The sequence below is a fragment of the Cellulosimicrobium sp. EB106-03-01-XG111 genome (assembly GCF_058792115.1).
In genome coordinates this window covers 1-115343 of record NZ_JBYTEQ010000006.1, presented here as the reverse complement: position 1 = coordinate 115343, position 115343 = coordinate 1, and the positions used below count along the sequence as shown (strand labels likewise).

Annotated in this window: 102 protein-coding genes and 3 tRNA genes (1 of these 105 running past the window's edge); 44 read left to right on the top strand and 61 right to left on the bottom strand. The window is 74.6% G+C overall.

Going from position 1 to position 115343, the window contains the following annotated elements:
- From AC3WT4_RS07595 to AC3WT4_RS07565, 7 genes are all read right to left on the bottom strand, one after another.
- Positions 1-1015, bottom strand: the 5' portion of a protein-coding gene (locus tag AC3WT4_RS07595; RefSeq protein WP_257418647.1) for an AGE family epimerase/isomerase. Its footprint begins 266 nt before the window's first position; the window shows 1015 of its 1281 coding nt (coding positions 1-1015); the start codon lies at positions 1013-1015; its stop codon lies beyond the left edge, outside the window.
- 148 nt (positions 1016-1163) lie between these two features.
- Positions 1164-6599: a GH92 family glycosyl hydrolase gene (locus tag AC3WT4_RS07590; RefSeq protein ID WP_492315154.1), complete on the bottom strand. Its 5436-nt coding sequence runs from the start codon at positions 6597-6599 to the stop codon at positions 1164-1166.
- Between the two features lie 285 nt (positions 6600-6884).
- Positions 6885-8003, bottom strand: coding sequence for a LacI family DNA-binding transcriptional regulator (locus AC3WT4_RS07585; RefSeq protein ID WP_083385013.1), 1119 nt, complete (start codon positions 8001-8003; stop codon positions 6885-6887).
- Positions 8004-8010: 7 nt separating this feature from the next.
- Positions 8011-9225, bottom strand: a complete 1215-nt coding sequence (locus AC3WT4_RS07580) for a sugar ABC transporter permease (protein ID WP_492315153.1) — start codon at positions 9223-9225, stop codon at positions 8011-8013.
- On the bottom strand, positions 9222-10031 hold the full coding sequence (locus AC3WT4_RS07575) for an ATP-binding cassette domain-containing protein (protein WP_257418345.1): 810 nt from the start codon (positions 10029-10031) through the stop codon (positions 9222-9224). Before AC3WT4_RS07575 ends, AC3WT4_RS07580 begins: the two co-directional genes overlap by 4 nt.
- Positions 10028-11158: a substrate-binding domain-containing protein gene (locus tag AC3WT4_RS07570; protein WP_492315152.1), complete on the bottom strand. Its 1131-nt coding sequence runs from the start codon at positions 11156-11158 to the stop codon at positions 10028-10030. The genes AC3WT4_RS07575 and AC3WT4_RS07570 overlap by 4 nt, the downstream gene beginning before the upstream one ends.
- On the bottom strand, positions 11155-12273 hold the full coding sequence (locus AC3WT4_RS07565) for an ROK family transcriptional regulator (RefSeq protein WP_081599862.1): 1119 nt from the start codon (positions 12271-12273) through the stop codon (positions 11155-11157). Before AC3WT4_RS07565 ends, AC3WT4_RS07570 begins: the two co-directional genes overlap by 4 nt.
- A gap of 372 nt (positions 12274-12645) precedes the next feature.
- On the opposite strand from AC3WT4_RS07565, the gene AC3WT4_RS07560 reads away from it, so the two are divergent.
- The 5 genes from AC3WT4_RS07560 (at position 12646) to AC3WT4_RS07540 (ending at position 21097) form a co-directional block, all read left to right on the top strand.
- Positions 12646-13947, top strand: a complete 1302-nt coding sequence (locus tag AC3WT4_RS07560) for an ABC transporter substrate-binding protein (protein ID WP_074805227.1) — start codon at positions 12646-12648, stop codon at positions 13945-13947.
- Between the two features lie 140 nt (positions 13948-14087).
- A complete protein-coding gene (locus AC3WT4_RS07555) occupies positions 14088-14990 on the top strand; it encodes a carbohydrate ABC transporter permease (protein ID WP_021482933.1) in 903 nt (300 codons plus the stop codon).
- A complete protein-coding gene (locus AC3WT4_RS07550; protein WP_074805223.1) occupies positions 14987-15889 on the top strand; it encodes a carbohydrate ABC transporter permease in 903 nt (300 codons plus the stop codon). Before AC3WT4_RS07555 ends, AC3WT4_RS07550 begins: the two co-directional genes overlap by 4 nt.
- Before the next feature lie 259 nt (positions 15890-16148).
- Positions 16149-20126 (top strand): discoidin domain-containing protein, encoded by a 3978-nt coding sequence (locus tag AC3WT4_RS07545; RefSeq protein ID WP_492315151.1) that lies wholly within the window; start codon positions 16149-16151, stop codon positions 20124-20126.
- Between the two features lie 257 nt (positions 20127-20383).
- Positions 20384-21097 carry an anaerobic ribonucleoside-triphosphate reductase activating protein gene (locus tag AC3WT4_RS07540; RefSeq protein ID WP_074805217.1) on the top strand — a complete coding sequence of 238 codons (714 nt, stop codon included), beginning with the start codon at positions 20384-20386 and terminating at the stop codon, positions 21095-21097.
- Positions 21098-21172: 75 nt separating this feature from the next.
- On the opposite strand, the gene AC3WT4_RS07535 is transcribed toward AC3WT4_RS07540, so the two are convergent.
- Positions 21173-21796, bottom strand: coding sequence for a GyrI-like domain-containing protein (locus tag AC3WT4_RS07535; protein WP_257418348.1), 624 nt, complete (start codon positions 21794-21796; stop codon positions 21173-21175).
- 275 nt (positions 21797-22071) lie between these two features.
- Here AC3WT4_RS07535 and AC3WT4_RS07530 point away from each other — a divergent pair, with 275 nt between their 5' ends.
- Positions 22072-22368, top strand: coding sequence for a hypothetical protein (locus tag AC3WT4_RS07530; RefSeq protein ID WP_492315150.1), 297 nt, complete (start codon positions 22072-22074; stop codon positions 22366-22368).
- On the opposite strand, the gene AC3WT4_RS07525 is transcribed toward AC3WT4_RS07530, so the two are convergent.
- From AC3WT4_RS07525 to AC3WT4_RS07505, 5 genes are all read right to left on the bottom strand, one after another.
- Positions 22343-23365 (bottom strand): alpha/beta fold hydrolase, encoded by a 1023-nt coding sequence (locus AC3WT4_RS07525; protein WP_492315149.1) that lies wholly within the window; start codon positions 23363-23365, stop codon positions 22343-22345. The two genes, AC3WT4_RS07530 and AC3WT4_RS07525, sit on opposite strands and share 26 nt — an antisense overlap.
- A gap of 43 nt (positions 23366-23408) precedes the next feature.
- On the bottom strand, positions 23409-24011 hold the full coding sequence (locus tag AC3WT4_RS07520) for a TetR/AcrR family transcriptional regulator (protein ID WP_074805208.1): 603 nt from the start codon (positions 24009-24011) through the stop codon (positions 23409-23411).
- A gap of 123 nt (positions 24012-24134) precedes the next feature.
- Entirely contained in the window at positions 24135-24515 is a 381-nt protein-coding gene (locus AC3WT4_RS07515; RefSeq protein ID WP_074805205.1) for a hypothetical protein, read from the bottom strand.
- An 11-nt stretch (positions 24516-24526) separates the two neighbouring features.
- Positions 24527-24889, bottom strand: coding sequence for a BrnT family toxin (locus tag AC3WT4_RS07510; RefSeq protein WP_492315148.1), 363 nt, complete (start codon positions 24887-24889; stop codon positions 24527-24529).
- A 548-nt stretch (positions 24890-25437) separates the two neighbouring features.
- Positions 25438-25510, bottom strand: a tRNA-Arg gene (locus tag AC3WT4_RS07505).
- A gap of 230 nt (positions 25511-25740) precedes the next feature.
- Here AC3WT4_RS07505 and AC3WT4_RS07500 point away from each other — a divergent pair.
- A complete protein-coding gene (locus tag AC3WT4_RS07500; protein ID WP_257418351.1) occupies positions 25741-26508 on the top strand; it encodes an ABC transporter ATP-binding protein in 768 nt (255 codons plus the stop codon).
- Positions 26505-27878 (top strand): hypothetical protein, encoded by a 1374-nt coding sequence (locus AC3WT4_RS07495; RefSeq protein ID WP_074805199.1) that lies wholly within the window; start codon positions 26505-26507, stop codon positions 27876-27878. Before AC3WT4_RS07500 ends, AC3WT4_RS07495 begins: the two co-directional genes overlap by 4 nt.
- 177 nt (positions 27879-28055) lie before the next feature.
- Here the strand turns inward: AC3WT4_RS07495 and AC3WT4_RS07490 are convergent.
- Both AC3WT4_RS07490 and AC3WT4_RS07485 read right to left on the bottom strand, forming a co-directional pair.
- Positions 28056-28144: transfer RNA gene (locus AC3WT4_RS07490), tRNA-Ser, on the bottom strand.
- 86 nt (positions 28145-28230) lie between these two features.
- Complete coding sequence (locus tag AC3WT4_RS07485; RefSeq protein ID WP_074805196.1) at positions 28231-29508, bottom strand: threonine/serine exporter family protein; 1278 nt, start codon at positions 29506-29508, stop codon at positions 28231-28233.
- Positions 29509-29999: 491 nt separating this feature from the next.
- Here AC3WT4_RS07485 and AC3WT4_RS07480 point away from each other — a divergent pair, with 491 nt between their 5' ends.
- Positions 30000-30167 carry a hypothetical protein gene (locus tag AC3WT4_RS07480; protein WP_257418352.1) on the top strand — a complete coding sequence of 56 codons (168 nt, stop codon included), beginning with the start codon at positions 30000-30002 and terminating at the stop codon, positions 30165-30167.
- 45 nt (positions 30168-30212) lie between these two features.
- On the opposite strand, the gene AC3WT4_RS07475 is transcribed toward AC3WT4_RS07480, so the two are convergent.
- The 5 genes from AC3WT4_RS07475 to AC3WT4_RS07455 all read right to left on the bottom strand — a co-directional run bounded on the left by AC3WT4_RS07475 (position 30213) and on the right by AC3WT4_RS07455 (position 36309).
- Positions 30213-30297 (bottom strand) — tRNA-Ser (locus tag AC3WT4_RS07475).
- A gap of 100 nt (positions 30298-30397) precedes the next feature.
- On the bottom strand, positions 30398-31009 hold the full coding sequence (locus AC3WT4_RS07470; RefSeq protein ID WP_074805799.1) for a GTP-binding protein: 612 nt from the start codon (positions 31007-31009) through the stop codon (positions 30398-30400).
- A gap of 445 nt (positions 31010-31454) precedes the next feature.
- Positions 31455-31865, bottom strand: a complete 411-nt coding sequence (locus tag AC3WT4_RS07465; RefSeq protein WP_021483501.1) for a DUF742 domain-containing protein — start codon at positions 31863-31865, stop codon at positions 31455-31457.
- Positions 31866-31875: 10 nt separating this feature from the next.
- Positions 31876-32325, bottom strand: a complete 450-nt coding sequence (locus AC3WT4_RS07460) for a roadblock/LC7 domain-containing protein (RefSeq protein WP_021483502.1) — start codon at positions 32323-32325, stop codon at positions 31876-31878.
- 36 nt (positions 32326-32361) lie between these two features.
- Positions 32362-36309, bottom strand: a complete 3948-nt coding sequence (locus tag AC3WT4_RS07455) for a sensor histidine kinase (RefSeq protein WP_492315147.1) — start codon at positions 36307-36309, stop codon at positions 32362-32364.
- Positions 36310-36485: 176 nt separating this feature from the next.
- On the opposite strand from AC3WT4_RS07455, the gene AC3WT4_RS07450 reads away from it, so the two are divergent.
- Positions 36486-37517, top strand: a complete 1032-nt coding sequence (locus AC3WT4_RS07450; protein ID WP_492315146.1) for an NAD(P)H-quinone oxidoreductase — start codon at positions 36486-36488, stop codon at positions 37515-37517.
- Positions 37518-37571: 54 nt separating this feature from the next.
- Positions 37572-38204 (top strand): proteasome activator, encoded by a 633-nt coding sequence (locus tag AC3WT4_RS07445; RefSeq protein WP_175007467.1) that lies wholly within the window; start codon positions 37572-37574, stop codon positions 38202-38204.
- A 13-nt stretch (positions 38205-38217) separates the two neighbouring features.
- Here AC3WT4_RS07445 and AC3WT4_RS07440 read toward each other — a convergent pair whose 3' ends face one another.
- The 5 genes from AC3WT4_RS07440 to AC3WT4_RS07420 all read right to left on the bottom strand — a co-directional run bounded on the left by AC3WT4_RS07440 (position 38218) and on the right by AC3WT4_RS07420 (position 44056).
- Entirely contained in the window at positions 38218-39138 is a 921-nt protein-coding gene (locus AC3WT4_RS07440; protein ID WP_492315145.1) for an EamA family transporter, read from the bottom strand.
- Positions 39139-39259: 121 nt separating this feature from the next.
- Entirely contained in the window at positions 39260-40210 is a 951-nt protein-coding gene (locus AC3WT4_RS07435) for a carbohydrate ABC transporter permease (protein ID WP_492315144.1), read from the bottom strand.
- Positions 40207-41190 (bottom strand): carbohydrate ABC transporter permease, encoded by a 984-nt coding sequence (locus AC3WT4_RS07430; RefSeq protein WP_492315143.1) that lies wholly within the window; start codon positions 41188-41190, stop codon positions 40207-40209. The genes AC3WT4_RS07435 and AC3WT4_RS07430 overlap by 4 nt, the downstream gene beginning before the upstream one ends.
- Before the next feature lie 178 nt (positions 41191-41368).
- Entirely contained in the window at positions 41369-42772 is a 1404-nt protein-coding gene (locus AC3WT4_RS07425; protein WP_108049196.1) for an ABC transporter substrate-binding protein, read from the bottom strand.
- Positions 42773-43045: 273 nt separating this feature from the next.
- Positions 43046-44056, bottom strand: a complete 1011-nt coding sequence (locus AC3WT4_RS07420) for a LacI family DNA-binding transcriptional regulator (protein WP_034652570.1) — start codon at positions 44054-44056, stop codon at positions 43046-43048.
- Between the two features lie 189 nt (positions 44057-44245).
- On the opposite strand from AC3WT4_RS07420, the gene map reads away from it, so the two are divergent.
- Both map and AC3WT4_RS07410 read left to right on the top strand, forming a co-directional pair.
- Complete coding sequence (gene map, locus AC3WT4_RS07415; RefSeq protein WP_074805170.1) at positions 44246-45037, top strand: type I methionyl aminopeptidase; 792 nt, start codon at positions 44246-44248, stop codon at positions 45035-45037.
- A 135-nt stretch (positions 45038-45172) separates the two neighbouring features.
- Positions 45173-46183, top strand: coding sequence for a hypothetical protein (locus tag AC3WT4_RS07410; protein ID WP_492315142.1), 1011 nt, complete (start codon positions 45173-45175; stop codon positions 46181-46183).
- Positions 46184-46227: 44 nt separating this feature from the next.
- Here the strand turns inward: AC3WT4_RS07410 and AC3WT4_RS07405 are convergent, their stop codons facing one another.
- Both AC3WT4_RS07405 and serS read right to left on the bottom strand, forming a co-directional pair.
- Positions 46228-47058, bottom strand: a complete 831-nt coding sequence (locus AC3WT4_RS07405) for an HAD family hydrolase (RefSeq protein ID WP_255436924.1) — start codon at positions 47056-47058, stop codon at positions 46228-46230.
- Positions 47055-48338 (bottom strand): serine--tRNA ligase, encoded by a 1284-nt coding sequence (serS, locus tag AC3WT4_RS07400; RefSeq protein ID WP_074805164.1) that lies wholly within the window; start codon positions 48336-48338, stop codon positions 47055-47057. The genes AC3WT4_RS07405 and serS overlap by 4 nt, the downstream gene beginning before the upstream one ends.
- Before the next feature lie 264 nt (positions 48339-48602).
- Here serS and AC3WT4_RS07395 point away from each other — a divergent pair, with 264 nt between their 5' ends.
- Positions 48603-49736: a diacylglycerol/lipid kinase family protein gene (locus AC3WT4_RS07395; RefSeq protein ID WP_492315141.1), complete on the top strand. Its 1134-nt coding sequence runs from the start codon at positions 48603-48605 to the stop codon at positions 49734-49736.
- Between the two features lie 28 nt (positions 49737-49764).
- Here the strand turns inward: AC3WT4_RS07395 and AC3WT4_RS07390 are convergent, their stop codons facing one another.
- Both AC3WT4_RS07390 and AC3WT4_RS07385 read right to left on the bottom strand, forming a co-directional pair.
- Positions 49765-50331 carry a TetR/AcrR family transcriptional regulator gene (locus tag AC3WT4_RS07390; protein ID WP_492315140.1) on the bottom strand — a complete coding sequence of 189 codons (567 nt, stop codon included), beginning with the start codon at positions 50329-50331 and terminating at the stop codon, positions 49765-49767.
- Complete coding sequence (locus AC3WT4_RS07385; RefSeq protein ID WP_492315139.1) at positions 50331-50855, bottom strand: FBP domain-containing protein; 525 nt, start codon at positions 50853-50855, stop codon at positions 50331-50333. The genes AC3WT4_RS07390 and AC3WT4_RS07385 overlap by 1 nt, the downstream gene beginning before the upstream one ends.
- A 171-nt stretch (positions 50856-51026) precedes the next feature.
- On the opposite strand from AC3WT4_RS07385, the gene AC3WT4_RS07380 reads away from it, so the two are divergent.
- Positions 51027-55706, top strand: a complete 4680-nt coding sequence (locus AC3WT4_RS07380; protein ID WP_492315138.1) for a hypothetical protein — start codon at positions 51027-51029, stop codon at positions 55704-55706.
- Positions 55707-55712: 6 nt separating this feature from the next.
- Here AC3WT4_RS07380 and AC3WT4_RS07375 read toward each other — a convergent pair whose 3' ends face one another.
- The 3 genes from AC3WT4_RS07375 to AC3WT4_RS07365 form a co-directional block, all read right to left on the bottom strand.
- A complete protein-coding gene (locus tag AC3WT4_RS07375) occupies positions 55713-56468 on the bottom strand; it encodes an SAM-dependent methyltransferase (RefSeq protein ID WP_492315137.1) in 756 nt (251 codons plus the stop codon).
- 65 nt (positions 56469-56533) lie between these two features.
- Positions 56534-57499 (bottom strand): choloylglycine hydrolase, encoded by a 966-nt coding sequence (bsh, locus tag AC3WT4_RS07370; RefSeq protein WP_108049185.1) that lies wholly within the window; start codon positions 57497-57499, stop codon positions 56534-56536.
- Between the two features lie 123 nt (positions 57500-57622).
- Positions 57623-58264, bottom strand: coding sequence for a GntR family transcriptional regulator (locus tag AC3WT4_RS07365; protein ID WP_108049183.1), 642 nt, complete (start codon positions 58262-58264; stop codon positions 57623-57625).
- 114 nt (positions 58265-58378) lie between these two features.
- Between AC3WT4_RS07365 and AC3WT4_RS07360 the strand changes: the two genes are divergently transcribed.
- Genes AC3WT4_RS07360 through AC3WT4_RS07330 form a run of 7 tightly spaced genes read left to right on the top strand, consistent with a single transcriptional unit; the run spans position 58379 to position 63538 of the window.
- The gene (locus AC3WT4_RS07360; protein ID WP_492315136.1) at positions 58379-59521 is read left to right on the top strand and encodes a mandelate racemase/muconate lactonizing enzyme family protein; all 1143 of its coding nucleotides are present in this window, start codon (positions 58379-58381) and stop codon (positions 59519-59521) included.
- Positions 59518-60291, top strand: a complete 774-nt coding sequence (locus AC3WT4_RS07355; RefSeq protein WP_492315135.1) for an SDR family NAD(P)-dependent oxidoreductase — start codon at positions 59518-59520, stop codon at positions 60289-60291. Before AC3WT4_RS07360 ends, AC3WT4_RS07355 begins: the two co-directional genes overlap by 4 nt.
- Complete coding sequence (locus AC3WT4_RS07350) at positions 60288-60710, top strand: sensory rhodopsin transducer (RefSeq protein WP_237841443.1); 423 nt, start codon at positions 60288-60290, stop codon at positions 60708-60710. The genes AC3WT4_RS07355 and AC3WT4_RS07350 overlap by 4 nt, the downstream gene beginning before the upstream one ends.
- Positions 60711-60750: 40 nt before the next feature.
- Entirely contained in the window at positions 60751-62193 is a 1443-nt protein-coding gene (locus AC3WT4_RS07345; protein ID WP_492315134.1) for a sugar porter family MFS transporter, read from the top strand.
- Between the two features lie 18 nt (positions 62194-62211).
- Positions 62212-62637, top strand: coding sequence for a hypothetical protein (locus AC3WT4_RS07340; RefSeq protein ID WP_209828117.1), 426 nt, complete (start codon positions 62212-62214; stop codon positions 62635-62637).
- On the top strand, positions 62634-62975 hold the full coding sequence (locus AC3WT4_RS07335) for a transcriptional regulator (protein WP_175007452.1): 342 nt from the start codon (positions 62634-62636) through the stop codon (positions 62973-62975). The genes AC3WT4_RS07340 and AC3WT4_RS07335 overlap by 4 nt, the downstream gene beginning before the upstream one ends.
- A complete protein-coding gene (locus AC3WT4_RS07330; RefSeq protein ID WP_492315133.1) occupies positions 62972-63538 on the top strand; it encodes a GNAT family N-acetyltransferase in 567 nt (188 codons plus the stop codon). The genes AC3WT4_RS07335 and AC3WT4_RS07330 overlap by 4 nt, the downstream gene beginning before the upstream one ends.
- Positions 63539-63608: 70 nt before the next feature.
- Here the strand turns inward: AC3WT4_RS07330 and AC3WT4_RS07325 are convergent, their stop codons facing one another.
- From AC3WT4_RS07325 to AC3WT4_RS07305, 5 genes are all read right to left on the bottom strand, one after another.
- Positions 63609-64490 (bottom strand): glycosyltransferase family 2 protein, encoded by an 882-nt coding sequence (locus AC3WT4_RS07325; protein ID WP_082774333.1) that lies wholly within the window; start codon positions 64488-64490, stop codon positions 63609-63611.
- A gap of 206 nt (positions 64491-64696) precedes the next feature.
- Positions 64697-65521, bottom strand: coding sequence for a DUF5926 family protein (locus AC3WT4_RS07320; RefSeq protein WP_209828113.1), 825 nt, complete (start codon positions 65519-65521; stop codon positions 64697-64699).
- 23 nt (positions 65522-65544) lie between these two features.
- Positions 65545-66636: a pirin family protein gene (locus tag AC3WT4_RS07315; RefSeq protein WP_108049166.1), complete on the bottom strand. Its 1092-nt coding sequence runs from the start codon at positions 66634-66636 to the stop codon at positions 65545-65547.
- A 646-nt stretch (positions 66637-67282) separates the two neighbouring features.
- Complete coding sequence (locus AC3WT4_RS07310; protein WP_492315132.1) at positions 67283-68296, bottom strand: hypothetical protein; 1014 nt, start codon at positions 68294-68296, stop codon at positions 67283-67285.
- Between the two features lie 82 nt (positions 68297-68378).
- A complete protein-coding gene (locus tag AC3WT4_RS07305) occupies positions 68379-68954 on the bottom strand; it encodes a DinB family protein (protein WP_074805117.1) in 576 nt (191 codons plus the stop codon).
- A 90-nt stretch (positions 68955-69044) separates the two neighbouring features.
- Here AC3WT4_RS07305 and AC3WT4_RS07300 point away from each other — a divergent pair, with 90 nt between their 5' ends.
- From AC3WT4_RS07300 to AC3WT4_RS07280, 5 genes are all read left to right on the top strand, one after another.
- Positions 69045-69659: a TetR/AcrR family transcriptional regulator gene (locus AC3WT4_RS07300; protein WP_074805114.1), complete on the top strand. Its 615-nt coding sequence runs from the start codon at positions 69045-69047 to the stop codon at positions 69657-69659.
- A 141-nt stretch (positions 69660-69800) separates the two neighbouring features.
- Positions 69801-70469 (top strand): biliverdin-producing heme oxygenase, encoded by a 669-nt coding sequence (locus tag AC3WT4_RS07295; RefSeq protein ID WP_492315131.1) that lies wholly within the window; start codon positions 69801-69803, stop codon positions 70467-70469.
- Positions 70470-70742: 273 nt separating this feature from the next.
- On the top strand, positions 70743-72011 hold the full coding sequence (locus AC3WT4_RS07290; protein ID WP_492315130.1) for a heme/hemin ABC transporter substrate-binding protein: 1269 nt from the start codon (positions 70743-70745) through the stop codon (positions 72009-72011).
- Between the two features lie 152 nt (positions 72012-72163).
- Positions 72164-73174, top strand: a complete 1011-nt coding sequence (locus tag AC3WT4_RS07285; RefSeq protein WP_492315213.1) for a FecCD family ABC transporter permease — start codon at positions 72164-72166, stop codon at positions 73172-73174.
- The gene (locus AC3WT4_RS07280) at positions 73171-74043 is read left to right on the top strand and encodes a heme ABC transporter ATP-binding protein (protein ID WP_108049977.1); all 873 of its coding nucleotides are present in this window, start codon (positions 73171-73173) and stop codon (positions 74041-74043) included. The genes AC3WT4_RS07285 and AC3WT4_RS07280 overlap by 4 nt, the downstream gene beginning before the upstream one ends.
- A gap of 33 nt (positions 74044-74076) precedes the next feature.
- Here the strand turns inward: AC3WT4_RS07280 and AC3WT4_RS07275 are convergent, their stop codons facing one another.
- The 8 genes from AC3WT4_RS07275 to AC3WT4_RS07240 form a co-directional block, all read right to left on the bottom strand.
- Positions 74077-76179 (bottom strand): elongation factor G, encoded by a 2103-nt coding sequence (locus tag AC3WT4_RS07275; protein WP_492315129.1) that lies wholly within the window; start codon positions 76177-76179, stop codon positions 74077-74079.
- A gap of 105 nt (positions 76180-76284) precedes the next feature.
- Entirely contained in the window at positions 76285-77109 is an 825-nt protein-coding gene (locus AC3WT4_RS07270; RefSeq protein WP_492315128.1) for a MerR family transcriptional regulator, read from the bottom strand.
- Positions 77110-77174: 65 nt separating this feature from the next.
- Positions 77175-78329 (bottom strand): glycosyltransferase family 2 protein, encoded by a 1155-nt coding sequence (locus AC3WT4_RS07265; RefSeq protein ID WP_492315127.1) that lies wholly within the window; start codon positions 78327-78329, stop codon positions 77175-77177.
- Positions 78326-78484 (bottom strand): hypothetical protein, encoded by a 159-nt coding sequence (locus AC3WT4_RS07260; protein WP_009861736.1) that lies wholly within the window; start codon positions 78482-78484, stop codon positions 78326-78328. The genes AC3WT4_RS07265 and AC3WT4_RS07260 overlap by 4 nt, the downstream gene beginning before the upstream one ends.
- Before the next feature lie 202 nt (positions 78485-78686).
- Complete coding sequence (locus AC3WT4_RS07255; RefSeq protein WP_255180310.1) at positions 78687-79058, bottom strand: hypothetical protein; 372 nt, start codon at positions 79056-79058, stop codon at positions 78687-78689.
- A 48-nt stretch (positions 79059-79106) separates the two neighbouring features.
- Positions 79107-79637: a DinB family protein gene (locus AC3WT4_RS07250; RefSeq protein WP_257418745.1), complete on the bottom strand. Its 531-nt coding sequence runs from the start codon at positions 79635-79637 to the stop codon at positions 79107-79109.
- A gap of 34 nt (positions 79638-79671) precedes the next feature.
- Positions 79672-80016, bottom strand: coding sequence for a MazG nucleotide pyrophosphohydrolase domain-containing protein (locus AC3WT4_RS07245; protein ID WP_492315126.1), 345 nt, complete (start codon positions 80014-80016; stop codon positions 79672-79674).
- A gap of 100 nt (positions 80017-80116) precedes the next feature.
- On the bottom strand, positions 80117-80890 hold the full coding sequence (locus AC3WT4_RS07240; RefSeq protein ID WP_492315125.1) for a YwiC-like family protein: 774 nt from the start codon (positions 80888-80890) through the stop codon (positions 80117-80119).
- Between the two features lie 256 nt (positions 80891-81146).
- Between AC3WT4_RS07240 and nrdD the strand changes: the two genes are divergently transcribed.
- On the top strand, positions 81147-83345 hold the full coding sequence (gene nrdD / locus AC3WT4_RS07235; RefSeq protein WP_492315124.1) for an anaerobic ribonucleoside-triphosphate reductase: 2199 nt from the start codon (positions 81147-81149) through the stop codon (positions 83343-83345).
- Between the two features lie 2 nt (positions 83346-83347).
- Positions 83348-83920 (top strand): anaerobic ribonucleoside-triphosphate reductase activating protein, encoded by a 573-nt coding sequence (nrdG, locus tag AC3WT4_RS07230; RefSeq protein WP_492315123.1) that lies wholly within the window; start codon positions 83348-83350, stop codon positions 83918-83920.
- Positions 83921-83944: 24 nt separating this feature from the next.
- Here the strand turns inward: nrdG and AC3WT4_RS07225 are convergent, their stop codons facing one another.
- From AC3WT4_RS07225 to AC3WT4_RS07215, 3 genes are all read right to left on the bottom strand, one after another.
- Positions 83945-84247, bottom strand: a complete 303-nt coding sequence (locus tag AC3WT4_RS07225) for a hypothetical protein (RefSeq protein WP_492315122.1) — start codon at positions 84245-84247, stop codon at positions 83945-83947.
- Between the two features lie 119 nt (positions 84248-84366).
- Entirely contained in the window at positions 84367-85230 is an 864-nt protein-coding gene (locus tag AC3WT4_RS07220) for an ABC transporter permease (protein ID WP_021483463.1), read from the bottom strand.
- Positions 85227-86237: an ABC transporter ATP-binding protein gene (locus AC3WT4_RS07215; protein WP_492315121.1), complete on the bottom strand. Its 1011-nt coding sequence runs from the start codon at positions 86235-86237 to the stop codon at positions 85227-85229. Before AC3WT4_RS07215 ends, AC3WT4_RS07220 begins: the two co-directional genes overlap by 4 nt.
- 133 nt (positions 86238-86370) lie before the next feature.
- Between AC3WT4_RS07215 and AC3WT4_RS07210 the strand changes: the two genes are divergently transcribed.
- Together AC3WT4_RS07210 and pgm are read left to right on the top strand one after the other, a co-directional pair.
- Positions 86371-87357 carry a TetR/AcrR family transcriptional regulator gene (locus tag AC3WT4_RS07210; protein WP_083384956.1) on the top strand — a complete coding sequence of 329 codons (987 nt, stop codon included), beginning with the start codon at positions 86371-86373 and terminating at the stop codon, positions 87355-87357.
- 78 nt (positions 87358-87435) lie between these two features.
- Positions 87436-89130 (top strand): phosphoglucomutase (alpha-D-glucose-1,6-bisphosphate-dependent), encoded by a 1695-nt coding sequence (gene pgm / locus AC3WT4_RS07205; protein ID WP_074805072.1) that lies wholly within the window; start codon positions 87436-87438, stop codon positions 89128-89130.
- A 98-nt stretch (positions 89131-89228) separates the two neighbouring features.
- On the opposite strand, the gene AC3WT4_RS07200 is transcribed toward pgm, so the two are convergent.
- Entirely contained in the window at positions 89229-90107 is an 879-nt protein-coding gene (locus AC3WT4_RS07200; protein ID WP_492315120.1) for a 2Fe-2S iron-sulfur cluster-binding protein, read from the bottom strand.
- Positions 90104-91966 carry an FAD-binding protein gene (locus AC3WT4_RS07195; protein WP_492315119.1) on the bottom strand — a complete coding sequence of 621 codons (1863 nt, stop codon included), beginning with the start codon at positions 91964-91966 and terminating at the stop codon, positions 90104-90106. Before AC3WT4_RS07195 ends, AC3WT4_RS07200 begins: the two co-directional genes overlap by 4 nt.
- Positions 91967-92189: 223 nt before the next feature.
- Between AC3WT4_RS07195 and AC3WT4_RS07190 the strand changes: the two genes are divergently transcribed.
- Positions 92190-92921, top strand: a complete 732-nt coding sequence (locus AC3WT4_RS07190) for a hypothetical protein (RefSeq protein ID WP_074805063.1) — start codon at positions 92190-92192, stop codon at positions 92919-92921.
- A gap of 57 nt (positions 92922-92978) precedes the next feature.
- Here the strand turns inward: AC3WT4_RS07190 and AC3WT4_RS07185 are convergent, their stop codons facing one another.
- Positions 92979-93290 (bottom strand): GNAT family N-acetyltransferase, encoded by a 312-nt coding sequence (locus tag AC3WT4_RS07185; RefSeq protein WP_492315118.1) that lies wholly within the window; start codon positions 93288-93290, stop codon positions 92979-92981.
- A 265-nt stretch (positions 93291-93555) separates the two neighbouring features.
- On the opposite strand from AC3WT4_RS07185, the gene AC3WT4_RS07180 reads away from it, so the two are divergent.
- Positions 93556-94758 (top strand): MFS transporter, encoded by a 1203-nt coding sequence (locus AC3WT4_RS07180; protein ID WP_492315212.1) that lies wholly within the window; start codon positions 93556-93558, stop codon positions 94756-94758.
- Between the two features lie 64 nt (positions 94759-94822).
- Here AC3WT4_RS07180 and AC3WT4_RS07175 read toward each other — a convergent pair whose 3' ends face one another.
- From AC3WT4_RS07175 to AC3WT4_RS07165, 3 genes are all read right to left on the bottom strand, one after another.
- Entirely contained in the window at positions 94823-95140 is a 318-nt protein-coding gene (locus tag AC3WT4_RS07175) for a type II toxin-antitoxin system PemK/MazF family toxin (protein WP_143031079.1), read from the bottom strand.
- Complete coding sequence (locus tag AC3WT4_RS07170; RefSeq protein ID WP_108047677.1) at positions 95137-95466, bottom strand: hypothetical protein; 330 nt, start codon at positions 95464-95466, stop codon at positions 95137-95139. The genes AC3WT4_RS07175 and AC3WT4_RS07170 overlap by 4 nt, the downstream gene beginning before the upstream one ends.
- A 152-nt stretch (positions 95467-95618) precedes the next feature.
- Positions 95619-96194, bottom strand: a complete 576-nt coding sequence (locus tag AC3WT4_RS07165; RefSeq protein WP_043652975.1) for a helix-turn-helix domain-containing protein — start codon at positions 96192-96194, stop codon at positions 95619-95621.
- A gap of 47 nt (positions 96195-96241) precedes the next feature.
- Between AC3WT4_RS07165 and AC3WT4_RS07160 the strand changes: the two genes are divergently transcribed.
- The 7 genes from AC3WT4_RS07160 (at position 96242) to AC3WT4_RS07130 (ending at position 105169) form a co-directional block, all read left to right on the top strand.
- Positions 96242-97195 carry a class I SAM-dependent methyltransferase gene (locus AC3WT4_RS07160; protein ID WP_492315117.1) on the top strand — a complete coding sequence of 318 codons (954 nt, stop codon included), beginning with the start codon at positions 96242-96244 and terminating at the stop codon, positions 97193-97195.
- Between the two features lie 84 nt (positions 97196-97279).
- Positions 97280-98266: an NAD(P)/FAD-dependent oxidoreductase gene (locus AC3WT4_RS07155; RefSeq protein ID WP_492315116.1), complete on the top strand. Its 987-nt coding sequence runs from the start codon at positions 97280-97282 to the stop codon at positions 98264-98266.
- A 138-nt stretch (positions 98267-98404) separates the two neighbouring features.
- Positions 98405-100213 (top strand): pyruvate dehydrogenase, encoded by a 1809-nt coding sequence (locus tag AC3WT4_RS07150; RefSeq protein ID WP_492315115.1) that lies wholly within the window; start codon positions 98405-98407, stop codon positions 100211-100213.
- Entirely contained in the window at positions 100210-101835 is a 1626-nt protein-coding gene (locus AC3WT4_RS07145; protein ID WP_492315114.1) for a RecQ family ATP-dependent DNA helicase, read from the top strand. Before AC3WT4_RS07150 ends, AC3WT4_RS07145 begins: the two co-directional genes overlap by 4 nt.
- Before the next feature lie 62 nt (positions 101836-101897).
- Positions 101898-102917, top strand: a complete 1020-nt coding sequence (locus tag AC3WT4_RS07140; protein WP_492315113.1) for a phosphotransferase family protein — start codon at positions 101898-101900, stop codon at positions 102915-102917.
- Between the two features lie 144 nt (positions 102918-103061).
- The gene (locus AC3WT4_RS07135; RefSeq protein ID WP_021482495.1) at positions 103062-103532 is read left to right on the top strand and encodes an NfeD C-terminal domain-containing protein; all 471 of its coding nucleotides are present in this window, start codon (positions 103062-103064) and stop codon (positions 103530-103532) included.
- A 167-nt stretch (positions 103533-103699) separates the two neighbouring features.
- Positions 103700-105169 carry a flotillin family protein gene (locus tag AC3WT4_RS07130; protein WP_021482496.1) on the top strand — a complete coding sequence of 490 codons (1470 nt, stop codon included), beginning with the start codon at positions 103700-103702 and terminating at the stop codon, positions 105167-105169.
- Positions 105170-105266: 97 nt separating this feature from the next.
- On the opposite strand, the gene AC3WT4_RS07125 is transcribed toward AC3WT4_RS07130, so the two are convergent.
- Entirely contained in the window at positions 105267-106169 is a 903-nt protein-coding gene (locus AC3WT4_RS07125) for a GAP family protein (protein ID WP_492315112.1), read from the bottom strand.
- Positions 106170-106339: 170 nt separating this feature from the next.
- Between AC3WT4_RS07125 and AC3WT4_RS07120 the strand changes: the two genes are divergently transcribed.
- Both AC3WT4_RS07120 and AC3WT4_RS07115 read left to right on the top strand, forming a co-directional pair.
- The gene (locus AC3WT4_RS07120) at positions 106340-107716 is read left to right on the top strand and encodes a sensor histidine kinase (protein ID WP_083384953.1); all 1377 of its coding nucleotides are present in this window, start codon (positions 106340-106342) and stop codon (positions 107714-107716) included.
- Positions 107713-108459 carry a response regulator gene (locus AC3WT4_RS07115; RefSeq protein ID WP_492315111.1) on the top strand — a complete coding sequence of 249 codons (747 nt, stop codon included), beginning with the start codon at positions 107713-107715 and terminating at the stop codon, positions 108457-108459. Before AC3WT4_RS07120 ends, AC3WT4_RS07115 begins: the two co-directional genes overlap by 4 nt.
- 122 nt (positions 108460-108581) lie before the next feature.
- Here the strand turns inward: AC3WT4_RS07115 and AC3WT4_RS07110 are convergent, their stop codons facing one another.
- From AC3WT4_RS07110 to AC3WT4_RS07095, 4 genes are read right to left on the bottom strand one after another with little or no spacing between them, the layout of a single operon-like run.
- Positions 108582-109445: a carbohydrate kinase family protein gene (locus AC3WT4_RS07110; protein ID WP_492315110.1), complete on the bottom strand. Its 864-nt coding sequence runs from the start codon at positions 109443-109445 to the stop codon at positions 108582-108584.
- A complete protein-coding gene (locus tag AC3WT4_RS07105) occupies positions 109442-110110 on the bottom strand; it encodes a pentapeptide repeat-containing protein (protein ID WP_492315109.1) in 669 nt (222 codons plus the stop codon). Before AC3WT4_RS07105 ends, AC3WT4_RS07110 begins: the two co-directional genes overlap by 4 nt.
- Positions 110111-110119: 9 nt before the next feature.
- Entirely contained in the window at positions 110120-111031 is a 912-nt protein-coding gene (locus AC3WT4_RS07100; protein WP_492315108.1) for an NAD(P)-dependent oxidoreductase, read from the bottom strand.
- Positions 111028-111975, bottom strand: coding sequence for an NAD(P)-dependent oxidoreductase (locus AC3WT4_RS07095; protein ID WP_492315107.1), 948 nt, complete (start codon positions 111973-111975; stop codon positions 111028-111030). Before AC3WT4_RS07095 ends, AC3WT4_RS07100 begins: the two co-directional genes overlap by 4 nt.
- Positions 111976-112161: 186 nt before the next feature.
- On the opposite strand from AC3WT4_RS07095, the gene AC3WT4_RS07090 reads away from it, so the two are divergent.
- Positions 112162-112563, top strand: a complete 402-nt coding sequence (locus AC3WT4_RS07090; RefSeq protein WP_108047705.1) for a winged helix-turn-helix transcriptional regulator — start codon at positions 112162-112164, stop codon at positions 112561-112563.
- A 9-nt stretch (positions 112564-112572) separates the two neighbouring features.
- On the opposite strand, the gene AC3WT4_RS07085 is transcribed toward AC3WT4_RS07090, so the two are convergent.
- Together AC3WT4_RS07085 and AC3WT4_RS07080 are read right to left on the bottom strand one after the other, a co-directional pair.
- On the bottom strand, positions 112573-113904 hold the full coding sequence (locus tag AC3WT4_RS07085; protein ID WP_492315106.1) for an MFS transporter: 1332 nt from the start codon (positions 113902-113904) through the stop codon (positions 112573-112575).
- A gap of 16 nt (positions 113905-113920) precedes the next feature.
- On the bottom strand, positions 113921-114889 hold the full coding sequence (locus AC3WT4_RS07080) for a sugar phosphate isomerase/epimerase family protein (RefSeq protein ID WP_492315105.1): 969 nt from the start codon (positions 114887-114889) through the stop codon (positions 113921-113923).
- 154 nt (positions 114890-115043) lie between these two features.
- Here AC3WT4_RS07080 and AC3WT4_RS07075 point away from each other — a divergent pair, with 154 nt between their 5' ends.
- Positions 115044-115313, top strand: coding sequence for an HPr family phosphocarrier protein (locus AC3WT4_RS07075; protein ID WP_074805022.1), 270 nt, complete (start codon positions 115044-115046; stop codon positions 115311-115313).
- The last annotated feature ends 30 nt before the right edge of the window (positions 115314-115343 follow it).

Sequence of the window (115343 nt, the reverse complement as noted above, 5' to 3'; positions counted from 1 at the left end):
CCGCGACGGCCTCCGCGGCGACCCAGTGGTAGCGCCGGGGCTCGACCGGCGTGCCCGACCAGTCGACCGTGTACACGAAGCCGCCGCCGTGCTCGCCGTCCCAGCCGTCCGCGACCGCCCGGTCGAAGAGGGCGACCGCGGCGTCGGTGCGCGCGCCGGGCGTGCCGGCCGCGACGTCGACCTGGAGCAGCAGGCGCGCCCACTCCAGGCCGTGGCCCGGCGTCGACCCGTAGGGCTTGAAGGGGTCGCGGGGGCGGTCCGCGTTGTAGTCCGGCAGGGGGTTCCAGCCCGCGTCGAAGTGCTCGGGGATGCGCCAGTCGTTCTCGCGCGCCCACCCCACGACGCGGTCCGCGACCGACGCCGCGCGCGCGAGCCACTCGGGGTCGCCCGTCGCGTCGTGCGCGGCGAGGAGCGCCTCGACGGAGTGCATGTTCGCGTTGACGCCGCGGTAGGCGTCGAGCACGCTCCAGTCGCGCGACCACTCGTCGGCGTGCATGCGCGGCCCGGGCTCCCAGAACCGCTCGTCGAGCACGGCGAGCGCGGCGTCGAGCAGCTCGCGCGCGCCCTCCCGACCCGCGATCGTGCCCGACGCCGCGGCGAGCACCACGAACGCGTGCGCGTACGCGCTCTTCGTCCCGTCGACCGGGACGGCCTCGCCCGCCGCCGGGTCGTGGCCGTCACCGGGGCGTCGCGCGGGGCCGCGCGACGAGACCCAGCCGCCGTTCTCGGCGTCCACGAGCACCGCCCGCAGCCCGTGCAGCGCGGCGTCGGCCCGCTCCCCCGCCCCCGGCACGCCGAGGAGCGACGCGAACGCGTACACGTGCGCCATGCGCGACGTGATCCACGTGTGCACCGGCTGCGACAGGTCGGGGCGCCCGTCGTCGTCGAGCCACTGCGCGGCGCCGTCCGCGCGCAGCGACGCCTCGCCGAAGCGCAGCAGGTCGGCGAGCTGCTCGCGACGCCAGCTCCGCAGGTCGGTCGCTGGCGTGGGCTGCTCGGTCGGGTGCTCGGTCATCTCTCGGTCCTTCTCGTGCTGGGTGCGTGGCGCCGCCGGGCGCGGTGCCCGTACGGCGCGGTGCCCCGGGACGATCATCCCGGGGCACCGCCGGTGGTGCATGCCTACCTCACCCCGGTCGGACGCGGGGCGGGGCGGGCTCAGGGGTTCAGCCGCAGGTCACGGCGGCGTAGTCGGCCTGGATCGACGCCGTCACCTCCTCGTCGCCGGTGCCGCGCGTCGCCTCGACGGTGACGGTGCCGGCCTCGACCGCCGTGGCCCGCGTCGCGAACGACTGGTAGGCGTTGGCGCCCGGCGCGACGGCCGCGACCTCCTTGGTGCCGAACGGCGTGACGAGCCGGATCGCGAGCGGCACGTCCTCGCCGTTCTCGGCCCGGACCGCGACGTACGCCTTGCCGGCGAGGCAGCGCGTGCTCACCGTGACGTCGACGGCGAGCGTCGGCTGGCCCTCGGTCACGGTCACGGGGACCTCGACCACCCGGCTGGTCCAGCCGTCGTCGACCACGACGTACGCGGTGTACGTCCCGGCCGCCGTGTAGGCGTGCGCGCCGGTCACCGCGCCGTCGGCCACCGTGCCGGCCGCGACGTCGGACCCGTCGCCCCACGTGACGGCCGCCCGGAGGTCGGCGCCCTCGCGGCCGCCGGCCACCTGGGCCAGCGCCACGTCCGTGGTCTGCCCGACGGCGAGCGTCACGCCCTCCGCGGCCGTGACCTCGAGCGCGGGGTGCTCGGCGAACGTGCCGTCGTGCGCGACCGCGACCACGTGGATGCGGCCGTCGCGCGAGAGCTCGCCCGGCTGGTCCGGGAGCGTGATGCTCACGGGCCGCTTGCCCTCGGGCAGGGTGATCGGCGCCGTCGCGAAGAACGCGGCGGGGGTGCCGGTCTGCGGGCTGCCGCCGCGGAGGCGGTTGTCCGTCACCGCGACGGGGATGTTGCCGAACACGGGGTTGCGGGCCGCGCCCGACCAGTCGCCGAAGCTCAGGTCGATCGGCTGGGTCGAGCCGTCGTCGAAGGTCAGCGTGCCGGTGGCCTGCTGATTCTTCTCCGTGCCCGTGCCGATCACGGAGAGCTGCTCCGCGTCGGCCGGGACGTCGAGCTCGACGGTCTGCCCGTCGCCGGTCGCGTTGTCCGGCTGCCCGGCGGGGACCGCCGGGACGTCGAACGCGAGGTCCGTGCCCGGCACCGTCGCGCGCTCGCCCTGGACGAAGCCCTTCGCCGCGAGCTGCGCCCGGTCGAAGAACACGCCCTGGCCGTCGCACGAGCCGACCGTCGTCCCGGCGTCGCCGATGCAGACGTTGTCGTACGCGGCGAGCAGCGAGCCCTCCCGCAGGAGCGAGACGCTGACGTACGAGGAGGCCGAGACGGGCTCGATCCCCTCGCCCGAGACCGTGACGGTCACCGGGTAGACGCCGGGTGCGGCCCACGTGTGCGCGGCGTCCACCGCGTACCCGCCGAACGCGCCCGCCCGCAGCGACCCGGCGACCGGCTCGGAGCCGTCGCCGAACGCGACCTGGACGTCGAGCGCCGCGACGTCGCCCTCGACCCCGGTGAGGGTCGCGAACGAGCCCGAGACCTCGCGGCCCGTGACCGCGTCGCGGTCCGGCGCGGCCGAGAGGGTGAGCTCCTCGGCCCCCGACTCCTTCGGGTCGGCGAGGAGCTCGACCTCGGCGAGCGACAGCGCACCGGAACCCGACGTCGACGTGACCGTCACCCGGTACCGCGCGAACGCCGTCGGCTCGGCGACCGTGAAGGGCCGCGTCTGCAGGGCCCAGCGGAACTGCTCGCCGGACCGCTCGTCGAGCGTCGTCCACGTCTCGCCGTCGTCGGAGCCCTCGAGGGTCCACGCGGACGGCGACGCCGTCCCGCTCGCCCCGGAGGTCAGCGTGTACGACCCGACGGTCGGGCGGATGCCGTTGCCCGCCCACGTGATCGACGGCGTCGAGGTGGCGAACGTCGTGCGCGTGCCGGACGTGTTGTCCGTCAGCGCCGCGGCGCTCGTGGTCGCGTCCCCGTCGGCGACGGTCGTCGTGCCGAGGCCCGCCGTCGTCGCGTCCTGCACCGGCGTCGGGGGCTCGTCGCCCTCGGTGAGCGACGGCGGGGCGTCGTCCTCGCCCGTGCCCCAGTCCGACGGCTCCGGACCCATGACGAAGTCCAGCGTCGCGCCGCCCGAGAGGTCGGCCTGCGAGAGCGACGTCGAGGTGCGCGCCTCGCCGTCCACCGCGAGGGACTGCACGTAGACGTTGTCGACCGAGTTGTTCTCGGCGTTGACGACGAGGTCGCCGTCCGGCAGGTGCACGGTCGCCTTGTCGAACAGCGGCGAACCGACCGCGTACTGGTCCGAGCCGACCTGGAGCGGGTAGAAGCCGAGCGAGGCGAAGATCCACCACGACGACATCTCGCCGTTGTCCTCGTCGCCCGGGTAGCCCTGGCCGATCTCGCTGCCCACGAACAGGCGGCGGGTGACCTCGCGGACCTTCTCCTGGGCCTTCGACGGCGCGCCCGCGGCGTCGTAGAGCCACGGGATGTGGTGCGACACCTGGTTGCTCATGCCCCACTGGCCCATGCGGACGTCGCGCGCCTCGCGCTGCTCGTGGATGCCGCCGTTGCCGGCGCCCTTCTCCGGCGTGGAGAAGAACTCGTCGAGCTTGTCCTCGAGGCCCTGCTTGCCGCCGTAGAGGTTGGCCAGGCCCTGGCCGTCCTGCGGGGCGTGGAACGCGAAGTTCCAGCCGTTCGTCTCGGTGTACCCGCCGCCCCAGGCCTCCGGGTTGTACGTCTCCGGGTCGACGGCCCACGAGCCGTCCTCGTGCCGCGGCACGAAGAAGTCGACCTCGGGGTCGAACAGCTCGACGTAGTGCGTGGCCCGCTCGAGGAAGTACGCGGACTCCTCCCGCAGCGTGTCGCGGCGCTCGTCCGGCGTCGCCGGGTCCTCCGCGAGGGCGGCGGCCATGTTGCCGATGCCGAAGTCGTTGACCAGGCCCTCCAGACCCCACGACACGGACTCGTGCGTGGACTCCGGCGTGAACCCGAGGAACGGCGACGTCTGCAGGCCCTTGCGGCCCACGGCGTTGCTCGGCGGCGCGACGGTCGCGTTGCGCAGCGCGGCGTCGTACGCCTCGAGCGCCGTGCCCGTCGGGAGCGAGCCCTTGAGGTACGCGTCGGCGAACGCCACGTCGGACGACGTGCCCGTCATGAGGTCGGCGTAGCCGGGCGAGGACCAGCGCGCGATCCAGCCGCCGTCGCGGTACTGCTGGACGAACCCGTCGACCAGCTCGGCCGCGAGCTCCGGGTAGAGGAGCGAGTACGCCGGCCAGGCCGTGCGGTACGTGTCCCAGAACCCGTTGTTCACGTAGATCTTGCCGTCGACGACCTTCGCGTTCGTCTGCGTGTCCGTCGCCGAGCCCGTGGTCGCGGAGACCGGGCTCGCGTACCGGTACACCGGCTCCTCGGCCGTGCCCGTGTTCTCGAACTGCGAGTTCGGGTACAGGTTGAGGCGGTAGAGGTTGGAGTACAGCGTGACGAGCTGGTCCTCGCTCGCGCCCTCGACCTCGATGACGCCCAGCCGGTCGTTCCACGCCTGCGCGGCGGCGGCCTTGACCTCCGTGAAGGTCTTGCCCGTCACCTCCAGGTCGAGGTTCTTGCGCGCCTGGTCGAGGCTGATGAACGACGTCGCGACGCGCAGCTCGACCGTCTTGTCGGACGACGTGTCGAACGTCGCGAAGCGCGCGTCGGCGCGGTTGCCCGCCGCCGTCCCGACCGCCGTCGGACTACGGTCGAAGGTGCCGGCGACGAACATCCGCGTGCGGCCCACGGAGAGGCCGGACCCGTTCTCGACCCAGCCGGACACCGTGCCCGTGGCCTGGTCGAGCGTGAGCTTGGACGAGCCGTCCACCTTGTCCACGAGCACGTGGCCGGCGCTCCCCGGGTAGGAGAAGCGCAGGACCGCGCCGTGGTCGGTGGGCGTCGCCTCGATCGCGGAGCCGTTGGTGAACGTGACCCCGTAGTAGTCGGGCCGCGCCGTCTCGTCGGCGTGGTCGAACTCGAGGCCGCGCGTCGAGAGCGTGGCGTTCGGCGTCCCGGAGACCGTGGACGGCAGGAACGTCAGCTGGTTGCGGTCGCCCATCCACGGGCTGGGCTCGTGCGAGATCCCGAAGCCCTGGAGGACGGGCTTGTTGTTGGCGTTGTTGGCCTTGTGGTACTCGTACAGCCAGCTCTGCGACGACGCGTTGGTGTAGGGCACCCAGAAGTTGAACCCGTTGGGCGTCGCCGTCGCCGGGATGTTGTTCCCGCGCGAGAAGCTGCCGGACGCGAGCGTGCCGCGGCGCGTGTCGACGTAGTTGGCGAGGCTCGACCCGTCGATCGTCGCCGGCTCCGCCGTGATCGCGACGTCGTCGAGCCAGCCCGCGAACTTCGTCCCGGCGTGACCGCCCGGGTTGTCGTACCCGAGGAGCACCTGGTCCACGGTCTTGCCCGCGGCGACGTCGCCGAGGTCGACCCGCACCGAGTTCCACTGGTCGGCGTAGAGGATCTTGCCCTCGCCCTGCGCCTGCGCGGTCGCGACCGTCTCGTGCGCGTCGCGCGCGCCGAGGTCGGACAGGTAGGTCCCGTCGGTGAACAGTACGTCCACCGCCGCGTAGGTCGACGGGTACTGGAGGTCGTCGAGCAGCTCGGGGAAGATCGTGTAGCTCAGACGCGTGTCCTCGCCGACGACGACGTCCACGTCGTCGTAGAGCACGTTCGTCGCGTAGGTCTCGCCGTCGGCGAGGTGCGAGCCGTCGTACCGCAGCGAGTGCAGGCCGGAGAACCCGACGCCCGCCTTGTTGGTGAAGTTGACGCGCGGGCCCGTGCCGACCTTGGTGTTCATGGGCGCCGCGGAGGGACCGGCGCTCAGGTCGCCCGAGAGGTCCCACCCGGCGAGCTGGACGATGGAGTCGCCCGAGTTCGCCGTGACGTTGAGACGCAGGTACGTGTACGCCGCGGTGGGCGCCTCGAGCTCGAACGTGCGCGTCTGCTGGCGGTTCGGGAAGTCCTCGTCGGTCCGCTGGTCGAGCGGGGTCCACGTCGTGCCGTCGTTCGAGCCCTCGACCGTCCAGGTCTTCGGGTCGCGACCGGCGGCGTCGTCGCCCGAGGTCATCGTGTACGCCACGAACGAGACGGGCTCGGTGAACTCGTACCGGACCCAGCCGGTCGACGCGAACGCGAGCCACTTGGTGCCCGAGCTGCCGTCGGCCAGGTTCGCCGCGCCCTCGTTGGGCAGGTTCTGCGCGCTCGCGGTGACGCCCTTGAGCTGCCCGAGGACGCTGCCGGGCAGGCCGGCCGTGAACGAGCCGACGTTCGCCTGCCAGGGTGCGCCGTCGCGCTCGGCCACGGTGGTGGGCAGCGCGGCCGGGTCGCCGGACTCGAACGAGGACGAGAAGTCGCCGGGCTCGGCGGCCGCGGCGGGCGCGGCGGCGAGGGCTCCCGCGGGGGCCGCGAGAGGCACCCCGAGCGGGACGGCGAGTGCGGCGGCGAGCACGAGGCCGAGGGGCCGGGCGCGGCCGCTGCCGGACCGCGCGACCGCGCGTCCGGGCGGGAGTGGTCTGGTCATGCCGCGATCTCCTTCGATCGTCTGACAGCGCTGTCAGGCTGCAGGGGTGCCCCTGACAACGCGCAGGGGGGAAGCGTTGTCAGGGGCGACCTGAACCTATGCGCCGGTTCCGGGCTTTGTCAACGCGGCCAGGGCCCCGCCGGGAGGCCGCGGACGAGAGGGCCCCCTGGCGCGAAAGTCACGCTCCTTGTGACTTTCGCGCCATCCGCTCGAGCGCCGAGGACGTCGCACGCCGTCAGCACGACCGTGCTCGCACCGACCCGAGCACGAGCACCGCGGCCACGCTCAGACCGCAGGGCCGGGGACCTCGCCCGTGCCTCGGACGACGAGCTCCGTCGGCACCACGACCAGCCGCGGGGCGAGCTCCGGGTTCTCGGCACGGGACACCGCGAGCGCCGCCGCCTGCCGGCCCATCTCGACGACGTCGTACCCGACGACCGTCACGTGCAGCAGGTCCGCGAGCTCGAAGTCGTCGAAGCCGACGAGCGCGACGTCCGCCGCGTCGCCCGACGACGCCCGGTCGCGCAGCGCGTGGAGCGCGCCGACCGTGATCTTGTTGTTCGCCGTCACGAGCGCCGTCGGCGGCTCGGGCAGGGCGAGGAGCTCCGCGACGAACACGCGCGCGAGGTCGGCGTCGTGCGCGCCGTCGCGCACGTACCGCGCCGGGTCCTCGACGCCCGCGGCCCGCAGCGTCGCGACGAACTCGTCGCGACGCTCCTGGAACGTCCACAGGCGCGACACGTCGCCGACGAGCGCGATCCGGCGGTGCCCGTGCGCGAGGAGGTGCGTCACGGCGTCGCGCACTCCCCCGCGGTTGTCGATGACGACCGTGTCCGCCTCGACGCCGCGCGCGGGCCGGTCGATGAACACGACCGGCAGGCCGTCGTCGAGCTCGCGGCGCAGGGCCGAGTGGTCGGTGGACGTCGGGGTGACGACGAGCGCGCCGACGCGGCGCTCGACGAGCGCCTCGGTGAGGGAGCGCTCGCGCTCCGGCTCCTCGTCGGAGCTGGTGGTGATGAGCTGGAGGCCGTGGTGGCGGAGCTCGCGCTCGATGCCGCTGGCCAGCGCGGAGTAGAACGGGTTGGCGAGGTCTCCGGTGACGAACCCGACGAGCCGCGACGAGCCGCCGCGCGCGAGGTCCGCCGCGACGGCGTTGCGCCGGAAGCCGAGCCGCTGCGCGGCCTCCTGCACCTTGGCGCGCGTCTGCGGCGCGACGTTCGGCTCGTCGTTGAGGACGCGCGACGCCGTCTTGAGGCTCACGCCGGCGGCCTCCGCGACGGAGGCGAGCGTCGGGCGCCGACCTCCGCGTCCGCCGTGCGGACGCGCCACGGCCGCCTCCGTCGGGGTGTCGGGCACTACCCCGACCTCGCCCGGCGGGACCGTCCCCGCGCTCTCCCCCTGCATCACCATCTCAGACCTCCCGTCGACCACGAATCAGCATGTCGACGACGATAGCGAGGAGCAGGACCGCTCCGGTCACGATGTACCGCGTGGCCGTGTCGAGGTTGAGCAGCGTGAGCCCGTTCGCGATGGACTGGAGCACGAGCACGCCGAGCAGCGCCGACCACGCGCTCCCGCGCCCGCCGAACAGGCTCGTGCCGCCGATGACCGCGGCCGCGATCGCCGTCAGGTAGGTGTCCGCCGCGCCGGTCCCCTGGTTCGCCGCCGCGAGCCGGCCCGCGGCGAGGACGCCGCCGAGCGCGGCGAACGTCGAGCACGCGACGAAGCACGAGACGACCGTGCGGCGCACGGCGACGCCCGCGAGGAGCGCGGAGCGCCGGTTGCCGCCGACGGCGCGCACGGAGCGTCCCCAGCGCGTGCGGCGCAGCAGCACGTCGACCACGACCACGAGCGCCACGAAGAGCACCACGGTGTAGCCAATCCCCCGCGCCGTGCCGAGGTACGCGACGGTCGCGACGAGCACCGCCGCGAGGACCGCTGTGCGGACCGCGACGCGGCCCAGGCCCGGGCTCGGGAGCTCCGCCCTGACCCGGCGCACGTGGTCGGTCACGCGCAGCGCGGCGTACCCCGCCACGACCACGACCACGAGGCCCCACGCGACCGCGGGGGCGAGGAAGCCCTGCTGGACCGTGCGGACGAGCCACGACTCGAACGGCAGGTTGATCGAGCCCTTGGGCCCGAGGACGCGCAGCTGGACGCCCGCGAAGATGAGGAGCCCCGCGAGCGTGAAGACGAACGACGCGAGCCCGAGGCGCGTGGACAGCAGCCCGTAGCCGAGCCCGACGACGACCCCGACGGCCAGCGCCGCGACGATCGCGACCCCGACGGGCCAGCCCAGCCCCACCGTGCCGACGGCGAGCACCGCCGCGGCGAGCCCGCTCACCGAGCCGACCGACAGGTCGATCTGGCCGACGAGGAGCACGAGCACGACGCCGAGCGCGATGATCCCCGTGGGCGCGCTCTGGAGCGTGAGGTTGACGAGGTTCTCCGCGGAGAGGAACGCCGGGTTGATCGCGCCGAGCACGACCCAGATGAGGACGAGCGCGGCGACGATCGGCAGCATGCCGAGGTGCGCGCCGCGCAGCTGCTGCACGACGGACCCGGACAGCGCGCCCGTCGCGGGCCGGTCGAGCGCCGCGCCCGAGGCGCGACCGGGGACGCTCATCGGTGCACCGCCCCGGTGCCGCCGGTGCGCCGCTCGCGCTCGGCGCCGCCCGGGCCACCCGTACCGCCCGGGCGCGCCGGGCGCACGGCACCGGTCATCGCGGCGAGCAGGTCCTCGTAGGAGGTGTCGCCCGGGAACTCGCCGTGCACGCGGCCGAGCCGCAGCACGAGGATGCGGTCGGCGACGGCCTGGAGGTCGCCCGCCTGGTGGCTGATGAGGACGACGGCGTGCCCGCGCTCGCGCAGCTTCTCGATGAGGTTGAGCACCTCGGCCGTCTGCCGGACGCCGAGCGCCGCCGTCGGCTCGTCGAGGACGAGCACGCGCGGCGACCCGAGGAGGGCACGCGCGACGGCCACGACCTGCCGCTGGCCGCCCGAGAGCGTGCGCACCGGCTGCCGCACCGACGGGACGGTCGCGGCGAGCTGGTCGAGGAGGCCCCACGCCTCGCGCTCCATCGCGATCTCGTCGAGGAACGGCCCGTGGAGGACCTCCTGCCCAAGGAACACGTTCTCGACGACGTCGAGGTCGTCGACGAGCGCGAGCTGCTGGAACACCGCCGCGATCCCGTGCTGGCGCGCCGCCGCCGGGGAGTCGAGCACGACGGGCGCCCCGTCGAGCAGCACCTCGCCCGCGTCCGGCCGGAACGCGCCCGCGACGACGCCCGCGAGCGTCGACTTGCCGGCGCCGTTGTCGCCCACGACGGCGAGGACCTCGTGCTCGCGCACCTCGACGTCGACGTCGACGAGCGCCCGGACGCCGCCGAAGTTCTTCGAGACCCCGCGCAGGGCCAGGACGGGGGCGCTCATGGCGCCGCCTCCAGGAGACCCGCGTCGACGCACGCGTCGACGTACGACGGGGTGCAGATCTCGTCGACCGTGTAGACACCGCCGTCGACGAGGACGCGCTGGACGTCGTCGACGCCGACCGCGCGCGGCGCGAGGAGGAGGCTCGGGACGCCGTCGATCACCACGGTCGCGCGGGGGTCCTCGCCGCGCAGCACCCGCACGGCGAGCTCGGCGGCCGTGCGCGCCTGCTGCGTGGTGGCCTTGTAGACGGTCATGTACTGGTCGCCCGAGACGACGCGCTGGACGGCCGCGAGCTCGCCGTCCTGGCCCGTCGTGGGCGGCACCGGGTCGAGGCCGGCGGCCTTCATCGCGGCGATCGCTCCGCCCGCGATGCCGTCGCTCGCTGCGAAGACGCCGTCGACGCGACCCGGGTACTGCGTGAGCTGCCCCTCGACCCACTCGGTCGCCTTGTCGGGGCTCCAGTCGGGCGTGTCGTACTCGGCGAGCACGTCGATGTCCTCTCCCTCGAGCGCACGGTGGGCGCCGGCGGCGAGCTCCGCGGCGTTCGGGTCGGTCGGCGAGCCCTGGACGAGCAGGACACCCGGCCGCCGGCCCTGCGCCGGCGGGTCCTGCTCCGCGCGGTCGAGGACCGCGCCGACGAGCGCCTCCCCCATGAGGTACCCGATGAGCTCGTTGTCGAACGAGACGTAGTAGTTCGCGCCGTCGACGAAGCGATCGTAGGCGATGACGGGCACGCCGAGGCGCTGGGCCTCGGCGACGACGCTCACCGCGGCGACGGCGTCGACCGCGTCGAGCACGAGGACGTCCGCGCCGCGCGCCAGCATCGACTCGGCCTGCTGCTGCTGGTTCGCGGCGTCCTGGGCGGCGTTCGCGTACAGCACCTCGCACGACGGGCAGCGCCGCTCGACCACCCCGACGAAGGTCGGGCGGTCGGTCGTCTCGTAGCGGGCGGTCTTGGCCTCGGGCAGCAGGAGCCCGATGGTTCCCTCCGACGGCCCGGCGGGCTCCTCCGGCGGCGCGCAGCCCGCGAGCGCGAGGAGGGCGACCACGACCGCCGTGACGGCCGACGTCACCGCGCCCCGCGCCCGGCGGCGGGCGCCCCCGGCCCGGACCAAGGCCCCCGTCATGCGCTCACCCCCAGGGAACCGCTCACGCGCGCGAGGTCGAGCGCGACGGCGAGCGCCCCGCGCACCTCGGCGGCCGACCCCAGCTCGGACGCGACGACCTCGACCGGGCCCGCCGTGCTGGGGACCGTGCGCTGCTCGAGCGCGGTGCGGAGCGGGCCGAGCAGGGCCTCGCCCGCCTCGGCGAGCTGCCCGCCGACGACGACGATCTCCGGGTCGACGAGGTTGCACAGGTTCGCGGCCGCGACGCCGAGGTGCTGCCCCGCGTCGAACAGGACGCGGCGGCAGCCGGGGTCGCCCTCCTGGGCGCGCGCGATGACGTCGCGCAGCGTGAGGTGGCCGCGGCTCTCGGAGAGCATGGACAGCAGCACGCCCGCGCCGACGTACATCTCGAGGCACCCGCGGTTGCCGCACCGGCACACGGGGCCGTTCTCGTCGATCGTCACGTGCCCGATCTCGCCCGCGACGCCCGCGCGGCCGTGCACGACGCGCCCGCCGAGGACGAGCCCGCCGCCCACGCCGTGGGACACGCGCAGGTAGGCGACGGCGTCGTGCCCGACGGCCGCCCCGAACCGGGTCTCGGCGAGGGCACCGAGGTTGGCGTCGTTGTCGACCGTCACGGGAGCGCCGAGCTCGGCCTCGAGCAGCTCGGGGACGACGACGCCGTCCCAGCCCCGCATCATGCCGACCGTCGCGATGCGCCCGGCGCGCACGTCCACGGGGGCGGGCACCCCGACGCCGACGGCGAGCAGCTCCTCGGGGGACGCGTCGACCGACGCGACCATCTCCCCCACGAGCAGCGCGGCGCGCTGGAGGCCGGTGTCCGCGCGGTGGTCCGGGGCGAGCGGCATGCGCTGGTCGGCGAGCACGCGCATGGACGCGTCCGCGAGCGCGACGCGCATCGAGCGGGTGCCGAAGTGCACCCCCGCGACGAGCCCGAGGTTGCGCGCGAGGGTGACCTGGAGGGCGCGGCGACCGCTGCGCGTGGACGGCGAGGTGTGCAGGACGCCCGCGCCGGTGAGCTCCTTGACGATGTTGGAGACGGTGGCCGGGGACAGCCCGGTGACGCCGGCCAGCTCGATCTGCGTGAGGGAGCCACGCTGCTGGACGGCGCTCACGATCCGGGCTCGGTTGGCCTCACGCAGTGAAGTCTGCGAGCCCGGTGTCACCCGGTCAGCGCGCACGTCGGTCAGGATACCGCCGGGACGCGCCGGTCCTGGTGGGGCGCCTCGCCGTGCAGGTGGGGACGGACGGCTCGACAGGGATCGGACAGCGCTGTCAGAATGATGGTCGCCGCACGCCCACGCGGTTTGGATCCATGTCCTGACGCGTACATCACGATTCAGCGACGCTTGCGTTCATTTCTTGACATCAAGCGTCGGGCGCCGTTGTATGGGCCTCGGGTTCGAGGGCGCGCCGGTGCGCCCGGCCGGTGCGACGTGGTCGTCCCGCCGGTCCCCCACGACCGAAGAAGGCGTAGGGATATCACGATGCGAATCGATCGCAGGACGAGCGCGACGGTGGCGACGGCCGCCCTCGTGGGTCTCGCACTCGCCGCGTGCAGCGGCGGTGGTTCCGGTGACGGGGGCACCGGTGACGGGGGCGCTTCGGGGGGCGGCGACGAGGTCGAGGTCTTCACCTGGTGGGCCGCCGGCTCCGAGAAGGCGGGTCTCGACGCGCTGGTCGGCGTGTTCGAGGAGCAGCACCCCGACGTGGAGTTCATCAACGGCGCGGTGGCCGGCGGTGCCGGCTCGGCCGCCAAGGACCTCCTCCAGTCCCGCCTCCAGGCCCAGGACCCGCCGGACACGTTCCAGGCGCACGCCGGTGCCGAGCTCCAGGACTACATCGACGCCGCGCAGATCGAGGACGTCTCCTCGCTCTACGACGAGTTCGGCCTCACCGACGTCTTCCCGGCCGACCTCGTCGACCGCCTCAAGTCCGACGACGGCGCGATCTACTCGATCCCGTCGAACATCCACCGCGCGAACGTGGTCTGGGCGAACCCGACGGTCCTCGAGGCCAACGGCGTCGACCCGGCCGCGACCTACGCGGACCTCGACGCCTGGATGGCGGACCTCGACAAGCTCAAGGCCGCGGGCGTCACGCCGCTGTCGGTCGCGACGACCTGGACCCAGGTCAACCTCCTCGAGACCGTGCTCCTCGCGGACCTCGGGGCCGAGGGCTACAACGGCCTGTGGGACGGCTCGACCGACTGGGAGGGCGCCGAGGTCACGGCCGCCCTCGAGGACTTCGAGAAGCTCATGAGCTACACCAACACCGACCGTGACGGGCTCGACTGGCCCGAGGCGACCCAGATGGTGATCGACGGCAACGCCGCGTTCAACGTCATGGGCGACTGGGCCGTCGCGGCGTTCGAGGAGCAGGGCAAGACGCTCGGCACCGACTTCACCGCGTTCCCCGTCCCGGGTACCGACGGCGTGTTCGACTTCCTCGCCGACTCGTTCACCCTCCCGGTGGGTGCCCCGCACCCCGACGGCGCCAAGGCGTGGCTCGAGACCGTGGGCTCGCTCGAGGGCCAGGTCGCGTTCAACAAGGCCAAGGGATCCATCCCGGCCCGTACCGACGCCGACCCGGCCGACTTCTCGGAGTACCAGCAGACGGCGATCGAGTCGTTCGGCAACGACACGATCGTCTCCTCGCTCGCGCACGGCGCCGCCGCCCCGGTCGCGACGCTCAACGCGATCTCCGACGCGACGAGCAAGTTCACGTCCGGCGGGTCCGACCTCGCGACCTACCAGTCCGAGCTCGCCGCGGCCACCGCACAGGGCTGACACCGCTCCACCGGAGCCGCCGCGCGTCGTCGGGCACGTCCCGACGGCGCGCGGCAGCCCCGCGAGCGGAACACGTCCCCGGGGACGCCGGCGCTCCCGAGCGCTGCGTCCCCCGCACTCCACGACCGGGAAGACCCACCATGCTCAAGTCACTGCGACGAGCCGGCCCAGCGCTGCTGCTGCTCGCCCCCTCGCTGATCCTCGTCGGCGTGTTCGTCTACGGCCTGATCGGCGCGAACTTCAGGACGTCGATCACGGACAACCACACCGCGGCACAGGCCACGGGCCAGAAGCCGTCGGTCGTCGTGTGGTTCGAGAACTACACGGCCCTCCTCGGCAGCGAGGCGTTCCAGCACTCGCTGAAGAACCTCGTGCTCTACACGGTGGTCTTCCTCGCCGGCACGATGCTCATGGGCTTCCTGTGGGCGTGGATGCTGGACAAGCCCGTCAAGGGCGAGGGGATCTTCCGCTCGGTCTACCTGTTCCCCATGGCCGTGTCGTTCGTCGCGTCCGGCGTCGTGTGGCGCTGGCTGCTCAACTCGAACCAGGGCGAGCAGGCGAGCGGCCTCAACCGGCTGTTCCAGATCGTCGGGCTCGACTTCCTGCAGAACAACTGGTGGAACAACGTCACGTGGGGCATCACGGCGATCGCGATCCCCGCGATCTGGCAGCTCTCCGGGTACGTCATGGCGCTGTTCCTCGCCGGGTTCCGCGGCATCCCCGACGAGCTGCGCGAGGCCGCCCGCATGGACGGCGCGAGCGAGTGGAAGCTGTACCGCCACGTGCTGTTCCCGCAGCTCTCGCCGATCGCGCTCTCGGCGCTCATCATCATCGGCCACATGTCCCTCAAGGCGTTCGACCTCATCATGTCGATCTCGAAGCCCGCGAACTACCAGACCAAGGTTCCGGCCGTCGACATGTACGTCTTCAAGTCGAGCTTCGACTACGCCAACGCGGCGGCCGTCGGCTCGATCCTGCTGATCATCGTGGCCGTCGTCATCGTGCCCTACCTGATCCGCACCAATCGTCAGGAGAAGCGATGACGACCACCTCGACGCCGGCCGTCCCCGCCCCCGACGTCGTCGGCACGCCGCGCCGGCCCGCGCGCCGCACGCCGCGCGAGCGCTTCTCCGTCGGCCGCACGCTCAAGTACGCGGCGCTGGTCCTGTTCCTCGTCATCGTCCTCATCCCCGTCTACGTGCTCTTCGTGACGAGCTTCAAGGGAGCGGGCGACGCGTCGCCCGCGCGCGCGTGGTCGCTCCCGCAGACGTGGACGACGGAGAACTGGCAGACGGCGTGGACCGCGCTGTCCCCCGCCATCTGGCGCACGGTGCAGATGGTCGTGCCGTCGGCGATCATCGCGGCCTTCCTCGGGTCGCTCAACGGGTTCGTGCTCTCCCGCTGGTCGTTCAAGGGCGCGAACATCGTCTTCACGCTGATCCTCTTCGGGATGTTCATCCCGTACCAGGCCGTCATGATCCCGCTCAACCAGCTCGTGCTGGGCCTGGGCATCCCGAGCGGCGTGCCGTCCCTGATCCTGCTGCACGTCATCTACGGCATCCCGATCACGACGCTCATCTTCCGCAACTACTACATGACCGTGCCGCACGAGCTCGTCGAGGCCGCGCGCGTCGACGGCGCCGGGATGCTGCGCACCTACTGGTCGATCATCCTGCCGATCTCGATCCCGAGCTTCGTGGTCGTGCTCATCTGGCAGTTCACGTCCGCGTGGAACGACTTCCTCTTCGCGGTGTTCTTCTCCTCCAGCCAGAACGGCCCGGTGACGCTCGCGCTGAACAACCTCGCGAACGGCGCGCTGCTGCAGAACTACGGCGTCTCCATGGCCGGCGCGCTCTTCGCGTCGCTCCCGACGCTGCTCGTGTACATCGTCCTCGGCAAGTACTTCGTCGGGGGGCTGATGTCGGGCTCGGTCAAGGGCTGAGCCCCGACCGACCGTCGTCCGCCGCCCGGAGGCCCGTCGGGGAGCGTGGTCGCACCACGTCCCCCGGCGGGCCTCCGCTCGTCCCGCACCGCCGAGGATCACCCGCAGCAGTTCTCCGGAACCCCTGGACACAGGCAGACAGCGCTGTCAGGATGACGAGCACCGGCGCTCCGCACCCCTGGCCCCTCGGCAACCACCCGCGCCGCACCGCCGTCCACGGCGGACCCGCTCCCGACGACGACGACGAGAGACACGCACCATGACCCGATCGCCCGCCCCGCCCCCTGCCGTGCGCCGCGCTCGGCGCCGCACGACGACCGCCGCCCTCGCGCTCGCGACGGCCGGCTCCCTCCTCCTGGCCCCCGCGACCGCCCAGGGCGCGCCGGCCGCCCCGCCCGCGGCACCGGCGTCGACCACGGTCGACGCCGCTCCGGCCTACGGCGCCCCCGACGCGACCGCCGCCGACTACTACGGCGCGCTGCTGCGCCACACCCGCTGGGTCGAGACCGTCTGGGACGAGTCCGCCGGGGTGTACCAGCTCAAGGACTTCAACTTCGCCGTCGTGCTGGGCAACGCCGTGCTCCTGACACACGGCGAGTACGACGCCGAGCTCGCGGGCGTCCCGGAGGAGACGCTCCGCGCGCGCACGCTCGCGACCATCCGGCACTACGCGGCCACCAACCGCTTCGTCGACCCCGCGGGCACGTGGGGCAAGAAGCTGTTCTGGGACTCGACGTTCCAGTCCTACTTCCTCGCGGCGGGGACGCTGCTGTGGGACGAGCTCGACGCGACGACGCAGGCCAACCTCACGACCATCGCGACGGGCCAGTCGAAGTACACCGCCGACCTCGACTTCGGCAAGGACCCGCTCTCCGGGTCGTGGACCGCGGACTGGCCGACGGGCAAGCACGAGGGCGACACCGCGCAGGAGGAGGTCGGCGTCTACACGCAGGCCCTCGCGCCCGGCCTCGCCTGGGCGCCCGACGACCCCGACGCCGCACGCTGGGCCGAGCAGCTCGGCGACTGGGGCCGCAACGCCGCGGGCCAGCCGACGGCCGACCGGAACAACCCGGCCGTCGTCGCGGGCAAGCCCGTCTCGACGAACACCATGCAGACCATCCACGACACGTACCTCGTGGAGAACCACGGGTCGTTCGGGCCGCACTACCAGTCCGACATCTGGCGCTCGGGCGGCCGCAACGCGATCCACTTCCTCCTGCGCGACGAGCCGCTCCCCGAGATCCTGCTGCACCAGCCGAACTCGGCCGAGCTCTGGGAGTCCATCAAGCTCGTCATGTCCGACGCGGGCGAGCCGTTCATGCCCATGGTCGCCGACCGCGAGTTCCTCTACGGCCGTGACGCCATCCCCATGGCGTTCCTCGGCCAGGTCCTGCGCGACCCCGACGCCGCGCGCGCCGAGGCGAACCTCGCCGCCGCGCTCGAGGACTACCAGTCGTACGCGCCCGTCCACCGGCTCGCGAAGTTCTCGGGCGAGCCCAAGTACGAGCCCGAGGCGCGCGCGGAGATCGCGATCTCCTACCTCCTGCACGTCGAGGCGGCCGAGTCGCCCGAGGGCCCCGTCGAGCCGACGCCGCAGGACGAGTTCTTCGAGCGCCTCTCCGGCGTGCGCGACTTCGGGGCCGGGCCCGGCCTGACCGTCCAGCAGACCGCGGACGCGTGGGCCGCGGCGTCGAGCCGCAAGGGCTTCGTCAAGTTCCCCTGGGTCCCCGCGCACGACTCGTGGCTGTTCCACGTCTCCGGCTCGACCCCGTTCCTCTACCCGACCACGGGCGCGACGGTCGACGACCGGCACGTGCGGACGTACACCGGGCCGCGCGACGGCTTCGAGGGCACGTCGTCGGTGTTCCGGGTCGGCGGCGGGTACGCGGGCCAGGTCACGCTCCCGACGGGCGCCGCCGTCTACGCGTCGACCGGTGCCGGCACGGAGGACGCGAGCCTGTCGGTCCGCAACCTCGACATGAACGGCTACTCCGGCCTCGACGGGTCGCGCACCTACACGACCGCCGAGGGCGAGACCACCGCGACGCTCCCGGTGACGCGTCCGGCCGACCCCGCGGACGCGAAGGCCGCGCGCGTCGACGACCTGTCGTTCGCGCCGGTCACGGCCCGCTACGTCCGGCTCCTCGGGCAGCAGGGCCACCCGCAGTACGGCTACTCGATGTTCGCGTTCCACGCCTACGGCGACGAGCGGTCGACGACCGACCTCGCCGCCGGGAAGGTCGCGACCGCGTCGAGCCAGGACACGGCGGGCGGCCGCACCGCGGCGCGCGTGACCGACGGCAACCCGTCGACCCGCTGGGCCGTCGCGGTCGGCGAGCGCACGCGTCCGGACTCGTGGATCCAGGTCGACCTCGGCGAGGAGACCACCGTGGGCGGCGTGCGGTTCGCGTGGGAGGCGAGCGCGGGCGCGCGCTACCTCGTCCAGACGTCGACCGACGGCGAGACCTGGACCACCGCGACCGCGTACGGCAAGGCCCCGGCGGACGTGAACGTCGCGCGGCTCGACACCGTCGACCTCACGCCCGCGGGCGCCGACGAGCCCGGCCCCGTCACGACGCGCTACGTCCGCATGCAGGGTGTGCGCGGCGACGCGGCCTACGGCTACTCGCTCTACCACCTGCGCGCGTTCTCGCCCACGGGGACCGACGTCGCCGCGGGCAAGGCGACCACGGCGTCGAGCGCCAACGGCTCGAACCCCGCGAGCGCCGTCACCGACGGCTCCGCCACGACCCGCTGGGCCGTCGCGGTCGCGGACCGCACCAAGCCCGACTCGTGGGTCCAGGTGGACCTCGGCGCGCCCACCGCGGTGAGCCAGGTCCAGCTCGGCTGGGAGGTCGCCGCGGGCCAGGAGTACCGCGTGCAGACGTCGCTCGACGGGCAGGCGTGGCACGACGCCGCGTCGTTCCGGTACACGGGCGACCAGGTGCTGAGCAGCGAGGGCGACTGGCTCAACGTCGAGGGCGAGGCCGGGTTCGTCGTGCGCGCCTCGGACGCCCCCGTGACCGTCTCGCGCGCGACCGCCACGCGCCACGTCGTGCGGCTCACCGACGGCGCGACCGGGCCCCGGCTCGTCGAGATGGTCCCGGGCGACGCCGCGGCGACGGCCGCGCAGGCCGGGGCTCGCGTGCCCACGGCCGACGCGGCGGGCGTGCTCGTGAGCGCGGTCGACGGGTACGTCGTCGCGTTCAACCTCACGGGCGCCGACGTCGCGACGACCCTCACCGTCCCGCACGACGGCGGGGCCGTCCCGGTCTACGCCGGCACCCAGGCCGTGGGGTCGGACGCCTCGACGCTCGCGGTCACGGTCCCCGCGGGCGACGCCGTCGTCCTCGCCCCGCGCGCGACGGTCGCCACGCCCGCCGGGCAGTCCCCCGCCGGTGTCACGGTCGCCGTCGACGACGCCCGCTCGTTCCGCGTCAGCGGCGACGGGGCGCCGGTCGTGCTGCACCACGCCGAGACGGGCGCGACGCGCACCGTCGGGGCGACGCCGTCGGGCACGCGCGTCACCCTCCAGGACGCGACCCCGTTCCCGGTCGCGGACCACGCGCTCAGCACGCTCACGTTCCCCGCGTCCGTGCTGCCCGCCGGCATGACGTCGCCCTCGCTCGCCGTGGACGGCGACGCCGCGACGTCGTGGGTGCCCGGGCCGGACGGCCGCATGGTCACCGACCTGGGCACGCCGCGCGAGATCGGCACCGTCGTCGCCGCGTGGGAGCGCGGCGGCGCGCCGGAGTCGGTCGTCTCGGTGAGCGAGGACGGCCTGACGTTCAGCGACGTCGGCACGCTCGGCGCCGGCGACGTGCGCGGCGCGCTCGCCGTGGACCGCACGGCCCGGTACGTCGCGCTGAGCACGTCGTGGCGCGACGGCGACCCGGGCCTCACGGCGCTGCGCGTGCTCGCGCCCGGCGCCGCGGACCCCGCGGTCCAGCCCGGGGTCGCCGTCACGGCGACGGCCGAGGTGCGGTGCCTCGCGGGCAAGGCCTACGTGGCGGTGCGCGTCGTGAACGACGACGACGTCCCGCTCGACGTCGAGGTCGCCACCCCGTGGGGCGCGAAGAGCTTCCCCGCGGTCGCACCGGGGAAGAACGCGTACCAGTCGTTCGCCGTCCGCGGGGCCACGACCGGCCCCGTGACCACGACGGCCACGCCGTCCGACGACGCCGACGAGCGCGAGACCGTCGCGACGCCGGAGCACGGGCAGCCCGCCTGCGGCTGACCGTGCCGCTCCCCCGGACCCGGGGTCGTGCGCCCGCCCGTGGCGCGCGGCCCCGGGTCCGTCGCGTCCGGCGCGCGCGTCCCGCTGGGCCTGCGTCGGGCCTGGACCGGACCCGGATCGGGCCTGGATCGGGCCCGCCAGGTCGGGACCTTCGGCCGGTCCGGCGCAGGGCCTCGCGAGGATACGTTCGAGGTCCTGACGGCACCGCCGTCGGGAGGTCCGGACCGCCGGGCCGTCGTGGTCCGAAGGAGCCGCCGATGACCCGCCCCGGCCTCGTGGTCGCCGGACTGGACCGGCTGTCCGTCACGGACTGGCCCGGCCGACGGGTCGCCACCGTCCTCACCCAGGGCTGCCCGTGGCGCTGCGGCTACTGCCACCACCCCGGCCTGTGCGCGGTCGCCGCGCCCGGCGGCGCGCCCCCGCAGGACACGGTCCCCTGGTCCGAGGTCGTCGCGTTCCTCGCTCCGCGCCGCCGCCTGCTCGACGGCGTCGTGTTCTCGGGCGGCGAGCCCACCCTGCACCCGGGGCTGCTCGGGGCGATCGACGACGTGCGGGGCCTCGGCCTCGACGTCGGGCTCCACACCGCCGGCCCGTGGCCCGCACGGCTCGCCCGGCTGCTGCCGTTCGTCGACTGGGTCGGCCTGGACATCAAGCACCTGCCGTCCCGCTACCCCGTCGTGACGGGCACGATCCCGTCGGGGCGCCGCGCGTTCGAGGCGCTGGCCGTGATCCTGCGCTCGGGCGTCGACCACGAGGTGCGCACGACCGTCGACCCGAGCGTGCACTCGCGCACCGAGCTCCTCGCGCTCGGCACGCACCTGCGCCGCCTCGGCGTGCGCGAGTGGGTGCTCCAGGAGGCCGTGCCCGACGGCGCGTCCCCCACCTGGGCGCGCGGGCTCGCGGGCCGCCGCCTCGCCGACGTGCTCGACGCGACCGACCTCGCCTGGGCACGGCGGCGCGCCGCCGCCTGACGTCGCGCCCTGACGTCGCGGCGTCGGACCGCGCGGCGGCCCGGTCGACCGTGGAGTCGCCGGACGGGCCGGGGGTCAGACCGGGCGGACCGGCTGACGGAGCACGGTGCGCAGCTTCGCGGGGTCCGTGCGCCGGACGTCGCTCAGGTAGATCTCGTGGTGCGGCCCGGCGAACGTGAGCCCGTGCTCGGGGAGGTAGACGTCGTGCAGCTCCGCGAGCACCGGGCCCTCGTCGTCGTACGGGCCGACGTGCAGCGTCTGCACCGACCGCCCCTCCGTGAGGCTCGTCCGCCGCACGAGGTCGAGCGCGGCCGGGGGCTCCTTCTTCGCCCGGAGCGTCTCCGTGGCGGAGACGACCGTGTCCTCGTCCACCCAGTCGGGCTGGAGGACGAGGAGGGTCCACCGCCACGCGCCCTTCTCGCGACGCACGAACGTGCCCGGGTCGTCGGCCGTCCACAGCCCCTCGAGCGGCCCGACGACGTAGTCCCGCCCCGCGCGCTTGCTCGCGAACTTCACGGCGTAGGAGAGGGAGAACAGCGCCTCGACCGCCAGCCCGTAGGCCGGCGCCGTGTTGGGGTCCCCCTCGCCGTCGACGGCGAGGTAGGCGAGCGTCGGGACGTCCACCTCGACGAACCGGCCGCGGGGCGGCGCGTAGAGCTCGCGGTGGGACGCCTTGAGGTCGACCTTGTCCGACGGCATGGCCCGACGCTACCGGGCTCCGCCGACACGCGAGCACGCCGACGGACGTCCGCGCACGATCCCCGCACGCCTGATATCCAGGAGGGGTGACCTCCCCGCCGCCCTCCTCCCCGCACGACCCGCGGCACGGGTCCCTGTCCGGCGGTCCCCCACCGGGCCCGCACCCCGCCTACCCGCCGCACCCCGGGCGCCCGGGTCCCGGGTATCCGCCGCGCCCCGGGCACCCGGGGCGCCCAGGCCCCGGGTATCCGGCGCCGGGGTACGCGCCGTCGCCCGTGCCGCCCGCGGCCGCCTTCACGCCGCGGTACCGGCGCACGGCCTGGGTGCTCATCTGGGTCCCGGTCGTCCTCATGGTCGCCGCGGGCGCGCTGAGCATCGCCCTGCTCGCCTACGCCGACAGCGACCCGTCGAACAACTCCGCCGCCGGCTACCTCGCCCTGCTGATGTGGGCCGCGATGCTCGTCGTCGGACCGCTCCTGCTCGGCGCGTTCGTGCCGGGCTGCGTGATGCTCGCGCGCTCGAACCGGGCGCGCGCGCTCACGCAGGTCACCGGCTACCGGCCGCCGGCCTGACGACGGGTCCCGGGTCGGGCCGCGCGGTGGCCGGGGCCACGTACTCGACGACCGCCCGCACGACGTCGGGGTCGCGCAGCAGCCGGTGGTGCCCGAGCCCCTCGGTCGTGAGCAGCTCGCCCTCGGGCCAGGCCGCCGCGAGCGCGGCGCCGACGGGGTACGGCACCTCCTTGTCGGCGCGGTCGTGCACGACGAGCGCCGGCGGCACCCGGTGCGTGCGCAGCGTGTCCCGCACGTCGAGCTCGGGCAGCGGGCGCCCGGCGAGCTCGGAGAGCCGGCTCTGGAGGAGCGCGCGCGTCGGCCGCGACAGGCCCAGCAGGTCGGCGAACCCGTCGAGCTGGCCGAGGACGTCGGCGATCGCCGCGACGAGCACGAGGCGCCGCGCGGGCAGGCCGTCGCGCACCGCGAGCACCGTCGTCGCCGTGCCGAGCGAGTGCGCGACGACGGCCGTCGCCTCCCCGTGCTCGCGCACCACGGCGGCGAGGGCGTCCGCGAGCTCGGGCATCGTGCTCCGACGCGGACCGAGGCGGCCGGGCCCGGAGTCGCCGTGGCTCGGCGCGTCGAACGCGACGACACGGTGGCCCGCGGCACGCAGCGGCTCGACGAACGCCCCGAGCTGGCCGCGCCGACCGCCCCACCCGTGCGCGAGGTAGACCACGCCGGACCCCGTCCCGTGTCCCACGGCCCCGACGGGCGCGTCGTCCACGGAGGCGGTGTACGGGTCCCACGACTCGACGACGACCCGCGCACCGGACGACGTCGTCACGGTGCTCAGCGCACCGGCGACGGCGCGGTCGTCGCGGCGGCGACCCGCGCCGTCGGGCGGGGTGCACCACAGGTCGAGCGCGAGCCGCGCGGCGCGCCGGGGCGACACCGTCTGGAGCACCGCGAACCGGGCGCGCACGAGCGCGAGGCGGGCCGCGGCCTTGCGACGGCGCGCGGCGCGCCGTCGGTCCAGACGAACGGTCGTGCTTTTCGCGGCTCGCGAGGCGGTCACGAGGGTCCTCTCGGTAGGGATGCGGTCAGGTGCGGGCGGGCGCTCAGGCGACCGGGACGGGCGCGCGCGACGCGTCGAGGAGAGCCGCGAACGCGCGGCGCGCGCGGTCCTCGGCCGACGGGTCGGCCATGAAGACGTGCGCGTGGTGCAGCGCGAGCATCACCCCGTACAGCTCCGACGCGAACTGCTGCGGATCCACGTCGTCGCGGAAGCCGCTCTCGGCGACGCACGTCCGGTAGACCTGCGCGACGGCGTCGTACAGGTCCTGGTGATCGCGCACGAGCTGGTCCCGGACCGGCCCCTCCTGGGCGGCGAGCTCCGTCGCCGCCTTGACGAACAGGCAGCCGCCGGGCTGCTGCCGCAGGTCGCACACGAGCCACCGCTCGAACAGCTCGCGCAGGCGACGCTCGCCGCGGGGCGTGCGCAGCGCCGGGGCGACGACCGTGTCGACGAACTCCGCGCGCGCCTGGTCGAGCACCGCGAGCTGGAGCGACTCCTTCGAGCGGAAGTGCGCGTAGAGCCCGCTCTTCGACATGCCCGTGGCGCGCGCGAGCTCACCGATCGTCAGGCCCGCCAGGCCCACGCGGTACGCGGCCTCCACGCCGCGGTGCAGGATCGCCTGCCGCGTGTCGTCGCCCTTGGTCACCCGACGAACGTAGCACGACCGTGCGAAAAATCGGCAACCTCGGGGTCCGTCGCAGTCGGCGCGAAGCCAGCAGCCCCCTCGCGAAGAGGTGGAGGCTGCCGACTCGGCAGCCGAGGAACCGATCTAGTCAGATTTCCTGAGCTCATCCACAACCGCGTCGGCGACGGCCTTGACCAGGCCGCTCGTGTGGCGGATGTACTCCTCGCGACTCATCACGATCACATCGTCAGACGCTCGCTCTTCTCGCAGTTCCGCAACGCGAGACTCCGCCTCGGCCGCGTCATCGAGCTTCTCGAGAACCCAGCGGCGCATGAGAGCCGAAGGGGCCACACCTGCTCCGTCAGCGATCTTGCGAAGTTCCGCGATTCGATCCACGGGCAGGCGGAGCGAGTAGACCTGACTAGGGTCCTTTGCGATACGACGGTTACGCACGTAGCCGCCCGCCACGGACGGCAGGGACTCTGCGGCCTCCGCTTCCTGCGCCAGGACATCCTCGATGGACATGGGTTCACCTCCTACAAAGTCGTGTATAGCCGTTGGTCGCGCTGGTTCGCTTCCCAGGCGTTCACTCCCCACCAGCTACCTGTCACAGCGACAGTCGTCGCATCCTTCGGAAGAAGGATGACGACGTAGATGCGGTTGGCAGATCGACTCATGCCGATGACCCTGATCGTCTCCCCCTTCCGACTGGCCGGGTCCGGCGCCAGAACGAGACGCTCCGGGTCGAACGCGGCTTCGGTAGCCGACTCGGGCGTGACACCACGCTCGCCAGGGTGACGAGCGGAGCGTGTCTGGATGTACTGACCGCGATGCAGCCAGTCCACATCCTCGATGATGACGTCCGCAGCGTCCATGCCGAGGAACCCGTCTGCAGTCACGTATTACATCGTAATACGTGACTGCCGGTTGCGAATAGTCCCGCATGCCACCAGCTTCGTTCCGCGGCCTCACTCACCTGGTTGGATCGCCGACCCGCGTTCAGGATCAGCCGGGGACCGACCCGCCAGGACAAACTGCAGGACGTCCCTTCGCGGGTCCCAGGATGCGGTCTTGACCGTTCGACGTCTCAGGCTGCAGTCCGCTGGGCGTCGGTCGTCCATGGGTGGCTGCGTCGCGACGAGGCGACCATGCCGCGTTGGCATTGACGCCGAGGAACGCGAGCGCCAGGTGGCGGCGTCGCTGTTGATCGCATCTGACGCTGACTTCAGCCTGGCGTCCAAGCACCTCAGGCACGCGTCTCTGGGCGTCACGCCCGACGCTCTACGCGCACATGGACGACCACGTCTCCCAGGGCCACCTGTGGAGGCGCTTGTGTCGGCGCCCAGACTCCGAGTGATCTAGGGTGTGGCGGTCACACCGCGGGCACACAAAGGCGACAAACGACTAGCGGCCTCACTCCGATGGAGTGAGGCCGCTGGTCACACTGTGCGCCCGGAGGGATTCGAACCCCCAACCTTCTGATCCGTAGTCAGATGCTCTATCCGTTGAGCTACGGGCGCCGGTCGTGCTGGCCGTTGATCGCTCACCGGCCGTCGAGAACACTACCGCCTCCTCGCCCTGATCCCAAACCGGATCCGGGCCCGGAGGCCGCGACGTGACGGACGCCACGCCGTCCGACCGTCGCAGCACGGACGGCGCCGCGCGCTCCCCCCACGGTCGGACCCAGGCCCGACGACGTCCCGTCCCCAGCCCGACGCGGCAGCGCCCCGCCGCGGCGGACGATCGACGCATGACGTTCACCGGCCCCACTCCCGTCCCCGGCGGCTCGCCCCTCGTCGCGAGCGCGCTCACCAAGGTCTACGGCTCCGCGCAGACCGCGACGCACGCCCTCGCGGGCGTGAGCCTCACGGTGCACCCCGGCGAGTCGCTCGCCATCATGGGCCCGTCCGGGTCCGGCAAGACGACCCTCCTGCACTGCCTCGCGGGCATCATCACGCCGTCGTCCGGCTCGGTGTCGTGGCGCGGCGAGGACGTCACGACGCTCTCCGAGGCACGGCGCACGATCCTGCGGCGCCAAGACTTCGGCTTCGTCTTCCAGTCGGGCCAGCTCCTGCCCGAGCTGCCCGCCGTCGAGAACGCGGCCCTGCCGCTCATGCTCGCCGGCACGACCCGCGCGGAGGCCACCGCGGTCGCCGCCCGCTGGCTCGCGCACCTCGGCCTCGCCGGGATGGAGCAGCGCCGGCCGGGCGAGCTCTCCGGCGGGCAGGCCCAGCGCGTCGCGATCGCGCGCGCCCTCGTCGGGTCGCCGGGCGTCGTCTTCGCCGACGAGCCGACGGGCGCCCTCGACCAGTCGACCGGCGCCGAGGTGCTCGACGTCCTCACGCGCGCGACCCGCGACTCGGGCGCCGCGCTCGTCGTCGTGACCCACGACGCCGGGGTCGCGCGGCACTGCTCGCGCACGGTGACGATGCGCGACGGGCTCATCTCCGGCGAGTTCTTCGCGCCCGGCCACGACGTCGCGGCCCCGGCCGCCCCCGGTCAGGAGAGCGCCCGATGAGGACCGTCGACCTCTGGTGGCTCCTGCGCCGCCGCAGCGCCGACGAGCGCGACCCGCAGGGCCTGACCAACGTGCTCGCCGTCATCGCCTTCGCCACGACCACCGCGATCCTGCTCGTCGTCGTGGGCGGGTTCGGGGCGTTCCTCAGCCGTGCCGGGGGCATCGAGGGCATGCAGGAGGGCGTGGACGCGGCCGTGACGTCGTACGACACGCAGTACCCGATCTTCGCCGGCATCGCCTCGCTGCTGCTGCTCATCCCGCTCGTCACGCTCGGCGGGGCGGCCGCGCGGCTCGCCGTCGCGCGCCGCGACGCGCGTCTCGCGGCGCTCCGGCTCGCGGGGGCCACGACCGGCCAGGTCACGTCGCTCACGGTGCTCGACGCCGCCGCCCAGGCCGTCACGGGGGCGCTCGTCGGCCTGGTCGGCTACGGCGCCCTCCTGCCGCTCGTCGCGCAGCTGCGCTTCCAGGGCCGCACGTTCGACGTCGGCGAGCTGTGGGTCGGCGTGCCCGCCCTGCTGGGCGCCGTCGTGCTCGTGGTCGCGGTCGCGCTCGTGTCGGCGCTCGTCAGCCTCCGCCGCGTCGCGATCACGCCGCTCGGCGTCGCCGCGCGCGTCACTCCCCCGGGCCTCAAGGCGGTGCGCCTGCTCGCGACGGGGCTCGCGGCCGTCGCGATGATCGTCGCGACCAACCTGTCGTTCGGCTCGGCCGCGGTCGGGATCACCGTCGTGGTCGTCATCCTGCTGATCGGCTTCGCGACGCTCAACCTCGTCGGGCCGTTCGTGATCTGGGTCGTCGGCAGGATCACTGCCGGCTCCGCACGCCGCGTGCCCACGCTGCTCGCCGGGCGGCGCATCGTGGACAACCCGAAGACCGCGTGGCGGTCCGTGGGCGGGGTCGCGCTCGCGACCTTCATCGCGGGCCTGGCGAGCATCTTCGCGCTCTTCGACCCGGGCATGACGTCCGACCCCGCGGAGGCCCAGTTCCTCGTCGACATCAAGACGGGCGGCTTCCTCACCCTCGCTATCGCGGGCGTCCTGGCCGCCGTCTCGACGGGCGTCATGCAGGCGGGCCGGGTCATCGACCAGCGCGGCGAGTACCGCACGCTCGTCCTCGCGGGCACCGACCTGCGGACGCTCGACCGGGCGCGCTTCCGCGAGACGCTCGTGCCGCTCGCCGTGAGCGTGGGCGTCGCGACCGCCGCCGTGCTGCTGTTCATGGTGCCCGTCCTCGGCATCAACGCCTTCACGAACGCGAGCGTCGCCCTGCAGTTCCTCCTGTGCGTGCTGGGCGCGTCCGCGCTCGTGCTCGCCGGGGCCGGCGCGTCGCGGTTCGTCGTGCGGTCGGCGCTCGCGACGACCGGCACGGCGTAGGGGGACGGCGTAGGGGGACGGCGCCGAGGGCGCCAGAGGGTCGGTGGCGGTACCGGGGCGGCAGGGGCTCGACCACGAGCCCGGCCGCCCCGCCCGCGCGCCGGGCCACGTGATGCGGCCACGCGATCCGGGCAACAGAAAAGGCCCCGGGTGCGTGCACACCGAGACCTTCCTGAGCGGAGACGGAGGGATTTGAACCCTCGAACGGGTTGCCCCGTTACCACCTTAGCAGGGTGGCGCACTAGACCTGACTATGCGACGTCTCCTCGCAGTGCTCCGCGGAGAGCCTGCGTCGCCCAGGGTACAAGGGCGTCGCCACCAGACCAAACCGCCGGCCCGACGGCGTCCCCTCCTACCGCTCGAAGGTCCACTCGCGGTCGGTGAGCATGCGCGCGACGGCGAGCCCGATCGCGAGCGCGACGATCACCAGGCCCGCCTCCACGGCGTAGGCGAGGGCCTGCGCCGTCGCCCCGGTGTTGAACTCGTACACCGCCCGGTACGCCGTGACGCCGGGGACCATGATGACCACGGCCGGGACGGACACCGTGATGCGGGGGACGCGCAGCGCGGGCGCCACCGTCGCCGCGAGGAGCCCCACGAGCAGCGCCGCCGCCGCGGCGGCCGCCTGCGGGACGACGTCGGCGTCGACGAGGAGCAGACGCCCCACGTTGGCGACCATCCCGATCGAGGCCGCCCCGAGCGCCATCGCCCAGGGGCTGTTGAACATCAGCGCGAAGCCGAGCACGCCGAGGAAGCTCGCGACCGCCCGCAGGCCGAGCAGCACGGGCTCCGCGAGGACCGGCGGGGGTACCGGGTCCGGGGCGAGCCCCGCGGCGGCGGAGACGCCCCACACCGCCAGCGCCGCCGACGCGAGGATCATCAGCGCGTAGGTCACGCGCGCGACGCCCGCGGAGAAGTCGAGCTTCGCGAGGTCGAGCGCGCCCGTCACGAGCGCGAACCCGGGCACGAGGAACAGCACCGCCGAGACGTACCCCGCCTCGTGCCCGCCCTCGACCCCCGCGAGCGCGGAGAGCGCCAGCACGAGCCCCAGGTACGCGATGCTCGCGACCGCGGCCGCGAGCATCGTCACCCCGAACTGGTTGATGCCGCGGTGCAGCATCGCGCGCCGCACACCCTGCCCGAGCGCCGCCGCGACGAGCACCGCGCCGCACTCGACGAGCCCGCCGTGGTTGAGGAACGCGAACGCGGCGCAGGCGATCCCCGCCCACAGCGCGTTGAGGAGGGCCCCGTAGAGCGGCTCACGCCGCGCGATCCGGTCGAGCTCGGCGTCGACTTCGTCGAGGTCGGCCCCGGCCGGCAGCGTGGCCGAGAAGCGCTCGAGCTGCGCGAGCCGGTCGGCGTTGATCCCGATGGAGCGCACCTCGGTGAGCTCCGTGCGGAAGATCGGCCCCCGGTACGACGTCGCGGTGATCTCCGTCAGCGTCACGTGCGCGGCGATGCGGTCGAGGCCGAGCGCCCGGGCAGCGCGCGTCATGTGCGACTTCACGCGGTAGCTGCCGGTGCCCGCGGACAGCGCGAGACGACCGATCCGCAGCACGGTACCCGACCGGCGGATGAGGTCGACGGGTTCGAGACCGGCTTCGTCGGCCGGGGAGGGCTCAGGCGTCACGACGCCATGATCCCGTACCGCCCCGCGCCCGGCACTCGCCGAAGGTCCCGGAACGCCCGGCCAGAGCCCCGGAGCCGCCCGACGGGGTAGCGTCCCCCCCCATGGACGACGGAGCAGGCGCGGCGAGCGCGGCAGAGCCGACCTCCGCTCCCGGGCGGGCACGTTGGCAGATCGAGCCGCCGGCGCTCCGTCGGGCGCTCGCACCGTACGTCGCAGGCAAGGAGCACGACCTGCCTCACGTGGTGGTGGGACGCACACGCGCTTCCTGGCGCCCTCTCGACGAGCTCCTGACGGCAGCTTCCCTCGACTGGGGACCACCGGAGAGTCCGCCCGAGCCGGACGAGAACCCGGGTCCGTGGGCCTTGGAGCCGTGCACCCGGTCCCACGCGGAGCGCGTCCTCGTTCGAGCGTTTCGCGGGCACCTCGCGTACCGCGACGCGCGGCTCTCCGTCGAGGAGGCGGCAGCCGTCGCGGCCCTCCTTGTCGGGCACATGCCGCCGGACACGCGGTGGTCCACCAACACCGTCCTCAGGCCGGGCGACGGGCCGGTCGACGAGATCCACGGGTGGGCATCGGTCAGTCCCTACACCTTCGACCTCGCGGTCGTCGGGACGTCGGCCGACCTCACGCTCGCCGCGCTGGACGTGGACGAGGACTGACGACGCGAAGCGGGGCACCGGTCCCCCGGTGCCCCGCTTCGTCTGCGGAGGGCGAGGGATTCGAACCCCCGGTGCGTCGCCGCACAACGGTTTTCAAGACCGTCACATTAGGCCGCTCTGTCAGCCCTCCCGGCGAGCCATTGTGGCACGCCCCGCCCGTGCACGACGACGGCGGGCCGCCCCGTGGAGGGCGGCCCGCCGTCGTGCGGTGCTGCGGGGTGCGGGTGCGGTCAGGCCGCCCCGCGGAGCTGGCGCATCGCGAGCTGGACGAGGGCGATGAGCGTCTGCTTCGTCGCCGCGCGCGAGCGCGCGTCCGTGTAGAGCATCGGCACGTGCGGCGGGATCTGCAGCGCCTCGCGGACGTCCTCGAGCTTGTGCTTGGCCACGCCGTCGAAGCAGTTGACGCCCACGACGAACGGGATGTTGCGCGACTCGAAGTAGTCGATCGCCGGGAAGCACTGCTCCAGGCGGTCGGTGTCGACGAGCACGACGGCACCGATCGCGCCGCGGACCAGGTCGTCCCACATGAAGAGGAAGCGGTCCTGGCCCGGCGTGCCGAACAGGTAGAGCCACAGGTTGCCCGGGAGCGACACGCGACCGAAGTCCATCGCGACGGTCGTCGTCGTCTTGCGGTCGGACACGCCGCCCGCGTCGTCGACGCCCACCGAGTGCTCCGTCATCGCGGCCTCGGTGTTGAGCGGCTCCACGTCGGAGATCGAGCCGATGAACGTCGTCTTGCCGACGGCGAAGCCGCCCGCGACGACGATCTTGACCACCGTCGGCGCGGTCCGGGACGCCCCTGCCGCGCCACCGGGCTGCGCCGCCGCGGCGGGCTGGGCCACGGGCGCCGCCGCGACCGGCCGCGCGGGCGCGGCCTGCTGCACCGGAGCCACGGGCTGCGCGGGAGCCTGCTGCGCGGGTGCCGCGGGCTGCGCGGCGGCCAGGGGCTGCGGCGCGGTGCGCGGCTGGGCGGCCTGCGCGACGGGCGCCGGTGCAGGCTGGGCGGCAGCCGGGACGGGCTGCGCGGCGGCCGGAGCCGGGGCGACCGGCTGTGGTGCTGCCGGAGCCGTCGCGGGCTGCGGTGCGGCCGGCTGCTGCGGCGTCGCCGGAGCGACGGGCTGGGCCGCGGCCGGCTGCTGCGGCGTCGCCGCCGGAGCCGCCTGGGTCGGCACGCCGACGGGGGCGCTCACCGGGGCCCACGCCGTCTGGCGCAGCGCCGGCTGACCGCCGGGCGCACCCCCGCTCGCCCCGGACGGCTGCCCTGCCTGCGGCCCGCTCCCCGAGCCGTCAGAGGGTGGAAATGCCATTGAGAACACTCTCCAAGACGCTCAGGGACAGACCCGAGTGGTTGCTGCCGTGACCCGTGTGGACGTTGAGCGGGGTCGACGTGTGGACGGTGATGTAGTTGTCCTCCTGCAGGTCCGCGACGAGCACCTTCGTCACGCCGAGCGGCAGGCGCAGGAGCGCGGAGAGCTCGGCGATCGAGACGTACGTGTGCGCGGCGTGCTGGAGGATCGAGCGCTTCTCGGGCGGCAGCCCGAAGCTGTTCACGGCGCCCGGCATGACCTCGACGAGCGCCTCGAGCGGGAGGTCGGAGGTGGCGGACCGCACGCGACCACCCGTCACCGCGTACGGGCGGACGGTCGCCGCCTCGTACCCGTCGTGGGCTCCCATGCTGCCGAAAGGTACGTTCGTCATCGATCAGTCCTCATCCCACCGGGGTTCGGGTCGCACCGTCGACCGGAAGGCTACCCCGCATCTCCGAGATGAGCTGCGGCGTCAGGGTCGCCTCCGTGCGCGAGACGAGGAGCGCCATCTCGTAGCCGATGAGGCCGATGTCGCAGTTCGCCTCGGCCACCACGCCCAGGACCGAGCCGTTCGACACGTTCATGAGGAACAGGAACCCGTTGTCCATCTCGATGATGGCCTGCCGGACGTTCCCGCCGTTGAGCTGGCGGGCCGCACCGCGGGTCAGGCTCGACATGCCCGAGACGATCGCGGCGAGCTGGTCACCGCTCGTCCGGTCGAGCTGGTCGGACATCGCCATGAGCAGGCCGTCCGCCGACACCACGAGCGTGTGCCGGCTGCCCGGTACGGTCCGCACGAAGTTGTCGAGCAGCCACCCGAAGTTCGTGGCCTCGGTGCTGAGCGCGTTCACTGTTCCTCCTCGTCAGTTGCCGCAGACGGCATGTCGTCACCGCGCCTGCGGCGCTGAATCAGGGACATAATCCATGGCCTCGGGGTTCCACGTCGAACTCGTCTCGTCCTGCCCCTCGACACGCCCGCGGGCGGTCGCCGACTGGAACGCCGACAGGCGCGCCCGGAGCTGCTCCGGGTCGCGGTCGATCCGCGCCGTGAAGCGGTCGACGTACCCGTCGCGCTCCTCGCCGCGCGAGCGTCGCGCGAGGCCCGACGCCGCGGCGTCGACCTTGAGCGGCTGGTAGATGCCGTCGTTCGGGTCCGCCAAGGTCGCTTCCTGGAAATCGGTGCTGCCCTGCAGCAGGGTGGACATCTCCTCGTACAGCACCGCCGACGCCATCCAGTCCGACCGCGCCTCGACCGAGTCGGACACGTACCCCGCGTCCAGCGGCTCGAGGGACTCCGCGACGGGGCGCCGGGCGAGCGGGCTCGGCGGCCCGTAGCCCGACGCCGCGTCCCCGGCGGGGGCGGCGTCCCACCCGGCCGCAGGGGCCGGCTCGGGGCGCGGCTCTGCCGGTGCCCACGCCGACGCGGCGGGCTCCGGCGCGGACGGCCGGTCGACGGCGCGGTACGGGGCGTCCTGGACCGGCGGAAGGCTGCGCGTCTCCTGCACCGGAGCCGCCGGCGCCGCGGGGGCGAAGGACGGCGTCGGCGCGGCGGGCAGGTCGGCGCGCGGCGCGAACGCGGACGTGCGCGCCGGTGCGCCCGGCTCCGGCCGCGAGGCCGCGGCCGTCGGGACCGGGGCCGGCGCTGCGGGCGCAGGTGCCGACGGGGTCGGCGCGACGGGTGCGGCCGGTGCCGGTGCCGACCCGGCCGGGCGCGAGGCGAGCGCCTCGGCCGAGGGGCCGGCGGGCCGCGTCGCCTGGGGCGTGGCGGTCGTCCGCGGACGGCGACCGAAGAGACCGCGCTTGCGCACCTGGCTCTCGCGCAGCGACCGGCGCGTCGGGAGGTCCGCCATGAGCTCCTCGAAGCGCGGCAGCGCCTCGAACGTGAGCTCGGCGGGGATCTCCTCGGCGCTGTCCGCGGCGCGGTGGTCCGCCTCGGTCACGACCGGGACGTCCGCCGCCCGCTCCGGGGCGGAGGGCGCCACGGGCCGGGCGTCGTGCGCCTCGGTCGGGGTCCGGCTCGCGAGCGGCGCGCGCTCGACCACGGGCTCCTCCGGCTGCGCCGCCACGGGCGGCACCACCCGGGTCGCGTCGAGCGGTGCGTCGGCGAACGACGACGGGGCCCAGCCCGTGGCCGCGCGCTCCTGCGCGGGCTCCGGCGACCACGCCTGCTCGGCGGGCTGCTCCGGCGCCCACGCCTGCTCCGCGGGCTGCTCGGGAGCCCAGGCCTGCTCGACCGGCTGCTCCGGGGCCCACGCCTGCTCGGGCGCCCAGGCCTGCTCAGCCGCCGCCTCGCTCGGGGCCGCGGGGTGCTCCGCGACCTCCGGCGGGGTCCAGACCTCCTGGTGGACCGTCGCGTCGGCCGTCGGCACGTCGACGACGAGCGGGATGTCGGTCGCCGTGACGTCCGGCGCGGCCGGGAGCTCGACCGGGTTCTCCGTGACCGGACGCTCGCCCACCGGGCGGAAGCTCGAGAAGAGCGCGCTGCGGGTGCTGACGTCGAGCACAGGGATCTCGGCCGAGACGGGCTCGACCGGGGTCGCGGCGGCCCGGGAGCGGCTCGGGAGCGCCGACGTCGCGGGGGCCACCTCCGCGGGCGGGGTCCAGGCCTCGTCCCCCGCGGGCAGCTCGTCCGGGAGCGCCGGGGTCGCGAGCGGCGGGAGCACGATCGCGCCCGTCTGCGGGCCCGACGCGAACGACGCGCTGGGCGCGGCCGCCGCCGGGTCGACCGTGCGGGAGCGGCGGCGCGGCATGCCGGTCTGCGTGGTGCCGTCGGTGAGCGCGTCGAGGTCGACGGGCACACCGGCGGGCGCCTCGGGCTCCACGGACGCCGTCGGGACGGGCGCGGGAGCGGCGGGCTCGGCGGGGAGCGCCGGCATCACGCCCGTGCTCGTCAGCTGCTGCGCCGCGGCCTGGGTGCGCGTCTCCAGCGGGTCCGTCGGCTGCGGGAGCGGGACGTTCGAGTCCGGGACGAAGAGGACCGCCGGGAACGACACGACGACCTCGGTGCCCTGCTCGTCGCCCCCCGCGCTGAAGCGGACCTTGGCGCCGAGGCGCTCCGAGAGGCGACCGACGACGAACAGGCCCAGGCGCTGGGCACCGACGACGTCCGAGGCCGCGTGCGTCGCGACCTTCCGGTTCGCCTCGGCGATCTCCTCGGCCGTCATGCCCAGACCGTGGTCGCGGACCGTGATGTGCACGAAGTCCGCGTCGCGGCCCGTGGTGACCTCGACGGGCGTGTGCGGCTCCGAGAACATCGTCGCGTTCTCGAGGAGCTCGGCGAGCAGGTGCGCGGCGTTGAGCGCGTTGTGCCCCAGCATGAGCGGGTCGACGACGAGGTTGAGGCGCACGCGGTCGTACAGCTCGATCTCGGAGGACGCGGTGCGGATGACGTCGGAGGCCGGCATGGGCTGGCGCACGCGGCGGCCCGAGTCGATGCCCGCGAGCACGAGCAGCGACTCGGCGTTGCGGCGCATCCGGGTCGCGAGGTGGTCGAGGCGGAAGAGGTTGGACAGCGTGCCTGCGTCCTCCTCGGAGCGCTCGAGGTCGTCGAGGAACGCGAGCTGGCGGTTGAGGAGCACCTGGTCGCGGCGGGCCACGTTGACGAACATCTCGGCGATCGAGCCGCGGAGCGCGGCCTGCTCGCGGGCGACCTTGATCGTCGTCTGGTTCACGTCGTTGAACGCGGTCGCGAGCTGGCCGACCTCGTCGCTGGACTCGACGGTGATCGGCGCGAGGTCGATGCCCGGGCCCTGGCCCGGGACGGCGACCTGCTCGACGAGCTTCGGGAGCTGCTCGCGGACGTCCTCGGCGGCGTCCGTGAGGCGCCGCAGCGGGTTGACGATCGCGCGCGCGATGAAGCCCGCCACGAGGATCGAGGCGACGACCGCGGCGAGCGTCACGAGGATGGTGATCACGGCGCGGGTCGTGGCCGCCCCCGCGAGGTCCGAGGCCTTCTCTGCGGTCTCGGTGCGCACGGCGTCGCGCACGGGGGCCGTCTGGTCGCGATCTTCCTGCGAGAGGTTCGGCCACTGCTCCGCCTGGCTGGGCGGCGTGGCAGCCGGGCGGGACCCGATGAGGTTCTGCCGGATCTGGTTGTAGGTCGCCGTCGGCGTCTCGAGGCGGAACTCCCCCGGCAGCTGGCGGACCGCGGCCCGTGCGCGGCCGGCGAGCGTGTCTCCGGTGGTGACGAGGACGGCGGCCTGCTGGTTGGTGACGGTGTTCTGCTGGCCCGCCTGCGCAGCCTGGAGCACCGCTCCGGCCAGCGGCTGCTCGAGCGCCTGCTGCGCGAGCAGCTCGTCGAGCAGCACGTAGGTGTCGAGGTACTGCGCGAGGCTGCGGTCGGGGGTGGTGTCCGCGAGCGTGCGCGGCACGTCCAGCGCCGCGTCGATGAGATCGCCGTACATCGAGTTGCGCTGCAGCTGGCCGAGGCCGGACCGGTCGATCGCCTGGCGGACACCGATGAGCTCGGACCGGTCACCGATCGTGTCGGCCACCGCCTTGCGCACGCGGGGGTCGAGCGCCGACGTGTTGAGCCGCTCGTACGCGCGGTCGCGGGCGTCGAGCGCGCGGTCGGTCTTCTCGCGCTGCGCCATCATCTGCGCCGTGGCTTCCTCAGCCGTCTCACGCGTGCTGTTGGCGTCGAGGAACGAGTACGTGCGCTCGGCCGCGATCTCCGTCCCGGCCGCGTCCTGCGCCGCGAGCGCCGCGACGAGCGCGCTCGTCTGGCTCGCGTCGCGCGCGGTCCCGATGGCCTGCGCCGAGATGATCGCCGCGGCGGCGAAGAGGACGAGGACGGGCACCGCGAGTGCCGCAAGGATCTTCCCGCGGACGCTCAACCTGCGGAGCATACGAACCTGCCTCCATCACCTGGTCCACCCGTTCGGCGGCATGGTCGACGCGCGTGGCAGCGGCGCCTCCCGGGCTCGCTCCCCGGTCGTGCGTACTAACTATCGGTGCACAGCTCCCGGACACCTAATCCGCGAGGAACGCGAACAATCGCCCTCGTCCCGCGGTGCCCCCGTCGGCGAACCGGCGCCCCCCGGGCCGTCCGCGTAGTCTCGGCGATGTGCGAGGCGTCACGATATCGGGCCCCGGTGGCCCTGAGAAACTAACGGTTTCCACGCTCCCTGACCAGACCCCTGGGCCGGACGAGCTCGTGGTGGACGTCGCTTCCGCTGGCGTGAACCGTGCTGACCTGCTACAACGCGCTGGATCTTACCCTCCGCCGCCGGGCGCACCCGACTGGCCGGGCCTGGAGGTCTCGGGCACGGTGGCCCGCGTCGGGGACGCGGTGTCGGGCTGGTCGGTCGGCGACCGCGTCGTCGCGCTGCTCGACGGCGGCGGCTACGCGGAGCAGGTCCGGGTGCGCGCGACGCAGGTGCTCCCGGTCCCCGACGGGGTCGACCTCGTGGACGCGGCCGCGCTCCCGGAGGCGGTGTGCACCGTGTGGAGCAACGTGGTCGACGTCGGCCGTCTGGCGCCCGGCGAGTGGCTGCTCGTGCACGGCGGCTCGGGCGGCGTCGGGACGGTGGGCATCCAGCTCGGGGCGGCGCTCGGGGCGCACGTCGCCGTGACGGCGGGCGGCCGAGAACGCGCCGACCGGTGCCTCGCGCTCGGGGCGAGCGTCGCCGTCGACCACCGCACGGAGGACTTCGTCGCCGCGGTGCGGGACGCGTCGGGCGGCCACGGCGCGGACGTGGTGCTCGACGTCGTCGGCGCGGCCTACCTGCCGCGCAACCTCGAGGTCCTCGCCACGGGCGGGCGCCTCGTCGTCATCGGCATGCAGAAGGGACGACGCGCGGAGCTCGACCTCGGCCTCCTCCTCGCCCGGCGGGCCACGGTGGCCGGGACGACGCTGCGGGCCCGCCCGCCGCAGGAGAAGGCGCGCATCGTGCACGAGGTGCTGACGCACGTCTGGCCCCTCGTGGAGGACGGCCGGGTGCGGCCGGTCGTGCACGCGCGGCTGCCGCTCGACGAGGCGGCACGCGCGCACGAGCTGCTCGACTCGGGCGAGGTGTTCGGCAAGGTGCTGCTCGTCCCGTGACGGCGGAGGGCGCCCGTCGGTGCGCGCGAGGGTGGCACGCGCAAGACTGGACCCATGGCTGACGAACCGCGCGACCCCCGTCCCGACGAGCCCACCGCTCCCGACCCCGCGACGACCGCGCAGGGCGACGACGAGCCCGGCCGTTCCACCGTGGTCATGCCCGACGGCACGGGGGTGAGCGTCGTCGAGAGCGACGACTCGACCGACCCCGACCGCAACCCGGCGACCGTCATCGAGGAGCCGGCGAAGGTCATGCGCATCGGCGGCATGATCAAGAAGCTCCTCGACGAGGTGCGCGACGCCCCGCTCGACGAGGCGGCGCGCTCGCGGCTCGCGGAGATCCACGAGCGGTCCCTCACGGAGCTCGAGGAGGGCCTCTCGCCGGACCTGGTCGAGGAGCTGCACCGCATCACGCTGCCGTTCTCGGACGACAGCGTCCCGACCGACGCGGAGCTGCGCGTCGCGCAGGCGCAGCTCGTGGGCTGGCTCGAAGGGCTGTTCCACGGCATCCAGACGGCGCTCGTCGCGCAGCAGATGGCCGCGCAGGCGCAGCTCTCGCAGATGCGCCGCGCCCTGCCGCCCGGCTCGCTGCCGCCCATGGGACCGGGCGCGCCCGGCGGGATGCCGGGGCAGCAGCCGCGTCCGGACGAGCACGACGGCCGCCCCTCGCCCGGCCAGTACCTCTGAGGTCCCGGCCCGCTCAGGCGGGCGGGGGGTCGGTCGGCGCGACGTCGTCCGGCTCCCCGCGCCTGCGCGTCCCCGGGCGCGCGGCGGTCATGGCGATCGCCCCGGAGACGAGCACGAGGCCGACCAGCTCCAGGGGGCTCGGGACCTGTCGCAGCACGACGGCGCCCACCACGGCCGCCGTCGCCGGGAGCAGCGCGAGGAGCACCGAGAACGTCGCCGCGCTGACGCGGGTCAGGATCACCTGCTCGAGCGCGTAGGGCACGACGGACGAGAACAGCGCGATCCCCGCGACGGCCACGGCGTGCCGCCAGTCGCCGAGCACCGGGACGGCGTCCGGCGCGAGGAACGGCCCGAACGCGAGCGCGCCCACGGTCATCCCGACCGCGAGCGACGTGACCCCCGAGCCGCCGACGGCGACCCGGCGGCCGAGCACGATGTACGCGGCCCAGCACGCCGCGGCCACGCCGATCGCCGCGAGGCCGACCACGGCGTCGTCGTGCGGGAGGTCGGACCCGACCGTCACGCCGGCGAGGAGCACGACCCCGGCCGCGGCGACGGCGATGGCGCCGCGCTCGCGCCAGCCGCTGCCCGTGACCGCGGCCACGGCGACCGGGCCGAGGAACTCGATCGCGACGGCGGTCCCGAGCGGGAGGTGGTCGATCGCGACGTAGAAGGCGAGGTTCATCGCCGCGAGCGCGACCCCGAAGACCGCGGCCCACGCGAGGTCGTGCCGCGTCCACCGTCGCTGCCACGGGCGGCGCCAGGCGAGCAGGAGCAGCGCGGACGCAGCGATGCGCAGCCACCCCACCTCGACCGCCCCGGCGACGGCGAACAGCCCGACGGCGATCGCCGCACCCAGGTACTGCGTGAGGCCCGAGACGACGAACAGCGCCGGTGCCGGGACGCGGTCGAGGGCGGCGGTTCGGGTGGGCACCGACCGACTCTACGACCGCGCCCGCACTGCGCACGCACTGCGCCGTCGCACGCCGGGCGTGCGACGGCGGCCCGCCCGCCGTGCGGGACGGGCCGCCGCCACGGGCTCGGTGCGGCCGGCGTCAGCCCTTGACCGAGCCGGCGAGCAGGCCGCGCACGAAGTACCGCTGGAGCGCGAGGAACACGACCACGGGCACGACCATCGAGATGAAGGCGCCCGCCGGGAGCAGGTGCCAGCTCGCGCCGCGCGAGCCGGACAGCTCGGCGAGCCGCACCGTGATGGGTGCGGTGTCCTGGCCGGACGCGAACGTCAGCGCGACGAGCAGGTCGTTCCACACCCAGAGGAACTGGAAGATGCCGAACGCCGCGATGGCGGGGACGAGGAGCGGCATGAGGACCTGGAAGAAGATCTTCACGTGCCCCGCGCCGTCCACCCGGGCGGCCTCGACGAGCTCGCGCGGGATGTCCTTCATGAAGTTGTGCAGCAGGAAGATCGCGAGCGGCAGCGCGAAGATCGAGTGCGACAGCCACACGGGCCAGAACGAGCCGTCGATGCCCCAGTCCACGTACTGCGTGAGCAGCGGGACGAGCGTGACCTGGATGGGCACGATCTGGAGCGCGAAGACCGCGACGAACAGCATGTTGCGGCCCTTGAAGTTCACCCACGCGAACGCGTACGCGGCGAGCGACGCGAGCGTGATCGGGATGATCACCGCGGGCAGCGTGATGACGAGGGAGTTGACGAAGTACGTCGCGAAGCTCGTCGAGCCGCCGAACAGCGCGTCGGTGTAGTTGTCGACCGTGAACTCCGGGTTCGCGAACGCCTCCCACCACCCCGACCGGCGGATCTCGCGCGGCGGCCGGAACGACGTGACGAGGAGCCCGAACGTCGGGATCGTCCACAGGACGGCGAGCACGATCGCGATGATCGACGCGGGCCGCGAGGAGACCTTGCGGCGCACCTTGTCGGCGCGGGCGTCGAGGCCGGCGACGATGCCCTGGCCGCTGCCCTCCTCGACGGTCTCGTCGACGAGCGGGGCGTCGGGCACGGAGGCGGACAGTGGGGTGCTCATCGGATCTCCTCCGCCTGCTTCAGCTGCCGCACGTTGTACACGATGATCGGGATGACGAGCACGAAGAGGATGACGGCGAGCGCGGCGCCCAGGCCCTGCTCGCCCTGGCGCAGCGCCTGCGTGTAGAACTCGTTCGCCACGACCGACGTCTCGAACCGGCCGCCCGTCATCGTGCGGACGATGTCGAAGACCTTGAGCGTGCCGATGGCGATCGTCGTGAGGACGACCACGAGGGCCGGGCGGATGCTCGGCACCGTGATGTAGCGGAACATCCGCATGCCGCCGACGCCGTCGAGCCGGGCCGCCTCGACGATGTCGTCCGGGATGGCGCGGATCGCGGCGGCGAGGATCGTCATCGCGAACCCGGCCTGGATCCAGATCATCACGAGGATGAGGAAGAACGTGTTCGCCGGCGCGCTGAGCAGGAACTGCTGCGGCTCCAGCCCCAGCCACACGAGGACCTGGTTGAACAGGCCGATCTGCGGCTGGCTGGCCGGCTTGTACTCGTACATGAACTTCCAGATGATGCCCGCGCCGACCATGGAGATCGCCATGGGCAGGAAGATCAGGGTCTTGGCGAGCTTCTCGAAGCGGGACCGGTCGACGACGACCGCGTACACCAGCCCGAGGAACGTCGAGACGAGCGGGACGACGATGACCCAGATCGCGGTGTTGCGCAGGACGATCTGGAACTCGTCCCGCGTGAACGCGGTGACGTAGTTGTCGAACCCGACGAACGCGGAGCCCGTGCGGTTGTAGAACGAGTCGCGGATGGTGCGCAGCCCCGGGTACAGCAGGCCGAACGCGAGCATGACGACCGCGGGCCCGGCGAACGCGATCGCGACGACCCAGCCGGGCACGCGCCTCGGCCGGTCGACGAGGAAGAGGATCAGACCCATGACGACGACGAAGAGCAGGATCGCGACGACCATCACCGCGAGCTTGCCCCCCGTCCCGGAGGGTTCGAGCAACCAGTCCATGTGAGGCTCCTGAGGTGGCCGGCGGCGGCCGGGACGACGAGGTGGACGACGAGGGACGGTCGCCGAGGGCGGGCCGCCCGGGTCCCGCCCGGGCGACCCGCCCCCGGGTCGACGCGCGGGGCCCGGGGCCCGACGACGTGGCTCGCGCCGCGCCGTCAGCCCCCGGGCCGCTCGCGGGTCAGGACGTCGGCCAGGACGCCTCGATGGCGTCGAGCACGGCCTGGTCGGACTTGTCGCTCGCGATCCACTCGGTCATCTCGGACCAGAACGAGCCGGCGCCGACGGCGGCGGGCATCATGTCCGAGCCGTCGAAGCGGAACGTGTAGCTCTCGTCCGTGAGCAGCTCGTACGCCTGCTGGTCCATCGGCGACTGCAGCAGGTCGGGGTCGAGACCGTTGTTCGCGCTGATCCAGCCCTGCGGGGTCACGCTCGCCTTGGCGTTGGACCACTCGGGGCTCGACAGGTACGCGTGGAAGGCCTGGACCTCGGGACGGTCGTTGAACGCCGCGACGAACTCGCCGCCACCGAGCAGCGGCTTGTCGTCGGCCGACTCGCCCGGCAGGTAGAACGCCCACACGTCGCCGTCCTCGGCCACCTCGAGGTCGGGGTCGAGGGTCGTCCAGTTCGCCTGGTAGAACGTGGCCTGGCGGTGCATGTAGCAGAGGCCGTCGATGATCGGGTACCCGCCCTCGGTGAACTCGGTCGTCGCGATGCTGCTCACGTCGCCCAGGCCACCGTTGACGTAGTCCTCGTTCTTCAGCACGTCGCCGACCGTGGCGAGGGCCGTCGCGATCTGCGGGTCGTTGAACGGGATCTCGTGGTTGACCCACTGGTCGTAGACCTCGGGGCCCGCCGTGCGCAGGACGACGTCCTCCATCCAGTCGGTGGCCGGCCAGCCGGTCGCCTCGCCGGACGCGATGCCGGCGCACCAGGGCTTCACGTCGCCCTCGGGGTTGTCGGCGACGATCTGGTCGGAGAGCTCCATGAGCTCGTCCCACGTCGTCGGGACCTCGTAGCCCGCCTCCTCGAACATGGACGGCGAGTACCAGACGAACGACTTCACGTTCGCGCCGAGGGGCGTCGCGTAGAGCGTGCCGTCGACGGTGCCGTACTCCTTCCAGGACTCGGTGTAGTACTGGTCGACGTTGGCCGCGGCCTGGTCGCCGACCGGCTGGATCGCGTCGGGGAAGTCCGCGACGATGCGGCGCAGGAGGCCGGGCTGCGGCAGGTACGCGATGTCGGGTGCGCTGCCGGACTGGATGCGGACGGGGAGCTGCGCCTCGAACTCCTTGGAGCCCTCGTAGTCGATCGTCGCGCCGGTGCACTCCTCGAACGGCTCGTACGACGCCTGCTGCTGCTCGGCCTCGGTGTCGACGATCGTCGAGTAGACCGAGACGGTCTTGCCGGACAGGTCGCCGTACTGCTCGAAGTCGGCGCAGTCCACCTCCGCGCTGGGCGACTCGTCGCCCCCGCCGCCGCCCCCGCTGCTGCACGCCCCGAGCACGAGCGCGAGGCTCGCGCCGCCGGCGGCGACCGCCAGCGTGCGGCGACGCGCCGCGCTGGTCCTCGTGGTCCTGGTCATCTCAGCCTCCACCTCGTCGTGGGTCCGGACGCCGTCACCCCGGTCCGGTGGGGACCGGGCGCATCGCGACGTCGCGAGCGCGGGTGCGCTCTCGCCCTCCCACCATGCAAGCGGTTGCATGCCGCGGGTGCAAGCACAGCGGAGGCGAGTTTGGGTAACGATTCCGTCACGCGGGCCGGGTGCGCGCTCTCTCGGGCCGCGCGCGGCTGGTCGCGCTCCCACACCGCGTTCCCCCGCGGGGGCACGCACGGCGGTACGAGAGAGCGGACCGGCCTACGCGCTCGGCGCGAGCGGCGCCGTCGAACCGCGCCGGACGAGCTCCGTCGGGTAGGTCAGGCTCTCGGGGACGGGGGCACCGTTGATCATGTCGAGGAGCAGGAGCGCCGCGTCGAAGCCCTGCTGGTAGGCGTCCTGCGCGATCGTGGTCAGACCGACCAGCTCGCCGAGGTCGTGCCCGTCCACGCCCACGACGGACAGGTCCTCCGGCACGCGCAGGCCCAGGTCGCGCGCCGCGAGGATCGCCCCCATCGCCATCTCGTCCGACGCCGCGAACACCGCGGTGACGTCGGGACGACGGCGCAGCAGCTCCGCGGTGGACTCGCGCCCGCCCGCGACGTCGAAGTCGCCGTTCACCTCGAGGTCCGGCTGCACGACGACGCCCGCTTCCTCGAGCGCGCGCACGTACCCCCGCGCCCGCTCCACGGGCGGGGACCACGACGACACCAGGTCCGGGACTCCGGTCACGTGCCCGATCACCCGGTGCCCGAGGTCGAGCAGGTGGCGCGTCGCCGCCCGCCCGGTCGCGACGTCGTCGAGCCGGACCGTCACCTGCTCCGCCGGCCCCGACCCCACGAACGCCAGCGGCCGCGCGAGCCCGACGAGCGAGCGCACCTCGTCGTCGTCCAGCGGCAGCCCGACGACGAGCGTCCCGTCCACGCGGTGGCGCAGCACGCTCGGGTCGACCCGCCGGCGCGACGACGTGCGGCGGACGTCGAACGTGTAGAGCAGCACGTCGTAGCCCAGGTCGCGCAGGGCGCGCTCGGCACCCTCGATGACGTTGGCGAAGAACCACCGGTTCACCCACGGGGTCAGCACGCCGATCGTGCGGGTCCGCCCCGTGGCCAGGGACGACGCCGACGGCGTGGGCACGTACCCGAGCCGCGCCGCCTCCGCGAGCACCCGCAGGCGCGTCGCCTCGGAGACGTTCGGCAGGCCGCGCAGGGCGCGCGAGACGGTCGCCGTGGACACCCCGGCGGCCTGGGCGACGTCGTCGATACCTGCCACGACGGGTGATGCTGCCACGCCGGGACGGACCCTGGCGAGGCGCCGTGCCGCATCGTGAGCAGATCGATGCAAGCGCTTGCTCCCGCCGGGACCGATATCGTGGTCGGGCCCACCCTCGGCACCGCTCGGCATGCACGAGCCCGCCGTGCCGTCGTCGGGCACCACGACCTGCGAACCGGAAGGACCACGATGATCGAGCTGAGGACCCCGCGGGAGATCGAGCAGATGCGGCCCGCCGGACGGTTCGTCGCCGACGTCCTCACCACGGTGCGGGCCGCCACGAAGGTCGGGACGAACCTGCTCGAGCTCGACGAGATCGCGCACCGGATGATCCGCGACCGCGGGGCCGAGTCCTGCTACATCGACTACCACCCGTCGTTCGGCGCCAGCCCGTTCGGCAAGGTGATCTGCACGTCCGTGAACGACGCCGTGCTGCACGGCCTCCCCCACGACTACGCGCTGCGCGACGGCGACCTGCTGAGCATCGACTTCGCCGCGTCCGTCGACGGGTGGGTCTCGGACTCGGCGCTGTCGTTCGTCGTCGGCACGCCGCGTGCGGGCGCGCTCGGCGAGGCGGACGCCCGGCTCATCCAGACGACCGAGCGCGCGCTCGAGGCGGGCATCGCCGCCGCGCAGCCGGGCAAGAAGGTCGGCGACATCTCGGCCGCCATCGCCGACGTCGCGCACGCCGCGGGCTACTCGGTGAACACCGACTTCGGCGGGCACGGCGTGGGCCGCACCATGCACGGCGAGCCCCACGTCCCCAACGACGGCCGTCGCAAGCGCGGGTTCCCGCTCAAGCCGGGCCTGGTCATCGCGATCGAGCCCTGGTTCCTCGAGACCACCGACGAGATCTACACCGACCCCGACGGCTGGACCCTCCGCTCCGCCGACGGGTCGCGCGGCGCGCACAGCGAGCACACCATCGCGATCACCGAGGACGGCCCCGTCGTGCTCACCGCCCGCGAGCCCCGCGACTGACCGCCCCCGCGAGGTAGAGCCCCGGTACCGCGAGGTAGAGCCCTGGTACCCCGAGGTCGAGCGGTGCACCGTGCGCGACGTGCGTGGCGCCCGGGACGTCCACGCCCCCGCCGTCGATCGAAGAGGATGAAGAGGATGACGCACGACGCTCTGGGAGGCGGCCTGAGCCGTGACGCCGGGAAGGCGCGGACCACGGACGCCCGGCCCCGCGACGGGCGTCGACGGCGAGCCGCGGCCCTCCTCACGGGCGGTCTCGTCCCCGTCACGCTCGTCGCGTGCGCCCCGGGAGCGCCGGACACCGACACCACCGAGAGCGTCGCGGTGGTCGAGGACTTCTTCGCGAAGCTGGAAGCAGGGAGGGCGAGCGACGCCGCGGCGCTCACCACGATCGACCTCGACGAGGACCTCGTCGACGACGACTTCTACCGTGCCTCCGTGGCCCGGCCCACCGATGCGCGCGTCGTGGCGTCCTCCGGCTCGCCCGCCGGTGCGAGCGTCACGGTCGAGTTCAGCCTCGACGGCGTCGACGCCCCCGTGAGCATGGAGGTCCGGACGACCCGCGACGGCGACCGGACCACGATCAGCGACCTCACCACCGCCGACACGATCGGCGCAGGTCAGCCCGTGTCCGGCACGCTGACGGTCAACGGCCAGGTCGAGTACCCGGCGGCGGACCTCACCCCGGTCACCTTGCTCCCCGGCGCCTACGCCGTCGAGTACACCGACCCGAACGGTCTCTTCGAAGGTCTGCTCCGAGGCTCCACGTTCACGGCCTACGTGCCCGACGTCGTCCGGGACGGCGAGGTCGCCGCCGAGGGCTTCGCGTTCACCCCGACCTTGATGCCCGACGTCGAGCCGGGAGTGGAGGAGGCGGTCGAACGTCTGCGGGCCGCCTGCGAGGACGAAGGCCTCACCGGTCCGTCATGCCCGTCGGAGCTCGTGGAGAACGCGCGCGAGGGCTCCCGCACGGAGTGGTTCGCCGAACCCGGGCCGGAGATCCGGTACGTCGACGGGGTGTACGAGGCGACGGCGCGGTACACCGTCCTGCTCCGGGACGGCGGCGACCTGCCGGCCGAGGTGCACGCCTCGTACACCGGGACCGTCTCGCGCGACGCGACGGGGAAGATCACCTTCACCCGGCCCTGAGGCGTGCGGCCCCGGTCGGGCCCCTCTCCCTCGGCGCCGGGGCGCTACCGCGCGGGCAGGAGGCTCTGGAGGACGCGCGCCGCGCCGTCGTCCTCGATGGGGGCGGTCACCTCGTCGGCCGCCGCCTGCACGACGTCGTCCGCGTGGCCCATCGCGACGCCGCGCGCCGCCCAGCGGAGCATCTCGACGTCGTTGCGCCCGTCGCCGACCGCGACGGTCCGGTGCGGCTGGACGTGCAGGGTGCGTCGCACGAGCTCCAGACCGGTCGCCTTGGTGACGCCGAGGGGCGCGATGTCCATCCACGCCGTCCACCCGACGGCGTACGTGACGTCGTCGAGGCCGAGCCGTTCGACGAGCTCGTGGAACTGCTCGCTCGTCGACCCCGGCGCCCGCACGACGACGCGCGTCACCTCACCGGACCACAGCTCGTCGAACGCGACGACGCGGTGCACGCCGTCGAGCTCGCCGTCGGGGAAGAGCTCGTTCATGCGGAACCCGACCCCGATGTCCTCGACGGCGTACCGCGCGTCGGGCAGGTGCTCGCGCAGGAGCCGCAGGGCCGGGCCCGGGTCGAACGTCACGACGTCCTCGAGCACGTACCCGTCGGGCTCGTCGGGGTCGAGCCGCGCGGTCACCGCGCCGTTCGACGCGACGACCCAGCCGCGGTCGATCCCGAGGATCTCCGCGACGGGCGTCATCGCGATGAGCGACCGGCCCGACGCGAGCACCACGTGGTGCCCCGCCGCGCGCAGGTCGGCGACGGCGTCGCGCACGTCCTCCGACAGCTCCTGGTCGTAGGACATGAGCGTGCCGTCGATGTCGAGCGCGACGAGCAGCGGCTCGGCCGCACCGGCCGTCTCCCGCGGGTCCGTCACGCCACCACCGGCTCGAGGACCTCGAGGCCCCCGAGGTACGGCCGCAGGCCCTCGGGCACGCGGACCGACCCGTCGGGCTGCTGGTGGTTCTCGAGGATCGCGACGATCCAGCGCGTCGTGCCGAGGGTGCCGTTCAGCGTGGCGACGGTCCGCGTCTCCGTCTTGCCGTCGGTCTCGACCCGCTCGCGCACGTTGAGGCGGCGGGCCTGGAACGTCGTGCAGTTCGAGGTCGACGTGAGCTCCAGGTAGCGCTGCTGCGTGGGGAGCCAGGCCTCGCAGTCGAACTTGCGCGCGGCGCTCGACCCGAGGTCGCCCGCCGCCGTGTCGATGACGCGGTACGGCAGGTCGACGAGGCGCAGCATCTGCTCCTCCCAGCCGAGCAGGCGCTGGTGCTCCGCGGCGGCGTCGGCCGGGTCGCAGTAGGAGAACATCTCGACCTTGTGGAACTGGTGCACGCGGATGATGCCGCGCACGTCCTTGCCGTGCGAGCCGGCCTCGCGCCGGTAGCACGCGCTCCACCCGGCGTAGCGCAGCGGGCCGCCCGACAGGTCGACGATCTCGTTCGCGTGGTAGCCCGCGAGCGCGACCTCGCTCGTGCCGACGAGGTAGAGGTCGTCCTTCTCGAGGCGGTAGATCTCGTCCGCGTGCGCGCCCAGGAACCCGGTGCCCTGCATGACCTCGGGCCGCACGAGGGTCGGCGTGATGACGGGCGTGAAGCCCGCCGCGATCGCCGTGTCCATCGCGGCGTTGAGCAGCGCGAGCTCGAGGCGCGCGCCCACACCCGTGAGGTAGTAGAACCGGGCGCCCGAGACCTTCGCACCGCGCTCGGTGTCGATCGCGCGCAGGCCCTCGCCCAGCTCCAGGTGGTCGCGCGGCGTGAACCCCTCGGCGGCGAAGTCGCGGATCGTGCCCTCCTCGCGCAGCACGACGTAGTCGTCCTCGCCCCCGGGAGGCGCCCCCTCGACGACGTTCGAGATGCGGAACAGCAGCCCGCGCAGCTCCTCCGACGCGGCGTCCGCGTCGGCCTGCCGCGCCTTGACGTCGGCGGCGAGCTGCTTGGTGCGCGCGAGCAGCTCCTGCTTCTCCTCCCCCTGCGCCTGGGCGACCAGCTTGCCGAGGGACTTCTGCTCGGCACGCAGGCTCTCGAACTCGCTCAGCGCGGCGCGGTGGCGCGCGTCGGCGTCGAGGGCGGCGTCCACCAGCGCGGGGTCGTCACCACGGGTGACCTGGCTGGCACGGACGATGTCGGGGTTGTCGCGCAGGAGGCGGAGGTCGATCACGCCAGCAGCCTAACGAACCCGGCGGCGCGGCGGTCGTGGTCCTCCACAGCGGAGGTCGATCACGCCAGCAGCCTCACGAACCCGGCGGCGCGGCGGTCGTGGTCCTCCCCAGGCGGAGGTCGATCACGCCAGCAGCCTCACGAACCCGGCGGCGCGGCGGTCATGGTCCTCCCCAGGCGGAGGTCGATCACGCCAGCAGCCTCACGAACCCGGCGGCGCGGCGGTCGTGGTCCTCCACAGCCGCGACCCGGCTACGGTGTCGCCATGGCCTGGACCCTCTGGGTCGCGATCGCGGCGCTCGCCGTCGCCGTCGTGGCCCTCGTCGTCGCGCTGGGGCTGCGCGCCCAGCAGTCGCGCCTGCGGCGCGCGCACGGCGCGGACCTCCCCGTCGAGGAGACGCCCGCCGACGACGACCCGCGCGAGCTCGTCGCGTTCGTCGCGAACCCGTCGAAGCCCGACGTCGTCGGGCTGGAGGCCGTGGTGCGCCGCGCCTTCGCCGACGCCGCGCTCCCCGACCCGCTGTGGTTCGAGACGACGATCGCCGACCCGGGCGTCGGGCAGACGCGCGCCGCGCTCGCCCAGGGGGCGGACGTCGTCGTCGCCGTGGGCGGGGACGGCACGGTCCGCGCGGTCGCGGAGGGCATGGTCGGCAGCGGCCGCACGATGGGCCTCGTGCCCGTCGGCACGGGCAACCTCCTCGCGCGCAACCTCGACCTGCCCGTGGGCGACGCCCGCGCGGCGCTCGCCGTCGTGATCGCGGGGTCGGACCGCCCGATCGACGTCGGCTGGGTCACGGTCCTGCGGTACGCGGACCCCGCGGGCCCCGGGGACGTGGAGGGCACGACCCTCGACCCGGCCCGGGCCCCCGGCAAGGAGCACATCTTCCTCGTCATCGCGGGCCTCGGGTTCGACGCCGCGATGGTCGCCGACGCCGACGACGAGCTCAAGGCCAAGGTCGGGTGGGTCGCGTACTTCGTCGCCGGGATCCGCCACCTGCACGGTCGGCGCATGCGCGCCCGCATCCAGCTCGACGACTCCCCGCCCGTCGACGCGCGGCTGCGCTCGCTCATGATCGGCAACTGCGGTCGGCTCCCCGGGGGCATCACGCTCCTGCCCGACGCCGTGATCGACGACGGCGTGCTCGACGTCGCCGCGGTCGACACGCGCGGCGGAGTGATGGGCTGGGCGCAGCTCTTCGGCGAGGTCGTCATGCAGGGGCTCGGCGTCCGGAACGACCTGCCCGCCAAGATCGGGCGCATCGACCACGCGCGGGCCCGGCGCGTGCGGGTACGGGTCGAGGAGGGCGAGCAGGCGCAGGTCGACGGCGACGTGCTGGGCCTCGCGGTCGAGATCGAGACCCGCGTCGACCCCGGCGCGCTGGTGGTGCGCACGGCCTGACGCGCGGCGTCGAGCCCGCGGGGCGCGGTCAGGCTGCGGGGGGCGTCTCCGCGTCGATCGCCGACCGCATGACCGTCGTCGGCGGGACGACCTGCTCCCCGCCGACGCGGGTGAGGCCGGCGAGCCCGACGCCGACCATGAGCAGTCGCCCCGCCGCCTCCCGGCGTCGCGCGTCACCCCGGTCGCCGAGGGCGTCCGCCAGGACGTCGGTCAGGAGCCCGAGCGTCTCGACGTAGGCCCGCGCGACGACGGGGCGCAGCTGCGCGTGCGCCCCCGCCTCCGCCCACCGGGCGAGCGCCTGCCCGTCACCCGCGGGCCCGAGCAGGTCCTCGAAGAAGAGCTCGAGCGCGGCGCGGGCGGCGCGACCGCGGGCGGCCTCCTCGAACCGGACGATCTCGACGTCCGCGTACCGCCGCCACGCCTCGGCGACGAGCGCGTCCGTCGACGCGAAGTGGTGGTGGATCTGCCCAGGGGACCCGCCGAGCTCGTCGGCGACGGCGCGCGCGGTGACGGCCCCGAGACCGTCGCGGCGCACGACGGCCGCAGCTGCGGCGACGATGGAGTCCCGACGCTCCGCGCGCGGCAGGTAGGCCATCAACGACTCCTCGTCCGCGCCGCGGGGGCGCCGTCGGTCAGGGTGTGCAGGAACGCGACGGTACGCGTCCGCAGGCCCTCCCGACGAGCTCGCACGACCTCGTCGGGCGGGGGGTCGAGCGGACCGCCCGACCGGACGGTCCGGACGTTGCGGTGGCAGTCGAGGTCGGTGCACAGCAGGAGGCCCACGCTGCTGAGCCGCTTCCTCGGGTCCCGCGACGGCCGGTGCGCCGCGAAGAACGCGACCTCGTTGAACCGCCGCGAGAACCGGCACAGCGCGCACATCACGGCGCGCGACGCGACCTCGGCGTGGCTCGGGCTCTGGCGCAGGAGCGCCCCGACCGCGCGCCCGTCGACGTCCGCGACGAGGAACGCCCGCGAGGGCGCGCGCGGGTCGCGCCACCCGAGGTAGTCGAGCTCCTCCCAGCGCAGGTCGTCGAAGTGGCCGGGCAGGCGGATCTTCCCCTCCGCCGGGTCGACGTTGACGATCGCGGCCCGCGCCTCGGTGCGGGTCAGAGCGCGCACGGTCGGTCCTGAAAGTTGTACATGGATACAAGTTGTACACGGCACCAAATTGATACGTCCAGCGGATTGCGCGCAGCCGGCGTGGAGGCCGCGTGAGCGTCGCGCGCGGACCTGCGACGACGCCGCCGCCACGGTCGGAGGCGGCGTGACGCACCCCCGTAGGCTGGTCCGGTGACGTTCCCGGCCGCCGCGCTCCCCCCTGCCCGCACCCAGCCCGCCCGCCGGGACCGGGGCCTCGGGCCGCGGACGGCAGCGCTCGCCACGGCCGTCGCCCTGCTGCTGACGCTCCTCGCCACGGCCGGCCCGGCGGCGGCGACCACCGCGGCCGGATCGGCGGCGACCACCGCAGGTGCTCCGGCGGTCGCGTCGGGCGGCTCGGCGAGCAGCGAGGCCACCGTCGCGGCCGGCCCGCTCGCCACCGCGCCCGCGCACGACCCGCGCCCCGTCGTGCTGGTCGCGGTGGCCGGCCTGTACTGGAGCGACGTCTCCCCCACCGCGACGCCCACGCTGTGGTCGATGATCCGCACGGGGTCCGTCGCGTCGCTCAACCTCGGGCGCACGGCGTGCACGACCGACGCGTGGCTCACGCTCTCGGCGGGGCGCATGGTCTCGGCCCAGGCGGAGGAGCAGCCCGCGGAGCCGTTCCCGGCCGACGCCGAGGAGCCTGCGAGCGGCTGCCTCCCCCTGCCCGTGCCCGACGTCACGCCGACGGGGGCGACCACGCCCGACGCGCGCCCCGCCGACGTCCCCGGCTGGGCCGTGCTCACGGCGCCGACCACGGAGGAGACGCCCGCGCAGGCGGCGCGGCACGACCCCGGGACGGCCGCGGCCCGGCTCGCCGAGACGGGCGTCTGCACGACCGCCGTCGGGCCGGGTGCCGCCGTGATGCTCGCGGACGCCGTCGGTCACGTCGAGCGGTACTCGCCCTCGCTCGCCGCGCTCCCCGACGACGGCCTCGACGCGTGCGACGTGACGGTCGTCGACCAGGGCGAGATCGTCGACTCGGCCACCGGCCGAGGCGAGAGCCTCGACGAGCTCGAAGAGGCGCTCGCCCGGGTCATGGACGAGGTCGACCGGGGCACGCGCGTCCTGGTGGCCGGCGTGTCGGCGGGACCGGTCGGCGAGACGGGGCTCCAGGTCGTCGTCGACTGGCGCAAGGGGCAGCCGACGAGCCGCTGGCTCCACTCGCCGAGCACGCAGAAGGACGGCATCGTCCAGCTCACCGACCTGACGGCGACCGTCGTGGAGTCGGCGGGCGGCAGCACGGAAGGGCTCGAGGGCGCCGCCCTGGAGCAGGGCGAGGTGCGGCGCATGGACGTCGCCCGGACCGTCGAGAACCGGCAGTACCTCAACGTCCTCACCAGCACCATCCCCACCCTCTACCCCGTGCTCGTCGGGCTCCTCGTGGGCACCCTGGTCCTCGCGCTCGGGGGCGTCCTGTGGGCACGCCGTGCCGCCGTCCGCCACGGGCGCGAGCCCGGTCCGGGGCCCCGCGGCCTGCGCGTGCTCTCGGCCGTGCTCATGGTGGTCGCGGCGGCCCCGGTCGCGGCGTCGCTCGCGAGCCTGTCGCGCTGGTGGGTGTGGAGCGCCCCCGCCCCGGCGCTCACGCTCGCGCTCGCGGTGAGCGCGGTCGTCGTCGCCCTCGTCGCGTGGGTCGTCTCGCGCCTCCTGCCGCGACGCCCGTGGGCGCTGCCGTCTGCTCTCGCCGGGGTCACGTGGCTCGTGCTCACCGTCGACGGCGCGACCGGCACGACGCTCCAGCAGGCGTCCCTGCTCGGGACGTCGGCCGTCGTGGGCTTCACGCGCTTCTACGGCTTCAACAACGTCACCTTCGCCGTGTATGCCGTCGCGGGCCTCGTCCTCGCGGGCGGCCTCGCGTCGGCCGCGACCGCCCGCGGACGACGCCGCCTCGCGGCCTGGACCGTCGTCGCCGTCGGGGCGCTGACGGTCGTCATCGACGGCTGGCCCGCGTTCGGCGCCGACTTCGGCGGCATCCTCGCGCTCGTCCCCGCGTTCGCCGTCCTCGCGCTGCTCGTGGGCCGGGTGCGCATCACGTGGCTGCGCGCGCTCGTCGTCGCGCTCGCGACGGTGCTCGTGGTCGTGGTCGTCGCGGTCGTGGACTGGCTGCTGCCGGGCGGGAGGTCCCACCTCGGCGGGTTCGTCCAGACCGTCGTGGACGGGGCCGCGCTCGACGTGATCGGCCGCAAGGCGCTCGGCGCGTGGGCCACCCTCGCGAACCCCCTGGGCGCGGTCGCGGCGGTCCTCGTGGTGCTCCTCGCCGTCGCCGTGCTGCGCCCCGAGCGGTTCCGCCTGCCGGAGGTCGCGCGGGCCTACGAGACCTGGCCGATGCTGCGCCCGCTGGTCGTGGCGATCGTCGTCGTCGCGGGCGTCGGCTCCGTCCTCAACGACTCGGGCGTCATCATCGCGGTCATGGTCGTCGTCGTCGCGACCGCGATGATCGTCCCGGGGTTCCTCGCCCGCCCCGCGCCCCCGCAGACCGCGCGGGCCGTGCCCGAGCCGGGGATCCGACGCATGCCGACCATGCTCGCGACCGTGGGGGGCGGGCTCCTGCTCGTCCTCCTGCTCGCCTCGACGGTGCTCGCCTCGTCGGGGCTCCGGCCGGCGGCCAGCGCCGCCCCGGCGGGCGGCGAGGCCTCGGTGACCCGGACCGACGCGATCGCGACGGACCGGCCGGTCGTCGTCGTCGGCACCACAGGCGTCACGTGGGCCGACGTCACGTCGTCGGCCACCCCCACCCTCCACGCCCTGCTCACCGACGGCGCGGGCGCCGGCGGCGTCTCCCAGCCCACGGGGGCGGCGAGCCGCTGCACCGTCGGCGGCTGGCTCGCGCTCTCCGCCGGGCAGCTCGCCGAGGTCGCGACGGAGCGCGCTCCCGACGGCGCGTGGGCGTGCCCGACGCCGCAGCCCGCCCCCGACGGGGCGGACGGGGCGCAGGTCGAGGGCTGGGACGACCTGGTCGCCCTCCAGCGGGGCTCGGGCTACCAGGCGCGCCTCGGCGTCCTCGGCGACGCGCTCGCCGCGGCCGGCTCCGACGGCGCGGTGTGCGCGACGGCGGTGGGCCCGGGCGCTGCGGTCGCCCTCGCGGACTCCGCGGGCCAGGTCGCGCGCTACCGCGACCTCGCGGACGCGACGGCACCCGGCTCCGACGCGTTCGCGTGCCCCGTGACCGTCGTCGACGCGGGCGACGCGACCCCGCCGGTCGTCGACCCCGACCTCCCGGCGGACGAGCGCGCGACGCTGCGCAGCACCCTGCGCGCCGACCGCCTCACCGCGGTCGACGCGACCGTCGGCGCCGTGCTCGACGCGGCCCCGAGCGGCACGACCGTGCTCGTCGTGGACGTCGCCGGCGCGCCCGGCACCCGTCCCGCGCTCGGCACGACGCTCGTGCGCCCGTCGTCCGACGGCCCCGACCAGTCCCGCTACCTGACGAGCGCCGCCACGCGGACCGACGGCGTCGCGCGCGTGCTCGACGTCCCCGCCACGGTGCTCGACGCCGCGGGCGCCGCCACCCCGGCACGGATCCAGGACACCCCCCTGGCCTGGGGGTCGCCGCGCCCGGCCGACGCGACGACGACCGCCGACGCCCTCGCCGACCTCACGACGCGCGACCACGTGCGCCGCGCCGTCTACACCGCGTTCGTCGACGTGCCGCTCTACGCGGGGCTCGTGATCGCCGGGCTGTGCCTCCTGCTCGCGCCACGTGCCGCGCGCGCGACGGGCGACCGCGCGCGCGCCCGGTGGGCCCGGGCGGCGCACTGGGCCCGCGGGTCCGCGCTCGTCGTCGCCGCGGTGCCCACCGCCGCCTTCCTCGTGTCGCTCACGGGCTGGTGGCGGTTCGGGAACCAGACCCTCGCGATCGTCGTGTCCACGGTCCTCGCGACGGCAGCCGTCGCCGGCCTGGGCGCCCTCGCCCCACGCCGGCCGGTCTGGCTCGGCCCCGGCATCGTCGCGGGGCTCACGTTCGCCGTGCTCACGCTCGACGCGCTCGTCGGGACCCCGCTCAACCGGGCGAGCCCGCTCGGCTCGGCGCCCACGTTCGGCGCCCGGTTCTACGGGTTCGGGAACCCGACGTTCTCCGTGTACGCGGTCGCGGCGCTCGTCGTCGCCGCGGCGCTCGCGCAGTGGCTCGTCGCGCGCGGCCACCGGTACGCCGCCGCCGCGACGGTGGGCGTCATCGGTCTCGTGACGATGGTCGTGGACGTGTGGCCGACGCTCGGCGCCGACCTCGGCGGCGGTCTCGTCGTCGTGCCGGCGTTCGCCGTGCTGGGCCTCGCCGCCTCGGGCGCGCGCGTCACGTGGCGGCGCTTCCTGCTCGTCGCCGCGGCGGGCGTCGCGCTCGTCGCCGCCGTCGGCGTGCTCGACTGGCTGCGCCCGGCCGACGAGCGCTCGCACCTGGGCCGGTTCGTCGGGCAGGTCGTCGACGGGTCGGCGTGGGAGACGCTGCTCCGCAAGGCGGGCTACGCGGCGCGGTCCGTGCTGGGCGGGGTGCCCGTGTGGCTGACGATCGCCGTGCTCGTCGCGGCCGCGCTGCTGCTCTTCTGGCCGCGGCGCTTCACGCCGCGGTGGTTCGCGCGCACGGAGGCCGCGTGGCCGCTCGTGCGCCCGACCCTGCTGGCGCTGTGGATCGTGGCCGTCGCAGGCTCGCTCGTCAACGACTTCGGCGTGCGGATCGCGCTCATCGCGCTCATCCCGGCCGTCCCGCTGCTCACCGTCGCCGCGCTCCACGCGGCGGACGACGGCGACGGCACGGACGAGAGCTCAGACGACGACCCGGACGACCGCTCCGGTGCGGAGGGCCCCGCGGCGCGGGTCGGGAGCACCGCGTCCTGACGCAGGTCAGTCCCGCACGTCGGCCGCGACGTCGTGCAGGACGAAGGTCGCGAACCCCAGCTCGCGTCGGGCACCGTCCAGCCAGGCGTCACGATTCTCCCGTGCGGCGGCGAGCGCCTGGGCACGGTCCTCGGCCGTCGGGGCCTCCCGGACGGCCCAGTCGACGAGCGAGCCCGTCCAGCTGAGCTGGTAGTCGTCCCACTCGGCCAGGGTGCTGACGTGCCCGAACGACGGCTCGAACCCGTGCGCACGGACGGCCCGCACGAAGCCGGCGAGATCGGGATAGGCGTCGGCGGGGACGTCGAGCGCCGCGAGCGCCGCGGCCGACGGGGTGCCCTCCCAGATGCTGTCACCGACCAGCGCCTGGCCGCCGGGGCGCAGGCGCTGCCGGACGGCGCCCAGCGTGGCGTCCAGCCCCCCGAAGGCGTGGCTCGCGCCGACGCACAGCACGACGTCGAACGCCCCGTCGTCCCAGGTGGCGGCGTCCGTCTCGATCCACCGCACCCGATCGCCCAGCCCTCGCTCGTCGGCACGCCGTGCCGCCGAGGCCGGGAGCATGTGGTCGATCCCGACGCCGGTGGTCCCGGGGTGGGCGAGCAGCAGCTTCTGCAGCCACTCGCCCTCGCCGCACCCGAGGTCGACGGCGCGGGCGCCGTCGGCCGGGCTCAGCCAGCCGACCAGCTCCCGCAGCCGCTCGGGCGCCACGGGCGCCCCGATCGGATGGCGCAGGTGGGCGATGTCGAAGATCTCGGACCGTTCCATCCCGCGACGCTACAGGCCGCACCGCGCCGCGCGGTGCCGCCCTCCGGGCCGCACCACCGGGTGGCTCACGCGTGGAGCGCGCCCTCGGTGAGCACGAGCCCGCTGCCGCTCGCCGCGAGGTCGGCCATCGCGACGCTCCGGACCGCGGGGTCCTCGTACGTGTTCCAGTAGTAGGTCTGCGTGCGCGCGGAGAACAGGCCCGTGTAGACGGTCTTCTCGAACTCGCCGGACCCCATCGCCGCGCAGCCGTCGACCATCGCGACCTGCTGCAGCGTGTGGAAGGCGCGGCTCACGTTCTCCTCCTCGGTGCCCTTGGTCGGGTAGTGGGAGTTCACGTAGGCCGCGCGGACGAAGCGGGACGGCGAGTAGTAGTCGCCGGGGACCCCGCGCATGTGCGAGCCCGAGCCGAACGGGGCGAGGTGGGCCCGGCCCACGACGGTGTCCTCGGGGAAGTCCGGCGAGACGTTGAGGTAGTTGCGCAGGTTCTCGTGGTGCCAGGTGAACCCGGGCTGGTTCGTGAGGACGTCGACGTCGTCGTCGAACACCTGCATGCCCGCGCTGGTGTACTCGACCACGATCGCGCGGCGCGCGTCGCCGATGAACCAGTGGAGCAGCGAGCTCGGGTACCTGTCGTTGATCGGACGGTCCACGATCGCGACGTCGCGCAGCGCGGCCTCGACCTCGTCGACCGTCGCGAACTGCGCGCACACCCACAGCGGGAACTCGAACGCGGCCACGTTGACCGCGCCGTCGACCGGGCCGGACGCGTAGTCCGCGTACCCGGGGAAGTTGAGGCCCGCGACGGCGAGCCCCGCGTCGTTGCCGCAGTCGAAGTACAGCGGCGTGTCCTCCTCGACGATCCCCATGCCGAGGACCGCGTGCTCGATCCCGCGCACCGCGCCGAACGGCGACCGGGGCGTGTAGCCCGTCGGGGTCAGCAGCACCTGCTGCCCGTAGCCCGTCGTCCAGTCGAGGTTGCGGGCGAGGTAGAGGTTGCCGTCGTCGTCCGTGAACCTGATCCCTGTGCACATGGCGCTGCCCCCGTCGTCGTCGGCACGGCACGCGGGACCGCGCGCCGCCGGGACACGACGTCGTGCCCCGTCCTCCCATGGTGCGTCCGTGCGGGCTCCGGGGCCACTGCCGGGGCCGGCCGGTCAGGGCTGGAGATACACCGAGACGTGGGCCTCGATCGCGCGCTCCGCACGGCCGGGGTCGCCCGAGCGGAGCGCGGCGAGCAGCTCACGGTGCTGCTCGACGACGGCGTGCGCGTCCTCGTGGTGCGGCGCGTCCCGGACGAAGTACGCCCGGACGCGCGGCTGGATGAGCCGCCAGATCTGCAGCGACTGCGTGTGGCTCGCGGCGGCGATCACCGCCTCGTGGAACTCGAGGTCGAGGTCGGCGAGCCGCCGGGCGTCGAGCGGGTCCGCCGCGCGCTCCATCGCCGTCACCGTGCGGTCCAGCGCGTCGAGGAGCGCGGGGTCCTGCGCGCGCGCCGCCGCGCGGAACGCGACCTTCTCGATGACGGTCCGCACCGGGACGAGGATCTCGGCGATCTCCTCCTGGGAGACGTCCACCACGACGGCGCCGCGGTACGGGTGGGAGACGACGAGCCCTTCCTGCTCGAGCACCATGATCGCCTCGCGCACCGGGCCGCGGCTGATGCCGTAGGAGGCGGAGAGGTCACGCTCGACGAGGCGGTCCCCGGCGGCGAGGTCGCCGGAGGCGATGCGTTCGCGCAGGTGGCGCAGGACCCAGTCGCGCCGGGACTCGGGCGGCGATGCGGGCAGGACGGGCACGACGGAGACCCTCTCACTCGGGAGGGCTCCACCCTAGTGGATGGCCGATGGTTGACCATCTACCATCATGCGCCCTAGAGTCGCGGACCACGACAGCCCGACGAGAGGACACCCATGAGGATCACCGCCATCACCGCCGCCGGCCTGCGCGGCGCCACCCCCGAGGGCGGCTGGCAGGAGGAGCTGCGCCAGGACGACGTCGTGCACACCCTCGTCGCCGTCCACACCGACGAGGGGCTCGTCGGCGTCGGCAGCGTGTTCACGACCGAGGACCTCGTGCGCGGCGCGCTCGACGTCCTGCGGCCCCTGCTCCTGGGCGCCAACGCGCTGGAGCCGGAGCGCACGAGCGAACGGCTGCACCGCACGACGTTCTGGATGGGGCGCGGCGGGTCGATCACGCACGCGATCAGCGGCGTCGACACCGCCCTGTGGGACCTCCTCGGCCAGGCGACGGGACAGCCCGTCGGGCGCCTCCTCGGCGGGCGGTACCGCGACCGGGTGCGCCCGTACGCCTCGCTGCTCATGGACCAGCCCGACGCGCTGCGCGAGCACCTCACCGCGCTGCGTACCGAGGGATGGACCGCGTTCAAGATCGGCTGGGGCCCCTTCGGCCGGGTCGACGAGCGGCTCGACGAGCGCATCGTCGCCGCGGCGCGCGACGCCGTGGGCCCCGACGCGAAGCTCATGGTCGACGCCGGCGGCAGCGACAGCGCGTGGAGCCAGGGCTACAAGTGGGCCCTGCGCACCGCGCGCATGCTCGACGCGTACGGCGTCGCGTGGTTCGAGGAGCCGCTGCCGCCGGACGCGATCGAGGACTACACCCACCTGCGCCGGCGCTCGCCCGTGCCGATCTCGGGCGGCGAGGTGCTCACGCGCCGGCAGGCGTTCCAGCCGTGGATCGAGGGCGGCGCGCTCGACATCGTGCAGCCCGACGTCACGAAGGTCGGCGGGACGAGCGAGCTGCGGCGCATCGCGTGGTCCGCGCACGACCACGGCGTCAAGCTCGTGCCGCACGGGTGGAACACCGCCGTCGGGCTCGCCACCGACCTCCAGCTCGCCTCCGCCCTGCCGGACACGGACCTCGTCGAGTACGTCACCGGCTCGCCCTACATCGACGACCTGACGACCGACCGCTGGACGCTCGACGCGGACGGGATGCTCCCGATCCCGGACGGCCCCGGCCTCGGCGTCACGCTCGACCGCGAGCGCCTCGCGCGCTACTGCGACGTCGACGCGCTGCTCGGGAGCGCGGCGTGAGCCCCCGGTCGCTCGTCGTGACGGGCGCGGCGTCGGGGATCGGCCGCGCGGTCGCCGTGGGCGCCGCCCGGGACGGCTGGTTCGTGCACGTGCTCGACCTCGACCCCGACGGCGCCGCGGGCACCGTGGACCTCGCCCGGGAGGCGGGCGGGGACGGTCGTGCGCACGTGCTCGACGTGACCGACGCTGCCGCCGTCGCGGCGGCGGTCGGGGCGGTCGCGGACGCCGGGCGGCCGCTGCGCGGGCTCTTCACGGGCGCCGGGATCGACGTGGGCGGGGCGGCGCACGAGCTCGACCCGGCCACGTGGCGCCGCGTGCTCGACGTCAACGTGACGGGCACGTTCCTCGTCGTGCGCGAGGTGCTGCGCACGATGGTCGCGGGCGACGGCGGGAGCGTCGTGCTGTGCGGCTCGCCCGCCGCGACGGTCGGCTTCGCGGCCGGGGGCGCGACGGCGTACGGCGCCTCGAAGGGCGCGATCTCGTCCATGGTCCGCACCCTCGCGGTCGACTACGCGCGTCACGGGGTCCGGGTGAACGCGATCGTGCCCGGCCCGACGGAGACCCCCCTCATGTGGGCCAACGTGCCCGCCGACGAGGTCGCCGCCACGCGCGCGCAGATCGAGCGCGAGGTCCCGCTGGGCCGGCTCGCGCGGCCCGAGGAGATCGCCGAGCCCGTGCTCTGGCTGCTGTCGGACCGCTCGTCGTACACGACCGGGTCGCTCGTCGGGTGCGACGGCGGCGTCCTCGCCAAGTCGTCGATCAGCGTATGAGCGCGCCGGACGCCCCGGCACGTCGCCCCCGGGTCGGGGCGACGTGCTGGGCGATCGGCGACGGCTGGATCCCGCCGTACGGCACGGGCGAGGACCCGACCCTCGCGAGCCACGAGAGCCTGTGCCTGCTCAACGCCGGTCCCGACGACGCGCGCGTCGAGATCCGGCTCTACTTCGCCGACCGCCCGCCGGCCGGGCCCTACGTCGTGGTGGTGCCCGCCGAGCGGGTGCGCCACGTGACGCTCAACGACCTCGACGACCCCGAGCCCGTGCCCCGCGGCACCGACTACTCGGCCGTCGTCGTCGCGTCGGCGCCCGTCGTCGTCCAGCACACGCGGCTCGACTCGCGGCAGGCCGCCAACGCCCTGTTCAGCACGATCGCCCATCCCGTCGACACCTTCCGAGAGGACCTCCGATGACGCAGACCTCCACCCCGACGACCTTCCGCCGGGGCACGCCGTGAACGCCGCGACGGGCCGCCTCGGCCACGGCGCCCTCACCCCGCTCGTCGTCGCGTCGACCGTCGGGGCGGCGCTGGGCGGGTTCATGTTCGGCTTCGACACGGCCGTGGTCAACGGCGCCGTCGACGCCCTCAAGGCCGAGCTCGGCGTCGGGAGCGCGCTCGTGGGCGTGATCGTCGCGAGCGCGCTCCTCGGCGCGGCGGTGGGCGCCTTCTCCGCGGGCACGATCGCGGACCGCTTCGGACGACGGCGCCTCATGATGGTCGCCGGGACCCTGTTCGTCACCACGTCGGTGCTGTGCGCCGTCGCGCACGACGGCCCGACCCTCGCGCTGTGGCGCTTCCTGGGGGGCGTCGGGGTGGGCATGGCGTCCGTCGTCGCACCGCTCTACATCGCCGAGATCGCGCCCGCCCGGCTGCGCGGGCGGCTCGCGACGGCGCAGCAGATGTCGATCGTCCTGGGCATCTTCGCCGCGCTCGTCTCGAACGCGTTCCTCGTCCGCGCCGCAGGCGGGGCCGACGCGGAGCTGGCCCTCGGCCTGCCCGCCTGGCGGTGGATGTTCCTCGTCGCGGTCGTGCCGTCGGTGGCGTACGTGGTCGCGGCGGTCCTGCTGCCCGAGTCGCCGCGGTACCTCGTGATGCGCGGCGACCGCGACGGCGCCGCCCGCACGCTGCGGCGCCTCCACCGCGTCCCGGAGGGCGACGCGCTCCTGGCCGTCGCGACCATCGAGGGGACGCTCCACGAGGCGCGGCCGGCGTGGTCCCACCTGTTCGCCGGCCCGGGCAGCCTCAAGCCCATCGTCTGGCTGGGGATCGCGCTCGCCGCGCTCCAGGCGCTCGTGGGGATCGACGTCATCTTCTACTACTCGACGTCGCTCTGGGCGCAGGTGGGCTTCGGCGAGCAGCAGGCCTTCTGGCTCTCGGCCCTCACGTCGCTCGTCAACGTCGCGGCGACCGTCGTCGCGATCTTCCTCGTCGACCGCGTGGGGCGGCGTCGCCTGCTGCTCGTGGGGTCGGTGGGCATGACGGTCGCCCTGGCCGTCATGGCGACCGGGTTCGCCCAGGCGCGGCAGACCGCGGACGGCGTCGTGTTCGTCGACGCGTGGGGCGTCGTGACCCTGGTCGCGGCGAACGTCTTCGTCGTCGCCTTCGCCGTCTCGTGGGGTCCGGTGGTGTGGATCCTCGTCGGGGAGATGTTCCCCAACCTGATGCGCGCCCGCGCCGCCTCGCTCGCCGCCGCCGCGAACTGGGCGGCGGGCATCGCCGTCAACCTCACGTTCCCCTCGCTCCGGGACCTGTCGCTCCCCGGCAGCTACGCCCTCTACGCGGTGTTCGCGGCCGCGTCGTTCGTGCTCGTGCTCCGCGCGCTCCCCGAGACGGCGAACCGCCCGCTCGAGGAGATGCGGGAGGAGACGGCGTCGGGTGGACATCGATCACTTTAGGAGTGTTAAAGTGATTGCATGATCCAGAACTCCATCACCCCGGAGCAGGCCCGTCGGCAGCTCGGCCAGGCGGAGGAGGTCGCCGCCCAGGCCCACCGCGCGACCCGCTGGTACCCCTGGCTCAGCGTCGGGCACGCCGTCGCCGCCCTCGCGTACACGATCGCGATCGACGTCCTCGACGCACCGTGGTGGCCCGCCACCACGGTGCTCGTGGTCGTCCTCGCCCTGCTGTGGTCCGCCGTCGCGCGGCACCACCGGACGGCGCCGCGGCACTGGGTGCGCGACATGGGCATCGCCCTGATCACCTGGGCGGTGCTGTACTTCGCGATGCTCGACCCGGCGCTCCAGCTCGTCGGCGCGGCGTCGCCGGCCTGGTGGGTCCTCGCCGGCGTCGTCGCCGCCTCCCCGTTCGCGGCGTGCGCGTTCGCGAGCGCACGCCGGTGAGCCACCCGCGCAAGGGCCTGGACGCGCTCATCCACTCGCCCGTGCGCTTCTCGATCCTCGCTGCCCTGGCGAACGTCGAGAGCGCGGACTTCCGCTTCCTGGCCGACCTGGTCGAGCTGAGCGACTCGTCCCTCTCCCAGACCCTCACCGCCCTCTCCGACGCGGGCCTGGTGGAGATCCGCAAGGAGGCCGCCGGGCGCCGGACGCGCACGTGGGTCCGCATCAGCGACCGCGGGCTCGACGCGTTCCGGCAGCACGTGCGCACCCTCGAGCAGATCGCCCGCACCGGCGCGATCGAGCCGCGGCCCGACCCGACCCCGAGAGGCACCGCACCATGACGCCCACGTTCCGTCGAGCCACCGCCGCCGACGTCCCCGCCGCGGCCCGCACCCTCGCCGCCGCGTTCCACGACTACCCCTGGACCCGCTGGGCCGTCCCGGAGGACGGCTACCCGGAGCGCCTCGCCGCGCTCCAGGAGATCTACCTCGGGCACGCGCTCGCGCACGGGACCGTCGTCGTCCACGAGCCGGTGGACGCCGTCGTCGCGCTCATGCCGCCCGACGCCCCCGCTCCCCCCGAGGACGTCCAGGAACGGGTCGCCGCGCTGCACGGCCCGCGCCTGGAGGTCGTGGCCGCCGCGGAGCTCCCGCCGCCCCGCCCGGACGCCTGGGTGCTCGCGACCGTAGGGGTCCTGCCGTCGCTCCAGGGCACCGGGCTCGGCACCGCGGTGTGCCGGGCGGCGCTGCGCGACCCCGCACTCGGGGACGCGCCCGTCGCGCTCGAGACCTCCGACGCGCGCAACGTCACCTTCTACGAGCGGCTGGGCTTCGTGCGCACCGCGACCACGCAGGTGCACGACGGCCCCGTCGTGCACGGCATGGTCCGCACGCCGAGGCCCTGAGCCCCGACGCCGAGCCGCCGCGCCGGGCGACCTGCCGCGCCGGGTCGCCCGGTGCGGCGGCCGCGCGTGGCTAGTGGTCGCCCGCGCGCACCCGGTCGACGGCGGAGCGCATCTTGCGCGCGTTCACCGCGAGCAGCACGTCGCGGTACTGGGCCGCGCGGTGGAGCTGGCCCTTGAGGTCGTTCGACGACGCGCGGTGGCGCAGGTCGCACGGCACCTCGACCGCCACGTACCCCTTGCGGAGCAGGTCGATCGTCATGCCCGTCTCCACGCCCCAGCCGCGCGCGAGCGGGGTCGCGGCCTCGAACGCCTCGCGCGTGAGGCACCGCATCCCGGAGAGCGGCTGGGTCGGGGTCCACCCCGTGAGGGACTGGATCGCGCGGCGCGCGGCGCCCACGACGATCCCCCGGCCGCCCGCGCCCGGCTGGGGCGGGAGCAGCGCGATCGCGACGTCGGCGTACCCGTCGAGCACGGGCGCGACGAGCGGCGCGGTGTTCACCGCGGTCTCGCCGAGGTCGCCGTCGATGAAGAGCAGGAGACGCGGCGGGCGGTCGGCCGCGTCGCGCATCGCGACCACGGCGGCGCCCGTCTCCATGGCCGCGGCCTTCCCGCGGTTGTGGGAGTGCCGCACGACGACGGCCCCCGCCTCGCGCGCGACGTGCTGGGTGTCGTCCTCGCTGCCGTCGTCGACGACGAGCACGAGGTCGACGTGCGGGATGGCCTTCGCGGCGCGCACGGTGGCGGCGATGCGGCGGGACTCGTCCTTCGCGGGGATGATCACCGCGACGCGCTGGCGGACGGCGCGGCCCGTGCGCCCGTCGCCGGCCACGGGGCGCGGCGTGCGCGCCCGTGTGCCGGACGCCGACAGGTACGTCGGCGGCGTGCTCGCCGTGCTCGTGGGGGCACTCCCCGTGTTCTTCCCCGTATCGGTCGACCGATGGTCCGCGTTCACGCCGTCCAGCCTAGTAGTGCAAAGAGTTGGCCGCAGATGTGTCGTCGTTCCACCAGCGGATCCGCTCGGGATCTCCGCAGGACGACCGGGCTGCGTTCCCAGGTCTCCCGGATCCTACTCGACGCGAGAGCCCGCCGACAGGGGCGTCGGCGGGCTCTCGGGGTGGTCGCGCTCCCGCGTCGTGCGCTCGCGCGGGGTGCTCCGGGTCAGCGGAGCGTGACCTGCCGGGACACGATGCCCGCGCGCGCACGGCGCTCGTTCGCGTCGAGCGGCTCCGTGACCGCGAGCGCCTCGGTGAGGCGGGCGTCGAGCTCCGCGACCGGGCCCTCGAGCTCGTCCGCCTCCGTGCCGCGCGGCAGCTCCCACACGGGGACGAGCAGGCCGCTCGACCGGAACGCGCCGACGAACTTGCCGCCCGCGAGGCCGGACTCGCGCTTCGCGTGCAGGCGCGAGATCGCGTCGATGAGGGCGTCCTCCGGCTCGGGGCGGGCCCAGCGCAGGAACTCGCGCGACATGCGGCACCAGTACGCGGACTCGACGGCGTCGAGCTTGACGGTGGGCACCATCGACTCGGCCGCCTGGTCGAGCGAGGCGCGCAGGTCGGGCGTGATCTCCGCCGACGGGTCCAGCCAGAAGGCGAAGTCCTCGTGCACGGTGACGTCGAACGGGACGGAGAGGTCGAGCACGTCCTGGAGGCGCGGGCCGGCGTCGGGCAGGGCGCTCATCTCGATGGACGTGCCGGGCTCGGCGTCGATCGCCTCCAGGAGCGCGGCGGCGAGGTCGCGGCTCGTGTCGCCCGAGCCGGCGAGGGTCTGGACGGCGAGGAGGATCGTCCCGTCCTGGCGGTGCAGCGCGGCCCAGCCGGCGGGCAGGACCGTCACGACGAGGACGTCGCGCGCCCCGTGCTCGGCGGTCGTGCGCGCGGTCGCGGTGGCCGAGGGGACGACCTCGCGCATCGCGACCCAGTCGGTCTCGCCGGGGAGCCCCTCGAACGGGCGCAGCACGAAGTCGGGCGTGGTGTTCTTGGCCATGCGCGGCAGTCTACTGGCGCGGCCTACCGGCGTGGCGGAGCGGCGGGCCGGGTGCGCGGACGCAGGCGGACGTCGGGCAGCGCGGGCGCGGGCAGGGGGCCGCCGTCGTACCCGACGACCTCGCCGTAGCGGCGGTCGCGCGCGCCGTCCGCGTACCGGGTGCCGCCGCGGTTCGGGCCCTGGTCCCCCGTGACGACGAGCTGGGCCTGCCAGTCCGCGCGGGCGCGCGCGACGTCGTCGTGCGAGCGGCCCACGAAGTTCCACCACATGACGATGTCCTCGCCGAACGGCTCGCCCCCCACGAGCACCGCACGGGCGGGGGCGTCCGGTCCCGCCTCGACGACGAGCGTCGTGCGGCCCGGCTCGACGTACCCGAGCGACGACGGCGGGACGGGCGAGCCCTCGAGCCGCACCACGCCGTCGTCGACGAGGAGGCCGTGCTCGAACGCCGGGTCCACGTCGAGCGTGACGCGCGCGCCCGGCGCGAGGTCGAGCTGCGCCCCGACGATCGGCGTGTACGTCGTGGCGGGCGAGCGCAGCGCGGCGCCGCCCACGCGGAGCGCGCCGAGGAAGACCTGCACCCGCGCGCCGTCGACCGTGGCGACGGGGAGGTCGGCGTGGTGCTCGAACGCGGGCGGGTCCGCGAGGCGGTCGCCCGGGAGCGCGACCCACAGCTGGACGCCGTGCAGGACCGGGGGCCGCTCGCCGCGCGGCGACTCCTCCGAGTGGGAGATGCCGCGGCCCGCGGTCATGAGGTTGAGCTCGCCGGGCCGCACCGTCTGGAGCGACCCGACGGCGTCGCGGTGCAGGATCTCGCCGGCGAACAGCCAGGTGACGGTCTGGAGCCCGGTGTGGGGGTGCGGCGGCACCTGCATGCCGTCGGTGCCGTCGCCGATGGCGGGCAGCGGGTCGGGGCCGTAGTGGTCGAGGAAGCACCACGCGCCCACGAGCGACCGGGCGCGCTGCGGGATGGTGCGCCGCACCCGCATCGCCCGGGTGCCCCCGAGCGGGACGTCCCGGTGCTCGAGGATCTCGACCGCGGCGCGTGCGCCGTCGTCGTGGGGCGCGCCGGCCGAGCAGACGCGCTCCTCGGGCCGGGTCTCGAGGTTGCTCATGGGCACGAGCGTAGGCGTGCGGGGCGGAGCCGTCCTGCGCCTGTGGACGGTCTTCGCGTCGGGCCGCGCCCGCGGGAGAATGGGGACGAGGCCCCTCGGAGCAGGATTCCGAGGGGCCTCGCCGTGTCCGCGCGACCCCGGGGCAGTCGGGCCGGGTGGCCCGTCGGGGCGCCGCTCGCGACGTGGCGGCCCGGCGCCCTCGCGTCCGGCCCGGGTGCCCGGGCAGGTGCGGTGACGCCGATCGCGGTCGGCCTTCCGGGTCCGGTAGGAACCTGCGCCGTCGCGCGCAGCCCCGCAGCAGGGGGTGGCGGGTCGTCCACCGTTCTCCGGTCGGCCGTGCCCTCGCGTGCGCGGCGGGACGTCGTGCGGTCCTGGCGGGGCCGTCAGACCCCTGCGTGATGCGTGCCGGAACCCCGTCGTCCGTGTGCGCCCGTCCGGGCCGTTACGGACGTTTGTAGTCCTCGGCCCGAGGGTCTGCAAGAGTTCCCACCGTTGTCATTTGGGCCGCCCGGATGACCACAGGTTCGTCCACAGGACGCCCCGCGCCGTTCCCACGCCGCCCACAGGCCTGTGGATGAATTCTGTGGACAGATTTCGGCGCGAGCCCGGCCCCTCCGGCCCCTCGGCGCGGCCCGTGCGCACGCGCTCAGACCCAGAACCGCGCCGTGGGTGCTGCCGCCGGGGAGAGCCGCTCGTCGAGGTCGAGGTCGCGCACGACGAACCCGCCGTCGTCGACGAGCGTCCCCGCGAGGCGGCCCTGGAGCATCGCCGCGAGCCGGGCGAGCAGCACGCGGGCGCGCGAGCGCGCGAGGACGTGCAGCCCCGAGGGCCGCTCGACCGCGAGCTCGTCCGGCTCGGTCGGCACCCACGTGAGGCGGTAGGCGTGCGGCCCGTGCTCGCGCCAGTCGAGCCCGTCGAGGGCGAGCGGGACCTGCGCGACGCGTCGGGCCTCGAGCCGCACCGCGCCGTCGTAGGGGGTCTCCCCCGACAGCACGTACTCCGCGAGGCCGTCCGCGCCCGCCCGCACGGCGACGACCCTCGCGCCGGGGACCGTCGTGCGCAGGACGCCGAGCGCGTCGTCCGGCCCGAGCACGTGGGCGCTGTAGAGCGTGAGGTCGACGCCCGACGCCGGGTCGGGCGTGAGCACGGCCCGGCCGTCCGCGACGACCGCGCCGCCGACGCGCCGGGCCGCGGCGACGGCCCAGCCCAGCACGCGGAGCTCGAGCCCCTGCGGCAGCCCTGCCGGGAACGCGCGCACCAGGCCGTCGCGGTCGTCGGTCGCGGCGACCGCCGCGGGCGCGAGCCGCGCGTCGGGGTGGTCGACGTGCAGCGCGTACGCCTCGGCGCTCCCGCCCGCGAGGCCGAGCGCGTGCGTCTGCGGCGGGGTGAGCGCGAAGGGCCCGACGACGCGCGCGCCCTCGGCGAGGCGCAGCTCGCCCGGTGCGACGACGCCGTCGGGCACGACGCCCCGGAACCGCGCGCCGGCCATGGGCCGCGCCGCGCCCCCGCCGCCCGGCGGGGGCGCCCAGGCGGCGCCGACGAACCAGGCGCGCGCGAGCGCGTCCACGGGCGTGCGGGCCGCGCCGCGCGAGCGAGGCGTCGCGAGCAGGTGCGCACCGGCGTGCGCGTCCGGCACCAGGCCGGCGACGGGGGCGTCCATGACCGGAACGTAGAGCCCCCGGGAGGCGGCGGTGTTACGGCGGTGTCACGAGCGTGGGTCCGTTCGCCGGGACCCGCGCGCGTCAGGCGCCGACGTCGTGGAGGTGGTGGACGACGTCGTGCACGAAGTACTGCCCGAGCGTCCGGACCGTGAAGACCGACCCGTTCGAGCGCCGCCCGGGGCGCTCCCACTGGTCGGGGACGAGCGCGTCGAAGCGGCCCGCGACGCGCTCGCCCGCGATCCGGAGCTCGCGCGCGACGACGGCCGGGTCCTGGTGCGCGTAGTCCTCCGCGACCGCCGTCGCGTCCTGGTCCCAGTTGGCGAACCGCGGGTCGTCCCCCTCGACCATGGACTGCACGCGCACGTCGAACACGGAGAAGACGTCGCGGACGTGCGCGGCGTACTCGAGCACGGACCAGGTCGTCGGGTCGGGGCGGGTCCGCGCGTCCGCGCGGGCCAGGGCCGCGACGTAGCGCGGGACGGCGTCGCGGACCGCGGCGCCCACGCGGTCGGGCGTGACCTCGGCGGCGACGAACCCGCACTCGGGGCACGGCCGCTCCATGACCCACGTCCAGTCCTTGGTGTCCGCGGGGACGGGCGGGAACTCCGGGTCCGGGGCGGCGGCGGGGACGCCCTCGGGCGACGCGGTCGTGTCCATGGCGGCAGTGTGCCAGACGGCGCAGCGCCCTCCCCGGGGCCCGGATCGTCGGGGATTAGCGTTCTGACACGACCTGCCTATGATGTCAGCATGCCCAAGATCATCGGAGGGTCCCTCCACGAGCACCGCGCCCAGACCCGGCAGAAGCTCTTCGCGGCGCTCTCGACCCTCATGATGGACCGCGGCTTCGACGCCATCTCGCTCGCCGACATCGCCGGCGCGGCAGGGGTCGGCCGCACGGCGGTGTACAACCACTTCCCCGACAAGGAGGCTCTGCTCCTCGGGTTCATCACCCACGAGACGGAGCAGTACGTCGGGACGCTCGAGCGCGCGCTGGAGCACGTGGCCGACCCGGTCGAGCAGCTGCGCACCTACATCCGCCAGCAGGCGCAGCTCAAGCGCATCTTCCACCTCGCCCCGGGGCCGGACCTGCGCACCGTGCTCTCGCGGACCACGCGGCAGCGGCTGCGCGAGCACGCCGAGCTCGTCGAGGCGATCCTGCGCCGCATCGTCCGGTCGGGGATCGAGGCGGGCGAGTTCCCCGCGCAGGACATCGACACGACCGTCCAGCTCGTCAACGCGTGCCTGTCCGGGCGGCTCGTGCCCGACGACCCGGTCGCGCGCGAGCAGGCGATCGAGGCGACCGAGGCGTTCGTGCTGCGCGCCGTCGGAGCCGACGCGACGTCGCCCGCGCTCGCGGGCTGACGCTCCGCCGCGTCTCGCGGGCCGGATGACGGACAGAGGATAGGCAAGCCTCACCTCCGTGGGTTACAGTTCCTGACGCATCGTCATGACACGGCGTCAGGACGTGCTGTCCCGCCCCGACGCACCCGCAGGAGCCATCCCGTGACTGCCCTCACCCACGACCTCCACCGCGCCGACGAGTCCGTCCCGCTGTCGCAGCGGCTGCGCGAGGGCACGCGCCCCGAGCACGAGCAGGCCGAGGGCTCCGGGTTCGTCGAGCGGCTCATGTCGGGCCGCCTCGACGTCGCCGCGTACGCCGACCTCGCCGCCCAGCAGTGGGCCATCTACGGCGCGCTCGAGGACGCGAGCGCCGCGATGCGCGCCGACGCCCAGGGCGCGAGCCTCGTGTTCGACGAGCTCACGCGCACCCCCGAGATCGAGAAGGACCTCACGTTCCTCGTGGGCGCCGACTGGGCCGAGCGCGTGACGATCCACCCCGCGACCGAGCGCTACGTCGCCCGCCTGCGCACGGTCGGCGGGTCGCTGCCGGCGTACGCCGCGCACGCCTACACGCGCTACCTCGGCGACCTCTCGGGCGGGCAGATCATCAAGCGCATGCTGGAGCGCCACTACGGGCTGTCGGGCGACGGCCTCGCCTTCTACACGTTCGTCGAGATCCCCAAGTCCAAGCCGTTCAAGGACGTCTACCGCGAGCGCCTCGACGCCCTGGTCCTCACGCCCGAGCAGCTCGACGAGACCGTCGCCGAGGCCAAGCACGCCTTCCGCCTCAACAGCGACCTCTTCGCGGACCTCGGCACCGCCCACCCATAACCCTGGATCGGCCGCGCACCGTCCCGGCTCCGTCGACCATGAGGTTGCGGCTCGTCTGACCCGGCTGACGGGCCAGAACCCCATGCTCGCGGGGCGGCGGGCGGGCAGGCTCCGGGCGGCGGGCGGGGAGCGGGCGGCCGCGCGCGGCGTGAGGCGTGTTACCTCGTCGGCGGTCGAGAATCGTCAGCTGGTCAGGTTAGGCTCGTCTTACCTGGTGAGGTGACGGCCGTGGCCGGTCGCGCCTCCCGCGGACCGCTCCCTGGAGAACTCCCCATGCCTCACGCTGCCCGCCCTGCGCCGCACCCCGGCTCGTCGTCGAGCCGCCCGACGTCGCCCACGGGTGCGGCGGGTGCCGCGCCCCGCCGCGCACGCCGGACCGTGACCGCGCTGGCCGGGGCGGGCGCCGTCGTCCTGCTGGGCCTGGTCGCCGCGTGCTCGCCGCTCCCCTACGAGCCGCCCGCGACGCCGTCGGCCGAGGCGAGCCAGGACGCCGCACCCGTCGAGGCGACCCCGACCGAGACCCCGGGCACCGCCGCGCCCACCTGCACGACGCTCGAGGAGTCGCGGGCGGCGGGCGGTGGCTCCGACGTCGACCCCGCGTCGTTCCCCACCGGTCCCACGAGCGCGACGTTCACCGACGACGCGATCCACCCGGTCGCCGAGGCGCCCGCCCCGCAGCTCCCGGTGACGGTCGAGTCGGTCGACGGGCGCCCGGTCGAGATCACCGACGTGAGCCGCATCATCCCCGTCGACCTGTACGGGACGCTCGGCGAGATCGTGTACAGCCTCGGGCTGGGCGCGAACGTCGTGGGCCGCGACCTGCCGACCGGCTTCCCCGAGGCCGCGGACGTCCCCGTCGTCACGGGCGCCGGCCACGCGCTCGACGTCGAGGCGATCCTCGGGCTCGACCCGTCCGTGATCCTCACCGACGCGACGATCCTCACCGACGACGTGCGCGGCCAGCTCGAGAGCTCGGGCATCCCCGTCGTGTACTTCGACGAGGCCCGCACGCTCGACGGCGTCGACGACCGGATCCGCGCGGTCGCGACCGCGCTCGGCGTGCCCGAGCAGGGCGAGGTGCTCGTCGAGCGCACGGACCGGCAGATCTGCGCGGCCCTGGCCGCGGTGCCGCAGGACACCGGGACGCCCCGCGTCGCGTTCCTCTACCTGCGCGGGTCGAACATCAAGATGCTGTTCGGGCCCGGCTCCGGAGCCGACGACCTGATCCGCGAGATCGGCGGCGAGGACGCCGGGACCGCGATCGGCCTCACGCAGCAGTACGCGCCGGTCACGAGCGAGGCGATCATCAGCGCCGCGCCCGACGCCTACCTCGTCATGACCGACGGGCTCGAGTCGATGGGCGGACTCGACGCCATGATGGCGATCCCCGGCCTCGCGCAGACGCCCGCGGGCGAGGCGCGCCGCGTCGTCGACATGGACGGCTCACGCCTGCTCACGTTCGGCCCCCGCACCGGGTCCACGATCGCGTCGCTCGTCGAGGCCTTCTACGGGGTGCCCGCGCCGGAGCTCCCGGCGTCGTGAGCGCGCCCGCCACCCGCCCCCTCGGCACGCCCGAGGACGCGCCCGGTCCCGAGGGCGCCCCCGTGCCCGACGGCGCCCCGCGCCCCGGCGGCCGACCCACCCGGGTGGGGCCCGCCGTCGGGCAGCAGCGCCGCCGCGCGGCCCGGTGGCTGATGGTCGGGCTGGGCGTGGCGCTCGCGGTGCTCACCGTCGTGTCCGGCATGACGGGGCAGGTGCCCGTGTCGCCCGCGGAGGTGCTCGGCTCGCTCGCGCACCACGTCGGGCTCGACTGGGGACCCATGCCGTCGCACCCGCAGGGCGAGAACGCGCTGTGGGTCGTGCGGTTCCCGCGCGTCGTCCTGGCGATCGTCGTGGGCGCGGCGCTCGCGTGCTCGGGCGCCCTCATGCAGGGCGTGTTCGGCAACCCGCTCGCCGAGCCGGGCGTCATCGGGGTGTCCTCCGGAGCGGCCGTCGGCGCGTGCGCGGTCATCGTCACCGCGGGCGCGCTCGTGCCCGGCACGTGGGTCGCCGCCGCGGCGTTCGTCGGTGGTCTCGTCACGACGTTCGTCGTCTACGCGCTCGCGCGCGCCGGGGGCCGGACGGAGGTCGTGACGCTCGTCCTCACGGGCATCGCGGTCAACGCGTTCGCGGGCGGGATGCTCGCGTTCTTCACGTTCGTGGCCGACCCGGCCGCGCGCGAGCAGATCGTCTTCTGGCAGCTCGGGTCGCTCGGCGGCGCGACGTGGCAGTCCGTCGCGGTCGTCCTGCCGATCGCCGTCGTCGGCGTCACCGGCGCGATGCTCGTGCGCCGCAGGATGGACCTGCTCTCGCTCGGCGAGCGCGCCGCGCAGCACCTCGGGGTCGACGTCGAGCGGCTGCGCCAGCTCGTCATCGTCCTCGTCGCGCTGCTCGTCTCCGCCGGGGTCGCGTTCACGGGGATCATCGCGTTCGTCGGGCTCGTCGTGCCGCACCTCGTGCGCATGGTGTGCGGGCCGAGCCACCGCACGCTCATCCCCGCGTCCGTGCTGGGCGGCGCCGTCGTGCTGCTCGCCGCGGACCTCCTTGCGCGCAGCGCCGTCGCGAACGTCGAGCTGCCGCTCGGCATGATCACGTCGCTCGTCGGCGGCCCGTTCTTCTTCTACCTGCTGCGCCGCACGCGCTCGCGCCAGGGAGGCTGGGCATGAGCGACCTGCGCCACGAGGGGTCGTCGTTCCTCGGCTCCCTGCGCACCGCCGTCACCGGTGCCCGACGGCGGTCCCGCCTCCCGGGGCGGGCCGCGCCCGGCGACGTGGTCACCGCCGCGCACGGCGTGTCCCTCACCCTGGGCGAGGCGCCGATCCTGCGCGACGTGTCGGTCGACGTGCGCGCGGGCGAGGTCCGCGCGCTGCTCGGCCCGAACGGGGCCGGGAAGTCGTCGCTGCTCGGTGTGCTCACCGGCGACCTGCGACCCGAGGCCGGCGACGTCACCGTGGACGGCCGCCCGCTCGCCGCGTGGACCCCGACCGAGCTCGCCCTGCGCCGGTCGGTCATGCTCCAGCAGGTGTCGCTGAGCTTCCCGTTCACCGCCGTGGACGTCGTGCGCATGGGCCGCTCGCCGTGGCGCGGCACCCCGTTCGAGGACGAGGACGACGCCGCGGTCGCCGAGGCGCTCGCCGCGACCGACGTCGAGCACCTCGCCGACCGGCACTTCACGTCGCTGTCCGGCGGCGAGAAGGCCCGCGTCGCGCTCGCGCGCGTGCTCGCGCAGCGCACCGCGCTCCTCATGCTCGACGAGCCGACCGCCGCGCTCGACCTCAAGCACCAGGAGCTCGTGCTCCAGCTCGCCCGGGCGCACGCCGCCGCGGGCGGTGCGGTGGTCGTCGTCGTGCACGACCTCTCGCTCGCGGCCGCGTACGCCGACCAGGTCACCGTCCTCGCGGGCGGGCGCGTCGTCGCCGACGGCGGGCCGCGCGACGTCCTCACCGCCGAGCTGCTGAGCGGCGTCTACGACTATCCCGTCGAGGTCGTCGACCACCCGGGCGGCGGTGCGCCGATCGTCGTGCCGCGCCGCTGAACGAGGAGCTTCATCTGGATCAGATAAACCACCCTAAGAACGATAAGGCTCGCCGCCGATCGCCCCGGAGGCGATCTCGTAGCGGTCGGGCACGGCCGTGAACGACCCTCGCCCGCCGGTGATCGAGCGCAGGTCGAGGACGTAGCGGGTCAGCTCGGCCTCGGGCACGAGCGCGTCGACGCGCACGCGGCCGTCGGGCAGGGAGTCGGTCGCGGTGATGTGGCCGCGGCGCGCGGAGAGGTCGCCCATGACGTCGCCCTGCGCGTCGGGCGGGACGGTCACGGTGACCGCGGAGACGGGCTCGAGCACGACCGTCCCCGCCGCGGCGAGCGCCTCGCGCACCCCCGCGCCGCCCGCGGTGCGGAACGCCATGTCGGACGAGTCGACGGAGTGCGCCTTGCCGTCGAGGACCTCGACGCGCAGGTCCACGACGGGGAAGCCGTGCGGCCCGCCGGCCTCCATCGCCTCGCGCGCGCCGCGCTCGACCGCGGGCAGGTACTGGCGCGGCACCGACCCGCCGACGACGGAGCTGACGAACGCGAACCCCTCGCCGCGCGGGAGCGGGGAGACGCGCAGCTGCACGACCGCGAACTGCCCGTGCCCACCGGACTGCTTCTTCACGCGGCCCTCCACCTCGACGGCGCGCGCGATCGTCTCGCGGTACGCGACCTGGACGGGCTCGGTCGTGACGCGGACGCCGAAGGACCGTTCGAGCCGTTCGACCGCCACCGCGAGGTGCGTGTCCCCGAGGCCGCCGAGGACCGCCTGGGATCCGGCGAGGTCGACGTGCAGGGTCGAGTCCTCGGCGCGCAGCCGCGCGAGCGCGGCGGACAGCTTGTCGTCGTCGGACTGCGACACGGGCCGCAGCGCGAGCGTGTACACCGGGGGCCGCGGTGGCAGGTCGCGCGCCGTGACGGGCATCCGGCGGCCCGCGAGGAGCGTGCCGGTCGACGCGGCGGAGACCTTCGCGACGGCGGCGACGTCGCCCGCGACGACGCGCTCCACGGCCAGGTGCTCGCGGCCGCGCAGCCGGAAGAGCCCGTGGACGCGGTCGTCGGCACCGGTGGCGGTGCTCACGAGCCGGTCCCCTGTCGCGACGGTCCCGGAGAGCACCTTGAACACGGACACCTGCCCGACGAACGGGTCGACGACCGTCCGGAAGACGTGGACGAGCGCGTCGCCCGCGGGGTCGGCCGCGACCTCGGACGTCACGGCCTCGCCCGGCCCCGCGGCGTCGGGCAGCGCGACGACGGCCGGGCGGTCCGCGGGGGACGGCCCGAGCTCGCACACGAGGTCGAGGACCCGGTCCACCCCGACGCCGGTGACGGCGGACGCGAGCAGCACCGGCACGGCCTCGCCCGCCAGCACCTCGTGCGCGAGCGTGCGCTCCAGGTCGGCCGGGCCCGGTTCGTCGCCGCCGAGGTAGGCCTCGAGCTGGTCGTCGTCGTGCGTGACGATCTCCTCGACGACCTCGTCGTGCAGCGCGTGCTCCTCGTCGCGGACGTCGGCGGGGACCTCCTCGTCGTGCCCCTGCCAGGCCCCCTGCCCGCCGCCGTACTCGCGGGCGCGCTCGGTGAGGACGTCGGCCACGCCGTGCAGCGTCTGCTCCTCCCCGAGCGGGAGCTCGAGCGGCGCGAACGGCGCGTCGAACGCGGCCCGGAGCGCGGCGAGGACGGTGCGAAAGCTGGCCCGCGCGCGGTCCTCCTGGGAGACGACGACGAGGCGGGGGATCCCCGCCTCGTCGCACCGCCGCCAGACCTCCTCCGTGCCCGACTGCACCCCGTCGACGGCGCTCACCACCACGACGGCGAGGTCCGCCACCGCGAGCGCCGCGTCCACGGACCCCGCGAAGTCGGGCGAGCCGGGCGTGTCGAGCAGGGTGACCTGGTAGGTCGTGCCGTCGGGCGCGCGCCAGTCGAGGTGCGCGACGCCGAGGCTCACGGAGATGCCGCGTGCGACCTCCTCGGGCTCGTGGTCGCACACGGTCGTGCCCTCGACGACGGAGCCCGGGCGCGGGACGGCGCCCGCCCGGTGGAGGAACGCCTCGGCGAGCGTGGTCTTGCCCGACCCGCTGTGCCCGACGAGGGCGACGTTGCGGGTCGTGGCTGGGCCGGTGGACGTCGACGTCGTGGCCATGGCTGCCTCCTGGCGGGCGGCGGGGCGCCGTGTCCCGCCGGGGTTCCAGGCTAGTGACGTCGACCGGATCGCGCCCGGGCCGGAGGTCCCGGCCCGGGCCCGGGGCTACAGGTGGGCGTCCGCGTAGACGCGCAGGGCGTCGCGCACGAGCGTCGCGCCCTCGACGCCGCCGTAGCTCTTCGCGAACCGCTCGTCCGCGACGTACATCTCGCCGAGGCCGACGACGTACTCCTTGACCGGTGCCGTCCCGGCGCCCGGCGTGCCGGGGATGCCGCCGAGCCACGCGACGTGGCGGCGCGCGAGCTCCTGCGCCTCGTCGGACGTCGGGTCGACGCCCCGGGCGGCCGCCGCGGTCCAGTCCGCGCCGAGCGCACGCGTGCGGTCCTGCCAGGCGGCGCGCTCGTCGTCGGACATCCCGCGCCACCAGGTGTCGCTCCGGGCGTACGCGTCCTTCCCCCAGCGGGCCACGACCTCGTCGCGGTGCTGCGTGTGGTCGAACCCGTCGAACATGTCGTCCGCCATGAGCTCGCCACCTCCTTCCATCGTGGTGATCGTCCGTTCGACCGACGCGATCTGCCGCGCCAGCCGCTGCCGCTCCGCCCGCAACCACTCGAGGTGGCCGCGCAGCGCCCGCACCTGGGCCTCCCGCCGCGCGGTGCCCGACGGCGGCCCGTCACCCTGCCGGGCGGGCGGGCCGTCGAGCGCCTCGCGGATCGCGGGGAGGCCGAGACCGAGGTCGCGCAGGAGCAGGATCCGCTGGAGCCGGACGAGCGCGTCGGCGTCGTAGTGGCGGTAGCCGTTCGCCGCGACCCGGCTCGGGGGCAGGAGCCCGACCGCGTCGTAGTGACGCAGCGTGCGGCTCGTCGTCCCGGCCAGGCGCGCGACCTCCTGGATGGACCAGTCGGCCGTGCGGGCGCCCGTCGTGCTCATCTCCCGCTCCTCCCGTGCGTCGGTGGTGCTCTCGTGCGGCACCGGAACCACGGTAGAAGTTGACGTCACGTCAAGGTCAACTGCTTCGAGCTCGGGGTGTCCTCGGTGGCGCTCGCGGGGACGGTCTCGGGGGCGTTCTCGGCAGCACCGCCGGAGGTCCTGGTGTGCGCCACGTGGTTCCACCCGGCGTCGCGCGACGTCGCGGCGAGGAAGCACGCCCGGACGAACGCCGCCTGGAGGAACAGGTCGTAGAGCAGCTCGGGCAGCACGAGCACGGCGAGCAGCCGGCCCCGCGGGCCGTTCCGCCACACCGTGACCAGGCGTTCGAGCACGAGCACGCCGCCGACGGCGAGCCACGCGGGGACCACGCGGAACGTGCCCGCGACGACGGTCAGCGCCGTGAGGACGAGGAGGCTCGCGAGCATCAGCGTGCTCAGCACGAGCATCGCCTGCTGCCCGACGTACCGGGCGGTGACCCGCGTGAACCCGTACGCGCGCAGGTTGTCGAGCATCCCCTTGTACCAGCGCACGCGCTGGCGGTGCAGGTCGCGGCACGTCGGCATGAGCTCCGTGGTGCAGGACATCCGCACCGGCGACGCGAGCTCGTACCCGAGCGTGCGCAGCGCGAGGGTGAGCTCGGAGTCCTCGGTGATGGCGCCGACGTCGTACACGTCGCCGCGCCGCCCCGGGAGCCGGTCCCCGCGCGCGGCGGCGACCGCACGCAGCGCCTCGGTCCGCACGAGCGCGGCCGTGCCGGTGAGGACGGACGTCCGGCCCGTCACGTCGATCTGCACGCCGTACCGCTCGTACTCGTCGGACTGGAGCTGCTCGAGCACCGAGCGCGGCGGGGTGCCACGGAAGACGCCCCCGACCGCGCCGAGCTCCGGGCGCGCGTCGAGCAGGGCGAGACCGTCCTCGACGAACGTCGGGGCGATGGTCGTGTCCGCGTCGAGCACGAGGACGTTCTCGGCCTCCACCCCGCGCAGCGCCTGGTTCAGCGCCCCGGCCTTGCGGCCGGTGTTGCCCACCGTCTCGACGACGTCCGCACCCAGGCGACGCGCCACCTCGACGGTCCCGTCGGTGCTGCGGTCGGACACCACGACGACCCGGTCGGCCGGGCGCGTCTGCGCCCGGACCGACGCGAGCGTCGTGGGCAGGGCCGCCGCCTCGTCGTGCGCCGGGACGACGACCACCACCCGCGGGAGCGTCGTCGCGCTCACCGGTGCTCCGCGAGCCGCTTGCGCAGGACGCGCGCCGTCATGACGAGCGCGAGCCCCGCCACGACGAGCGTCCAGGCTCCCACCACGTAGAAGCCCGCGATCGCTCCCGTCGTCGCGAGCACGGTCCCTGCCTGGGTCGTACCGAGCTGGTACACGATCCACCTCCTGATTGTCGTCGGTGGTTCCACCGTCCGACGCAGGGGCCGGTACCCATCCGGGCCCCGGGCGCGGTGGAGCACCGCCCGGGACGTCGGGTGAGCACGCGGGGACCGCGGAGGAGTGCCCGGCCGTCGGGCGGTGGGTACACGACGACGCCCGGCCCCGCGTCGTGCGGGACCGGGCGTCGGAGGTGGTGCGTCAGGCGGTCGGTGCTGCCCCGCCGTCGGGCGTGCCGGAGCCGGGGCCCTCGTGCGGCGCCGGCGAGGACACGGAGGTCTCCTGCGCCGGGGCGGCGCGGCGCCGTCCGAGGACGAACCCGACCGCCCCGCCGACCAGCAGGGCGCCGGCTCCCGCGAGGAGCGCCGCGGCACCCGGCGGGTACGCGCCCACGGGGACGAACGTCGTCCCGGAGACCGGCGCGTACGCGAACCAACCGAACGACGTCGGACGGCTCGCGACCCAGAGCGCGGCGAGCAGCAGGCCCACCCCCAGCACGACGAGCGCCGCCAGGACGACGGCGGCGACGCGTGGACGGTACGGACGGGGCGCGGGCTGCTCCGGAGCGGTCACGTCCGCCATCGTCCCGGGCGGCGACGCCCGCGGCAACCGTCGGCGGCGCTACTCCCCCACGGTCCCGTCGATCGCCTCCCGCAGCAGGTCGGCGTGGCCGTTGTGCCGCGCGTACTCCTCGACCAGGTGCACGAGGATCCAGCGCAGCGTCCAGCGCTCGCCCGTGTGCCGGTCGGCGCGGGCGCTCAGCCGGTCGAGGCCCCCGTCCGCGAGCGCCGCGTCGAGCACGGCGTCCGACGCCGCGACCGCGCGGTCGAACAGCATGCGCAGCTCCTCCGGCGAGTCGCCCGCGGCGGACGTCCAGTCCCAGTCGCGGTCGTCGGCCCAGTCCGCCGTGTCGAACGGGGGCATGAGCGCCTCGCCGAGGAGCACCTGCGAGAACCACTGCGACTCGACGAACGCGAGGTGCTTGAGCAGCCCGCCCAGCGTCATCGACGACGGCCGCAGCCGGTGCGCGAGCTCCGCGGCGTCGAGACCGGCCGTCTTCCAGCGCAGCGTGTCGCGGTGGAAGTCGAGGAAGCCGCGCAGCGTGGTCACCTCGTCGGCGGCGACGGGCGGGTCGGTGCGGTGGTCGGTCACGGCGCCACCCTAGCGACCGCGCCCGGGCGCCCGCTCAGGGCAGGTCGGCCTCCCAGACGAGCCACTTGCGCCGCACCGCCGCCTCGACGTCGACACCCTGGGAGCGCGCGAGCAGGAGCAGGTGCGCCAGGACGTCGGCGACCTCGTCCGCGAGCGGCGACGCCGCGCCGTCGGGCACCGACGTCTCCGGACCCCCGCGCGGGCGGGTGCGCCCCGTCGCGACGAGGAACGCCTGGGTGAGCTCGCCGACCTCCTCGGTGAGCTTGAGCATGAACCAGTCAGCGTCGCGCTCGACGTCGAACTTCCGCGCGTACAGCGCCGACACCGCCTCGACGCGCTCGCCGAGCGCGGGCAGGGTGAGGGGCGCGTCGTCGTCCATCGCGCCAGTGAACCATCTGACGGCTCCGACCGTTCGGCACCTACGGTCCGCGTTCGGCAGCACGAGGTGCCGATCCGCGCGCGACGTACCGAACCCCGGCCTACCGCACGACGAGCGCGACGACGAGCAGCAGCACCGTCGCGACGATCTCCCCGATCCCGACGGCCTTCGGGCTCAGCGGTCGGCCCGGCAGCGCTGCCGACCGCACGGTCGCGGCGGCGAGGAACGCCGTCGCCCACCACCAGGTGGGGTCGTGCACGACGGCGACGACGCCCGCCGCGACGGCGACCGCCGCGTGGTACGCGACCGAGGCGACGACGTACGACCGCACGCCGCGCTCGCGGATCATCGTCTTGACGTAGAGCACCGTGCCGAACAGGTACGCGAGGAGCAGGGCGGCGACCAGCCAGACCACCGCCGGGACGGCGAGCACGGACGCACCCGCGGGCCGGCACGCGGAGTACGCGACGACCGTCATGAGCGACGCCGCGACCGTCATGGCTCCGCCCGCGGCGACGGACCGCTCGGTGCGCTGCGCCGAGGCCCACAGCCCGAGCGCGAGGAACGGCACGAACGCGGGCGCCCACGCCGCGAGCGCCGGGTCGAGCGCGAGCACGGCCGCACCGAGCACCGCGGCAAGCGCGCCGTAGGTGAGCATCGGGCGCCGGAAGCGCGGTCGGCGGCGCGACTTCAGCCACAGCCCGGCCGCGAAGTAGGCGAGGTACCCGACGAGCCAGAGCGCACCGAGCGCGAGGGTGGCCGGGCGGAACCCGGCGTCCTGCACGCCGCGCACCGTGCCGACCACGAACGGCAGCAGGAGCATGGGCCACGCGCCGTGCTGGTTCGGCACCCAGCCGGGCGGACGTCGGGCCACGCCCCGAGGCTAGCGCCGCGTCGGCCCGTTCCGGCCGCGCGGAGTCCCCCGTCCGCGCGGCCGCACGTCCCGGTCCCCCGGGACCTTCGTCCTGACCTTCGACGGCGTCCCGCGGCGCGCCGTCGACCGGCGTCACGCCCGGTCGCCGGACTAGATATGGTGGCGCAACCGTGATTCACACCCCACATGTTGGGGTACGGTCCGTCGCGCAACCCCTGCGCGCCGGCGAGAACCCGGTGGGCAGAGGGGACGAGCGATGACCGCCATCGAGCTCGACCAGGCAGCACCGCACCGCACGACCGCCACGCTGGAGGTCCTCAAGCGCGACGGCCGGCGACGGCCGTTCGACGACGCCCGCATCCGCGCCGCCGTGACGAAGGCGTTCGCGGAGGTGCACGGCGACCTCACGGCGACGCACCGCCACCGCGTGGCGGAGGTCGTCGACCGGGTCGACGCGGAGATCGCCGCGCGGTTCGACGCGACCGTGAAGATCTACGAGATCCAGGGCGTCGTCGAGCACGTGCTCCTGGAGTCGCACGAGTACGACGTCGCACGCGCCTACATCGACTACCGCGTGCAGCGCGACTTCGCGCGCAGCCGGGCGACGGACCTCAACCACTCGATCGTGCGGCTGCTGGACAAGGACTCCACGGTCGTCAACGAGAACGCGAACAAGGACAGCGAGGTCTTCAACACCCAGCGCGACCTGACGGCCGGGACGGTGGGCAAGGCGATCGGGCTGCGGATGCTCCCGCCGCACGTCGCGAACGCGCACCAGAAGGGCGACCTGCACTATCACGACCTCGACTACCACCCCTACGCGCCCATGACGAACTGCTGCCTCATCGACTTCCGGTCGATGCTGTCGAGCGGCTTCCGGATCGGGAACGCGCAGGTGGAGCCGCCCCGCTCGATCCAGACCGCGACGGCGCAGATCAGCCAGATCATCGCGAACGTGTCGTCCAGCCAGTACGGCGGGTGCTCGGTCAACCGCATCGACGAGCTCCTCGCTCCCTACGCCGAGCGCAACCTGGAGAAGCACCTCGCGGACGCGCGCCGCTGGATCGCCGACGAGTCCGCGCACGAGGAGTACGCGCGCGAGAAGACGCGCAAGGACATCTACGACGCGATGCAGTCGCTGGAGTACGAGATCAACACCCTGTTCACGTCGAACGGGCAGACGCCGTTCACGTCGGTCGGGTTCGGGCTCGGCACGGGGTGGCTGGAGCGCGAGATCCAGCGCGCGATCCTCCAGATCCGCATCCGCGGCCTCGGCAGCGAGGGCCGCACAGCGATCTTCCCCAAGCTCATCTTCACGCTGCGCCGCGGGCTCAACCTCGACCCCGGCGACCCCAACCACGACCTCAAGCAGCTCGCGGTCGAGTGCGCGACGAAGCGCATGTACCCGGACGTGCTGTCGTACGACAAGATCGTCGAGCTCACGGGCTCGTTCAAGGTCCCCATGGGCTGCCGGTCGTTCCTCCAGGGCTGGCAGGACGAGCACGGCCAGGACGTCTCCGAGGGCCGCATGAACCTCGGCGTCGTGACGCTCAACCTCCCGCGCATCGCGCTCGAGGCGGACGGCGACCTCGACGCGTTCTGGCGCCTGCTCGACGAGCGCCTGGAGACCGTGCACGACGCGCTCGTCTTCCGCATCGAGCGCTGCAAGGAGGCGACGCCGGGCAACGCGCCGATCCTCTACGTCCACGGGGCCTTCGGGGAGCGCCTCGCGCCGGGCGACGACGTCGACCGCCTCTTCCGCGACGGCCGCGCCACGGTGTCGCTCGGGTACATCGGGCTGTACGAGGTCGCCGCCGCGTTCTTCGGCGGCGCCTGGGAGCACGACCCGCGGGCCAAGGAGCTGACGCTCGACGTGCTGCGGTCCCTGCACGCGCACGCCGCCGGGTGGACGGCGCGGCTCGGCTACCGGATCAGCGTCTACGGCACGCCGAGCGAGAGCCTCACCGACCGGTTCTGCCGCCTCGACCGGGAGCGGTTCGGCGCGGTGCCCGACATCACCGACAAGGACTACTACACGAACAGCTTCCACTACGACGTCCGCAAGAGCCCGACGCCGTTCGAGAAGCTCGACTTCGAGGCCGAGTACGCGCGGTACACGTCGGGCGGGTTCATCCACTACTGCGAGTACCCCGTGCTCCAGCAGAACCCGAGGGCGCTGGAGGCCGTCTGGGACTACGCGTACGACCGCGTGGGCTACCTCGGCACGAACACGCCCATCGACCGCTGCTACGCGTGCGGGTTCACAGGCGACTTCGACCCGACCGCGCGCGGCTTCGCGTGCCCGTCGTGCGGCAACGCCGACCCGCGCACGTGCGACGTCGTGAAGCGCACGTGCGGGTACCTCGGCAACCCGCAGCAGCGCCCCATGGTGCACGGCCGCCACGCGGAGATCTCCGCGCGCGTGAAGCACCTGCCGGACCCGGCGTCGGCGTGACCGTGGCGCGCACCCCCGGCCCCGGCTGGCGCTCGGACCGCGTCAGCCGGGGGTACGTCGCGGACTACAAGCCGTTCGTCATGGTCGACGGCGAGGGCGTGCGCTGCTCCCTCTACGTGAGCGGGTGCCTCTTCGCGTGCGCGGGCTGCTTCAACGAGGCCGCGTGGAGCTTCCGCTACGGCCGCCCGTACGACGACGCCCTGGAGGACCGCGTCCTCGCCGACCTCGCGCACCCCGCCGTGCAGGGCCTGTCCCTGCTCGGCGGGGAGCCGTTCCTCAACACGGGCGTGTGCCTGCGGCTCGTGCGCCGCCTGCGCGCCGAGCACGGCGACCGCAAGGACGTGTGGTGCTGGACGGGCTACACCCTGGAGGAGCTGCGCGCAGGGGCCGCGGACCAGCGCGCGCTGCTCGCCGAGGTCGACGTGCTGGTCGACGGCCGGTTCGAGCTCGCGCGCCGCGACCTCACGCTCGCGTTCCGCGGCAGCACCAACCAGCGCGTGCTCGACGCGCGGGCCTCGCTCGCGACGGGGCGCGCCGTCCCGTGGGCGTCGGACCGCGCGACGACGAGCGCCTGACGACGGCGCCACCGGGCCGTCGGCTCACCGGGACGCGCGGCGCCGGGGGGCGGGGTCGGGCTCCGCGGGGCGGCGGATGCTCCCGATCATCTCCCACGTCGCCATCGTCATCAGGAAGGTTCCCCAGAGGAAGAGGATGAACCCGCAGATGTAGAGGGCGGTGAGCGCGCCGCGCGGGACAGGTGTGGTGATGCCGGCAGCGTCCGCGGCCACAGAGACGGCCGTGTGGTAGGAACCGACGGCGGCAGCACTGAAGAAGATCACGAAGGACATCACCCCGAGCACGAGCCCGGAGACCGCTTTCTTCGCCGGCGCGGTCCACGACATGTCGTCCTCCTGGTGGTCGGTTGCGCTCGACGATCTCATGCGCGGTCCCGGGACACCACGGACGTCGACCGCGTCCGCCGGAAACACCTCCACCCCGCGCAGCCGCGCCGCGTCTTCCGTCAGACGGTCTTGCGGGTGCGGCGGATGCCGACCCACAGCCCGACGGCGCACGTCACCGCCGCGGCGACGAAGCCCCACAGCACGTCGGGGTCGGCGAACGACCCGGCGAGCAGGGCGCGCTCGGCGTCGACGATGTAGGTGAGCGGGTTGAAGAGCGCCGCGGTGCGCATCCACGCCGGCCCGGCCTCGAGCGGCAGCATCATGCCGGAGAGGATGAGCAGCGGGAACAGCAGCGACTGCTGCACGCCCCAGAACAGCCACTCCCGGTTCTTCGCGGCGAGCGCGAGCGCGATCGACAGCGCACCCACGCCGATGCCGAACAGCCCGAGCAGCAGCAGCCCGACGAGCAGGTGCAGCGGGTAGAGCGTGAAGCCGAACGGGACGCACACGAGCGCGATGAGAAGCCCCTGCACGACGAGCGGTGCGAACTCCTTGAGCGAGCGCCCGACGAGGATCGCGGAGCGGTCGAGCGGCGTCGCGAGCACGCGCTCGTAGGAGCCGGTCATCATCTCGTAGAGCAGGTTCGAGCCGCTCATGGACGTGCCGAACAGCGAGATCATGACGATCACGCCGGGGACGAACCACTGCAGCGTCTCGGCCGTCGACCCGCCGCCCCCGGGCGCGCCGCCGCCGAACCCGCCGACCGCGCCCGTGAGGAGCGGGCCGAAGAGACCGAGGAAGATCAGCGGCTGCAGCAGCGAGAAGATCAGCGTGAACGGGTCGCGCAGCACGAGCAGGATCTCGCGCGTGAAGACGGCCCACGTGTCGCCGAGGAACTTCGCGACGCCGGTCCGCATCGCCGTGTCGGCGCCGGCGGCCGGGGCTCCGACGCGCGCGCCCGCGAGGTCGGTCCGCGTGCTCATGCGGCCTCCTCTCGCAGGCTGCGGCCGGTGAGGTTGAGGAAGACGTCGTCGAGGCTCGCCTGCTTCAGCTCTGCCGAGCGCACGGCCAGCCCCGCGACGCGCAGCGCCTCGATGGCCTCCGGGAGGCGGTCGGCGCCGTGCGTCGTCGAGATGCGGACCGTCACGACGCCGTCCGCGCCCGTCGTGGTCGCGACCTCGCCCGCGTCCTCGGCGAGGGACGCGCGGACGCGGCCGACGACGTCGGGCACCGCTCCCGGCGACGCCTCCCCCGGGGCGCCGCCGACGGGCGCCGGGACCACGACGAGCGTGATGACGTCGTCCGCGTGGTCGTGCTTGAGGGAGTCCGGCGTGGCATCGGCGATGATCTCGCCGTGGTCGATGACGACGACGCGCTCGGCCATGCTGTCGGCCTCGTCGAGGTAGTGGGTCGTGAGCACGATCGTCATGCCGTAGCGCTCGCGCATCGCCGCGATGTGCTCCCAGAGGTTCGCGCGGGCGTGGGGGTCGAGGCCCGTCGTCGGCTCGTCGAGGAAGAGCAGCGGCGGGTGGTTCATCAGCCCGAGCGCGACGTCGAGCCGGCGCCGCTGGCCGCCGGACAGCGACTGCACGGTCCGCTTCTCGAGCCCGCCGAGGTCGAGGGCGTCGAGGAGCTCGGCGGCGCGCCGCGTGTACTCGGTGGGCGGCAGCCCGTAGAAGCGGCCCTGGTTGTGGAGCTCGTCGAGCACGCGGTAGGAGAACCCGCCGCCGTTCCCCTGGCCGATGAAGCCGATGCGTGAGCGGACCCGGGCCGGGTCGCGCGCGACGTCGTACCCGGCGACCTCCGCGGTCCCGGCGGTCGGTGCGAGGAGGCTCGTCAGCATCCTCAGGGTCGTGGACTTGCCGGCCCCGTTCGGGCCGAGGAAGGCGACGAGCCCGCCCTCGCGGACGTCGACGTCGATGCCCTTGACGGCCTCGACGGTCTCTTTCTTGCGGTGGAAGGTCTTGGTCAGGCCGCGGGCTCGGATCACCGGAGCCACCCTCTCGTACGCCGTACCGAAATGGAGCGACCACGCTAGCATACGGTGTACGGGAAAAGGCAAGCCTTCGTCGCACGACCGCACCGGAGGCGAGATCCCGCGGGAAGTCGGGGAGGATACGCACGTGACGACCGACCCGACCGACGCCCGCGCGGCCGACCGTGCGCCGTCGGCCACCGCGCCGACCCCGCCCGCGACCCCGGACCCCGAGGACGCCGCGGGCAACGACGACGCCGTGCGGACGCGCGGCGTCGCGGCCGCCGCGGACGCCGGGGTCGCCTCCGCGGTGCAGGCGGCCGAGCACGCGCGCGCCCAGTTCACCGAGATCGTCCGCACCCCCGAGATCACGCGCCGCCTCGCGCTCCTCTGGGACCCGCCCGCGCCCGCGACGCGCGGCCGCAAGCCGCGCCTCACGCTCGACGACGTCGTGCGGGCGGGGATCGCCGTCGCGCAGGAGGGCGGCCTCGACGCGCTGTCCATGCGCCGCGTCGCGACGGAGCTCGGCGTCGGGGCCATGTCGCTCTACACCTACGTGCCCGGTCGCACCGAGCTCGTGGACCTCATGATCGACCGCGCGTACGCCGAGCTCGACCTGCCCGCTGCGGGAGCCCCGTGGCGGCCCGCGCTCGCGCAGTACGCGCACGAGCTGTGGAACCTCTACCTGCGCCACCCGTGGATCCTCCAGACCAACATGTGGCGCGCCCCGCTCGCGCCCCACGTGCTCGACGCCCAGGAGGCCGGGCTGCGGACCATCGTCGACACCGGCCTCTCCGAGCTCCAGGTCGTCGACACCCTCGGCCTCGTCGACAACTACGTCCAGGGCCTCGCGCGCGCCACGATCGCCGAGCGGACCGAGCGCGACGCGACCGGCGTGGGCAACGACGAGTACTGGACGACCCTCGGCAGCTTCTGGGAGGACTGGTTCGACGTCGAGCGCTACCCCGTCATGACGCGCGTCTACGTCGCGGGCGGCTTCGACGCGCCGCAGGGACCCTTCGACGCGAGCCTCGACCGCCTGCTCGACGCCGTCGAGCTGGCCATCGACAGCGCGAGCGCCGACCGGTCCGTCGACCCCGCCGCCGCACCGGAGGACCCCGACCCCGCGGGTTAGGGAGGTCGTGCCGAAGGTCCCGCGGCACGACGCCGGTCCCGGCTGACGTGCGGGCGTCACCCCTGGCAGGATCGACCCATGGATCCCCGCGCCGGCACGCCCGCCCAGCCCAGCGACCTCATCGACGTCGACGCCGTGGTCGGCGCCTACTACGACCTCGCGCCCGACGTCGACGACCCGGCCCAGAAGGTCGTGTTCGGCACGTCGGGCCACCGGGGGTCGAGCCTCGACCACGCGTTCAACGAGGCGCACATCATCGCGATCACGGCCGCGATCGTCGAGTACCGGCGCTCGCAGGGCACGGACGGGCCGCTGTTCATCGGGCGCGACACCCACGCGCTGTCGCTCCCGGCGTGGCAGACCGCGCTCGAGGTCCTCGTCGCCGCGGGCGTCCAGACGTACGTCGACGCGCGGGACTCGTTCACCCCGACCCCCGCCGTCTCGCAGTCGATCCTCCTGCACAACGAGGCGACGACGGTCGACGGCGTCCGCACCACCGGCCCCGGCCTCGCGGACGGGATCGTCGTCACGCCGTCGCACAACCCCCCGCGCGACGGCGGCTTCAAGTACAACCCGCCGCACGGCGGCCCCGCGGGGTCCGAGGCGACCGGCTGGATCGCGGACCGCGCGAACGAGATCCTGCGCACCGGCGTCGGCAGCGTCCCGCGCGTGCCGCTGACCCAGGCGCTCACGTCCGAGCACGTGCACAAGCACGACTTCCTCACCACGTACGTCGACGACCTGGCGAACGTCCTCGACCTCGACGTCATCCGCGACTCCGGCGTGCGGATCGGCGCCGACCCGCTGGGCGGCGCGTCGGTCGAGTACTGGGGCGAGATCGGCGAGCGGTACGGGCTCGACCTCACGGTCGTGAACCCGCAGGTCGACCCCCGCTGGGCGTTCATGACCCTCGACTGGGACGGCAAGATCCGCATGGACTGCTCGTCGCCGTACGCGATGGCGTCCCTCGTCTCCGGCATGACCGGGGAGTCCGGGAACGCCGAGGGCGGCGCGCCGTTCGACGTGGCCACCGGGAACGACGCCGACTCCGACCGCCACGGGATCGTCACGCCCGACGCCGGGCTCATGAACCCCAACCACTACCTCGCCGTCGCGATCCAGTACCTCTACGGCGGCGCGCGCGAGGGCTGGCGCGACGACGCGGCGATCGGCAAGACGCTCGTGTCGTCCGCGCTCATCGACCGGGTCGCGGGCGGGCTCGGCCGTCGGCTCGTCGAGGTCCCCGTCGGGTTCAAGTGGTTCGTGCCCGGCCTGCTCGACGGCTCCGTCGGGTTCGGCGGCGAGGAGTCCGCGGGGGCGTCGTTCCTGCGCAAGGACGGCCGCGTCTGGTCGACGGACAAGGACGGCCTGCTCCTCGCGCTGCTCGCGTCGGAGATCATCGCGACCACGGGCCGCACGCCGTCCGAGCACCACCGCGACCTCGTCGAGCGCTACGGCGAGTCCTGGTACGCGCGCGTCGACGCGCCCGCGACGCTCGAGCAGAAGGGGACGCTCGGCAAGCTCTCGCCCGAGCAGGTCACCGCGACCGAGCTCGCCGGCGAGCCGATCACCGCGAAGCTCACGAACGCCCCCGGGAACGACGCCCCGATCGGCGGGCTCAAGGTGACGACCGAGAACGCGTGGTTCGCGGCCCGGCCGTCGGGCACGGAGAACGTCTACAAGATCTACGCCGAGTCGTTCGTCTCCGCCGAGCACCTGACCCAGGTCCAGGCCGAGGCGAAGGACGTCGTCTCCGCCGCCCTCGGGAGCTGACGCCCCCGCCGAGGGAGAGGCGTGGTCACCACCACGCCTCTACCTCGCGGGACCAGGGCTCTCCCTCGGCGGACCGGGGCTCTACCTCGCGAGAAGGGCTACGTCGCCCGACGACGCTCGCGCGCGTCCCACGTGTCCGTCGCGACGCGCTGGGCGTCGCGGAGCGCGCGGGCCGGGTCGACGCCCTTGGGGCAGACCTGTGTGCAGGCCCCGACCTGGATGCACGGCCAGGCGCCGAACTCGGTGTCGAGGACGTCGGCGCGGTCGAGCTCGCCCGCGTCGCGCGAGTCCTCGTCCCAGCGGCGCGCCGTCGCGACGACGGCCGGGCCGAGGAAGTCGGGCGCGACGTCGAGCTGCGGGCACGCCGCGTAGCAGAGCATGCAGTCGATGCACTCGGCGAAGCCCTTGAACGCGGCGAGCTCGCCCGGCGTCTGCCGGTGGCCCGACGCCGGCCCGACCGCCCGCAGCACGTCGTCACCGTCCGGCGTCCGCGAGCCCTCGACGTCCTCGCCCCCCTCGACCCCGGCGCCGGCCCCCGCCCCGGCTCCAGCTCCGGCTCCGGCTCCGGCCGAGGGCGGGTCGACGAGCGGGAGGCGCGTGGCGCCGTCGGGCACGAGCCAGGGCTGCACGGTGGCGAGCTTGCCGAGGAAGGTGTCGGTGTCGACGACGAGGTCGCGGAGCACCTCGGCGTGCGCGAGCGGCTCGACGACGAGGCCGGACGTGCGGTAGCCGCGCACGAACGTCTCGCACCCGAGCACCGGGCGGCCGTTGACCATGACGCCGCAGCTCCCGCAGACCGCCATCTTGCACGACCACCGGAACGTCAGCGTGGAGTCGGCGTGGTCCTTGACCCACTGGAGCGCGTCGAGCACGGACGTGCGGTCGTCGTAGGGGACGTCGAACACGTCCCGCCTGCCGGTGGCCGCGCCGTCGGGCGACGTGCGCGCGACCTCCAGCCGCACCGTCTGCTCGCTCACGCGCCTTCTCCCTCCTCCGCCGAGGCCGACGTCGCCGTCGTCTCCGAGCCCTTCCCGACAGCAACCTCATGTTCGGCAGAGGCGCCCACCGGGACGTGCGTCACCTCGATGGCGCCGCTCGCGCCGAGGCGGACCTCGGAGTGGCGCGCCACCCCTTCCTGCTCCGGGAAGTCCAGCCGCTGGTGGGCGCCGCGCGACTCCTCGCGCGCGAGCGCGGCGGCGACGGTCGCGTGCGCGACGAGCAGCGTCGCGCCGAGCTCGACCGTCGTCGCCCAGTCGGTGTTGAGCACGGCGCTCGTGTCGGCGACGCGGACGTCGTCGTACCGGGCGCGCAGATCCTCGACGGCGGCGAGCGCCCGCTGCAGGCCGTCGGCGTCGCGGTAGATCCCGGCGTCGGCGTCGAGCACGCGCCCGAGCTCGGCCCGGATCGCGGCGGGCGGCTCGGTCCCCCTGCCGCGCATCGCGAGGAATCCGTCGGCGATCTCGGCGGCCCGGTCCACGACCGCGGGACCCGTCCGGACCGCCGAGGGCCCGCCGCCGGCCCCGGGCGGGCCCATCTCCCGCGACCACGCGAGCGCCGCCTCGCCCGCCGCGCGCCCGACGACGAGCGTCTCCACGAGCGAGTTGGACCCGAGCCGGTTGGCGCCGTGCAGGCCGGTCGACGCGCACTCCCCCGCGGCGAACAGCCCGGCGACGCCGGTCGCGCCGCGCGCGTCGGTGCGGATGCCGCCCATCGTGTAGTGCGCCGTCGGGCGGACGGGCACGGGCTCGGTCGCCGGGTCGACGCCCGCGAACTGCTTGGCGAGTCCGGTCACGAGCGGCAGCCGCTCGGCGAGACGGTCCTTGCCCAGGTGCCGCAGGTCGAGCAGGACGACGCCGCCGTCGGGCGTGGGGATGGTGCGGCCGTCGCGGTCGGCGTGCCAGAACGCCTGCGACAGGCGGTCGCGCGGCCCGAGCTCCATGGTGCGCGGCACGGGCGCCCCGACGGGCGACTCGGGACCGAGGCCGTAGTCCGCGAGATAGCGGCGGCCGTCGGCGTCGAGCAGCACCCCGCCCTCGCCGCGCGCGGCCTCGGTGAGGAGGATGCCGCTGCCCGGGAGGCCGGTCGGGTGGAACTGGAGGAACTCCAGGTCGCGCAGCGGCACTCCCGCTCGCAGCGCCATCGCGGTGCCGTCGCCCGTGCAGATGCCCGCGTTCGTGCTGGTCCCCCACGCGCGCGCCGAGCCGCCCGTCGCGAGGACCACGGCGGGCGCCTCCAGGAGCAGCGGCTCGCCGCGGTGCTGGTCGTGCACGACGACGCCGCGCACCCGGGCGTCCGGGCCGCCCGGGTCCTCGACCACGAGGTCGAGCACGTGGTGCTCGTCGTACCGGCGGACGGGGCCGTCGGGACCGGAGTGCCGCAGCGACGTCTGGAACAGGGTGTGCAGGAGGTGGAAGCCGGTCTTGTCGGCGGCGAACCAGGTGCGGGCGCGGCTCATGCCGCCGAACCGGCGGACGGCCACGTCGCCGTCGTCCGTGCGCGACCACGGCAGCCCCCACCGCTCGAGCCGGTAGAGCTCGCCGGCCGCGCGCTCGACGACGAACCGGACCGCGTCCTCCTCGCACAGCCCGGCGCCGCCCGCGAGGGTGTCGGCGACGTGCTGCTCGAGCGAGTCGTCGTCGCCCACGACGCCCGCCGCCCCGCCCTCGGCGGCGACCGTGTGCGAGCGCATCGGGTAGACCTTCGAGACGAGCGCGACCACGGGGGTGCGGCCGTCGTCGCGGGCCGCGACCTCGGCGACGGCGAGCGCCGCGCTCAGCCCGGCGGCGCCGCCCCCGACGACGACCACGTCGGCGTGCTCGACGCGCAGCGCGGTCACGGGCGTCCTCCGGGGGCGAGAGGGCGGGCGGACAGGTCCGGTGCGGCGCAGAGCGGGGGGAGAGCGTGCCGAGGCATAGGGGAAGGGTCCCCGCGCCGTCGGGCCAGCGCAACAGGCGAAGGTCCCGGTCCGGGGCCCTGATGGGCACCGCTCCCCATCGAGCGCGAGCCCCCTCTGTGGGTAAGGTCCGTGCGGAACCCCTCCCCGAACCACCGGAGCACTCATGCGTCCCGCCCGTACCGCCGCCCGCCTGACCGTCGCCGCCGCGCTCGCACTCGGCCTCACCGCGTGCACCGTCGCCGTCGACGGCGGGGACGCCCCGAAGACGTCCGCCCCCGAGGAGACGACGACGGAGGAGTCCGCGCCGGCCGAGGACGCCGAGGAGGTCGACGACGCCGCGGCGGAAGGGACCGAGGCGGACGGCGAGCTGCCCGACTGGGCCAACCCCGTCGCGACGCCGGGCGAGCAGATCTCGACCTTCACGGTCGGCGACGTGCGCGTCGACGTCTACCAGGTGGGCGTCACGCAGGCCTCGAAGGACGGCCTGTTCGTCGACCCGGACACCAACCAGCCGCTCATCGCGGCGGGCGACGACATCGTCTTCATCAACTACGTCATCACGAACGAGGGCGACCCGATCGACCTCGGCTCCAGCCTCGTGAGCATCGACGAGCGCTACGACGACTGGCCGTACATGCAGGGCATGGACACCATCGTCGACGACGCGCTGTACGAGGCGCAGGGCGTGCACGACGACGCGATGCACAACCAGGCGTACCGCGAGCCGTCGGTGTACCCGTTCGCGACGGGCCAGTCGTACTCGTACGCGACGAACTTCCGCTACCAGCCCGGCTCGCCGATCACGTTCGACGCCGTGATCACGCCCGTGGACGCGGAGGGCGAGCTCCTGCACGACGAGCGCATCGAGGGCGAGGGCACCGGCACGATCTCCTGACGCCGCCCGCGCCTGCCGCGAGAGCCCCGGTCCCGACGGACCGGGGCTCTCGTGCGCTCAGCGCCGGGTCAGGTCCTCGTACTCCGGGTGCCGCTCGACGTACGCGCGGATGAACGGGCACAGCGCGACGACGCGCTCGCCCGACTCCCGCACGCTGTCGAGCGCGCCCGCGGCGAGCGCGGACCCGACGCCGCGCCCCTCGAACGCCGGGTCGACCTCGGTGTGCGTGAAGATCACCGCGCCCGGCTCCCGCACGTAGGCGGCGAAGCCGGCGACGACGCCGTCGCCGGTGCGGGCCTCGAAGCGGTCGCCCTCGTCGGTGACGGTGACGGTGACGGTAGGCGTGCGGGGTGCGGGGCTGTCGGTCATGCCGCCATCGTCGTCGGCCCGGCGCCCCCGGACAACCGCGGCGCGACCCCTGAGACGGCCGTCGCGTCGGGCGTCACGACACGAATTCGCTACCGGCCGGACGGCTTCCGGGTGCGACACTGGGACGGTGGTCCAGGATTCCCCGTCGCGCGCTGACGACCCCGAGAACCCCGAGCACCGGCGGGACGACCTGACGACCGAGGGGACGGCGTCGGGCACGGCGCCGGAGGCCGACGTCCGGGCCTCCCGCAACCCCTACCGCGCCGTGCTCACGCTGCCCGGCGCGTGGCGGTTCTCCGCCGCGGCGCTCGTCGCGCGCCTGCCGATGTCGATGGTCGGCATCGGCACGATCCTCATGATCCAGGGCATCTACGGCGAGTACGCGCTCGCGGGACGCGTCGCAGCCGCGCTCGTCGTGGCGCAGGCGGTCGTGTCGCCCCAGATCGCGCGCCTCGTGGACCGCACGGGGCAGCGCGTCGTCATGCTGCCGCTGCTCGCCGCCGCGACGCTCGGGCTCGGCGGGCTCATCCTCTGCGCCGTGCTCCGCGCGCCCGAGTGGACGCTCTACGTGTTCGCCGCGGTCTCCGGCGCGACCCAGGGGTCGTACGGCTCGATGGTCCGCGCGCGCTGGACGCACATCGTGCCCGACGCGCGGCGCCTGCACACCGCGTACTCGCTCGAGTCCGCGCTCGACGAGCTCGTGTTCGTCGTGGGGCCCGTGCTCGCGACCGTGCTCGCGACGAGCGTGTCGCCGTCGGCAGGGCTCGTCGTCCCGCTGGTCGCGGCGGTCGTGGGCGGGCTGTGGTTCCTGTCCCAGCGCGCGACCGAGCCGCCCGTCGTCGTGCCCGAGGCCGGCGTGAAGCAGCGCTCGGCCATGCGGTCGACGGGGATGATCGTGCTCGCCGTGATCTTCGTGGCCATGGGCATCGTGTTCGGCGCGACCGACGTCTCGACCATCGCGTTCGCCGAGGAGGAGGGCCAGAAGGGCGCCGCCGGCATCATCCTCGCCGTGTTCGCCCTGGGCTCGCTCATCTCCGGCCTCGTCTACGGCGCCCGCCACTGGGTGTCCCCGCTGTGGCGCCGGTTCGTCATCGGGATCGTCGCGCTCGCCGCAGGCGTGTCGCTGTTCTTCTTCGTCACGTCGATCCCCGTGCTCGCGGCGGTCATGTTCGTGACCGGGTTCGCCATCGCGCCGACGCTCATCAACGGCAACAACCTCGTGCAGAACCTCGTGGCCCCGACGCAGCTCACCGAGGGCCTCGCGTGGGTCGGGACGTCGCTCGGCGTCGGGGTGTCGATCGGGTCGTCCGTCGCCGGGTCGCGCATCGACGCGGGCGGCGCGCACGCCGGGTTCGAGGTCGTCGTCGCGGCGGCCGCGCTCGCCGTCGTGCTGGTGCTCGTGGCCCTGAGGTCGCTGCGGCGCAGCGCCGACCGCGAGGACGTCACGGACGGCACGCCGGCCCACTGACGCGGGGTACGCCGCGAGACGGTCGACGTCGAGGCTCCGAGACGACGGGCGGGACGGCTCGGCCTCAGATGATGCCGAGGTAGCTCTGCACGGCCCGCTCGAGCGCGTCCAGGTCGTCTCGAAGAAGGAAGTCGACAGGCTCCCCGACGACGTAGCCGGTGTCGATCACACGGAGCTGGTCGACGAGGAGCACGGTCTCCTGCCCGGCGATCTCGAGGACGGGCCGGAAGATCGCACGCTGCGCGCTCGTCGAGGTCGGCACGATCGTCGCGACGGACCACGGCATGTTTGTCGGGGACAGAACCACCCCGTGCCGCCGACCGCCCTGCTCGTGGCCCCGGGGGTCACCGAGGTCGACGCGGTAGACGGCGCCGCGGATCACCAGGCGTCCGGCTCGTCGTCGAGGTTCTCGTGCGCGAGGTTCTCGGCATCGATGCGGGCCTGGTCGACCCACTTCTCGTGCGCGACCAGGTGCAGTCCCCGGCGGACGGCATCGCTGGCGGTGACGCCTTCGTCGCGGAGGCGGTCGAGGATCCGGCGCTCCTCGGGGGTGGGTCGGAACGTGACGGAGTCGCGCTTCGTCGGGGCGCCCTCGTCCTTCCCGCCGCGCGGGGTCTCCCCGACCGGCGCGCCGTTCTTCCCGCCCCGCGAGGTCGATCGTCGCGAGGTCGTCCCCTCGTGCGCGGTGCTGCGGGTTCTCGTCGCCATGATCACGACACTACGCCGTGTGTCCCACATTTGTCAGACACGGGTCTGGCGCGGATGACGCCCGCACACCCTCCCGCCAGCGCCGCCCCTCGGGTCGACGAGCACGCGGCGCCGGGTCGGCGCGATCCACGACGCCGCAGGTCCGCCGCTCGTCAGGCCGGGTCGGCGCCCGAGAGGTGGGCGCGCTCGCCCTCCTGGTCGAAGATCGTGAGGATCTCGACCGGGCCGTCGTGCGCGCCGAACGAGTGCGGCACCATCGTCGAGAACTCCGCCGCCTGTCCCTCGTGGACGAGGATCCGTCGGTCCGCGAGGTAGACCACGGCCGTCCCGGACAGGACGGTGAACCACTCGTGCCCCGGGTGGACGCGCTGGTGCTCCGGCCCGACGGCGCGCTCGGGCGTCAGGCGCATCTTCGCGACCATGGTCCCGGTCCGCTCGCGCGACAGCAGCCACGTGGTCTCCCCCGGGCGGCGCTGCGGCTCGGGCCGGATCACGACGTCCTCGTCGTCGACGGGCTCGACGAGCTGGTCGAGCGTCGTGCCCAGCGCACGGGCGATCGGCACGAGCTGGTCGAGCGCGATGCGCCGGTGCCCGGTCTCGATGCGGCTGAGCGTGGACGGGCTGAGGAAGCAGCGCGCGGCCAGCGCGTCGAGCGTCCAGCCGCGCGCGAGCCGCAGCCCGCGGATGCGCTGCCGCACGACGGCGTCGAGATCCGGTTCTTGCGTCATGAGCAAGATTCTATGCTCAACACGCATGATCGTCCTACGGTGGAGCCATGGACCTCCCCGCCCGTCCCCAACCTGCGCCCGGTCCCGACGACCCCGCCGTCGCGGGTCCCGGCTCGACGCACCGTGCCGCTCACGCACCCGGGCACGGCCACGCACCCGGGCACGGCCACCCCCACGGCGCCGCACCCGGGCACGAGCACAGCCACGGCCCGCACGACGGCGCCGGGATGGCCGAGCTGCTCGAGCTCGACGCGCTCGTGTTCGGGGACCTCCTCGACGAGGCCGTCGCGGTCGCCGTCGGGCACGCCCCGGACCCGACGCGCACCGTCGTCGACCTGGGCGCCGGGACCGGCACCGGGACCCGGGCGCTCGCGCGGGCGTTCCCCGACGCCGAGGTCGTCGCGGTCGACGCGGACGCCGCGATGCTCGACCGCCTCCGGGCCCGGCTCGCGGGGACCGGCCTCGCGGAGCGCGTCCGCACCGTCGAGGCCGACCTCGACGCCGGGTGGCCGCCGGTCGGCGTCGCGGACGTCGTGTGGGCGTCGGCCTCGCTGCACCACGTCGCCGACCCGGCGCGCGTCCTGCACGACGCCCGCGACGCGCTCGCCCCGGGCGGCCTGCTCGTCGTCGTCGAGATGACCGCGACGACGCCCGTCCTGCCCGACGGCGCAGCCCACGCCGACCTCGCCGCGCGCCTCGAGCGCGCCATGGCGCACGCCGGCTGGAACCGCTACCCCGACTGGACCCCGTACCTGACCGCCGCCGGGCTGGAGGTGGTGGACCGGCGCGAGCCGACCGCCGTCGTGCCGCCGGGGCCGGAGACGTCCCGCTGGGCGCACGCCACCGCGACGCGCCAGCGCGAGCACCTGGCGGACGAGCTGGAGCCCGCCGACCTCGCGGCGCTCGACGTCGTGCTCGCGGCGACCGCTCCCGGCACGACCGACCACACCGTCCGCGCCCGGGGCGGCCGCGTCGTCTGGGCCGCCCGCCGCCCCCGCTGAGTGCGTCGAACAGTCGCCGTCCGGGCCGATCCCCGCGACTGATTCCCGCACTCAGGGAGTCCCGTCACCCCGCTGAGAAGAACCGTGAACACCACCACCGAGAAGAACGCTCCCTACGACGTCGCGATCGTCGGCGGCGGTCCCGCCGGGCTGAGCGCCGCGGTGACGCTCGCGCGGTCGCTGCGGTCCGTCGTCGTGCTCGACGCCGGCGAGCCCCGCAACGCGCCCGCGGAGGGCGCGCACAACCTGCTCGGGCGCGAGGGCGTGCCGCCGCGCGAGCTGCTGGCCACGGGCCGCGCCGAGGCCGAGGGCTACGGCGCCGAGGTCCACGACGCGCGCGTCGCCCGCGCCGACGGCGACGTCGAGACCGGCTTCACGCTCACCCTGGACGACGGCGGGACGGTCCGGGCGCGCCGCGTGCTGCTCGCGACCGGCCTCGTCGACGAGCTGCCCGACGTGCCGGGCGTGCGGGAGGGCTGGGGCTCGACCGTGCTGCACTGCCCGTTCTGCCACGGGTGGGAGGTGCGGGGGCAGCGGATCGGGGTCCTCGCCACCGGGCCCGCCGCCGCGCACCAGGTGCTGCTGTTCCGCCAGCTCACCCCGCACGTCACGCTGTTCCAGCACACCGCCCCCGAGCCCGACGACGCCACGTGGGAGCAGCTCTCGGCGCTCGGCGTGCGCGTGGTCGAGGGCGAGGTCGCGCGTCTCGACGTCGATGGCCGGTCGGTGCGGTCGGTCGTGCTCGCCGACGGGACGTCGTTCCCGGTGGACGCGGTCGTCGTCGGGCCGCGGTTCGTCGCGCGCGGCGAGCTGTTCGAGCAGCTCGGCGGGACGCTGGAGGACCACCCGGCGGGCCGGTTCGTGCCCGCCGACCCGCGCGGCGCGACCGCGGTGCCGGGCGTGTGGGCCGCGGGCAACTCGAGCGACCTCATGGCGCAGGTCGGGGCGTCGGCCGCGGCCGGTGTCATGGCCGGCGCGGGGATCCACGGCGAGCTCGCGCAGGCCGACGCGGCGGCGGCCGTCGCGCGTCGGCGGACGCCGTCCGCGGCGCACGCCGCGCCCGCGGTCTGAGGCCCGGCCTCGGCCGCCGAGGGAGCGCCCGCGGGCCGCCCGGCCGCAGCGTGACGCACGAGACGCCCGCTCACGCTGCGCCCCCGGGCGACCCGTCGCACGATGGAGGACGACCCCAGCCCACCGTGGAGGTACGTCATGCCGTTCGGAATCGGTCGCTCCCCGCAGGACAAGCGCAACCGCACGGTCGCCGACCTGCTCGTCGCGCAGCTCATCGAGGCGGGGGTGCGCCGGATCTACGGCATCGTCGGCGACAGCCTCAACCCCGTGGTCGACGCCGTGCACCGGTCCAACGCGGGCGAGAACGCGGGCAAGGGGATCGAGTGGATCCACGTGCGCCACGAGGAGGCGGCTGCGTTCGCCGCCGCCGCCGAGGCCGAGGTCACGGGCAGCCTCGCGGTGTGCGCCGGGTCGTGCGGGCCGGGAAACCTGCACCTCATCAACGGCCTGTACGACGCCAACCGGTCGCGCGTGCCCGTGCTCGCCATCGCGAGCCACATCCCGAGCAAGCAGATCGGCACCGGGTTCTTCCAGGAGACCCACCCTGACCGCCTGTTCACGGAGTGCTCCGTCTACTCCGAGATGATCTCGAGCGCCGAGCAGGCGCCGCGCGTCATCAACTCCGCGATCCACCACGCCTACGGCGCGCGCGGCGTCTCCGTCCTCACCCTCCCGGGCGACGTCGCCGACCTCGACGCCCCCGCCGCCGTGCCCGACGTCGCGTGCCGGCCCGCTCCCCCGCGCGTCGTCCCCGACGAGACCGCCGTCCAGCAGCTCGCGGACGCGATCGACGCCGCGAAGAAGGTCACGATCTTCGCCGGGGCGGGCGTGCGCGGCGCGCACGACGACGTCCTCGCGCTCGCCGACAAGATCGCCGCGCCCGTGGGCCACTCGCTGCGCGGCAAGGAGTTCATCCAGTACGACAACCCGTTCGACGTCGGCATGTCCGGCCTCCTCGGCTACGGCGCCGCGTTCGACGCCATGCACGACTGCGACCTCCTCGTGCTGCTCGGCACCGACTTCCCCTACGACCAGTTCCTCCCGGAGTCGGTCCGCACGGCCCAGGTCGACATCGACCCGACCCACCTCGGGCGGCGCACGCGCCTCGACCTCGCCGTCGTGGGCGACGTCGGCGAGACGGTGCGCGCGCTCCTGCCGCTCGTGAAGAAGGCGCGGTCGCGCAAGTTCCTCGACTCGATGGTCGCCAAGCACGAGAAGGCGATGACCGGCGTCGTCGGGGCGTACACGAAGAAGGTCGAGCGCACGACGCCGATCCACCCCGAGTTCGTCGCCGACACGCTCGACCAGGTCGCCGCCGACGACGCGGTCTTCACCGTCGACACCGGCATGTGCAACGTCTGGGCCGCGCGGTACATCACGCCCAACGGGAAGCGCCGCGTCATCGGGTCGTTCATCCACGGCTCGATGGCCAACGCGCTCCCCCACGCCATCGGCGCCGCGGCCGCTGGGCGTGCAGGGGGCCGCGAACGCCAGGTCGTCGCCATGGCCGGCGACGGCGGTCTCTCGATGCTGCTCGGCGAGCTCGTGACGCTCAAGCACTACGACCTTCCCGTCAAGGTCGTACTCTTCGACAACGCGAGCCTCGGCATGGTGCGCCTCGAGATGCTCGTCGACGGGCTGCCGATGTTCGGCACCGAGTCGCCGCACGTGGACTACGCCGCGGTCGCGAACGCGATCGGCATCCCGGCCGTGCGCGTCGAGAAGCCGAAAGACCTGCGCCGCGCCCTCCAGGAGGCGCTGAACCGGCCCGGGCCGGCGCTCGTCGACGTCGTCACCGACCCCCGCGCGCTCTCCATCCCGCCGAACATCACCGCGGGCCAGGTCCGCGGGTTCGCGGTCGCGATGAGCAAGGAGGTCCTCGGCGGCGGCATGGGCGAGGTCGTCTCGATGGCGCGTGCCAACCTGCGCAACGTGCCCCGCCCGTGACCGACGAGCCCACCCTCGCCGACGTCCGCGACACCGCCCGGGAGGTCTTCGGCTACCGCGACCTGCGCCCCGGGCAGCGCGAGGCGATCGCCGCGCTCCTCGACGGACGCGACGTCCTGCTCGTCCTGCCCACCGGGGCGGGCAAGTCCGCGGTCTACCAGCTCCCCGGCCTCGAGCTGCCCGGGCCGACGCTCGTCGTCTCGCCGCTCATCGCGCTCCAGCAGGACCAGGTGCGCTCCCTGCTCGAGCTGGGCGACGACGACGCGCGCGCCGCCGCCGTGAGCTCGGCCGTGCCCGCGGCCGAGCGCCGCGCCGCGCTCGAGGCCGCCGCGGCGGGCGAGCTCGAGTTCCTCTTCCTCTCGCCCGAGCAGCTCGCCAACGACGAGGTGCTCGACGCCGTCCGCGCGGCCCGGCCGAGCCTCGTCGCGGTCGACGAGGCGCACTGCGTCTCGACCTGGGGGCACGACTTCCGGCCCGAGTACCTGCGCGTCGGCGAGCGCCTCGACACGCTCGACCCGCGGCCGCGCGTGCTCGCGCTCACCGCGACGGCGTCCCCGCCCGTGCGCGAGGACGTCGCCGAGCGCCTGCACCTGCGCGACGCCGCGGTGATCGTCCGCGGGTTCGCCCGCCGCGGGATCGCGCTCGAGGTCGTGCGGGCCGTCGAGGCGGCGGACAAGGACCGCGCGGTCGTCGAGCGCGTCCGCGCGGAGGCCGAGCACGGCGTGGGGATCGTCTACGTCGGCACGCGGCGCCGCACGACCGAGGTCGCCGACGCGCTCGCGGAGGCGGGGCTGCGCACCGCGGCCTACCACGGCGGGCTGCGGCGGGCCGAGCGCGACGAGGCCCAGCGGCGGTTCACGGAGGACGAGGTGGACGTCGTCGTCGCGACCTCCGCGTTCGGCATGGGCATCGACAAGCCGGACGTGCGGTTCGTCGTGCACGCCGACGTCCCCGGCTCTCCGGACTCCTACTACCAGGAGGTCGGCCGCGCGGGCCGCGACGGCGAGCCCGCCGTCGCGGTGCTGTTCTACCGGCCCGAGGACCTGGGCCTCCAGCGCTACTTCGCGGTCGGCGTGCCCGACCGCGACGACCTGCGCGAGGTCGCGCGCGCCCTGGGCCGGGGCGGTCCGGACGACCAGGCGCCCTCGGCGCCCGACGGGCGGGCGCGGCTGCCCCGGCGCCTGGCGCGGCTGCGCGCGCTCGTGGAGGACGCGCGGGCGCTCGCCGGCGAGGACGCGCGCCCGGGTGCGGTGGCCGACGTCGCGCACGAGCTCGCGGAGGCCCGCCGCCGGGTCGACGACTCGCGCCTGCAGATGATGCGCGCGTACGCCGAGACCCCGCAGTGCCGCCGCCAGTTCCTGCTCGCGTACCTCGGCGAGGGGCTGCCCGAGCCGTGCGGGCGCTGCGACACCTGCTGGGTCGGCACCGCCGAGGAGAGGGTCGCCGACGACGCGTCCGCGCCGTGGTCGACGGGCACGATGGTGCGACACCCCGAGTTCGGCGAGGGGACCGTCATGGGCTACGAGGGGGACGACCGCGTGACCGTGCTCTTCGAGACGCACGGGTACCGGACCCTGAGCCTCGACGCGGTGACGGACCAGGGCCTGCTCACGGCGTCCTGACCCGCCGGTGGCCGGCGCGGGCGCGCGTCCGGCTCCGCCGGCCCGGCCGGTAGCATCGCCGCGTGCTCACCAGGACGACGGTCACGGACGACCAGCTCGCGGCGCTCGTGGCGCCCCTCGGCGAGGCGCTGCGGTCCGAGCCGCTGAGCGGCGGGATGTTCGCGAGCGTCTTCGCCGTCGACCTCGCCCCGCGGCCGGGCGCGGTGCCCGACGACGTCCCGGGCCGCGTCGTCGTCAAGGTCACGGGCGCCGACACGTCGCGCCTCCTGCGCTACGAGCACGGCATCCCCGGCACCGAGGCGGCGGCCTACCGGGCCGCCCACGCCGCGGGCCTGCCCGTCCCGCAGGTGCTGCACGCCGACCTCACGCGCGAGCACGTGGACGGCGACGCGCTCGTCGTGACGTTCCTCGCCGGGACCCTGTGGAGCGCGCGCGAGGCCGACGTGGCGGAGTCCGCCGCCGTCCGCCGCGGGCTCGGGTCGTTCATGGCGCGGCTGCACCGGATCGCGGGCGACCGGTTCGGCTACCCGGCCCCCGCGTCGGACCTCGCGGCGGCGAGCTGGCCCGACGCGCTCGCGCGCATGGTCGACGCCGTGCTCGACGACGCGCTCGCCTGGGGCGTCGACCTCCCGGCGGACCGGGTGCGCGACGCCGTCGCGCGGCACCGCGACGTCCTCGCCCGCGTCGAGGTCCCCCGGCTCGTGCACGCGGACCTGTGGCCGGGCAACGTGCTGCTCGCGCCGGACGCCCCGCGGATCGTCGGCGTGCTCGACGCCGAGCGGTCGCTCTGGGGCGACCCGCTGTTCGAGCTCGCGGGCGCCGACCAGCTCGGTGCCGGGCCCGTCGACGCGGACCTCCTCGCGGGCTACGCCGCCGAGGGCGGCGACCTGGGGCTGGGCGACGGCACGCCCGGCAGCGGCGACCCCGCGGCGTGGACGCGCCTGCGCCTGTACCGCACCTACCTGTCGTGCCTCCTCGCGGTCGAGGTGGTGCCGCGGGGCTACGAGGGCGACTGGGTCGAGGGGTACGCCGGCACGGCCCGCGCCAACCTGCTGCGCATGCTGGACGAGCTGGGCGCCTGAGACTCCCGCGTGGGGAGTCCTCCCCATGTGACGTACCCCCGGATCGCCCCACGGCATGGTCGGGTCACGGTAAGGTGTGCGTACGTTCACGACAACTCCACACGCCACTCCCGCGCCGTGGCCACCCGTCCGAGGGGACCTCGCATGATCGCGTTCATCGTCATCGGCATCGCCGGACTCGCCCTCCTGCTCCTCTCGCTGCTCGTCGGCGAGATCGTCGACCTGGGTGACGGCGCGGTGTCCGGGACGACGCTCGGCGTCGGTGGCGTGGTGTTCGGCGCGGTCGGCGTGATCGTGGCGTCCAACGACCTGCCGACGTGGCTCGCGTACGTCGGGTCCCTCGTCGTGGCGCTCGTCGTCATGGTGCTCGTCCAGCTGCTGGTCAAGAACCTGCGCGCGTCGGAGGACGGCGTCCCCGTGTCCCTCGTGGGCGTCCAGGGCACCGCGACGACCGCGATCGACCCCGCGCGCGGCGAGGTCTCGCTCGACGCGGCGCACGAGCTCGAGCGCCGCCTCGCGTGGTCCGACGAACCCATCCCGGAGGGCGCGCGCGTCGTCGTGCTCGAGCAGTCCGGGAGCCGCGTGCGCGTCCAGCGGCACTACCCCAACGACTGAGGTCCGACGGACCGACCACGGCGCCCCGCGCGTCGTCCCGTGGGTGCCGCGCACCCGCACGCACCACCGGCCGGCCGGCCGGGCACGCCCCGACCGGTCCGCCGTACGACTGCCGCACGTCCTGACCTGCCCGCACCCACGGAAGGAGACGCGCCCCGGCGCGGACCATGTTCGACGACACGAACCTCATCACGACCCTGGCGATCGTCGCCCTGGTCATCGCGTTCTTCGCGGTGGTCATCTTCATCAGCAAGCGCATCCGCCGCGTCCCGCCGAACGAGGCCCTGGTCATCGTCGGCCGCGGCGCAGGCCGCAAGGAGGCCGGGGGCAGCGGGCAGAAGGTCGTCGTCGGCGGCCGCACGTTCGTCTGGCCGATCCTCCAGCAGGGCTTCTCCATCTCGCTCGAGCAGCGCCAGATCGGCATCACGGTCGAGGGCGTGGACAAGAACCGCATCAAGATCGCCATCAAGGCGTCGATCAACTTCAAGGTGCGGGGCGACGAGGAGGGCGTGCGCCGCGCGGCCCAGCGCTTCCTCTCCCAGCAGGGCACGCTCACCGAGATCATCAAGGAGTCCCTCGAGGGCTCGCTGCGCTCCATCGTCGGCGACATGACGATCGAGCAGATCATCTCCGACCGCAAGGGCCTGTCCGACCGCGTCGTCGAGTCCACGAAGGCCGACCTCTCGGAGCAGGGCCTCCAGGTCGACCTGCTCAACATCTCCGACATCTCGACGCCGGGCTCGGACTACCTCGCGAACCTGGGCCGCGCCGAGTCGGCCCGCGCCCGCCAGGTCGCCGAGGTCTCCGAGGCCGAGGCCCAGCGCGCGTCGGAGTTCGCCGTCATCGAGGCGGCCGAGCAGATCGCCGAGCGCCAGAAGGCCCTCGACCTCAAGCGCGCCGCGATCAAGGCCGACACCGACCGCGCGAACGCCGAGGCCGAGGCCTCCGGACAGCTCGCGCGTGCCGAGCAGGACCGCCTCGTCGCGCAGCAGGAGCGCGAGGCGCTCGCCGAGCAGGCACGCGTGACGCAGGAGCGCCTCGACATCGAGGTCCGCAAGCCCGCCGAGGCCAAGGCGTACGCGGAGGTCCAGGAGGCCAACGCGCGTCGTGACGCCGCGAACGCCGCGACCGAGGCCGACGCCTACAAGCGCACTGTCATCGCCGAGGCGAACAAGACCGCGGCCATCCAGGACGCCGAGGCGTCCGCGCAGGCCGTGCGTCGCGCCGGTGAGGCCGAGCGTGACCGCCAGGTCGCGCTCGCGGCCGGTATCCGGGCCGAGGGTGAGGCCCGCGCCGCCGCGATCGAGGCCGAGGGTCGCGCCGAGGCGGCGGCGACCGACGCCAAGGCCGACGCGCTGCAGAAGTACGGCGAGGCGGCGCTCGTCCAGGAGCTCATCGAGCGCCTGCCGGAGATCGTGCGGGCCGCGGCCGAGCCGATCGGCAACATCCAGGGCATGACCGTCGTCTCGACCGACGGCGCGTCCGCGCTCACGAAGAACGTCGCGTCGGTCCTGGGCGAGGGCCAGGGCGTCATCAAGCAGCTCACGGGCGTGGACATCAACCAGCTCATCGCCAACCTCGCGGGCACGCAGCTCGCGGGCTCGGGCGACGCGCCGACCAACGGCACGTCGCACTGACCCACCCCGCCGAGCATGCGGCCGTGGCCCGTCCGAACCTCCGGGCGGGCCACGGCCGCATGCTCGGCGAGCCGGACGGCAGACCTGGGAGTAGGACTCAGGCCCAGCCGAGGCGGCCGAACGCGTTGAGCGCGAGCAGCACGCCCAGCGCCCCGAGCACCCAGCCCGTCATGTCCGTCGCGTTCTTCGTGAGCCAGCGGTCGAGCCGACGCAGCACCGGGTCGACCGCGCGCGCCGCGACGAGCCGGCCGAGCAGCAGCAGGAGCGCGGGCGCGACCATGACGACGCAGTACGCGGCGAGGATCGCACCGCTCCCGGGCCAGCCGACGTCCGACGTCGTGACGATCCCGATCGCGGCGAGGTAGGGCAGCATCGTCCCCACCTCGATCGCGACGGCCCCGAGGGCCAGCCCCACGAGCGGCAGGACCGACGAGCGTGTCCGGACCGCGCCGGTCCCGACGGCGTCCGCCTCGATCCCCAGCGCGCGCTCGCGCCACCGCGAGATCCGGCCCGGGCGCGGGGACGACGACGGCGCGCCCGCCCCCGCGGGCTCGGCACCGGCACCGGCGCCGGTCCAGGGGCCGGCTCCCACGGCGTCGGGCCGACCCGCGACCGACGGGGCGGCGTCGGACTGCGCGGCCTTGCGGGCCGCGCGCTTGCTGTCGAACCGGAAGCTCAGCGCGAACAGCCCGATCCCCAGGAGGAGCTGCACGATCGCGGCGGCCCGCGTGTCGAGCGCGGCGCCGAACCTGTCGAGGAACGCGCCCGCGCCGAGCAGCACGACGATCCCGACGGCGAGGTAGAACCCCGCCACCGTGCCGAGGTACACGAGCACGCGTCCCGCGCGCAGCCGCCCCGGCGCGAGCAGGAGCCACACGGGGATGAGGAGCGTGCCGAAGCTCGTGGAGTCGATGAGCGCCAGCACGACGAGCACGCTGGCCATCGCGGCCAGGCCGAGGCCCGGACCGCCGACGGCGTCGAGGTCGAGAGGGAGGTCCATGCCCCGAGCGTCCCGCCCGACGCGCGGGCGTGTCGTCCGGCGAACGACCGACCCGCGCGCCCGGAAGAGGGCCCCGATGGCGCGCGCGAGCGCCCCGTGCCGGGCCGGGGCGGGGCGTCGTACACCGTTCGACCGATCCGTCGCCGGGCGGGCTGTGCTGGGATGGAGGCGTGAGCACGCACGACGGCGGGACGCAGGACGCGCGCGCGGCCGTGCCCGGGCGGGGCGGGCGCTGGCGGACGGCGGTCGGCTCCCTGCGCGGCGTGTGGCGCATCGAGGACCGCCGGAACGACCTGTTCTCGGCCGTCACGACGTTCGTCCTCGGCTGGGTCCTGCTCGAGGTCGGGCTCGTCGGGATCGTCCGCGCGTCGTTCGTCGTCGAGCCCGCGCACGCCTGGTGGCGCGTGGCGCTGCTCGCCGTCGGGTGCCTCCTCATCCTCGCCAAGCGCGCGCACCCGATCCTCGCTCTCCTCGGCGGGGTGGTCGTCACCGCCGTCGACCTGCGGTGGGGCGGGAGCCTCGCGCTCATGCTCGTCCTGTGGGACCTGCTCTACGCCGCCGCCCTCTGGTCGCGGCCACGGGCGCGCGCCTGGCTCTGGGGCGTCGCGGCGACCGTGGTGGCGGTGGGCGCCGTCGGGGCGGGCGAGGCCGCGCGCGACGTGCGGGAGTTCGTGTACATGGGGCTCCAGCTCAGCGCCCTGCTCCTCGTGCCGATGTGGTGGGCCACCAACGTGCGCACGACGAGCGAGCTCGCCGAGGTCGCGGGCGAGCGCGCCGACCTCGCCGCGCGCGAGGCCGAGGCCGCGGCCCGCACGGCCGACCTGGAGCGCCAGCGCGCGAGCGACCTCGAACGCATCGCCCAGCTCGACCGGCACGAGGCCGTCCGGGCCGAGCGCGCCGCGATGGCGCGCGACCTGCACGACGTCATCGCGTCGCACCTGTCGACCATCGCCATCCACTCCGGCGCCGCGCTCGCCCTCCCGCCCGACGCCACGAAGGACCGCGCGGCGCTCGAGCAGGTGCGCGCGAGCGCCGTGGCGTCGCTCGACGAGATGCGCTCCATGATCCTGCTGCTGCGCACCGAGGGACGGCGCGAGGGGGACGGCGCGACGGACGCCGTCGCCGCCCCCGGCCGCCTCGCCGGCCTCGACACGCTCCTCGACGCCGCGCGCGCGACGACGACCGTCACGCTCCACGACCCGGACGGCGTCGCGGCGTCGCCGCTGCCCGCGGCGGCGGACCAGGCGCTGTTCCGCATCGCGCAGGAGTCCCTGACGAACGCGCTCAAGCACGCGCCCGGCGCCCCGGTCGCCGTCGAGCTCTCCCGGCACGGGGCGGCCGTCGTGCTGGAGGTGCGCGACGACGGCGCCCCCGGCTCCGGGACCGTCGAGCCACCGCTGAGCGCCGGCACCGGCCTGCTCACGATGCGCGAGCGCGCCGACGGTCTCGGCGGGACGTGCAGCGCCGGCCCGCTGCCCGGGGGCGGGTGGTCCGTGCGCGCCGAGATCCCCGTGGCCGGGCTCCCCGTCGAGAGGCAGGACGCGTGACGCGACGACCGGTCCGGGTGCTCCTCGCCGACGACCACGCCGCGATCCGGGCGGGCCTGCGCCTCCTGCTCGACGCCGCGCCGGACGTCGAGGTGGTCGGCGAGGCCGCGGACGGCACCGCCGCCGTCACGAACGCCCGGGCGCTGCGGCCCGACGTCGTGCTCATGGACCTGCGGATGCCGGGCGTCGACGGCATCGAGGCGACGCGCGTCATCACCGGCGAGCACCTCGCCGAGGTCCTCGTGCTCACGACGTTCGACCTCGACGAGTACGTGGACGGGGCGCTGCGCGCCGGGGCCGCGGGGTTCCTCCTCAAGACGGCCGAGCCCGCCGCGCTCCTCGACGCCGTGCGTCGCGTCGCGGACGGCGACGGCGTCCTCGCGCCCGAGGTCACCCGCCGGCTCCTCGCTGCGTTCGCGCGCGGCGCCGTGCCTGACGCCGGCCCCCCGCTCCCCGCGGGATCGCGCCCGGGCGGCACGGATGGTCTCGGGGACCCCGCGGCGTCGGGCGGCGGGGGCGTCGTCGCCGACGACCTACCCGACCCGCGGGTCGCCGACCTCACGCCCCGCGAGGTCGACGTGCTCGCGGCGCTCGGCCGCGGCCTGTCCAACCAGGGCATCGCGACCGACCTCTACATCACCGAGGCCACGGCCAAGACGCACGTGTCGCGCGTGCTCGCGAAGCTGGGCGTCGCGACCCGGATGCAGGCGGCGATCGTCGCGCGCGACACCGGCCTGGCCTGACACCCCCCCCCGGCCGCCGACCACGCGACCGTGGCCGCCGAGCACGGGATCAGCGACCGGAAACTGCCCGATCCGGTCGCCGACCCCGTGCTCGGCGAGACGGGGGTGGGGAGCGAGGCCGGTCAGGCCGGGGCGAGGCCCGGGCTCTGCACGACGAGGGCGGCGTGCCGGGCGCCCGCCCGCATCGCCTCCTCGACGTCAGCACCGTGCAGGTGCGCGTCGAGGAAGCCCGCGAAGAAGCCGTCGCCGGCGCCGTTCGTGTCGACGACGTGCGGCACGGGCTGTGCCGGGACCTCGACGAAGCCACCGTCCGGCGTGAGCGCGACCGCGCCCCGCGACCCGTGCGTGCAGACCACCAGGCGCGCACCCGCCTCGACCCGGGCGGTCATGAAGCCGCGCCAGTCCTCGAGCCGGTCCCCGCTGAGGAACACGTGCGTGCCCGCGTCGACCCAGGGCCGGTGGAACGCGGACTCGCCGTCGTGGTCGTGCAGGTCGACCCAGACGTCGCGGCCGCGGGCCACGGCGAGGTCGAGCACCGGGAGCGCGGGCACCGCGAGGTCGACGACGACGGCCCGCGCCGCGTCGAGCGCCGCGACGGTGGCGTCCCACCCCGCTCCCCGCGCCGGGACCTCGCCGGGGGCGCGCAGGTAGACCGAGACGCGGCCGCCGTCGTCGTCCATGAGGTTGAGGTGGCTCTCGGTGCTGCCGTCGGGCGAGGGCTCCGCGAGCACCCGCACCCCCGCGCCCTCGAGCACGGACCGGACGCGCGCGGCGTCGTCGTCCGTCCCGAGCACGGTGCGCAGGAGCACCGACCGGCCGAGGCGCGCGAGGTTGAGCGCCTTTCCCGCGGACGTCCCACCGACCGTGTGGCGGTGGGACCTGGCGAACACCGTGTGCGGCGTGGGAGCGGGCAGCTCGTCGAGCTGGACGAGGAGGTTCCACGACGCCGGCCCGGCGACGAGGACCTCGGCCTGCGGGGGCGTCATCGGTCCGTCACCGTGATGCCGAGGCTGTGGGCGAACGTCGCGGCGAGGCGGGCGAGCTGCATCGAGTCGATGGTCGAGCCGCGCAGCGACTCGATGCCGCCGAGCTCGTCGATCTCCGCGCCGCGCAGGTCCACGTGGGCGAGCGTGGCGCCCTGCACGTCGATCCGGCGCACGCGCGTACCCTCGAACGCGACGCGCAGCGCGTCGGACGCGACGAGGTCGAGCTCGTCGATCGTGCAGTCGGTGAACATCACGTCGCGCAGCGACGCGCCCCGCAGGTTGACGAAGCCGAGCTTGCAGCCGACGAACCGCACCCCGGCCCACGACGACTCGTAGAGCTCGGCGGACCCGAGGCGTGCGCCCCGCACCTCGACCTCGCGCCACCGGCCGCGGGTCCCGCGCACCACCGGGACGTCGAGGCGCCCCAGCACGACCTCCGTGAGCGTCACCGCCCCGAGGTCGGCCTCGTCGGCGCGCACCTGGTCGAGCCGCGTGGAGAACACGCTCGCGCCGTGCAGGTCGAGCCGGTCGAGGCGGAGGTCGGTGATCTCGACACCCTCGAGGTCGGCCTCCGCCTCGAGGTCGTAGGCGTCACCGGGCTGGAGGTCGTCCAGGACGACCGGGTCGATCACGGGTGGTTCGGTCGTCGGCTTCTTCGGGGGCACGCCCCGAGCCTAGGACCGGCCACCGACGCCCGGGCCCGCCGTCGCGCGGGCCCTGATCACCTCGAAGATCGCGGACCAGCCGTCCCGCCCGTGCCCGGCGGCGAGCGCGCGCTCGTAGTGGGACAGGACGGCGCGCGGGAGCGCCGTGTCGACGCCGAGCTCCTCGCTCGCTCCGAGGACGTGCGCCGCGGTCGCCCCCATCATCGTCGCCGTGCTGAGGTGCCCGGGGTGGACGCCGGTCTCGAAGTCCGCGCCCGGCGCCCCCTCCCCGCCGACCATCGCGGGCGTCTCGACGAGCGTCCGCAGCGCCTCGGGCACGAACTGCGTGGGCGGCACCCCGGCCGCCTGAGCGAGCGCCGCGGCGTGCGCGACGCCCGACAGCGCCGTGAGGAACACGTCGAGCTGCGCCTGGTACAGCAGCTGCGCGAGGCCCGGGTCCTCGCCCACGTGGCGCGGAGCGCCGAGCAGCGCGAGCACGCTCTCGTGCGCACGGAACGCCGCCCGGGGACCGGAGTAGTACACGTACGCGTCCGCGGTCCCGACACCCGGGGGCGGCGTCATGACTCCACCCGCGACGAGGGTCGCGCCGTGCTCGGCGACCCACCGTGCCGCGGCACGGGTCGCCCCCGGGGTGTCCGAGCTGAGGTTGACGACGGTCCGGCCGCGCAGGACGTCGGTCGCGCCGCCGAGGACGTCGTACATCGCCGCGTAGTCGGTCAGGCTCAGCAGGACGAGGTCGCTCGCGGCGACCGCCTCCGCGGGCGACGCCGCACGGACCGCGCCCTCGGCCACGAGCGCGTCAGCACGCGACGGCGTGCGGTTCCACACGGTGACGGGGTGGCCTGCGACGAGCAGCGTGCGGACCATGGCCTGGCCCATCGGCCCCAGGCCGATCAGGGCGACGGGGGCGTGCGCGCTCATCGCGCTCCTCCTGCGGCACCGGTACCGATGACAGCGGGTGCGGCGGTGGTGCGCCCGGGGTCCCTGATGCTCTCGACGGCGCGCGCGAACCCGTCGCTGCCGTGACCGGCGTCGACCTGCCGGCGCACCAGCGCCTGGACGGCCGCGACGACGTCGGTCGCGAGCCCGGCCTCCTCGCTCGCCCGGACCATGTCGGACAGGTCCGAGAACTCGAGGCTCTGCTGGCCGGGGCCGGCGAAGTCGCGGCGGTCGATGACGTCGGCGTAGCCCGCGAGCTCCGACGTCATCGCCGCGATCCAGGGTGCCGCTCGGCGCGCGAAGTCGCTCGCGCTCACGCCCGCCGTCCCGACCATCGCGACGCCGTGGAAGAAGCCCGCGAACATCGCGTACATGCCCGCGAGCAGCGCGAGGTCGTAGAGCGGCGCCAGACCGGGGTCCTCCCCGAACCACGTGCTCCCGCCCCACGTGCCGAGCACGGGACGGGCGGCGTCGAACGCGCTGCGCGACCCGCTGTACAGGACCTCGGAGCCCGGCCCGCCGATCATCGACGGGACGGCCATGATCCCGCCGTCGAGATAGTCGGCGCCGTGGGTGCCCGCCCAGGCGGCGAGCTCGCGCGACTCCTCGGGCGTGGTCGTGACGAGGTTGACGAGCGTCCGGCCCGCGAGCGCGTCCGCGACGGGGTCGAGCGTCTCGTGCACGGAGGCGTGGTCGAGCAGGACCGCGACGACGAGCGGCGAGGCGGTGACGGCCTCGCGCGCAGACGCCGCCTCGCGGACGCCGGACTCGAGGAGAGCGCTCGCCCGTCCCGGCGTGCGGTTCCAGACCGTCGTCGGGTGACCGGCGGCGACGGTCGCGGCAGCGAGCGCGCTGCCCATCGCGCCGAGGCCGAGCACCGTGACGGGGATGACGCGTTCCGAGGGTCGTGCAGGCTGCTCAGACATCGTTCCTCCGGGTGGGGTGGCGGTGCTCGGGCGGGCCGACCGCGCGGCGCGCCCTCGCTGTCCACCCTCCCCGGCGTACGGTCGCCCGGGAAGAACGCACTTCGAGGTGGGGTTCTCACCTCAGGGTGAGCGTGCAGGTCAGGACGCCGCCCGGCACGGAACCGGTCAGCGACGAAGGAGCGAACGATGACGACGACGACGGTCCGCACCTCCCCCGGCAGTCCGCCCACCGGTGCCTCCACGAGCACCGCGCGACGCGGCCCCTACGTCTGCGGGCTCGACGCCGCGATGGACGTCGTGAGCGGGAAGTGGAAGTCGCTCATCCTCTGGGAGCTCGAGGACCACGGGGTGCGTCGGTACGCCGAGCTCAAGCGCGGTCTGGTCGGCGTGAGCGACAAGGTGCTCGCGCAGCAGCTCCGCGAGATGGAGGCGGACGACCTGCTCGTGCGCGAGGTGTTCCCCGAGGTCCCGCCGCGCGTCGAGTACTCGCTCACCGAGCACGGCAGCGCGCTCAACGCGGCGCTCGCGTCGCTCGGCGACTGGGGCCGTGACCGCATCGAGCGGATCGGCGCCGCACGCGTCGGCTGACCCGATGCCTCAGGGCTCCGGGTGGAGAGCGTCGTAGCGCCAGAAGCGGCGCTGGGCCCGCACGACGAGCCACAGCACGACGACGCACGCCACGCCCCCCGCGACGGCGGCCCACGCCTCCCCCACCCAGGTCGCCTGCGCCCCGAGGACGAGCTCGCCGAGGCGCGGCCCGCCCGCGACGACGACGATGAACACGCCCTGGAGCCGGCCGCGCATGTCGTCGGGCGTCGCGGTCTGGAGGATCGTCTGGCGGAACACCGCGCTCACGGCGTCGGACGCGCCCGCGAGCGCCAGCGCGACGCTCGCCGCGACGACGCCGCCCACGAGGACGGTCGTCGGGGTCGTCGCGCCCACGCCGAGGAGCACGACGCCGAACAGCACGATCGACAGCCCGTACGCCGTGATCGCCCACACGATGACGCGGCCCTGCCACCGCACGCGCGACAGGCCGCCGGAGAACACGCCCGCGAGCACGGCCCCGACGGCGAACGCCGCGGTGAGGACGCCCGTCGTCGCCTCGCCACCCCCGAGGAACACGACCCCGGCGGCGGGCAGGAGCACGCGCGGCGAGGCGAGCACCATCGCGGCGAGGTCGACGAGGAACGTCGTGCGGACGTTCGGCTGGGTCGCGAGGTACCGCAGGCCGTCGACGACGGACCGCCACCCCACGACGCGGCGCCGGCGCCCCGCGGGTGCGGCGGTGACCGCGGCCGGGGCACCGGGGGCGGCGGGCAGCGGCGGGATGTCGGGGAGCCGCCACACCGCCCACAGCGCGGCCGTGAACAGGACGGCGTCGATCGTGTACGCGACCTGGTAGCCCCACAGCGCGACGAGGAACGCGCCACCCAGCGGGCCGACGGTGAGCGCGACGTTCCACGCGATCGTCTGGAGCGCGTTCGCGGCGGGCAGGAGCCGCGGCTCGACGAGGCGCGGGATGATCGCGGAGCGCGCCGGGTTGTTGATCGCGAAGGCGGCGGACTGCGCCGCGACGAGCGCGTAGAGCACCCCGACCGAGTTCAGGTGCAGCCACGCCTGGACGGCGATGAGCGCGGTCACCACCCACAGCGCCGTCGAGGCAGCGAGCGCGACCTTGCGGCGGTCGTACGCGTCGACGAGCGCGCCGCCGTAGAGCCCGAGCACCACGAGCGGCACGAGCGCGCAGAGGCCGAGCACGCCGACCGCGAGCGACGAGCCGGTGAGCGCGTAGACCTGCAGGCCGACGGCGACCACCGTGAGCTGCGAGCCGAGGTTGGAGATGCCGAGCCCCCACCACAGGCGGCGGAACGGCGGGGAGATGCGCAGCGGGGTCGTGTCCGCGAGAAGACCGTTGACTCGAGCCACGACCGCCGAGCCTACGTCAGCCCCCGGGTCGTGCCGTCCCCGTCGGGTCGGCCTGGTCCACGTCGGCGAGGGCGCTGTCGCGCGCCTCCGCCTCGCCCCACGCGTCGACGTGGCGGTGCGGGGGCCCCGGCGGCGGCGAGTACCCGGGGTGGGGCCCGGGCGTGAGGTAGGTGCGTGCGAAGAACAGCGAGGCCGCGAGGTCCTCGCGCCGCTCGGCCGCGGTGCGGGCCCGCCGCGTCGAGATCTCGACGACGACGTCCCCCGTCCAGCCGCGCTGCACGAGCTCGGTGAGGACCTTGTCGCACGGCTGGTCGCCCCGACCTGGGACGAGGTGCTCGTCCGTGATGGACGACGACCCGTCCGCGAGGTGCACGTGCGCGAGGCGGCCGTCGAACACGTCGAGCAGCGCGAGCGCGTCCTGCTGCGCGACGGCGGCGTGCGACAGGTCGAGCGTCACGTGCTCGTAGCCGTGCTCGGACGGGTCCCAGCCGGGGAGGTACGCCTGCATCTCCCGCTTGCGGCTGCGCCACGGGTACATGTTCTCGACGGCGATCGTGACGCCCTCGGTCTCGTCGAGCTCGCCGACGAGGTCCTCGAACTCGCGCGCGTACCGGTACTGCCAGCGGAACGGCGGGTGCACGACGACGGTGCTCGCCCCGACCTCCTGCGCCAGCTCGACGCTGCGGCGCAGCTTGGGGCCGGGCGACCGTCCCCACACGCGCTGGCTCACGAGGAGCGTGGGCGCGTGGATGCTGCGGATCGGCACGTCGTGCTCGGCGGAGAGCCGGCGCAGCGCCGCGGCGTCCTGCGTCGTCTCGTCGGACCACACCATGACCTCGACGCCGTCGTACCCGAGGTCGGCCGCCGCCTCGAAGGCGTACTGGGCCTTGCGCGGGTAGACGCTCGCCGTGGACAGCGTGACGTGGATGCGCGGCGGCTCCCCCGGTGACGGTGGGACCTCCCGCGGCGTCGTCGCGTCTGACATGCCGGTCACCCTAGACCCGTCCGCTGTGGCCCACACCAGCGGGCGGTCGACGCCGACGACCTCGCGGCGCGCGGAGGGCTTCCGACCCTCCCCTTTCCCGGCCGGATCGCCTAGGATGCACTGGTCCAGACCACTTGTCTGCCGGAGGAACACCATGGACCGTGCCGTCGTCGTCGCGATCACCGAGGGCCTGCACGCCCGCCCGGCCGCGCTCTTCGTCAAGACCGCCGCCGCCCAGCCCGCGCCCGTGCGCATCGCCAAGCCCGGCGGCGACGCCGTCGAGGCGGCGAGCATCCTCGGCGTCATGACGCTCGGCGTGTCGGCCGGGGACGAGGTCGTGCTGTCGACCGACGCCGACGGCGACGAGGCGAGCGCGTCGATCGACGCGCTCGTCGCCTTCCTGGAGCGGACCGAGGTCGCCTGACGTCGTGCCCGGCCCCGCGGAGGCGGGGCC

Coding starts and splice junctions, on each gene's coding strand:
- AC3WT4_RS07465 (WP_021483501.1), bottom strand. CDS start 31,865: ATGACGAACGTACCTTTCGGCAGCATGGGAGCCCACGACGGGTACGAG.
- AC3WT4_RS07500 (WP_257418351.1), top strand. CDS start 25,741: ATGACGTTCACCGGCCCCACTCCCGTCCCCGGCGGCTCGCCCCTCGTC.
- AC3WT4_RS07495 (WP_074805199.1), top strand. CDS start 26,505: ATGAGGACCGTCGACCTCTGGTGGCTCCTGCGCCGCCGCAGCGCCGAC.
- AC3WT4_RS07555 (WP_021482933.1), top strand. CDS start 14,088: ATGCTCAAGTCACTGCGACGAGCCGGCCCAGCGCTGCTGCTGCTCGCC.
- AC3WT4_RS07075 (WP_074805022.1), top strand. CDS start 115,044: ATGGACCGTGCCGTCGTCGTCGCGATCACCGAGGGCCTGCACGCCCGC.
- AC3WT4_RS07330 (WP_492315133.1), top strand. CDS start 62,972: ATGACGCCCACGTTCCGTCGAGCCACCGCCGCCGACGTCCCCGCCGCG.
- AC3WT4_RS07585 (WP_083385013.1), bottom strand. CDS start 8,003: ATGCAGGGGGAGAGCGCGGGGACGGTCCCGCCGGGCGAGGTCGGGGTA.
- AC3WT4_RS07435 (WP_492315144.1), bottom strand. CDS start 40,210: ATGAGCACCCCACTGTCCGCCTCCGTGCCCGACGCCCCGCTCGTCGAC.
- AC3WT4_RS07310 (WP_492315132.1), bottom strand. CDS start 68,296: ATGGACGCCCCCGTCGCCGGCCTGGTGCCGGACGCGCACGCCGGTGCG.
- nrdD (WP_492315124.1), top strand. CDS start 81,147: ATGACCGCCATCGAGCTCGACCAGGCAGCACCGCACCGCACGACCGCC.
- pgm (WP_074805072.1), top strand. CDS start 87,436: ATGGATCCCCGCGCCGGCACGCCCGCCCAGCCCAGCGACCTCATCGAC.
- AC3WT4_RS07185 (WP_492315118.1), bottom strand. CDS start 93,290: ATGACCGACAGCCCCGCACCCCGCACGCCTACCGTCACCGTCACCGTC.
- AC3WT4_RS07395 (WP_492315141.1), top strand. CDS start 48,603: ATGGCCTGGACCCTCTGGGTCGCGATCGCGGCGCTCGCCGTCGCCGTC.
- AC3WT4_RS07080 (WP_492315105.1), bottom strand. CDS start 114,889: ATGTCAGACGCGACGACGCCGCGGGAGGTCCCACCGTCACCGGGGGAG.
- AC3WT4_RS07160 (WP_492315117.1), top strand. CDS start 96,242: ATGGACCTCCCCGCCCGTCCCCAACCTGCGCCCGGTCCCGACGACCCC.
- AC3WT4_RS07165 (WP_043652975.1), bottom strand. CDS start 96,194: ATGACGCAAGAACCGGATCTCGACGCCGTCGTGCGGCAGCGCATCCGC.
- AC3WT4_RS07430 (WP_492315143.1), bottom strand. CDS start 41,190: ATGGACTGGTTGCTCGAACCCTCCGGGACGGGGGGCAAGCTCGCGGTG.
- map (WP_074805170.1), top strand. CDS start 44,246: ATGATCGAGCTGAGGACCCCGCGGGAGATCGAGCAGATGCGGCCCGCC.
- AC3WT4_RS07570 (WP_492315152.1), bottom strand. CDS start 11,158: ATGACGGGGGCCTTGGTCCGGGCCGGGGGCGCCCGCCGCCGGGCGCGG.
- AC3WT4_RS07360 (WP_492315136.1), top strand. CDS start 58,379: ATGAGGATCACCGCCATCACCGCCGCCGGCCTGCGCGGCGCCACCCCC.
- AC3WT4_RS07390 (WP_492315140.1), bottom strand. CDS start 50,331: ATGGCCTACCTGCCGCGCGCGGAGCGTCGGGACTCCATCGTCGCCGCA.
- AC3WT4_RS07190 (WP_074805063.1), top strand. CDS start 92,190: ATGCGTCCCGCCCGTACCGCCGCCCGCCTGACCGTCGCCGCCGCGCTC.
- AC3WT4_RS07575 (WP_257418345.1), bottom strand. CDS start 10,031: ATGAGCGCCCCCGTCCTGGCCCTGCGCGGGGTCTCGAAGAACTTCGGC.
- AC3WT4_RS07150 (WP_492315115.1), top strand. CDS start 98,405: ATGCCGTTCGGAATCGGTCGCTCCCCGCAGGACAAGCGCAACCGCACG.
- AC3WT4_RS07135 (WP_021482495.1), top strand. CDS start 103,062: ATGATCGCGTTCATCGTCATCGGCATCGCCGGACTCGCCCTCCTGCTC.
- AC3WT4_RS07540 (WP_074805217.1), top strand. CDS start 20,384: ATGACCCGCCCCGGCCTCGTGGTCGCCGGACTGGACCGGCTGTCCGTC.
- AC3WT4_RS07275 (WP_492315129.1), bottom strand. CDS start 76,179: ATGGCCACGACGTCGACGTCCACCGGCCCAGCCACGACCCGCAACGTC.
- AC3WT4_RS07340 (WP_209828117.1), top strand. CDS start 62,212: ATGATCCAGAACTCCATCACCCCGGAGCAGGCCCGTCGGCAGCTCGGC.
- AC3WT4_RS07550 (WP_074805223.1), top strand. CDS start 14,987: ATGACGACCACCTCGACGCCGGCCGTCCCCGCCCCCGACGTCGTCGGC.
- AC3WT4_RS07425 (WP_108049196.1), bottom strand. CDS start 42,772: ATGACCAGGACCACGAGGACCAGCGCGGCGCGTCGCCGCACGCTGGCG.
- AC3WT4_RS07290 (WP_492315130.1), top strand. CDS start 70,743: ATGCCTCACGCTGCCCGCCCTGCGCCGCACCCCGGCTCGTCGTCGAGC.
- AC3WT4_RS07480 (WP_257418352.1), top strand. CDS start 30,000: ATGCCGCCGGACACGCGGTGGTCCACCAACACCGTCCTCAGGCCGGGC.
- AC3WT4_RS07535 (WP_257418348.1), bottom strand. CDS start 21,796: ATGCCGTCGGACAAGGTCGACCTCAAGGCGTCCCACCGCGAGCTCTAC.
- AC3WT4_RS07225 (WP_492315122.1), bottom strand. CDS start 84,247: ATGTCGTGGACCGCGCCGGCGAAGAAAGCGGTCTCCGGGCTCGTGCTC.
- AC3WT4_RS07245 (WP_492315126.1), bottom strand. CDS start 80,016: ATGGACGACGACGCGCCCCTCACCCTGCCCGCGCTCGGCGAGCGCGTC.
- AC3WT4_RS07375 (WP_492315137.1), bottom strand. CDS start 56,468: ATGGAACGGTCCGAGATCTTCGACATCGCCCACCTGCGCCATCCGATC.
- AC3WT4_RS07410 (WP_492315142.1), top strand. CDS start 45,173: ATGACGCACGACGCTCTGGGAGGCGGCCTGAGCCGTGACGCCGGGAAG.
- AC3WT4_RS07320 (WP_209828113.1), bottom strand. CDS start 65,521: ATGGCCAAGAACACCACGCCCGACTTCGTGCTGCGCCCGTTCGAGGGG.
- AC3WT4_RS07350 (WP_237841443.1), top strand. CDS start 60,288: ATGAGCGCGCCGGACGCCCCGGCACGTCGCCCCCGGGTCGGGGCGACG.
- AC3WT4_RS07560 (WP_074805227.1), top strand. CDS start 12,646: ATGCGAATCGATCGCAGGACGAGCGCGACGGTGGCGACGGCCGCCCTC.
- AC3WT4_RS07445 (WP_175007467.1), top strand. CDS start 37,572: ATGGCTGACGAACCGCGCGACCCCCGTCCCGACGAGCCCACCGCTCCC.
- AC3WT4_RS07100 (WP_492315108.1), bottom strand. CDS start 111,031: ATGAGCGCGCACGCCCCCGTCGCCCTGATCGGCCTGGGGCCGATGGGC.
- AC3WT4_RS07515 (WP_074805205.1), bottom strand. CDS start 24,515: ATGTCCATCGAGGATGTCCTGGCGCAGGAAGCGGAGGCCGCAGAGTCC.
- AC3WT4_RS07130 (WP_021482496.1), top strand. CDS start 103,700: ATGTTCGACGACACGAACCTCATCACGACCCTGGCGATCGTCGCCCTG.
- AC3WT4_RS07090 (WP_108047705.1), top strand. CDS start 112,162: ATGACGACGACGACGGTCCGCACCTCCCCCGGCAGTCCGCCCACCGGT.
- AC3WT4_RS07315 (WP_108049166.1), bottom strand. CDS start 66,636: ATGAGCAACCTCGAGACCCGGCCCGAGGAGCGCGTCTGCTCGGCCGGC.
- AC3WT4_RS07220 (WP_021483463.1), bottom strand. CDS start 85,230: ATGAGCACGCGGACCGACCTCGCGGGCGCGCGCGTCGGAGCCCCGGCC.
- AC3WT4_RS07305 (WP_074805117.1), bottom strand. CDS start 68,954: ATGGACACGACCGCGTCGCCCGAGGGCGTCCCCGCCGCCGCCCCGGAC.
- AC3WT4_RS07545 (WP_492315151.1), top strand. CDS start 16,149: ATGACCCGATCGCCCGCCCCGCCCCCTGCCGTGCGCCGCGCTCGGCGC.
- AC3WT4_RS07270 (WP_492315128.1), bottom strand. CDS start 77,109: ATGAGCACGACGGGCGCCCGCACGGCCGACTGGTCCATCCAGGAGGTC.
- AC3WT4_RS07170 (WP_108047677.1), bottom strand. CDS start 95,466: ATGGCGACGAGAACCCGCAGCACCGCGCACGAGGGGACGACCTCGCGA.
- AC3WT4_RS07110 (WP_492315110.1), bottom strand. CDS start 109,445: ATGACGCCCCCGCAGGCCGAGGTCCTCGTCGCCGGGCCGGCGTCGTGG.
- AC3WT4_RS07095 (WP_492315107.1), bottom strand. CDS start 111,975: ATGTCTGAGCAGCCTGCACGACCCTCGGAACGCGTCATCCCCGTCACG.
- AC3WT4_RS07280 (WP_108049977.1), top strand. CDS start 73,171: ATGAGCGACCTGCGCCACGAGGGGTCGTCGTTCCTCGGCTCCCTGCGC.
- AC3WT4_RS07300 (WP_074805114.1), top strand. CDS start 69,045: ATGCCCAAGATCATCGGAGGGTCCCTCCACGAGCACCGCGCCCAGACC.
- AC3WT4_RS07125 (WP_492315112.1), bottom strand. CDS start 106,169: ATGGACCTCCCTCTCGACCTCGACGCCGTCGGCGGTCCGGGCCTCGGC.
- AC3WT4_RS07285 (WP_492315213.1), top strand. CDS start 72,164: ATGGTCGGGCTGGGCGTGGCGCTCGCGGTGCTCACCGTCGTGTCCGGC.
- bsh (WP_108049185.1), bottom strand. CDS start 57,499: ATGTGCACAGGGATCAGGTTCACGGACGACGACGGCAACCTCTACCTC.
- AC3WT4_RS07580 (WP_492315153.1), bottom strand. CDS start 9,225: ATGAGCGTCCCCGGTCGCGCCTCGGGCGCGGCGCTCGACCGGCCCGCG.
- AC3WT4_RS07590 (WP_492315154.1), bottom strand. CDS start 6,599: ATGACCAGACCACTCCCGCCCGGACGCGCGGTCGCGCGGTCCGGCAGC.